The sequence below is a fragment of the Tenacibaculum discolor genome (genome assembly GCF_003664185.1).
Lineage (GTDB): Bacteria > Bacteroidota > Bacteroidia > Flavobacteriales > Flavobacteriaceae > Polaribacter > Polaribacter discolor.
Genome location: NZ_RCCS01000007.1, coordinates 230,687 through 346,029 on the forward strand (window position 1 = coordinate 230,687; position 115,343 = coordinate 346,029).

The following is a 115,343-nucleotide window of genomic DNA, read 5'->3' on the forward strand; positions in this document are numbered from 1 at the left end:
AGTTTTGTAAACTCTTAACGCTTCCTTTTGCTTCAAATTGTTATTTTTGATTGATTTTTTTATTTTTAAGAAAAAGATGACATATTTAAATGAAGCTGGACCTGTGAATTTTATAAAAACCATATTAATTATTCTGTTAGTTTATTATGCTATTAAGTTTTTAGCAAAACTTTTTGGACCATACTTAATAAAAAAAGCAGTAGACAAAGTACAAAAGAAAGCTGAGCAACAGTATAGAAACCAACAACAAACATCTGATGTTGAAGTAGGAAAGACTGTTATTGATAAAAAGCCAAATAATTCAAAAGAAAGTAATAATTCTGTTGGCGAGTACGTTGACTATGAAGAAATAGACTAACCATGAACTTAAAGAAATTTTTACCGTTTGCAATAGCAATTATTGTTTTTGCAATAGCATCTGTATTGTATTTTAATCCGGTTTTAAGCGGAAAACAAATTAAACAAAGTGACATTACCCAGTTTATAGGAATGTCAAAAGATGTAAAAGAGTATAGAGCAGAAAAAGGAGAAGAGCCGTATTGGTTAAATAATGCTTTTAGCGGAATGCCAGCATATCAAGTAAGTGCTTATTATCCTAATGATTTTGTGCGTTATATTGATAAAGCAATTCGTTTTTTACCTAGACCAACAGATTACCTTTTCTTATATTTTTTAAGTTTTTTCTTGTTGTTAACAGCTTTAAAGGTAGATTGGAAGCTAGCTGTTTTAGGAAGTTTGTCCTTTGGTTTTTCTACGTATTTAATAATTATTTTTGGAGCTGGTCACAATGCGAAAGCACATGCTATAGGCTATATGCCAATGGTGATTGCAGGAGTAATTTATATTTTTAGAAAGCGATATTTACTCGGGTTTATTCTAACGGCCTTGGCAATGGCTTTAGAGATTTATTCAAATCATCCGCAAATGACTTATTATTTAGGATTTTGTTTGTTGATTTTGGCAGTTGTTGAAGGTATTGAAGCTTTCAAATCGAGAACATTGCCTGTGTTTTTTAAACAATCAGCTATTTTAGTAGCAGCAATGTTAATTGGTATTGGAGCTAATTCTACTAGGTTGTTAGCTATGAAAGAATATGCTGATTATAGTACACGAGGTAAATCGGAGTTAACAATTACTCCTGAAGGGATGCCTAAAGAAAAATCTTCTGGATTAGATAAGGAGTACATAACAGAGTATAGTTATGGAATTGCTGAGACATTTAATTTATTAATTCCTCGTTTTATGGGTGGAGGAACAGTTGAAGAGTTAGGTGAGAACTCTAATTTTTATCAAGTTTTAGAACAAAATGCAGGTAGAAGTGTAGCAAAAGACTATTCTAGTCAAGTTTTAACTTATTGGGGAAAGCAACCTATTGTTGAAGCACCAGCTTATATTGGGGCAATTGTTTTTTTCTTGTTCTTTTTAGGAATTTTCTTAGTAAAAGGACGATTAAAATATTGGTTGGTTGCAGCCACTATTTTTTCCATCGTATTAAGTTGGGGTAAAAACTTCTCCATAGTAACGAACTTTTTTATTGACTATATTCCGTTATATAATAAGTTTAGAGCAGTTTCATCTATTCAAGTAATTGCAGAATTATGTGTTCCGTTGTTAGGTGTTCTAGCATTAAAAGAATTTTTCTCTTCTGAGAATTCTTCCGAAGAAAAAGAAGATGCAGTAAAGAAAGCTTTTTATATTGTAGGAGGTATTTCTTTACTATTCTTACTGTTTGGATCTAGTTTGTTTGCTTTTGAAGGATTACGAGATGCGCAATATCAGCAACTTCCAGAGTTAATTGATGCTTTAATTGCAGATAGAAAATCAATGTTATTTAACGATAGTTTACGTTCTCTTTTGCTTGTTTTAGCTGTTGCAGGAATGTTATGGTTTTATTTAAAAGGAAAACTGAAGCAAGTACCTGTATTGATTGTATTGGGAGGATTAATAATTTTTGATTTAGTGTCAATAGATGCTAATTATGTTAATAAAGAAGATTTTACATTAGCAAGAAGAGTGCAAAAACCATTTACAGCAACAAAAGCTGATACAGAAATTTTAAAAGATAAAGGATATTACAGAGTTGTTAATTTTAGTGTAAGTCCTATGCAAGATGGTAGAACTTCATATTTCCATAATTCGATAGGAGGGTACCATGCTGCAAAAATGAAACGTTATCAAGAGTTGTTTGATTATCAAATAGCTAAAAATAATATGGAAGTACTAAATATGTTAAATACCAAGTACTTTATTATTAGTGATGAACAATTTCAAGAAAACCCTAAAGCGAACGGAAATGTATGGTTTGTAAACTTTTTAAAAGAGGTTAATTCAGCTAATGAAGAAATTGTAGCATTAGATAGTTTGAATACTAAATCAGAAGCGGTTATTAACTCAAAGGAGTTTAAAGTAGGAGTTGATACATTTCAAAAAGACTCAACAGCTACTATCTCTTTAGTAAAGAAGGACCTTACTGAATTGATGTATGAGTCAAATACAAATTCAAATCAATTTGCTGTATTTTCAGAAATTTATTATAAAGATGGATGGAATGCTTATATTGATGGAAATAGTGTACCATACTATAGAGTAAACTATGTTTTAAGAGGAATGGAAGTTCCTAAAGGAAAACATACTATAACTTTTAAATATGAACCTAGTGTAATAAAAACAGGAAGTTTATTGTCTTTATTCTGTTATGCTTTATTACTGATAATACCTATTGGTTGGTATGTAATAAAAAGAAAGAAGAACTAATTCTCAATACTTTTTAAAAAAGCAGAAGGAGTTATACCAATGTGTTTTTTAAATGCTCTTGTAAAAGCAGATGCATTGGTATAGCCTATTTCTTCAGCTATGGTTTGTATAGAATATTTTCTAAAATTTTTGTCTGTCTTTAATTTTTCTACCACATAGTTAATCTTAAGCTTAGTACAGTATTGCTTAAAAGATTCATCATGATGTTTATTAAAAACAAATGAAATATATGTAGTGTTAGTATCTAGTTTTTCTGCAATGTAATTAATTGAAAATTCAGGTTTTAAAAAGTCTAAACTTTCAGTTACGTTTTTAAATTCATCAAGAATTTTGGTTTCTAAAGCCTCATCAATATTATACTCTTTTCTTTCAGTTTCTATAGGTTTGTTTTTATTCATTATTAAAATAAGCTGTTTTTTCTTTTCTTTCTCTTTATTTAAAAGATAAAAGGTGATAATAATAAAAGTTAATAGTAATACTATAAAAGAAATGATAAGGTTTCGTTGCTTTTTGGCTTCTCTTTTTTCTATAGTTTTGTTGAGTTTTTTAGCCTGCTCAAAGTTGTTGTTGTAAAATAAATTAAAAGTTTTATCCTTAGTGTTTTTTGCCAAATTATACTGATCTAAAGTAAGTTTAGAATATTTATAGGCACTATCTAGTTTGTTTAAATTATTGTATTCTTTAGAGAGTATATCATAAATAGTAATAAGTTTACTTGTTTCGCATTTTTTGTGATTCTTTAAGAGTTTGTTTGAATAATAAATAGCAGAATCAGGTTTTTTCAAGTTGTGAAAGCAGATAGCTTTTTGAAAATACTCTCTGTGAAAATAAGGATACCCGTTACTTATGTTTTTGTAATTATTTATTAAATCAATAGCTTTAGAAAATTCTTTTCTGGCTATTAACACTTCAGTTTTTCTTAAGTTATAAAAGATTTCAGAGTCCTTATGCTCGGGTATAAACTGTTGAGTTATTTTATAAGCTTTGTTAAAATAGTAATCAGCTGAATCTAGATAAGTTTTATTTGGCTTTTTACTGTTAATAGACATATAAGTGTTTCCAAGGCAATTAAAAGAATTAGCCTTCCATTGAAGAAAAAAACTATTCTTTTGAACACTTTTTAGAATAGGGTTTTTAGATTCAGAGATAGTGTTTAATAATATAGCTTTCGATTTTTCTTGCATGTTAAGCTTATTTTTTATTACAGCTTTACTGAGAGCAAGACCTAACTTATTTCTAATCCATTTTTGATCTTGAATAGGATGATTTAATATTTCATGTTCATATTTTATGAGAATAGAGTATGCTTCTTCATATTTTTCTTGGTTTTTTTTAAGCCAAAAAAGTCTATTTAAGGCAGCAATTTTCCTGTCAATAAGGCAAGTTAAATTTTCCACCTTTAACAAAGAGTCTACTTGTTTTATTACATTGATAGATATTCTTTCAGCCTTATCATATTTTTTTAATCTATAAAAGCCATAAGCTCTACCAGTAGAGGCCTCTATTTTTTTACAGATATTGTTAGAGTTTTCTAATTGATCACAATAAAAAAATAAGCTATCACTATTTATATTTTTATAAAAGTCAATTTTACTATGATTTATAGAGTCTAAATACTTCGTTTGGGGAATTATTTTTAAAGAAGAGAATAAGGTTATAAGTATTATAATTATAAATCTGGTCATCTTAATATAAATCAGTCAAATAAAGAAAGCTCTTTTTCTAAAAAAACATATGCAACAACTTCAAATATACATTATTTTAATGATGCTTTTTATAAAATACGGTATATAATGTTTTTTTTATAAGTGAAACAATAATATGTTTGTAGCATGTAAAACGTACTAATTAAAATAAGTACGAATTGCTATGGAAAACTAAATAGTTAAAAGCGAAGGAGTAATCTTTCGCTTTTGTTTTTTATACGATGTTACTTAATTCTATTTTAAGCATTGTTGTTTGAAATGATAAAATAGTAATACATTTGTTATTAAAATAATGTTCATGTATTCTAAACTACCTCAAAAAAGATATAAGCACACACTTGAATTTTTACAGAAGCATCTTCCTGCACCGGCTATTATACTAGATTTAGGAGTTCGTAACCCTTTTTCAGAAATAATGGAAGAGAACGGTTACACAGTTTATAATACTAATGGGGAAGATTTAGATTTGTTACCAGAAATAGTAAAAGAATATAAAGTAGATGCTGTAACAGCTTTTGAAATTTTTGAGCATTTGTTAGCCCCTTTCAATGTGTTAAGAGAAATTGAGGCAACAAAAATAATAACAACTATTCCATTAAAATTATGGTTTACGAGTGCTTATAGGAGTAAAACAGATATGTGGGATAGACATTATCATGAGTTTGAAGATTGGCAGTACAATTGGTTATTAGAAAAGTCAGGTTGGAATATTGTTGATACCAAAAAATGGACTAGTCCAATAAATAAGCTTGGAATTAGACCTGTTTTGAGAAAATATACTCCTAGGTATTATGCTGTATATGCAGAAAAAGATAATGTGAAATGAGAATAGGAATGATTTTAGATAAAACATTTCCTCCTGATCCAAGAGTGCATAATGAAGCTATAGAACTTATAAAAGCAGGTCACGAGGTTTTTTTGTTTTGTTTAACGTATACTAATGAGCCTTCAGAAGAGTTTATAAATGAGATAAAGGTAAAGAGATATAAGTCAAATAAGTTAGAGTATAAATTATCAGCTTTAGCTTATACAATACCGTTATATTCCATTCTAATGAAAAAAAAGATAGCTCATTTTCTTAATAAATACGCTATAGAAGTCGTTCATGTACATGATATAGTTGTTGCAGAAGCTGTTCTATTAGCTAATAAAAAACAACAATTACCACTTATATTAGATTTACATGAGAACAGGCCTGAGATAATGAAGTTTTATCCTCACTTAAAAAAGTTTCCGCAAAGTATTTTAATATCAACTAATAAATGGAAGCAGAAAGAAGAGGAGTTTATTAAAAAAGCTAGCAGGGTAATAGTTGTTACTGAAGAAGCGAAAAAAGAGATATTAGGAAGAGTTAAAGTAGCAGCAAAAAAAATTTTTATAGTTCCTAATACTGTTAGAAATTCTTTTTTTAAATCATTAAATAAGCTTAAAAAACATACTGCAAAAAATAGCTTTAACTTATTATATATCGGAGATACAGGTGAAAGGAGAGGATTAAAAACAGTAATAAAAAGCCTACCTGTTTTAAAAAAGGATATAAAAAACATCAAAATAGTTATTGTAGGAAATGCGAATGACGATTTAAAAGCATTAGTAAAGGAGTTAGATGTAGAGAAATACGTTAGTTTTGAAGGTTGGCAGAATGAAGTGACATTCCCAAGTTATATAAGTAATAGTGATATTTGTTTATCCCCACTACATAGAAATATTCACCATGATACTACACATGCAAATAAGTTATTTCAATATATGAGCTTAGGAAAACCTTTATTAGTTAGTGATGCCACAGCTCAAAAAAATATAATTGAAAAAGTAGGAGGAGGATTAGTACACGAAGAAAAAAATGTGGCTGATTTTACAAAGAAAGTTTTAACTCTGTATAAAGAAGAACAATTAAGAGAAAGACTGGGGAAGAATGGTGAAACTTTTGTTAGAAATGAGTTTACTTGGGACAAGACATCAAAAGGATTGATAAACTTGTACAATAGTTTATAATTTGAAAGTATTAATAATTACATATTATTGGGTGCCTGCTGGAGGTTCTGGTATACAACGATGGTTGAAGTTTGTAAAATATTTAAGAGATTTTAATATTGAACCAGTAGTTTTTACTGTTGACGGGGCAACATACCCGATTATAGATGAATCACTAAAAAAAGATGTTCCTAAGAATTTAGAAGTATTTAAAACTCCGATATGGGAACCTAATGATTTATTATCTGTTTTTAAGAAAAAAGAAACAAAAACAAGTGCAGGATTTCTAGACCCTAATCCAAGTTTTATAGGGAAGGTAATGCAGTATATTCGTGCTAACTATTTTATTCCTGACGCACGTAAGTTTTGGGTAAAACCTTCAGTTAAAAAACTTAAAAACTATTTAAAAGAAGGTGATATTGATGTTGTTATAACCACAGGCCCTCCACATAGCTTACATTTAATAGGACTAGAATTAAAAAAAGAATTAGGAGTAAAATGGATTACAGATTTTAGAGACCCTTGGACAGATATTGATTATTTTCATCAATTACCTTTAACTGAAAAATCTAAAATAAAACATTATAAGCTAGAAGAGAAAGTTCTAAGATATGCTGATGCAAGTTTGGTAGTAGGGGAAACAATGAAAATGAATTATCAAAAATTTTCCAAAAATATTCACGTTATAACCAATGGGTTTGATTCTGAATTGAATGATAAAGAAAATGTTGTTCTTGATAAAAAATTTTCAATAACGCATATAGGCTTGATGAATGCTGATAGAAACCCTAAGGTTTTATGGAAAGCTTTATCAGAGTTATGTGTAGAAAATAATGAATTTGCAGAAGACTTAGAAATTAAACTTATAGGAAAAGTAGCTAAAGAAGTTGAAAAAGTTTTAGAAGGATATCAGTTTAAAAATATTACAAAAATTGCTTATGTTCCTCACCAAGAAGTACAGCAACACCAAAGAAAATCACAAATTTTATTGTTAGCTGTAAATAAAGTACCAAGTGCTAAAGGGATTATAACAGGTAAAATTTTTGAATATTTACAAGCAAAACGTCCTATCTTAGCAGTAGGTCCAGAAGATGGTGATTTAGCAAAAATATTGGCTAAAACTAACTCAGGAACTATTGTTGATTTTGATGATGTAGTAAAAATGAAAAAAGAAATTAAACTTCTCTATTATCAATATAAGAAAGGAGTTTTAGAAGTTAATTCTGAAAACATAGAGCAATATCATCGAAAAAAGCTAACTGAAAAATTATCTATCATATTAAAACAAGTCGTTAATTCTTGAAAAAAATAGTAACTATATTAGGTGCACGTCCGCAATTTATAAAGGGAGCCGTGTTAAGTAGAGTAATCAAAAAGTACAATGAAATTGAAGAAGTAATAGTGCATACTGGACAACATTTTGACGCAAACATGAGCGCTGTTTTTTTTGATGAAATGCAAATTCCTAAGCCTAAGTATAACTTGAATATTAATGGACTAAATCATGGGGCAATGACGGGGCAAATGCTAGAAAAAATTGAAGAAATTTTACTAGCGGAAAAGCCTAATGTAGTTGTTGTATACGGAGATACTAATTCAACTTTAGCTGGAGCTTTAGCGGCAAAAAAACTTCATATAAAAGTAGTGCATATTGAAGCAGGATTACGTTCATTTAACATGCTAATGCCTGAAGAAATAAACCGTATCCTAACTGATAGGATAGGGAGCTTACTAAGTTGTCCAACAGATATTGCTGTATCAAACTTAAAAAATGAAAGTTTTGATAGTTTTGATATTTTGATAGAGAAGCACGGTGATATAATGAAAGATGCTGTAGAGTTTTATAGTCAAGTTTCCGAAGAGAAGTCAACTATTCTTAAAGACTTAGGTTTAGAGAAAAAAGAGTTTGTATTAGCAACAATTCACCGTCAAGAAAATACAGATAATGAAGGTAAATTGACTAATATTTTCTCTGCTTTAGAAGAGATTCATAAAACAAAAGAAGTGGTACTTCCTTTACATCCGAGAACAAAAAAGGTGTTAGAGAAATACCGATTACAACCAAACGTTACTTTTATAGAACCTGTAGGTTATTTTTCAATGTTAGAGTTGTTAAAAAACTGTAGCTTGGTTATTACTGATAGTGGAGGATTACAAAAAGAGGCTTTCTTTAATAAGAAGTTTTGCATAATAGCAAGAGAAGAAACAGAATGGAAAGAATTAGTAGATAACGGTTATGCAGCTATAGCTGGAGCTAGTACAGAAAAAATAGAAAATTATTTCCAACAGTTTTTAGCGACAACAAAAGATTTTAAAGAGCCGTTGTACGGAGAGAATGTAGGAGAAAAAATATATCAATCAATACTAAAATTAATAAAAGAATAAGTTGGGAATTGTATTTAAACAATCATTCAGAAACACCTTAATAATTTATTTAGGATTTTTAATAGGCGGTATTAATACCTTGGTATTATATACACGATTTTTAGGTGATGAGTATTATGGGTTAGCAACCTATGTGTTTTCTGCTTCAAATTTAATAATGCCCATAACAGCTTTCGGAGTTCATTTTACTATAATCAAGTTTTTTTCAGGGTATACTTCAAAGGTAGAAAAAGATAAGTTTTTAAGCTCTATAATTTTTTTACCATTATTCATAGCAATTCCAATAGGGTATTTTTGGAATTTCTTTCATGATTGGATTATGAGTTATGTAGTAGAAAGTGGAGCTAATGAGAATTTAATAATTGAAGACTACACAATTTATATTTATATAATAGCTGTTGCCTGTGCTTATTTTGAAGTGTTTTACTCTTGGGCAAGGGTACAAATGCAGTCAGTTTTTGGAAATCTTTTAAAAGAATTATATAATAGAGTGGCAGTAATGGTTTTGCTTTTAGCTGTGTACTTTAATGTAATAACTAAAGAAGAATTTTTAATTTATATGTCGGTAGCATATATATTTAGAGTTTTGCTAATGATGACATACGCTTTTCGTTTGTATACACCAAAATTTACATTTAGTTTACCAAGTAACTTTAAAGAAGTATTGAGATATACTTTTTATATTATTTTAGCAGGTAGTGCTGGGGCTATTATTTTAGATATAGATAAAGTAATGATACCAGGTAAAGAAGGTCTTGCTACAGCAGCATATTATACGGTAGCTGTGTTTATAGGGTCGTTTATAGAAGCCCCAAGCAGAGCTATGGGACAAATTTTACAGCCATTAACCTCTAAGGCACTTAATGAAAATAATCCTAAAGAAACAGAGAACTTATACAAAAAAAGTTCTATTAACTTATTGTTGATTGGTGGACTATTTTTTGTCTTAGTGAATTGTAATGTGGAGGAATTATTCAGGCTGATGCCGAATAAAAACTATGGAAAAGAAGGAGTACTAGTAGTATTATTAATCTCGTCTGCAAAGTTGTTTTTAATGTCATTAGGTAGTAACGGTGCCATTATAAGCAATTCTAAATTTTACCGTATTACTTTACCTGTAGGTTTAGGAATGGCCTTTTCTGTATATTTTTTAAATATTTATTTTTTTAATGATTTAGAAATGGGAACGAAAGGGTTGGCACTAGCAACGCTTATTACAGTTTTAGTATTTAATACCTTTAAACTATGGTTTGTAAAAGAAAAGTTTAATATGACACCTTTTACTAATAAAACATTTTTAATGATTCTTATTGTCTTAATTATGTTTTTAGGGTTTAATTTTTGGAACTTCTCAATACCTGAGTTTTACCTTTTGGATTTTCCAATTCATCCTATAATAAATATCATTTTAAAAAGTATACTAATTATTGCAGTTTATGTTTTTGTTGTAGTAAAGTTATCTATTTCAGAACAGATAAATAACTTGGCAAAAAGATATATAAAATAAAAAGACCTGCACACAAAGGGAACAAGTCTTTTCTTAATAATAAGGGGGAAATGAAACATTAAAAAGGGGGAAATGTTTCGCTGACAAATATATATAAAATAAGTAAATTGCCTCTTAATTTATGTTAAAAAATTATTGATTATTTAGTTTTTTCTTGATTCTACTAAGTTGTACAGGAGAAATGTTTAGATATGAAGCAATGTATCGTTGTGTAATTAGTTTATCAATATTTGGGATTCTTTTTTTTAGTGCTATATATCTTTCTGTTGAAGTAAGTGTAGAAATATTTAAAAGTAATTCTTCAGCTATTAAATAAGCATTTTCAAGTGCTTTTATGTAGAATATACTAAATTCTTTATACTTTAATGTTAGTTCTATAAGTTTATCAAAATCTCCTTTATAACCTGTTACGTTTGTTAAGGCTTGATAGTTAACTTCCGAGGGAATTTTTTGCATCATTGCAGAGTTTGCTCCAGAAATATCGCCAGAAATAAAAAAAGCCCTAGTGGTTTCAGTTCCTTTTTCATTCAATAAAAAAGACCGCATAATTCCTGTTTTGATTATAAAAAAATCATTTGAGTATTCTCCTTCTTTAGTGAGAATTTCTTTAGGTTTTAACTCTGTAAATGTAACTATACCTTCAAATAGAGAAACTAAATAATCTGGCAAGTCAACGTAGAGATGAACAAAGTTTTTTATATCATCATTCATAATTAACAAGTTATATGATAATAGTGAGGGTAAATTACTAAGTTAATAAAAAACTTTCAGTTATTGAAGCAAAAATACAGACCTAACTTTAAGGGGAAATTAGGTCTGAAATGTGTTAAGGGGTATGTAACTTGTTAATTACAATAGCAAATTTAGGATAGTTTTATAGTATAACCATTAACATATGTTAATAAATGAAATTAGCTCTAATTCTACTAAGTTGAACAGGAGTAATATTAAGATAAGAAGCTATATGATATTGATTAATAAGATTATCAATATTTGGATAGTTTTCTTGTAGTTTTTTATACCTCTGAGTAGCATCCAACATCTGTAATTCTAAAATTTTGGACTCCTCCCTAATGTATATGTTTTGCAGTATTTTGTAGTGAAAAATAGAAATTTCATGATATTGTAAAGAAAGATTATAAAAATCTTGATAATTACATTCTAAAACTTCACAGTCGGTTAAGCATTCATAAATTAATTCAGAAGGCTCATTTTTTATCAAAGCCCCCAAATTACCTGACGTAATTACGGGAGTGTAAAGGGTTTTTGTGTGTTCTTTTCCTTTAGAGTCTACATTATACGACCTTATAATCCCTTCTTTTAAGATGTATACATTTATGGGCCTCTGACCTAAAGAAACCAACTCATAATTTTTAGGAAACTTCTTTATTGATAAAATAGCAAATATTTTATTTAAAGCAGCTTCAGATAAAGGATGAAAATTTTGCGAAAACTCTCTAAAAAACTCCATAAGTAAAATAATGAAAGGATGAAATAACTAGAGGGGGTTATTCCAAATTTACATTAATTTTCTCTAAAAAGCTAATAGTATTAGCACCTTCCATGAAAAGGAGATCTAAAATAGATAAATTTGGTATGAATCCATATTTTTCATCAAACATTTGAACATAGGAATCCATTTCTATTTCAACTCCTTTTTTAGCAATTGCTAAAGACCTGAAATCAGTTTTTTCAGGGCTTAATTCATAACTAGTTGTTTTACTAAATTGTTGATCAATTTGTAAGGCATCTGCTATAAATAGATGAGTATCAATATTTAGGTCTTGTAAAAAGGTGTATTTTTTGCTGAAAATAGTATGTAAATCATCTTCAAAAAATTCGAAAAAAGGAGAAGAGCGATAGGCTGATTGTAACGATTTAAAATGTTGTTGCTGCCAAGGAAAATCATTTTCCACTAACGTGTCTTTTGTCTTTTTTCTACCGTCTTTTGTTTTGTGTTTAACAGGAATATTTAAGGCAAGTTTACCGTTAGCTCCATAAATATAACAGCGATTACGGTAGGTTTGCTTTTGATAATTATCTTCTACTTCAAAAGTTATTACGTCTGATTTATAGATTGCAGCATACTGTGAAATAGGAGCAAAGTAAGTAGGGATAAAAAGTGACATTACGCTTTCTTCTTTTTACTTTTTCTAAAACTATATACAGTATAACCTCCAATTAATAATAAAACTAACCAAAGATAAGAAACTGGTTTACCACTGCCGCCAACAGTTGTAAACATTCTATCCCAACGAATAGAGTTTAATTTAGCGATAAAATTAGGTGCGTTAGCATCCCAACTTAACCAAATCATTACAGGTTTACCAACCACGTGGTCAAAAGGTACGTATCCCCAATTTCTAGCGTCTAATGAGCGTTGACGATTGTCTCCCATCATCCAGTAGTAATCTTGCTTAAAAGTATATTCTTTTACCTTTTTACCATTAATGTAAATGTCGTCTCCAAAAATTGTTAAGTCGTTATTCTCATACCTACGAATGATTTGCTCATAAAAAGGTATGGTTTTAGAGTTTAGCTCTACTGTAGCTCCTTTTTTAGGAATATATATAGGTCCAAAATTATCGGTTGACCAAGCATATCTTGGGTCGTGAGGAAAAACAGATTTATCATAAGTCCCTTTTGGAGTTATATGCTTTTCAATAGTTTTTACAATAGGGTTTTTTGCTATCAAAGCTGCCTCTTCATCTGTTAGATTTAAAGCATATCTACCATCTGGCATCATTTGTCCTTCTCTAATATTATATCTAGAAATAGCTCCTTGACTAAATTTTTCTCCATCAGTATCAATGAAAAAGTACCATTGTGGCTTTGCTCTATCAGGTAATGCCGTTTTTTTTCCATTAATAAACACATAACCATCACGAACTTCTAAGCTATCACCAGGAGTACCTACAGCGCGCTTTACATAGTTAGTACGTTTATCAATAGGTTTATAAGTGAATTTTCCAGAATTATCACCCCACATTGTAGCTAAGGAATCTGAAGGCCAACTAAAAACAACTATATCGTTACGTTTAATTTTTTGAAAACCAGGAACACGCATGTAAGGTAATGACAGTTTGTTTAGTAATCCATCTTTATTTTTATCATCAGATAAAAATGATTTTACACCTAATACAGGAATTGTATCATGTGCCATAGGTGCTGCGATTGTAGTCATAGGAACACGTGCACCATAATGAAATTTACTTACAAACAAGTAATCACCCACCAATAAGGTTTTTTCTAATGATGATGTAGGAATGGTGTAAGGTTGCATAAAATAAGTATGCACTAAAGTAGCAGCAATAATAGCAAAAGCAATAGAACTTACCCATTCACCTAAAGGAGATCTAGGTTTTAAACTTCTGTTTTCTATATGCTCTGCATTTGTAAAGTAGTTGATATAATAGATGTATAACCCTAAAGTTAGAATAGCTAAGATGGTGTCAGGTCTTTTATTAAAGCCAAAACTTCTACATGTTTCAACCCAAATAATAGGAAACATTAATAGGTTAACGATAGGAATAAACAATAAAACTACCCACCATTTTGGGCGATTTATTATTTGCATTAGTACTATGGCATTATATACAGGCACAGCTGCTTCCCAAGCTTTTTTACCAGCTCTAGTATATAGTTTCCAAGTACCTAAAAAATGAATAACTTGTATAAGTAAGAAGAATAAAAACCATTCAGTAAATGTCATAATCTATATATTTTGTATTTCCTTGCAAGGAATAAATTCAATATTATTTGTGTGCTTTTAGAGTTTTTTGTTACGCTATTAACCTAAGTTTAACACATCTCTCATAGTAAAAACACCTGTTTTACCATTTAACCATTCAGCAGCAATTACTGCACCTAAAGCAAAACCTTGACGATTATGAGCGGTGTGTTTAATATCAATTGTATCTACTTCAGAGTTATAAGTTACAGTATGAGTACCTGGAACATCTGGAGTTCGGATAGCTTTGATAGAAATATTTTCGTCTGATGTTTTTTTATCTAGCTCCCAAGCTTTTTTGTTTGTGTTTTCAATAACACCTTCAGCTAATGTAATTGCAGTACCACTAGGAGCGTCTAGTTTCTTAATATGATGGATTTCTTCAATAGAAACATTGTATTGCTCTAAAGTACTCATTATTTTAGCAAGTTGTTTGTTTAGCTCAAAGAAAACATTAACACCTAAACTAAAGTTAGAGGCATAAATAAAAGTACCGTTTTTTTCATTACATAAATCAACAATATCGTTGTATTTATCTAACCAGCCAGTAGTTCCGGAAATAACAGGTACATTATTGTTAATACAATTGCTTATGTTGTCATATGCAGAAGAAGGAATACTAAAATCAATGGCAACATCAGCTTTTGTAATGTCGTAACTATTTTCTCCTGTAGATTTAATAACGATTTCATGTCCTCTTTGTAAAGCAATTTTTTCAATTTCTTTACCCATTCTACCATAACCAAGTAAGGCTATTTTCATTTTAAAAAGAATATTTTAGTGTTAAACCAACCTTTGGTGCTTCAATAAATAAAGGATCTGGAGTTATTACTGGTTTTACAGATAAGCTATCATCTGTGTCAAATTGTAATAAGTGTGCGTTAACACTAGCTTCAACAATTTGTAAAACGTATAAAAGTACACCAGTTAATAATGATAAATCTCTATTTTTCCGTAAAGTTTTTTGAGCACTTTCTAAACCAGCAGTAGAAATAAGAACAGTTCCATCCTCTCTAGTAAACTCGTCTTTTAAACCCTGTTTACGAAGTTTAAAAGCTGTTCGATAGCGGTCATACTGGTTACTATTATCAATATAAAAATAAGCGCTAGCGCTCATTGCTGCCCATACTATAGGGGCTTTCCAATATTTTCCATTATAAATTTGCCCCCCTCCAGGAAAAATTGCAGAATAAAAAGCTGCTTTTGAAGGGGATAAAGGGTTGTATTTGTCGCTAGTTAATTGAAGCTGTTTTGCCCTAACAGCAATAGAATCTTTTTGAGCAAAGGTGTTTTGAAACAAAAAAAGACTAAAAAAAGCGAATATGATTGTACGTACGTTCAATTACTTTAATAAGTTTTTAATACGATTAAAGTCTTCTTCTGAATGAAAAGGTATAGAAATTTTACCTTTTCCACGATTGTTCACCGTAACGTCAATTTTATGTCCAAAATAGTCACTAATATCCTTAACACTTTCAGAAATATAATTTGGTAAAGCTTTCTTTTTTGCTGTTTTAGCAACCTTACCTGCTTTTAAGTTTTTTACTAGCTCTTCTGTTTGACGTACCGATAGTTTATCACGAACAATTTTTTCATAAATGTTTAATTGATCAGAATTACTATCAACATTAATTAAAGCACGACCGTGTCCCATTGAAATAAACCCATCACGCATTCCAGTTTGAATAATTGGGTCTAACTTAAGTAAACGCAAATAGTTAGTAACTGTAGAACGTTTTTTACCTACACGAGTACTTAGTTCTTCTTGTGTAAGTTGAATTTCATCAATTAAGCGCTGATAAGAAAGAGCAACTTCAATTGGGTCTAAATTTTTACGCTGGATATTTTCAACCAACGCCATTTCTAACATTTCCTGATCGTTAGCTAAACGAATGTAAGCAGGAACTGTTTTGTTACCAATAAGTTTAGAAGCTCTAAAACGACGCTCTCCAGAAACTAATTGGAATTTATCACTTGATAATTTACGAACAGTAATAGGTTGGATAACCCCTAATTCTTTAATAGAACTAGCTAATTCGCGCAACGCTTCTTCATCAAAATAAGTTCTAGGTTGGTATGGATTTACATCTATTGAATTTATATCAATTTCGATAATATTTCCTACTAACTTATCTGCATTCTTATCTTCTGCTGAATTTACTTCTGCAGTTTCTTTTAATAATGCTGATAAACCTCTACCTAAAGCTTGTTTTTTTGTTGCTTTTGCCATTTACAGTGATTATGCGTTTTTAGTTAAAATTTCGTTCGCCAAATTTAAGTAATTTACGGCACCTTTACTCGTTGCATCGTATGAAATTATACTTTCTCCATAACTTGGTGCCTCACTTAAACGAATGTTTCTATGTACTATTGTTTCAAAAACCATAGAACTGAAGTGTTTACGTACTTCATCTACCACTTGGTTTGACAAGCGTAAACGAGAATCAAACATGGTTAATAATAAACCTTCTATTTCTAGTTCTTGGTTATGTATTTTTTGAACACTCTTAATAGTATTTAATAGTTTTCCTAAACCTTCTAAAGCAAAATATTCACATTGAATAGGGATAACAACAGAGTCAGCCGCTACAAGAGAATTTAAGGTTATTAAACCTAAAGATGGGGCACAATCAATTAAAATAAAATCGTAATCATCTTTAATATCTTCTAACGCTTTTTTTAACATGTACTCACGTTGTTGTTTGTCTACCAATTCAATTTCAATGGCTACTAAATCAATATGAGCAGGGATTAAGTCAACGTTAGGTGAGTCCGTTTTTAAAACAGTATCCTTAGCAGGGATTGTATGTTCTAAAACCTGATATGTTCCAATTTCTATACTTTCAACGTCTAAACCTAAACCAGAAGTAGCATTTGCTTGAGGATCAGCATCAATTAACAATACTTTTTTTTCTAAAACACCTAAAGCCGCAGCTAAGTTTACAGATGTAGTAGTTTTACCTACACCACCTTTTTGATTTGCAATTGCAATAATTCTACCCATTATAATTTATAAAGTTTGAAAGAGGTAAATTTACAATTATTTATCATTTTTGAAAGAGAAAGACGTTAATAAAAATGATTAAGTTCATAATTGCCACTTATCAAAAGAATTAATTTATATTTATTTTTAATAAGCTAAAATTAAATCCTCTTTTTTTTTGGGTTTTTTTCCCTCTTAAAGTATAGTTTTTAACATTCTTTACATTAAAGGTTCAATCATACTTTTGAAGTGTTCTTTTTAACTAGTTATAAGAATGGTTATGTAGATTATAGAATCTGCTAAAATTAATCGCGGCAACCGAAAAGCGAACGAGTAGGTAAAACTAAATAAACTTTAATTATTACATGAAAAAAATTATTACAGTAATCATGTTAAGTATCATGATTATATCTTGCAAAGAAGAGGAGGTAAAAGAAAAAACTCAAATAAAAGAAATTGAGCTATCTAGAGAAAGTGGTTCTAATATGTTGCGTTTTGCAACTGCTGAAGAATTAAAAGCGTTTATTTCACAGCATCATGAATCTGAAACAGATTTATTAGATGAAGCAAGAAGAATGTCAGAAGAAGGGAAGTATAATCCATTATTATTAGTTTATAACTTAGAGGTAGATGAAGCAGAAAAGTTAGGGATTAATGAAAAAGAGGTTCCCTTAGTAAGTTCTAATGATGACATGTTGTTGCTGTTGCTAAACGAAGACGGTGAAATAGGAATTCAGGATAAGATCTTTAGAATTGATGGAGAATTTGTTTACACATACACTGAAGGAAGTTCAAGTCAAATAAACGAATTTTTATCAGCTTACAAAGAAGGTAAAATAGAAATAGAAAAAGGAAAAACCATTGAGTATACCAAAGACTTAAGTGTATATATGCACAATAACAAGTTGGAAAGAGATGATGTAAGTGCAAAAGGAGCTACTTCATATGTTTATTTCAATAGTAACTATAGGATGAAAGCCAGACAGTATAATGGATATTGGGTTTTTTATAGTTCTATAGGAGCTAAGACGAAGGTTCAAAAGCGTAAGAAATTTTTATGGTGGTCAAATTGGAAAACAGTAAAAACAGATAACAGATTAGAGTATGAGTTAAGTTATAAAGTTTATTCAACTTTTGGGTTTCCAACTGTAACGCTTGATGCTTCTGGTCATAAATATTGTTATTGTAATTCAGCTAACAAAGTGTATGACTGGTCGGTAGGTTTTCCTATTGCACCTAATATTTATGTTCCTCAGGAAGGTCAAACGAAGCACTGGGCACATTGGTATAGTACAACTCCAAATACTGTTTCAACTACATTAATTTATTAGAAACAGAAGTTTAAAACTCAAGTTATTAAATAAAAAAACCACATTTAATTAATTAAATGTGGTTTTCTTAGTTTATATATGTGTTTTTTACCCGTTTAACATCACTGGCATTACAAGCATAGTTACTAGTTCTCCTTCTTCAGTTCCGTCAATTGGAGTTAAAATTCCAGCTCTATTTGGTAAGCTCATTTCAATTAAAACATCGTTAGAATTTAGGTTGTTCAACATTTCACTTAAAAAACGAGAGTTGAATCCAATCTGCATATCGTCTCCTTGATAATCACAGTTTAATCGTTCGTCGGCTTTATTAGAATAGTCTAAATCTTCGGCAGAAATATTTAACTCGGTACCAGCCATTTTTAAACGAATTTGATGTGTAGTCTTACTAGAGAAAATTGATACACGACGAACAGAGTTTAAGAAAGAAGCTCTATCTACTGTTAATTTATTTGGGTTTTCTTTTGGTATAACTGCTTCGTAATTAGGGTATTTTCCATCAATTAATCGACAGATTAATACTACGTTGTCAAAAGTAAACTTAGCATTGGTGTCGTTATACTCAATAGTTACGTTGTTTTCTGAACCTCCTAAAATACCCTTTAATAGGTTTAAAGGTTTTTTAGGCATGATAAACTCAGCCGACTTATCAGCAGTAATATCAGTACGGGTATATTTTACTAATTTGTGAGCGTCAGTAGCTACAAAAGTTAATTCTTTTGAATTGAACTGAAAAAATACACCGCTCATAACTGGACGTAAATCATCGTTACCAGCTGCGAAAATAGTTTTTGAAATAGCCGTAGCTAAAATATTTGATGGAATTTCTGTGCTACTTGGAGAAGGTAATTCTACAGCTTTAGGGAATTCATCACCGCTAAAATATGCCATATCATACTTTCCTTGCTCAGAAATAATTTCAATAGTATTATCTCCTTCAACCTTAAAAGTAAGTGGTTGCTCAGGAAATGTTTTTAAAGTATCTAATAATAAACGAGCATTTATAGCAATCGCTCCAGTATCAGTACTTTCTACCTCAATAACTGAAGACATAGTAGTCTCAAGGTCAGAAGCAGATATTTTTAATTCGTTTTCAGATAGTTCAAATAAAAAGTTATCTAAAATTGGTAACGTGTTATTGCTATTTATAACCCCACCTAAAACTTGTAGTTGTTTTAATAATTGTGAGCTAGATACGATAAATTTCATTTAGTAATTTTTCTATTTATTAGACTTACAAATATATCTTAATTTGATGATTTTAAAAATTATTTTTTTATAGGTGTACAATAAGCTTAATTAAATTGATAATTTAACTGTATTGTACCGTAAAAATTCCCTTTAGGAACACGCGAACTTTTAAGTTTTTTAGTATGGTAATTTATAGCATAACCAAAATTAAAACGATTACTTGTAAAACGAATTCCAAACTCCGTTGTAAACTTAAAAGGTTCTACATCAAATGTAACAGGACTATTGTCATTTAAAAAGCTACCTTCTATAGTAGCGTCATAGGCTACATAATGTATCATTGGTTTTAAGTATAAAAAGACTTCAGCTTTATTCTCGAAGTTTGTATTCTGATTGTTTAAGTTTCCATGAAAGGCAATAGAGTTAATAATACTTTCTAAAGGTTTGAAACCAATACGAGTGTATAGACCGGTTGATAAATCAGTATAAACAGTACCTAACCTGGCAGAGTTAGTCCAATTAAGATCAAAAACATTGTCTTTAGTTATTTTTTTAATATAATCAGCTTTTAAATTAAGAGCAAAAGCGTCTTTTATTTGGTACTCCCATCCATTAGCTTCTCTAAAACCATACATTTTATGAATAACGCCTTGCAGTTCTTCACTTAAAGAAGATGAACCGATAACACCTATTTGTATGGATGTTTTTAAAATAGATTCATTTTTGAAAAATCTGTTTATACCAAAGTTACCAAATAAATAACCAGCAAAGGGACGATCGTGTTCTTCAACGGTTTCTACGATAGCTTTATAAGGAGTGTACATATGATGTCCTAATTGAATTTCATATATTTTTTTATCAATGTTTTTTACTTGTTTTTTGCTTAAGAAACGGTATGTTAAAAAGGCTCCGTTAGTATAATATCTGTCTTGGTAAGTAGAGGTGTATAAATCATTGTCATTTATAAAACTAAACTCTCTAGCATATTTTCGTTGTGAGAAAGAAGGCAGAGAAAGTAAGGTAAATAAAAGTAGTATATTTTTTTTCATAGCTGTAAATATCGTATTATTTTAGCACAACCTTGGTTAAATTATAAACAAGAATAATAAATAAACTTATGAAAGAAAAACCTGAATTAACAATTGAAGATTTTGAAAGTGTTTCAACAAATGAAGAATTGTTGGCTATTATTAAGAAAAAGGGAATTTCTATCACTAAAGTTCAGATAAAGCTAGATTATGAAGAAGAGTTGAGAAAGCTACAAATAGAGCTGGTTAAGCTTCAACAATGGATTGCAAAAAATAAAAAGCGAGTTGCAGTAATTTTTGAAGGTAGAGATGCAGCAGGGAAAGGGGGAAGTATTCGACGTTTTATGGAACATATGAACCCGCGTTCTACTCGTTTGGTAGCTTTAAATAAGCCTACAGAAGTAGAAAAAGGACAATGGTATTTTCAGCGTTATATTAAAGAATTACCAAATCCTGGAGAAATAGTTTTTTTTGATCGTAGCTGGTATAATAGAGCAGTAGTAGAGCCTGTGATGGGGTTTTGTAATGACGATCAGTATCAGAATTTTTTGGTGCAAGTACCAGAGTTTGAACATATGTTATATGAAGATGGGGTGGTGGTTATAAAGTTTTGGCTTTCAATTTCAAAAGATGAGCAGTTACGTCGTTTCAATTCTCGAAATAACAACCCGTTAAAACGTTGGAAGTTTAGTCCTGTAGATAAAAGAGGACAAGAATTATGGGATATGTATAGTTATTATAAAAATGAAATGTTTAGTAAAACACATACAGCTTACAGTCCGTGGATAGTAGTAAAAACAAATAATAAAAAAGAAGCAAGAGTTGAGTGTATGCGTCATGTGCTATCTCAGTTTGATTATGACGGAAAAGAAGAAGCTCAAACGATTTTAACACCAGATCCAAATATCGTAATGCGCTATTATCGTTCAGTAAAACATTTAGATTAAGAATGGGAAAGTTAACTCAAAGAGACGTAAATAAACTAAATACAACTAGAGGCTTAAAAGCTTTATTATCGAAATTTTTTAATTTAGAAAGAGCAATTCGATATGTTGATTATGAAAGAAAACTAAAAAAATTACAAGTTGAAATAATTCGTTTACAGGCTTGGGCAATAAAAGAAAATGAACGAATAATTGTAATTTTTGAAGGAAGAGATGCTGCGGGAAAAGGTGGAGCGATACGTAGAATAACGGAGCGTATTAACCCTCGTCATATGCGAATTGTAGCGCTTCCAAAACCTAATGAAGATCAAAAAACACAATGGTATTTTCAACGATACGTAGAACAGTTTCCAAAAGCAGGAGAAATTGTTTTCTTTGATAGAAGTTGGTATAACCGAGCAGTGGTTGAACCTGTTAATGGTTTTTGTACGCAAGAAGAATATGAGATTTTTATGAATCAGGTAAACGATTTTGAACGTATGATTCTAGAGTCGGGTATTCGTTTGGTGAAAATTTACATGTCTATCAACAAAAAGGAACAAGCGAAACGATTTAATGATATAAAGAATAATCCATTAAAACAATGGAAAATGACACCTGTGGATGAGAAAGCGCAAGAGCTTTGGGATGATTATACAGAGTACAAAAAGGCCATGTTTTCAAAAACAAACACAAAAATATCTCCTTGGAAAGTTATTCGAGCAAATAGAAAAACAATAGCAAGGATAAACGTGATTAATTATATTTTAGAAAGAATACCTTACGATAAAAGTATAGAGGTATAATAACTAAGATAATTTTTGTTGAATATTTTCAAAAATATAAAATAACTCACCAGCAATTTGTTTACTTGTTTCTAGATACGTTTCTTCAGTTAAATCAGTATTGTCTGATGCTTTAGGGTCGTTATAAGGTAGGTGAAAACGCTCAATTGCATCAGGAATATACGGGCAGTTTTGATCAGCGTTATCACAAGTAGTAATAGCGATAAAAGGATAACTGTTTTGAGGGTGATCATATAATTTTGAAAAACCTAAGATAGATTTTTTAGTTCCGTTAAAGGAAACCAAATATCTTGGGTTTTGATGAGAAAAATCAACTACACTAAAAGTAAAACCAGTTTTTTGTAAACATTTTACTGTATTTCTATGGAAAGAGGTAGTTTCTGTTCCGCCAGAATAAGTAAACATATTCTTTAAGTTGAAATATTCAATAGCAAAGAAGCTCCATACTTGTGCTAATTGACTTCTACGAGAATTATGAGTACAAATAAAGTTTAAATTTATTTTCTCTCTATCAAGATACTCTTCAAGAATAGTATCAGCTATTTCAAGTAATAAATCTTTTCGCTCTTCAGTAAGGATTAACTCTTTTCTTGCTTCCTCAAAGAAAATTTTTGTATTAATATTCTTAGTGTTTATCATTTATTTGCAGTTCTTTTGCAGAGTATAATTATTTGCAAAAATACAAGCTAATACCCTTTTAGCTAATTAAATAAAGGTTAAGGATGTGTTTAGAAATCGGTAATAAAGTAGCAGTAATTGATGCTGATATTAGAGGATTTGTAACAAAAATTAAAAATGAAGAGGTTTTTGTTAAAGATGAGGACGGAATGGAGTATTGTTTTCTTAGGAAAGAATTGGTAAAAGTTGATGTGGATCAAAATGAGTTAAGCAAGTATTCTGACATCAATAATCCAATGCTAAAAGCAAAAATTCAATCCAAAGAAAAGAAGAAAAAAACATCTTTTGTAAAAGATAAAAAAGAAATAGTAATGGAAGTAGATTTACATGCTGAAAAGTTGGTTAAGTCTACAAGAGGAATGGATAATTTTGATATTTTATCAATACAAATCAATACAGCAAAACATAAATTAGAATACTGTATATCTAAAAGAATATCAAAACTAGTTTTAATACATGGAGTAGGAGATGGAGTTTTAAAAACTGAGTTACGATATTTATTGAATAATTACCCCGTTAAATATTACGATGCTTCTTATCAAAAATATGGACAAGGTGCTACCGAGGTATATATTTTTCAAAATCAATAATTTTTTTAAAACTTAACCATCAGTAAGAAAACCTTATTTTTGCCCTATGAAATCTGTTTACTTAGACAATGCTGCAACAACACCTATGTTGCCCGAAGTTATTGAAGCTGTTCAACAGTCAATGCTAACAAATTTTGGTAACCCATCATCTATACATCAATATGGTAGAAAAGCTAAAGCTGTGGTAGAAACAGCTAGAAAAAATATAGCGAAACACTTTAATATTTCTTCAAGTGAAATCATTTTTACAGCTGGAGGAACCGAGGCAGACAATCTAATTTTATTTAATGCCGTTTTAAATTTAGGAGTTGAAAGAATTATTACTTCTAAGATAGAGCACCATGCAGTTTTAAATACAGTAAAGTTTTTAGAAGCAAAACATAAAATAGCTGTAGATTATGTTAGGGTAAATGAGAGCGGGACTGTTTCAATGGAGAGTCTGGGGGACTTACTAAATAAATCAAAGAAAAAAACTTTGGTAAGTTTAATGTATGTAAATAATGAGATAGGTAATATGCTGCCTGTTGAAGATGTTGTAGCATTATGTAAAGAATATGAAGCGTATTTTCATTCAGATACAGTACAGGCTATAGGGCATTATCATTTAGATTTACAAAAAACACCAATAGATTTTATAGCAGCAAGTGCTCATAAATTTCATGGACCTAAAGGAGTAGGATTTGCTTATTTTAAAAAAGGTATAGGAATACTACCGATGTTACATGGAGGAGAGCAAGAAAAAGGAGCTAGGTCAAGTACTGAAAATGTACATTCCATAGTTGGTATGGAAAAAGCACTAGCTATAGCTTGTGAAGATTTAGGAAAAGATAAAGAGTATATTATAGGATTAAAAAAATATTTTGTAAAAAAAGTAAAAGAATTAATCCCTAATATTGAGATTAATGGAGAATCTGTAGAAAAAACAAGTTATACAATACTTAATCTACGGTTTCCTATAGAAGATAAAATGCTATTGTTTAATTTAGATTTGTCTGGAGTAGCTGTTTCTGGAGGTAGTGCTTGTCAAAGTGGAAGTAGTAAAGGATCTCATGTGTTACAGGAGTTTTTAGATGAGAAAGAAGAAAAGAAAACATCTGTACGGTTTTCTTTTAGTAAATTAAACACATTCGATGAAGTTGATTATGTTCTTAATCAGTTAAAAAAAGTGGTGAAAAAATAATAAAGTCTTTTTTGTTTGTTTTTAAGAGGTTTTTTTATTTCTTTGTTGTAAACTATTCTGATTAGAGATTAAATCTTTTAAAAGTGATTTAATAGAATTGTTTTTAATAGGTTTTTTTTATAGATAATTACTTAAATGTTTTTTTTTACTATAATGTGACCTAAATTGTTAATTTTACGTCTAATATTTTAGTGAAAGTAAAAATAGTTTACTTTTGCACACTAAAAATATTTAGAGGCCCCCCACAAGAAATAAGTTGTAAAAGAGCAACTTAACGTTTTTTTTGTGTGGGGTTTTTTATATCCCACCATATTGTTTATTAAAAAATAAATAGCCTCGAAGAATTTTGGGGTACAACATTGTATATAAAATAAAATGTATTAATATGGGGGAAAACTACATGTTAAAGACTGAGAGAATAAAGTTTTTTTTTAGTTTAGTAATTATATTTTTAATATCATTTAGTTTACAAGGCCAGTGTATTCAAGAGACAGGTACTTGGAATGGAAATACAACTATTAATGGTGGAGACATAACAGAAACTGTTAATTTCTCAACAGAAGGTGTCATTTCAGATGTTACAATAACAGTTGATATTGATCATACATATGATAGCGATTTAACCATTTCAATAACGAGTCCAGAAGGAACAACAGTAGTTCTTACATCCAACAATGGAGGTGACAAAGACGATTATAAAATAACAACCTTTGATGATAATGCTTCTGCATCAATTACTGATGGCCCGCCGGTAAAACCCCCATACAATGGTAGCTTTATTCCTGAGAATCCTTTAAGTGTTTTTGATGGTGAAAGTATAGCTGGAACATGGACTTTGACGGTAAATGATAATTATCCGTTTTTAGATGATGGTGTATTAAATAGTTTTTCTGTAAATATTTGTAAACTACATGAGGTTTCATGCAACGATGTATACGCAAGTTCATCATCTGGTACTTTAGGTAATTTAAATTCATTATATACGTTAACAGGTTCAACTATGACACCTGTGTATACAGCTCCTCAAAGAATAGGAGGTTTGGCAATTAGTGCTGATGGTAATGCGTATTACGATGATGCTTCAGCATCATTTCCTTTATATAGTTCAGATGGATCAACTCAGGTGTCTGAGGGAGCTACGTTACCAAATCAATTAGTTGGTCAAGGAGCGAATACTGATGGAGATGTATACTATATTGATACTTCATATCATTTACGAGTAATAGAGAAAGGATCGGGTACTGCTACCGATTTAGGTGCTCTAAACTTTGGTACAGATACTATTGGAACCACATTAGTAGCAGGAGATTTAGCTTTTGATGGTAATGGTCGTTTACATTGGTATGCTTCAGTAGGAGGTAGTGGAGCTTCTTATTTATTTATAATAAACACGAATACATTAGTAGCACAAAACCTAGGTAATGTGGGACCTAATGCAGCAACGGGAGTTGCATTTGATAGTAGTGGAAATATGATTACGAGTACATCTAATGGAGATGGAACTAGTGATATTTACTCAATAGACTTTTCGTCACCAACATTATCAGGAACTCTTATCGGTACAGCATCACCAGGGGTATATGATATGGGGTCTTGTTCAACTCCAACCTATAACCCTAATTTAACAGCAACAAAGTCAGTTAAAAATATAACAAAATCAGCAGATCCAGCTGTTATAGCGTTAAGTGGAGATGTATTAGAGTATACTATAGTAGTAAATAATATAGGTAATTTATCAGCTTCTAATGCCACATTTATAGATGCAATACCGGCCTCTACAACTTATGTAGCAAACTCGACTCAGTTAAACGGAGTTTCGGTAGCTGATGTAGGTGGTAATATGCCATACATTACCGCTACAGAAATACATTCTGATACACAACCAGATGGGGTAGTTACTATTGGTAGTCCTGTTACTATTACATTTAGAGTAACAGTAGATAACGGAACATTACCAGCTAATATTGATAATACTGGAACAGTAGAATATCCTATTGTTACAGGAGGTGTTACTACTAATCAATCTGTTGATTCAAACACAGTCAGTACTCCAACAGGAGATATTTGTACCTTAGGAACTAATGACTCAGACGGAGATGGTATTGATGATATTTGTGATTTAGATGATGATAATGACGGTATTTTAGATTCTGTTGAAGGAAGTTGCTCTACTAGTGATTTTATTATTTTTGGTGGAGATGGAGGGAGTACAGCAAGTTTTTCTCAATCTGCAGTTTCTTCAGCTATATTTAATTTTTATTATGTTGATAATTCTGTATCTGTTTCTATAAATGGAGGAGGTTTAAATGTAAATAATATTCTTCAATTAGAAACAGCGGCGGTAGCAGGAGAAGTGTTTTTAGAATTTACAGATGGTGCAGTAATGATTGCACCATGGGTAGCTAATAATAATGGCTTACCAAGATTAAAGGTAGAAATTGATTTTTCAGGTAATGTTACAGTATATGGTTCTCGCTCAACCAATTCTACATCTTTAGAATTAATGCAAATTAGAGGAGGAGGTACTTTTAATACAATTTCTTTTTTAGCAGGAAGCAATAGTTTTGTTATTGAAAATCAAAATGGTACCGGTTTAGATGCTGTTGGGGGAGTAGCTACAGTATTTTTTTCTTGTACAGATACCGACAACGATAATATCCCAAATTACTTAGATACAGATTCAGATGGAGACGGCTGTTTTGATGCTATAGAAGGAAATGAAGATGTAGATATATCAGACTTATCAGGTGGTAGAATAACAGGAGGAGTAGATAGTGATGGTGTTCCTAACGTAGTTAATTCTGGTGGTTCTGCTGATGGAGGTAATAATACACAAGGTCAAGGAGTAGGAATAAGTGCTACAGCAAACGCAGATGCTGTACCAACTTTAATAATAACGAATCCAGCATCAGTATGTAACCCGTCTACAGTAGATTTAACAGCGAATAATATAACTAATGGTACTAATGGAAGTAGTACATCAGGTACATTAACATATTGGACAGATGCTGCAGCAACTAACTCTTTAGCAAATGCTAATGCAGTTTCTTCGAGCGGAACATATTATGTTAAACTAACTTCAGTTAGTGGTTGTTATGAAATAGAGTCTGTAGTAGTAACTATAAATGATTTACCAAATGAGGCTACAGTAAGTTCAAATAGCCCTGTATGTTCGGGGGAAGATGCAGTGTTTACTATTAGTGGTGATGCAGGAGATAATATAACTTATAATATAAACGGTTTAAGTTCAACAACAGCATTGATTGGTGCAGGTGGAACAGTTGATGTGACGGTAAATGGAGTTACAGCTAATACAACTATCAACTTAACAAATGTGAGTGATGGTACATGTGATAGAGTTTTGACAGGTAGTACAATTGTTACAGTAACAACTGCACCAAATGCAGGATCGAACGGAACATTAACGGTATGTGAAGGAACAACCCCTACAGATGCAGAGTTATTTTCAGCATTAGGAGGAACACCAGATACAGGAGGAACATGGTCAAATGTTGGATTAACCTATACCTATACAGTAACAGCTACAGCGCCTTGTGCTACAGATGCGACAGCTGATGTATTGGTAACGGAGCAAGCCCAACCAAATGCAGGATCGAACGGAACATTAACGGTATGTGAAGGAACAACCCCTACAGATGCAGAGTTATTTTCAGCATTAGGAGGAACACCAGATACAGGAGGAACATGGTCAAATGTTGGATTAACCTATACCTATACAGTAACAGCTACAGCGCCTTGTGCTACAGATGCGACAGCTGATGTATTGGTAACGGAGCAAGCCCAACCAAATGCAGGATCGAACGGAACATTAACGGTATGTGAAGGAACAACAGTAACAGAAACGCAGTTATTTGCAGAGTTAGGTGGGACGCCAGATACAGGTGGTACTTGGTCACCAGCCTTAGCGGGAGCAGGAACCTATACCTATACAGTATCAGCAACGAGTTCATGTACAAGTGAAGCTACATCTGAAGTAGTGGTAACAGAAGAGGCTGTTCCTTCTATACCTTCTATATCAGTTGAAAGAGCTACATGTTCAACACCAGGTAGGGCTATAATTACTAATTACGATTCAAGTTTAACTTATGTTTTCAATGATTCAACATTAGCGGTTGATGAAAACGGTATAATTAACGGTTATAATTTTGGAGTTACTTATACAGTAAGTGTGAGTAGTAGTTGTGGTAGAGGATCTTCTGAAGATTTTGTAGTAAATGGTAGATTATCAGGAGAAGATTGTATTGATACAGATAACGATGGTATACCAGATGCTATGGATGTGGATGATGATAATGATGGTATACCAGATGTAGAAGAAGGTGATGGTTTGGTAGATACAGATAATGATGGGGTTCCAGATTCATTAGATTTAGATTCAGATAACGATGGTATTAATGACGTAATAGAAGGTGGAGATGGAGATTTAGACACTAACGGAGATGGTGTTATCGATTCTAATGATTCAGGGTATACAGATGCTAATGGAGATGGACAGGCTGACGATTCAGTAGATAATAATGAGGAACCAGATACAGATGGAGATGGTATTCCTGATTACCAAGATTTAGATAGTGATGATGATGGTATTAATGACGTTGTAGAAGGAGGAAATTCTGATGAAGATGGAGATGGTCAAGTAGACAATCCTTATGAAGATACGGATGGAGACGGTATAGCTGATAGTGTAGATGGATTTGACGGTCATGGAGATGCTAATTCTTCAGATAATAATACAGATCCAATAGATCCTAATAGTGGAGGAAATGGTGTAGTAGATGATAGTGGAGTAGATTCTGATGGAGATGGTATAGCTGATAGTGTAGACGGATTAGAAGGCTTTGGTGATGCTATTAATGAAGACACTTGTGTGAAAGTTAATAATCTTATGAGTCCAAATGGTGATTCAGCTAACAGTTATTTACATATTGATTGTATTGAGAATTTCCCTAAGAATACTATTGAAATCTTTAATAGATGGGGTAACACGGTATATAGAGCAAAAGGGTATAATAATAGTAGCGTTGTGTTTAGAGGAATTTCTGAAGGAAGAGCAAATATAAATGTAGGTGATAAATTGCCAGTTGGAACATACTTCTATATTTTAGACCTTGGAAACGGAAGTAAAGTTAAAAAAGGCTGGATTTACATTAATAGATAATCTAGGTTTATAAAAAAGACTGATGAATAAAAGTTTTAATCAAATGAAATTATATTTAAGTTTAATCTTAATATGTGCAATGAGTATCTGTATAACCACAGATATTCATGCACAACAAGATCCTCAGTACACACAATACATGTACAATACCATGAATGTGAATCCAGCATATGCAGGATCTAGAGGACATACTGTAATTACTGCTTTAGGAAGAATGCAGTGGGTCGGTTTTGAAGGAGCACCTAATACTCAAAATTTATCTTATGATACCCCGTTAGGATATTCAGGGGTAGGATTAGGAGTTAACCTAATGAATGACCAAGTGGGGCCCTCTAGTGAAATATATTTAGATGCAAATATTTCTTATAATATTCAAACTGGAGAAGAAGGAAATTTAGCTTTTGGTCTACGTTTAGGAGGAAGATTATTAAACATAGATTGGTCAAAAGGAACCTATAAAGATGATGAAGTGGTATTTCAAGATAATATCAATAAGTTCTTACCAACAGTTGGGGCAGGTATTTATTATCACCAACCACAGTGGTATATTGGATTATCTGTACCAAATATTTTAAGAATGGAGCATTATGATGCAGATACTCCAGGAGAGGTAGCTGTAGAAAGAATGCACTTTTTCTTAATCGCAGGGTATGTTTTTGATATAAATGAAGACTTAAAGTTTAAGCCAGCTGCTTTACTAAAAGGAGTTTCAGGAGCTCCACTATCATTAGATATCTCAGCAAATTTATTGTTTAATGAAAAATTTAGAGTTGGAGCTTCATGGAGATGGGATGATTCTGTAAGTGCTCTTTTAGGTTTTCAAGCAACCGACTCTTTACTTATTGGATATTCATATGATTTAACAACATCAAACTATAATGTAACAAATTCAGGAACACACGAAATTATGTTACAATATGAAATATTTAAAGATATTAGATATAGATCCCCAAGATTCTTCTAAAAAAGGAAAAAATGAATTTTAAAAAATTACTAGCACTAACAACAGTATTGTTAGTGTTGGCTGTAAATGGTTTTGGTCAAAGTAGGAAAGTAGCAGACCGTTATTTTGAGGAGTATTCTTATGTTCAATCAGCTAAATTATATAAAGATTTAGTATTAATTAAAGGGGATAGTTCTCAACATGTATTAAGTAGGTTAGCAGAATCTTATTATAACAACTCAGATACTGAAGAAGCAGAGATTTGGTACCAAAAACTTATTTCAAATTTTAACGAAAAGGTTGGAGAAAAACATTTATTTAAGTACGCTCAAGCACTGAGAAGTAATGGTAAATATAAAAAATCAGATTCTATATTTTTAAAATTAACACAATCTCAAAAAAGTGGCTTAGATGAAGAACTTAAAAAAGATAGTTATTTATCAGACTATACCAGTCAAGAAAAAAGAATAGGAGTAAGAAATTTAGCAATAAATACACCGTATTCAGATTTTGGAGGTTTTATATTGAATGGAAAATCGTATTTCACATCTTCTGTTCCTAATGATTCAAAAAGACAAAAAATATATAAATGGAATAACCAACCGTTCTTAAATATTTACAAGGCAGAAGAGGATATACAAACATTAGAAGGAAGTAAGCAAGATACTATATTAGTTTTAGCCAATGTTCAAAAACTAGGAGAACCAATAGCTTCTGAATTACACGAATCCACACCTGTTTTTACAAAAGATGGAAGAACCATTTATTTTACAAGAAATAATTCAGAAGGAAAGAGGGCTAGAAGAAGTAAGAAAAATACATCTAACTTAAAAATTTATAAAGCTAGTTATGTGAATGGTTATTGGATTAATGTTAAAGAGTTACCATTTAATAATGATGAGTATTCCACAGGTCACCCAGCCTTAAGTCCTGATGAAAAAACATTATATTTTGTTTCTAATATGCCTGGAGGTTACGGACAATCTGATATTTATAAAGTAGCTATTAAAGGTAAAGATGAGTATGGAGAACCAGTAAATTTAGGGAGCTCTGTAAATACATCAGAAAAAGAAGTTTTTCCCTATATAGGAAATGATAATGTATTGTATTTTTCTTCCAATGGGCATTTAGGTTTAGGACTTCTTGATATTTTTCAAGCAAAAATTAAAGAGGACGGTACAGTATCATCACCAGAAAATTTAGGGTATCCATTTAATAGTAAAAAAGATGACTTTTCATTTTTTATAAGTAAGAATGGTAAAAGGGGCTTCTTCTCATCAAATAGAGAAAAAGGGAAAGGAGATGATGATATTTATAGCTTCTTTATATATACAGATCCGCCAGTTTGTACACAAGTTGTTAAAGGAGTAATCAAAAATAATAAAACAAATGCACCGATAGATGCCGCTATAATAAAACTGATTAATAAGGAAAAAGAGATTATAGCAGAAACAATTTCTAATGACTTAGGTCATTATACTTTTAAAGATGTACCATGTAATAATACTTATACAGTAACAGCAACTAAATTAGATCATAGATCTGGAAGAAGTGTTGTTTCAACTACAGGTAAAGGAAGTAATGAAGTTACAGCAAACCTAAAGTTAACACCATTAATTATAGGAAACCAAATAGTAATAAAACCTATTTACTTTGACTATGACAAGTCTGTTATTAGAGAAGATGCAGAATATGAGTTAGAAAATATTGTAACTGTAATGACAAACCACCCTGAGTTAGTAATTAAAATAGAATCACATACAGATAGTCGTGGTCATAGAGATTACAATAGGATGTTGTCAGATAAAAGAGCAAAATCTACTAGAGATTATATTTTATCAAGAGGTATTGCTAGTAACAGAATTGAAAGCGCGATAGGTTATGGAGAAGACAAACCATTAAACGATTGTGTAGACGGAAAAAGGTGTTCAGAAGAAGAGTATCAGTTAAACAGACGTTCATATTTTTATATAGTAAAAGGAAGTGAATCTATAGAAATAAGACAAGAACAGGAAAAGAAAAGAGTAAGGAAAAGAATAGCTACAAAAAAAAGTAATTTTTTAGAGTTTTTGAGTAAGAATTTAAAGAAATCAGGTAGAAGCTTAAGGCCTGAAAACAATAAGTGTTTTAAAGGAGAAGAAGAAGATTGTGATAGAATAAATAAAGAAATAAAAGTGAATTATAGAAATTAAGATTTACCTATAAATAACTGCAATGTTATCAAATAAGAAAGCTCCTTTTTAAAAGGAGTTTTTTTATTATACACAAGTATAATATTATAGAAAAAATTAAGTTATAAGGTTACATTAACTTATTATCATTATTATTAATTATGAAAAAACTATTTATTCCTTTAGCGTTATTGGCTTTAACAATGACGTCTTGTGTATCAAAAAAGAAGTATGTTGAGTTAGAACAGAAGTACAATGATACAAGAGGAAATTTACAAAAAACAACTCTAGAAAAGGAGCAACTTGAAGCTAAGTTTGCTAAAATTGAAAAGAGAGTTGATGACTACAATGACAAGATTAATTCATTAAAAAGTGTAAATGAATCACTCCATGAAGAAAATAACGTTAAGTTAGACATGGTTGGTAAGTCAGCTGTAATTTCTAATTCTGTAAAAGAAAAAATGAGAGAAACGCTTAAAAACGTTGATCCAGCTGAGTTAGCAAACGCTAAAACGTTAAAAGATTCTATGAATGTGGCGATTGCTCATAACCTTAAAAAATCAATAAATACATCAGAGTTAGAAAACGATGAAGATGTGAATATTGATATTGACCAAACTGTTGTGATGATTTCTGTTTCAGATAAAATGTTATTCAATACAGCAAGTTACAGGGTTAAAAGAAATGCACATAAACTAATAAAAAAATTAGCTGATGTAATTAACTCTGAGCCAAGTATGGATGTTATGATTGAAGGTCATACAGATTCAAGACCAATTCATAATGAAGTTGTTGAAGATAACTGGGATTTAAGTGTAAAAAGAGCAACATCTATTGTTAGACTTTTAGAGAAAAAATACAAGGTAGACCCTAGTAGGTTGATTGCATCTGGAAGAGGTAGTTCAGTACCACTTGTAGAAAATAGTTCAGCTGCTAATAGAGCTAGAAACAGAAGAACTAGAATTGTAATCTTACCAAATTTAGATAAATTTTTTGGTTTATTGGCTGAAGAAGAAAATATCAAGCCTTAATCATTTTAAAACAACAAGAGCCAGCATTATGCTGGCTTTTTGCTTAACTAACTATAGTTCACAGTGACTTTGTAGTAGTTTAAGTGTCTTAAATATATATTAACCTATTAATTAAATTATGAAAAAACTATTGATTTTAACATTCGGAATTCTTTTTATGATTTCTTGTACAGATAAAAAGAAAGAACAAGAAGAAAAACAGAAAATTGAAGCAGCTATAAAAAAAATAGACTCTATTGAAAATGAAGTAAAAGCTGGTATCGATAAATTAAATGAAGCAACTAAGAAGCTTGAGGAGCAGTTGCAAGAAATAGATAGTATATAAATATAAAACTGAATCATTATGAAAAATATAAAACTTATAGCATCAATTGTAATGCTTTTTGCCTTTATAGGAACTCAACAAACATTTGCACAAGGAAAGGGTAAAGGAAAAGAAAAAAGTGTAGAGGTAAAGCAAAAAGGAAAGGATAAAGCCAAAGAAGTAAAAGAAGAACTTGAGCAAGAAGTAGAAAAAGTAAAAGAAAAAGGGAAAGACAAAGCTCAAGAAATGAAGAAGAAAAAAGAGCTGAAAGAAAAAAAGGATAAAAAACAAAGAAAAGATTCAAAGGCAGATAAGGAGAATAAAGGGAAAGGTAATGCCTATGGTCGAGATAAGAATGGTATGAGCGGGAGAGAATTTGGTAAAATGAGATCAAATGAAGCTAAGCAGAGAATTGAAGAGCAAGAAAAAAACATTCGTGACAGTGAAGGTGTTTTAAATAGAGGAAGAGAAAAGGTTAAAAAAGCTCAAGAGAGAATAAAAGAAGCTAAAGAGAATAAAGAAATCTCTGATGAAGAAGCTAAAGAAAAGGAAGAAGTAGTTCGCAAAGCTAATGAAAGACTTAGTGAGTTAGATAAAAAGATTCAAGAGCAAAAAGAAAAAGTTAAAAAAGAGAAAGAAGCTCTAAAGAAAATATTATTTCCAGAAGATAAGAAATAGTAATAAAATTAAATTGTAGTAATAAAAAGAGGTAGTCATTAACTATCTCTTTTTTTGTTTTAAATGAGTCGATTTTAATTTTTTATTTAAATATTGTGGTTCATACCATCTTGTATTCAACTATTGCTTAAAAGTAAGTATGCTTGTAATTTATTTGTGTTAAAGCTATATCATATGCAGTTACATTGATATAAAATATAAGTTGAAGTAGGCTAAATAGTATTGTAAAACTATTAGTATAAAAAAGAAAAAGCTTCTAAATTAATTTAGAAGCTTTTCTTATATAAACACTTTTAAGAGTTGTTATTCATGTAATTTGAAGTTAACAGGAATGTAGTATTCAACATTAGCTGTCTTACCATTATGTTCTCCAGGAACAAATTTAGGTAATTTAGAAACCATTCTTTTAGCCTCTTGCTCTAATAACTGACCATTCTCAGGACCTTTCATTTTAATGTTAGTCACTTCTCCTTTTTTGTCAATTATAAAACGTACCCAAACTCTACCTTCAATGTTTTGTTGAGCTGCTGCCGCTGGATAGTTAAAGTTTCTTTGAATATGGCTAACCATTCTTTCGTTGAAACATGTTAATTTTTGCATATCAGGAACTTTTGTACAAGCTTTAAATTGAGGAATACTTTGTACTTCCACAAACTTTACAAAATCAGTAATAACTTTCTCCTTTTTAACAACGTTAGAACTTTTTTTAGCAACAACCTTTTTTGTAGATCTTGATGAATTATTATTAGTTGCACCAGGAGCTTTAAAAGTAATAGGAACTCCATATTTTACTTTTACAGTTCTACCATTATGTTTCCCAGGAATAAACTTAGGAAGATCATTAATGATTCTTTCAGCTTCCTTCTCTAAAGATTCACCACCTTTAGGTCCACGCATTAGAATGTCTTCAACATTTCCTTGCTCGTTTATAGTAAATTGAACTAAAACTCTTCCTTGTATTCCAGCATCAATAGCTTCTTTCGGATAGTTAAAGTTATTAATAATGTGTTTAGTCATATTAGTTTCAAAACACTTTGCCTGCTTAATTAATGGAACATTGTTACATTTACTAAACAAAGGAATTTCTTCTACTAAATTAAAAGGAATTTTTTCGATAGTAGAAGAGTTATCTTCTAATTCAAGTTTACCAATTAATAAAGTTTTCTTTTTAATATCAGCTACCTTTTGTGAAGAATTAATACCTCCAATAGCAGAAACCGCTTCTTTGTTCTTACGAACAACACGTCTTCTGGTAGAGACTTCAATAGATAGTTGCTTTTTTGCACCATTATCGGTGTCTTCGATTGCACATTTTGTGATACTGTTTGGATCGGCTATTTGTTCATCTGGAGTAGTACATACTTCCTGTCCTACAGCCGCTAAAGAAAGTAGCATTGCAGCTACTACTAAGGGGAGTTTTTTAATCATTGTGCTCTAATTTTAAGTGTTTGGTGAAGTTAATTAAACGTTAACTAACGCTGTAAATATAAATAAAAAATAGAATATAACAAATTTATTCTGTTATTCAGTTAACTAAAGTATTATTTACAGAAATAATAATGAATAAAATTAGTTTTATGGAACTTTAAAAATTATGGGGAGAGCATACTTTACATTCACAAAACTACCCTTATGACTACCAGGGATAAAGTGAGGAAGAGAAGCAATTAGTCTATGTGCCTCCTTTTTTAAAAGATCACTGTTTTTAGGTCCTTTTTTCTTAATATCAACAACATTTCCTTCCTTGTCAATAGTAAATTGTACCAGAATTTTTCCTTCAATTTTTTTTCTTAAAGCTTCCTTTGGGTAATCAAAATTTCTAACAATGTGTTTTATCATTTCTTTTTCAAAACACTTTGATTGTTGTAAAATAGGAGTTTTTTTACACTCGTCAAATAGAGGTATTTGTTCAACTAAGTGAAAAGGAATCTTATCTAGAGAAGTTAGAATATCTTCTTTTATATTTAACTTTTGAACAAGAGTGTTTTTACTTTTAATTTCTTCAACTTTATTTGATTTAGTTGAAATAGCATTTGCTTTTCTAAGTTTACGATGTCTTTTTCTTGTCGAAATCTCTTTAGTTTTTTCTGTTTCTAGAGCTTCTTTTACATCTTCTATAGAACATTTGGTAATGCTAATAGTATTCAGGTCTTGGTAATTTTCATTAGGAGTTTCACATTTTTCTTGAGAATAAGAAAATGATATTGAAAATAAAAAAAAGGTAAAGATATGTTTCATTTGTGTGTGTTAAAGAGGAATTTTAAGGAGCACGAAAATAAAATTATCTGAAAACCTAGATAAATATCTTATATTAATTTAAGATTAAATTTATAGGGAAAGAGTAAGTAACATCCACAGGAATTCCTTTTTCTTTACCAGATTCTAACTGAGGTAGTTTGTTGATGATTCGATTAATCTCATTAGTAATAACTTTACTTGGTTTAGAACTAACTACTTGAATGTTTTTTGGATTACCATAAATGTCTATAGTAAATTGAATTAAAATTCTACCATGTATACCTTCTTCTGAGAAGACTTCAGGAAAATAATTCTTTGAAAAATGCTTTTGCATACTGTCTTTAAAACATTTTTTTGCTTTTTCGTTAGAGCTATTTTTACATTTAGGAAATAACGGAACTTCTTCAACTACAGAGAATAAAACTTCTTTAGTTTGAGATTTTAAAGAGTTTTTTATTGATAAATCATTAGTTGTCGTAGTAATAGAAATTTTAGAAGAAGCATTTAAGCTTGATTGACTTTTTTGTGGTAATTTTCTTGTTTTTTTTATCCTATTTCTAACAATTAGTGTTTTTGTAGTTCTTTCTCTTGGATTTTGCTTTTCATTAACAATATTGCATTTGTTTACACTTATAATATTTAAATCAATAGTATTGTCTTCTTTTGTTGTACATACTTCTTGCGCTATTACTGTAATAGACGATGTAATAAGAAATGTTAAAAAAAGTAAAATTGTTTTCATAGGACTAAAGAGCTTGTTTGTTGACGTAAAAATCATTCTTTTTTACTCTTTTGCTCTTAAGTAATTATGATAAATCTATTAAGTAATATGTTCTTTAATGTTATGAATATTAAATAAATATTAAGTGAAATTAGAGCATAAAAAAGCCTCCATAAATTATGAAGGCTTTACTAATTATATAATATATTGTATGTTACTACTTTACATTCATTAACTCTACATCAAAAATTAAGGTTGCATTAGGAGGAATTACACCACCAGCACCTTGTGCACCATATGCTAAGTCTGAAGGAATTACTAAACGAGCTTTGTCACCAACTTTTAACAATTGAATACCTTCATCCCAACCAGGGATTACTTGACCGACACCGATAGCAAAATCGATAGGTTGTTTACGTTTGTATGATGAATCAAATACAGTTCCGTCTAATAACTGACCTTTGTAGTGTACAGAAACCATAGCTCCTTTAGTAGCTTGTTTTCCGTCTCCGTTTTGTAAGATTTTATAACGTAATCCGCTTGGAGTTTCATCGTACCCAGCAGCTACTTGATCTAATAATTCTTTTTGTTTAGCTTTTGCTTCAGCTTCACGTTTTTCACGAGCTCCTTCAAAAGTTCTAAAAGCTTCTACTGCATTAAAAGCTTCAGCAGCATCACCAACACGTATAATTTCTACATCCATAGTATCGTCTTGAGCAATCGCATCAACAACATCTTGTCCTTCTACAACACTACCAAAAACAGTATGCTTACCGTCTAACCAAGGAGTAGCAACATGTGTAATAAAAAATTGAGAACCGTTTGTTCCAGGTCCTGCATTAGCCATTGATAATTTTCCTGGAGCATCGTGCTTTAATTCAGGGTGAATCTCATCATCAAATTTATAACCAGGGTTTCCTGTACCTGTTCCTTGAGGGCAACCACCTTGAATCATAAAGTCAGCAATTACACGGTGAAACTTTAAACCGTTGTAATAAGGAGTTCCTTGTGGTTTTGCTGAGTTTTCTAAGTTACCTTCTGCTAAAGCAACAAAGTTACCTACAGTTCCAGGAGTTTTTTCATATTCTAAGTTTACTAAAATATCACCTTTTGGAGTGATGAACTTTGCATAAATTCCGTTATCCATTTTTCTCTTGTTTATTTATATATGTACGATTCCTATATCCAAAATTTAGGAAAAAAAGAATCTTAAATTATTAAAATAGCTAAATCATTGTTTTTCTTAGCAATGACAAAGTTAGTTTTTTACTGATAAAGTTGAAAGGTTAAAGCTTAAACCTATGTTAATGTTGTTTGAATTGACATTACCGAAAGGAGAATTATATCTACCCCCAGAAGCAATTATAGAAACATGGTTAACTATATCGTAACTCAACCCAATTGTAGGACGAATTATAATTCCTTCGTCAGTATCTACACCAGCACCTCCACCAGCACCAGCCATAATTTCTATAAAACCACGCGCTTTATTATTAAAAAAATAAGGACTGTATATACCACCGCCAACTAATCCGTGAGCATAACCACCAGAACGACCATCGTAAGCAAAACCAGCTTCTCCTGCAACATACAATGAATGATTCAAGTCATAATTAACTTTAAAACCAATTAATTGCAAGTCAATTTCAGTAGCGTTTAAAAGGTCATCTGTTTTAGCAACATCAAAATAACTTTGATTTTGTACTTCAAAACGTAACCCTTTTGTATTGTAAGTGTTATTTTCTTCAGAAGATACTCCGCCGTTTAATCCGAAGTATTTTAATCCAAAACCGAAGGTATATGCTTCTAAATCACCAGCTATAGCACGATAGTAACCTCCATGGCCACTAATAGCAATATTTTTAAATATCTTTAAATCGATACCTGCAGAAGGGTAAATCATCAATCCGCCTTCAGGAGCCACACGACCACCAGCAGCACCAACTCCTAATTTCCCGAAGATATTAATGTATTTTGATTGATACGGATGATATCCCGCACCAACAAATAAATCCATAAAACCAGCGCGTAAACCTTTATAAATAGCATCAGTATGAGCAAATAAGAAGGTGTTTTCGTTCAAATATTTTTGATACTCAAAACCGATAACATATAATGTTTCTGTAAGAGGTTCTTGATTATTGGCGTCATCTTTCCTAGAATTACCAATAGGTTTAAAGAAATCAAAACGGACTTGTTGTACATTTTTTACTGCAGGTTTGCTCCAAAAACTATCTGGAGAAAGGTTGTCCGCTACAAATTTTTGATGCGCTTTATCGTAGTCAGTAAAACGTAAAATACTTGGTATTTCTACAAAGAATGAAACTGAATTACTCTTTATTTCTCCTGATAAAAAGTTAACGTGACTATATTGTATTCCAAAGGAATAATCATTCTTTTTATATTGCAATCCTACATTAGGATTGATAAATCCGCCATCGTTTACCAAGTAACGATATCCGCCACCTCCACCGAAGTGGAAGTTGGCATCAATATATAAATTTTTGTATAGTTGTTTATTTATTCCCAATTCAGCTCCTAAGGTAAATAATCCACCTTGATCTCCAGTTACTGCAAAATGGAATCCAGCTCCACCGTATAGCCAATCGTTAATAGGAATTTGGTAGTGTAAACCAGTTAGTCCCATCGTTGGTTTTAAGCTAGGAAATTCATCCGTAGGCATTTCAACAGGAATAAAATTCAACCGAACTTTATTGTGTAATTCTTTTCCCTGTAAACTCGATAAACTCTCTTGACCGTGTATTGAGGAAAAAGAGAAAAAAGAGAAAAGAAAAAATACTATGTAGTGTTTTTTAGAATTCACTAGTGAAATGTAATTTTACCGTAGGGTATTTACTTTGTGTCATTTGAATTGTAAAAGGAGAGTCGGCTAAAAATACTAACTGACCTTGTTTGTCTTTAGCTAAATAACGTTGTTTTACACGTTTAAACTCTTTGAATTCTTCATTTTTAGGGTCTTCTGGTTCAACCCAACAGGCTTTGTGTACAGCAATATTTTCATAAGAACATTTAGCTCCATATTCATGCTCTAAACGATACTGAATTACCTCATACTGTAAAGCTCCTACAGTACCAATAATTCTTCTTCCATTCATTTCCATTGTAAATAACTGCGCAACTCCTTCGTCCATTAGTTGATCTAAACCTTTGTATAATTGTTTAGCTTTCATTGGGTCAGCATTGTTTACATAACGGAAATGTTCTGGAGAGAAACTAGGAATTCCTTTGAAGTTTAATTGCTCTCCTTCAGTTAAGGTATCTCCAATTTTAAAGTTTCCTGTATCGTGTAAACCAACAATATCTCCAGGGAAAGATTCTTCAACGATTTCTTTCTTTTCAGCAAAAAATGCATTAGGGCTAGAAAATTTTACTTTCTTACCATTACGAACATGTAAGTAAGGGGTATTTCTTTTAAAAGTTCCAGAAACAATCTTCACGAAAGCTAAACGATCACGGTGTTTAGGATCCATATTTGCATGAATCTTAAATACGAATCCAGTTAGTTTTTCTTCTTTTGAATCAACTAAACGTTCTTCTGCTTGTTTTGGTTGTGGGTTTGGAGCAATATCAATAAAGCAATCTAATAATTCCTTCACTCCAAAGTTGTTTAAAGCGGAACCAAAGAAAACAGGCTGTAAATCTCCATTTACATAAGCTTCTTGATCAAACTCTGGGTATACTTCATTTACTAATTCTAATTCCTCACGAAGTGTATTTGCAGAATTTTCTCCAACAATTTTATCTAGCTCAGGATTATCTATATCATCAAATTCAACACCTTCAGAAATGGTTTGTTTATTGTCTCCAGAAAATATATTTAGTTTCTTTTCCCAAATATTATAAATTCCTTTAAAGTCGTATCCCATTCCGATAGGGAAACTTAAAGGAGTTACTTTTAAACCTAATTTTTGCTCAACTTCATCTAATAAGTCAAAAGCATCTTTACCTTCACGATCTAATTTGTTGATAAAAACAATCATCGGAATTTTACGCATACGACAAACCTCTACTAATTTTTCGGTTTGTTCCTCAACCCCTTTTGCAACATCAATAACTACAATAACACTATCAACCGCAGTTAAAGTTCTAAAGGTATCTTCAGCAAAATCCTTGTGACCAGGTGTATCAAGAATGTTTATTTTCTTGTCTTTATAAATGAAAGCTAATACAGAAGTGGCTACCGAGATACCACGTTGGCGTTCAATTTCCATAAAATCGGAAGTAGCTCCCTTTTTAATTTTGTTATTTTTTACCGCACCAGCTTCTTGAATTGCTCCACCAAAAAGTAATAACTTTTCAGTTAGGGTAGTTTTACCAGCATCGGGATGTGATATAATTCCGAATGTACGTCTCTTCTGTATTTCTTCTAAAAAACTCATCTATAAATTTTAAGGTTGCAAAGATACATTTTAAAGCGAACTGTTCAAAAGGTTTTAATTGTTGAACTGGTCTCAATTTCGTAAGTTTGCTTTTCGTAAATTTTCTAGATGAAAGAGCAAGTAATTTTAGTTGATCAGCAAGACAATCCGATAGGATTAATGGAAAAGATTGAGGCACATGAAAAAGCTTTACTACACAGGGCATTTTCGGTATTTGTTTTTAATGATAAAAATGAATTGATGTTGCAACAACGTGCTGCTGAAAAATATCATTCACCTTTATTATGGACAAATACTTGTTGTTCACACCAAAGAGATGGAGAGTCGAATATAGAGGCTGGAAAACGTAGGCTACAAGAGGAAATGGGATTTTCTTGTGAGTTAGAAGAGGTGTTTTCTTTTATCTATAAAGCACCATTTGATAATGGTTTGACAGAACATGAATATGATCATGTAATGATTGGTAGATTTAACGACGAACCTATTGTAAACCCAGAAGAAGTAGCTTCATATAAATGGATGCCTTTAGAAGAGGTGAAAAATGATATAGAAAATCATCCAGAAGAATATACAGCTTGGTTTAAAATAATTTTTAAAGAATCTTACGATAAAATATCTAAGTATATTTAATATGCCTAAAGTAACTGTTCATAGAAAAGCACATTTTAATGCTGCACACAGGTTATTTAATCCTAAATGGTCTGACGAGAAAAATCATGAGGTTTTTGGTAAATGTAGCAATCCTAATTATCATGGTCATAATTATGAGTTAATTGTTTCATTAACTGGTGAGATAGATCAAGAAACAGGTTATGTGTATGATTTAGGTAAACTGAAAGATTTAATTAAGTTGAAGGTTGAAGATGTTTTAGATCATAAAAACTTAAATATTGAAGTTGAAGAGTTTAAAAGCATTAATCCTACAGTAGAAAATATATCTGTAGTAATTTATAATAAATTACGTGTAAGTATTCCTGAAAAATTAGACTTAGAAGTTACATTATACGAAACTCCAAGAAACTACGTAACTTATAGAGGTGCATAATCTATGATAAACCAATTACTACGATTTACTCCAATTTTAAAACGAAAAATTTGGGGAGGAAAAAAACTAAACCAACTATTTCATAAAAACTCAGACGGATCCAATATTGGTGAGAGTTGGGAGATTTCTGATGTAGATGGAGATGAATCAATCGTTAGTAATGGTAACCTAAAAGGGAGGACATTAAGAAGTCTTTTAAAAGAATATAAGTACGATTTAGTAGGTAATTATGTTTATAAAACTTTTGGAAAACAGTTTCCGCTGTTAATAAAGTTTATAGATGCTAAAGAAGTACTAAGTATTCAAGTACATCCTGATGATGATTTAGCAGGACTTCAAGAGTCTTATGGAAAGACCGAAATGTGGTATGTAATGCAAGCAGATGAAGAGGCTAGTATTATAATAGGGTTCAAAGAAAATTCAAGTAAAGAAGAATACATACAGCATCTTGATAATAAAACACTTTTAAGCATATTAAATGTTGATAAAGTAACTAAAGGAGATGTATATTTTGTACCTCCAGGTAGAGTGCATGCTATTGGAGCAGGTTTATTGATTGCGGAAATACAGCAAACTTCAGATATTACTTATCGTATTTATGATTGGGATAGAAAAGATATTGATGGTAATTACCGAGAATTACATACAGAAAAAGCATTAAAAACAATAGATTTTTCAGCTAAGAATACTTATAAAACAACTTACTCGAAACAAGAGAATGTAGCAAGCCAGGTAGTTACATGCCCTTATTTTACAACGAATATCCTTCCTGTAAAAGGAAAGAAAGAAGTTGATTTATCAAGAAAAGATAGTTTTATAATATACATGTGTGTGGAAGGAGAAGTAACATTTTTTTATAATAATCAACAAGAAATTATAAGAAAAGGAGAAACAATCTTGGTACCAGCATGTATTGACAAAGTAGAAATTTTATCAGAAGGTTCTTCAGAATTATTAGAAACGTATATAAAATAAGCTTAAGAGAAAATCTCCTAAGCTTATAAACAAACCAAACTAACTTAACGATTGCTCAATTGATTGTAAAATCAATTTTTAGGAATAATTAAGATGCTTTTTTAATAGTATAGCCAAAAGTAGCTGTACAAATAATATTTTGTTTCTTTTCTTCTTTTTTAGATACTGTTATATTGAAAATAATTTCAGTATCACTCAATTTTTTAATATTATTTTTGATAACAAGCTTATCATTAAGGTAGGCATTGCCTAACAGATCAAATTCGATGCTGTTAAAACTAAAATTAGAAGAATCTGGATAAAAGTCTAAAGAAGTGTTCGCGCTAGATTCAATTTTATCATATAAAACTGAAGCTTTTAGCACTTTGTTTTTACTAACTTGTTTTTTGTTAACTATAAATTGGTTAGACTTATTGTTTGAAGTGATGTTTAATGTTTTCATGATAATTTTAAGGATTAAGTATTAGTAATTCCGGATCTCTGTAAAATGGATTTTGTACTGAGTACATTACTGTTGAGGCTACGTGTTTTCTAATTGAATTTCGATACTTAAAAGTGTTCATAATGTTTAAAATTTAAAATATTGGTAAATAAAAAAAGGTGCTTTTTTTAAAAAGCACCTTGGTTAAGTTTTATAAAAATTGATTATTTAAAATCGATGTTTAAATCTATTTCTTTGGGTGCTTTTAGTTAAATATACATATTGTTTATGCATGTGGGCATTACACATAATCGAATTGATTGTGTTAAAAATAAACGTGTATGTGCCTAAAAGCGCCTTCATAATGATCCAAAAATAGTAAAAGTTTTTAATAATTGAATAAAATCAAAAAGTATTTAATGTTAAAGTTTTATCAATGTGAGCTTTATCAGTTTTTATAGTAGTAGTATAAATATGTATCTTTGATACGTAAACACTTATGATTATTTATGAAGATAATAGCAATGATTCCTGCACGTTATAGTGCATCACGTTTTCCAGGAAAATTAATGAAAGATTTAGGCGGAAAACCTGTAATTGTAAGAACTTATGAGGCTGCGGTAAAAGCTGATTTGTTTGATGAAGTGTATGTAGTAACAGACTCTGAAGTAATTTATAACTCTATAGAAAAGGTAGGAGGTAAGGTGTTAATGAGTAAAAAGGAACACGAATGTGGTTCTGATAGAATTGCTGAAGCGGTTGAAAACTTAGACGTAGATATCGTGGTAAACGTACAAGGAGATGAGCCTTTTATTGATACAGTTTCATTATCAAAATTAATTAGTGTTTTTAAATCTGATATTCAAAAGGAAATTGATTTAGCATCGCTAAAAGTAAAAATGACGGATGAGGAAGATATTCAAAACTCTAATAACGTAAAGGTAATTACTGATATGAATGATTTTGCTATTTACTTTTCAAGAAGTGTAATTCCGTATCATCGAGATAAAGAAGTAGCTGTTAATTACTACAAGCATAAGGGAGTTTATGCATTCAGAAAAGAAGCATTAATTGATTTTTACCACACACCTATGACTCCAATTGAGGCTGCTGAAAAAATTGAATGTATTCGCTATTTAGAAGTAGGAAAAAAAATTAAAATGATTGAAACTTCAGTAGAAAGTATTGGAATTGATACTCCTGAAGACTTAGAAAAAGCTATAAAATTATTAGAAAATGAATAACATTAAAATTATATCCTTTGATGCCGACGATACTCTTTGGGTAAACGAGACTTACTTTCGTGATGCAGAAGATGATTTTGCTCAATTATTGTCTGATTATGAAACAGAAAATAAAATTCATCAAGAATTATTTAAAAAGGAAATAGAAAACCTTAAAATATATGGCTATGGAGTAAAAGGTTTTATGTTGTCTATGGTTGAATGTGCTTTAGAGATTTCTAACTATAAAATCAGTCCAAAGAAAATGGAAGCAATTTTAGAGATAGGAAAAGAGATGTTAGAAAAGCCAATAGAGTTGTTAGATGGGGTAGAAGAGGTTCTACAAGAGTTACACGGAAAGTACAAGTTAATTGTAGCAACAAAAGGAGATTTGTTAGATCAAGAGCGTAAGTTAGCAAAATCAGGAATCTTAAAATATTTTCACCACACAGAAGTAATGAGTGAGAAGAAAAAAGCCGATTATAAAAAACTAGTAAAACGGTTAGATATTAATCCTTCGGAGTTTTTAATGATAGGAAACTCATTAAAATCTGATGTGTTGCCGTTAATTGAAATAGGAGCTACTGCAATTCATGTTCCATTTCATACAACATGGGCGCACGAAGAAGTAAATGAAGAACAAAAATCGGATGCTTATAAAACAGTGTCTAATATTACAGATGTATTAAAGTTTTTATAGATGAGATATCTAGATATTGAAAACTGGAATAGAAAAGAACTTTTTAAACATTTTAGGGCTTTAGCAGATCCAACTTTTGGTTTAGTAGCAGATGTAGATGTGTCTAAAACTTATCAATCGGCAAAAGATAAAAACCAATCCTTTTTTGTTCGGTATTTTCATGCTTGTATGAGAGCTATAAATGCCGTTGAAAACTTTAAATACAGAATAGAAGGAGATAAAGTTACAATTTATGATGTAATTAATGCATCAACAACCGTAGCAAGAACAGATACAACATTTGGTTTTTCTTATTTTGATTATTCTGAAGATTTTGAAACGTTTAACCAAAGTTATCTAGAAGAAAAAGAACGAATACAAAATACTACTAATTTATTACCTATTAGATATTCGTTAGGATGTATACACTCTTCAGCAATTCCTTGGGTAAGTTTTACAGGTCATAAAGAACCATTTTCAGGAAATAAAAATGATAGCGTTCCTCAATTGGCTTTTGGTAAAATAAAGCATGAAAATGATAAAATGTTAATGCCAGTAGCAGTAAATGTAAACCACGCTTTGGTGGATGGATATCATGTTGGGCAGTTTTTTGAAAAATTTCAACAAGAATTAGATAAAATCGATTAATTTTGCACTAAATATTTATAATTATGGCAAGCATAAAAAATTTAAAAAAAGATATTAACTATACATTAGGAGACATTATTAGTATTTGTCAAATAGCTACAGAATTAGATCCTGAAGCTGATAAAGCTAAAGCAAATGCTATCGTAGATGAAGTTATTGTAACTTTTGATGATTTAATTGCAAAAGTAAACGCAAAAAATGTTGAAGATAAAAAGGCTCACTACAAATCAGTAAATGCTGAGTTAGAGTCAAGAGCAAACGCTTTAATAGAAAAAGTAAATAGTTTATAAATACTATAAATTATATGTTTAAAAAGCGAGACTTATTTAAGTCTCGCTTTTTTTTTGATAAATTTTAACACTAAGAATGGAATAAAATTTCGTAAATTACGTTCAGTATTTAATAACAGATAACCCCAATAAATATGGCAAGAGCTATGTACGAGTACACGAAAACTGTACTTCAAAAGGTTAGTTTTAACGCTGATTTATTTTGTAAAGAGCTTGAAAAAGCTTTAGGTAGATTACTACCTTATGAAATAGATGAACTAACTATTTGGCTAAAACAATTTACGGCTAATAAACCAGATTTATATGTTTGCTTAGCCTTAGTCGATAAGTAAAAAAAAGGAAGCTTTATAAGCTTCCTTTTTTTATTTTCGATGTTTCCTTTTTTCACCTTTTAGCTTTTTTATAAGCTTTCGGTGAAATTCGTGTTCAGCCACCTCTAAAGTGAGGATTTTTTTATCTGATAAAAAGGTAGAAAGGTTATCATAAAAATTAGTTTTAGTTTCATATTGTTCTTTTGAAACAGACTTAATTTTATTGACAATTTCTTTTGATTCTTTATCGGTTAAGCTATCAATTCCTCCACAACTAAGTATTTTCTTTTTTATACTGTAACGTTCTGCTTTATGAAGCTCAACCATTTTTTTATCGTACACATTGTATAATGGCCAGAACTTATCAGCTTCCTCTTCCGTTAGGTTTAACTTTTCAGAAAGAAAAGCTACTTTAAAAGCTTTAATTTTTTCATAGTTTCCCTTTTTAGTCTGTGATTGAACAGAAAAAAAAGAAGTAAAAGCTACTAATAATATAAGTAAGTGTTTCTTCATCATTGTTCTATTTCGTTTATAAGTGTAGGTATGTCAACAGAATCTAGGTAATCTTCTAGTGTTTCATCGCTAATAGAAGCAAATATATCTTCTTCTAGTTCTGAAGTGTTTATTGTTACTGCAAGTTCGCTGTTGTCAATGTCACCATATCCATTTTCATACCAAGATTCTATATCAGTAATAGTAATATCTTCAAAAGTAATTTTTTGAGTATTAAAATAATTAATACCAATAAAAAGCAAAACTGAAGCCGCTGCTGCTACAGGAATATATTGTAGAATTCTTTTACGTAAAGAAATTACTTTAGTTTCTGTAGTTTGTTCTGTTTCTAATTTTGATTGTATTTTAGCTTCAATCGTATCAAGATAACCGTCAGGGGCACTAAATGCTTTCTTTTTGGGTAAACTATCTATAAATACGGAAGTGTTAATTGTTTCTTCAACTTCTTCAAAATAGTTTTGAGGAGTAGAAAAACCACAATCTTTGCCAACCTGTTGGTTTATAAAATTTATAGTATGTTTTAATTTTTCATTCATTACCCTAGTAAGACTATTGTTTTTGTAAAAGGTTTAATTATAGTTCTTTATAAAATGTTCTATTTTTTTTGCAGCTATATGATACGAGGCTTTTAAAGCTCCAACTGAGGTGTCGAGTATCTCAGAAATTTCTTCATATTTCATTGTATCAAAGTACTTCATGTTAAATACTAATTGTTGTTTTTGAGGTAATGTAGCAATTGCTTTTTGCAAAATAAGCTGAATTTCATCACCAGAAAACCAATAATCGCTATCTAGCGTAGAGGTTATTTGTAGTTGATAATCAGAAATATGTATGTTTTTTTCTTTAGCTTTTTTATTGATGAAGGTTATAGCTTCGTTAGTAGCTATTCTATACATCCAAGAAAACAGTTTACTGTCCCTTTTAAAATGATCAATATTTTTAAAAACTTTTATAAAAGTATTTTGTAAAACATCATCAGCATCTTCATGAGAAATTACAATTTTTCGTATATGCCAATACAATCGCTCTTTATATTGAGATACAAGGCTTTTAAAAGCAATCTCTTTGGTTGTAGACTGCTGTAATTGATCTATAAGTGTAATTTCGTCAATCAACTAAAACTGTTTAGCTGTTAGACTTTAAAGATAATAAAAGGTTTAAAAAGAGGTGTAAAAAGATTACTTAATTCTTTTTGTACACCCAAATAAACGTTTTTCCTTGATAGTTTCAGAAACTCCTTTAGGAAGCATTTCTTCCCATCCTTCTTCTCCATTTTTTATTTTCTTTAAAACTTTTCTAGAAAAAATATGTAAGATGTTAGGGTTGAAATCTTTAATATCAATTAAACGACCATTATTTTTAAAGAACTTATAAAGTTCTTTCATTCTTGGATGTACTTTAAGGTTTTCGCTAGTTATATATTCACCTGTTTCCTCATTTTTATAAGGATACATATATACCTTTAAATCTCTATAGAAAAGTTTACCAAAAGCTTCTAAAATACCACCACTTAAATCACGGTAGTATTTTTCATCAAAAATTTGAATCAGGTTGTAAACTCCCATAGCAAGTCCCATACGTTCTTTAGTATATTCACTAAAGTATTCTACTAGCTTGAAGTACTCTTGATAGTTGGTAATCATAACATTTTGACCAAGAGAACATAAAAGTTCAGCTCTATCTAAAAAGTCACGTTCATTAATTTCTCCTTCGGCACGAAGGTTACTCAAGGTAATCTCAAAAATAATTTTTGTCTTTTTTGGGTCTACTTTATTCTCGTCAAAGAATAATTGTTTAGCACGTTCAAACATATCCATATTTACCTTGGTAACAGGTCTGTAGCTACCACGAAGTGCTAAGATATTCTTTTTATAAAGTACTTGTGCTGGTAATAAGTTGTTTCCATCAGGACCAAACATTACAGCATTAGTCATCCCATTTTTAACAAGTTGTAAACTCATTAAACGATTATCAACATACATAAATCGAGGACCAGAGAAGTTAATCATATCAATCTCTAAACGGTCTTTATCAATGTTGTCGTAAAAAGACTTTAATAAGTCTTTTGGATTGTCATTTAAGTAGTAAGCTCCATAAATTAAGTTTACACCTAAAACACCTAACGTTTCTTGTTGCTGACGAGCATCAGTTTCTTTAAAACGAAGGTGTAAAACAATTTCGTTGTAATCTTCTAATGGATCTAACTGAAAACGAATACCAACCCAACCATGACCTTTAAATTTCTTAGTAAAGTTAATGGTTGCTACCGTGTTAGCATAACTAAAAAATAATTTATCAGGATGCTTTTGACGATCAAGACGCTCCTCAATTAAATCCATTTCATGCTTTAGCATCTTTTTTAATCGAGGTTCAGTAACATAACGATTGTCTTTTTCAACTCCATAAATGGCATCAGAAAAGTCTTTGTCATAAGCACTCATAGCTTTTGCTATTGTACCAGAAGCTCCACCAGCTCTAAAAAAATTACGAACAGTTTCTTGACCAGCTCCAATTTCTGCAAAAGTTCCATATATATGAGCGTTTAAATTAATTTTTAACGACTTCATTTTAGTAGTTGGTACAGTACTTATCTTTTGATCTCCTTTTAACGTAATTGCCATTTTGTTATTTTTAGTTACGTAGTACAAATGTACTGAAATTACAAACGAACAGACAATTTTTGTTGTATTTTTGTAGTGAAAATGAAGAAAAAAAATCAAGTAAAAATAACTTTTTTAGGAACAGGAACTTCTACTGGAGTTCCAATGATTACAAGTAAACATCCTGTAGCTTTATCTAAAAACCCGAAAGACAAAAGATTACGATCTTCGGTGTTGGTTTCATGGAATGATATTAATTATGTGATTGATTGCGGACCTGATTTTCGTCAGCAAATGATGCGTGAAGAAGTGGCGTCAATCAACGGAATTTTATTTACACATGAACATGCAGATCATATAGCAGGTTTAGATGAAATAAGGCCGTATTGTTTTCAAATAGGTCCAGTACCTATTTATTTAACAGAAAGAGTACTGGGAGTTTTACAAAAGCGATACGATTATATATTCGCAACTGAAAACCGATATCCAAGTGCACCAAGTGTAGCTCCAACCATTATATCACATAAAAAAAGTTTTGAGTTAGATGGAGTAGAGGTAACTCCAATTGAAGTAATGCATGGTAATTTGCCAATTCTCGGATACCGTTTTAATAATGTAGCTTATATAACTGATATTAAAACTATTTCTAAAGAAGAGAAAGAAAAACTAAATGATTTAGATGTTTTAATTGTTACAGGTTTGCGAAAAGAGCCACATAAAACACATTTTAATTTAGAAGAATCATTAAGTTTTATAGAAGAGATTAAACCTAAGAAAGCATATCTAACCCATATTAGTGAGCTTTTGGGGTTACATGATGAGGTTGAAAAAGAGTTACCTGAGAATGTGTTTTTAGCTTATGACGGATTACAAGTTTAGTATTAAAAATATCAATAATAAAATCAATATAAATTACCTGAAGTAATTGATGATTTTAAAATAGCTTCTTATTTTTACTTTAAATTTTATAGCATGAAAATTATTATATCGCCAGCAAAATCGTTAGACTTTGAAAACAAAGCAACTACCGATGTATATACACAACCTAGGTTTTTAGAGCAATCTGAAAAAATAAATAAGAAGTTAAAAACACTATCAAGAAAAAAATTGAGTGAGTTAATGAAGATTTCTGATGATTTAGCAAGTTTAAATTATGACAGAAATCAAGATTGGCAACCTCCTTTTTCTTTAGATAATGCTAAACAAGCAGTGTTTGCATTTACAGGAGAAGTATATAGAGGGATTGATGCTAATTCAATTTCAGAAGATAAGATTCCTGTTTTACAAGACAAGTTGAGAATTTTATCAGGGCTGTATGGTTTACTAAAACCTTTAGATTTAATTCAGCCATATCGTTTGGAAATGGGAACTAAGTTAAAAGTAGGAAGAAGAGAAAACTTATATAAGTTCTGGGATACTACATTAGCTGAGTCACTAAATGAAGAGTTAGAAGAGGGGGAGTTGTTAATCAACTTAGCAAGCACAGAGTATTTTAAAGCACTTCCTAAAAAAGCATTAAAAGTACCTATGATAACTCCAGTTTTTAAAGATTTTAAAAACGGACAGTATAAAACTATTATGACATTTGCTAAAAAAGCTCGTGGATTAATGGTGCGTTACATTATAGATAATAATGTAGAAACTATAGAAGAGCTGAAAGGTTTTGATGTGGAAGGATATGGTTTTTCTGAAGAAATGTCTACTGAAACAGAATTAGTTTTCACAAGATAAATGAAACGAAAAAAAGTTGCTATTCTTTTTCTTTTAAGTTGTTTATTAATTGTTATTACTATTTACACATCAAATAAAGTAATAATTAAAAATTCGGAAGAAAAACTATTTAATACTACTGAAACAATTCCTAAAAACAAAGTAGGATTGTTATTAGGTACGGTAAAGTATTTATCTGATGGTAGAGTGAATTTGTACTATCAATTTCGATTGAATGCTGCTGTGGAGTTATATAAAGCAAAGAAGATTGATTTTATTTTAGTAAGTGGTGATAATGGGTCTGAAGGATATGATGAACCAACCGATTTTAAAAATGATTTGATTAAAGCAGGAATTCCTGAGGATAAAATCTATTTAGATTATGCTGGTTTTAGAACTTTAGATTCGGTAGTAAGAATTAAAGAAATTTTCGGGCAAACTTCAGTAACTATCATATCTCAACAGTTTCATAATGAAAGAGCTTTATATTTAGCAAACCATTTTGAGATTGACGCAATAGGATATAATGCTAAAGGAGTTTCAGGCAAAAAAGCAATAAAAGTCCAGCTAAGAGAGTACTTAGCTAGAGTAAAAGTTTTTATTGATATCCTTTTTAATATAGAACCTAAATTTTTAGGAGAACCAATACAGATAAAATAGTAGAGATTAACAGTCCGCTAATCGTACAGTTACGGCCAAACCTCCTTCTGAAGTTTCTTTATAATTCCTATTCATATCTTTAGCTGTTTCCCACATGGTATCAACTACTTTGTCTAAAGGTACCTTAGAGTCTTTTGGGTTTGTTTCTAAAGCTAATTCAGCAGCGTTAATAGCTTTAATGGCTCCCATAGCGTTACGCTCAATACAAGGTACTTGTACTAATCCGCCAATAGGATCACATGTAAGACCTAAATGATGTTCCATAGCAATTTCAGCAGCAACTAAGCATTGTGATGGGGTTCCGCCTAATAATTCTGTTAATGCAGCAGCGGCCATGGCAGAAGATACACCAATTTCAGCTTGACAACCACCCATAGCTGCAGAAATTGTAGCATTCTTCTTAAAGATACTTCCTATTTCTCCAGCAACAAGTAAGAATTTTTTAACATGCTCAAAAGTAGCATCGTGGTTTTCTATTACTAAGTAATACATTATTACAGCAGGAATAACTCCAGCACTTCCATTAGTAGGAGCGGTAACAACTCTACCTAAAGCAGCGTTTACCTCGTTAACAGATAAGGCTAAACAACTTACCCATTTTAAAATTTCACGAAACTTAACTTCGGTGCCTCTAATAGCAGTAATCCATTCTTGTTGATTAGCGTATTGAGCATCTTTAATAAGTTTTTGGTGTGTTTCAAATGCACGTCGCTTTACATTTAATCCGCCAGGTAAAATTCCTTGAGTATGACAACCTATGTACATACACTCTAACATTGTATTCCAAATACGGTATAATTCTTTGTCAATTTCCTCCACAGAATTAATTACAAGTTCGTTTTGGTAAACAATATCAGAAATATTTAACCCTTCCTTTTCACAATAGGTTTCAAGCTCAGTAGCTCTGTTGATTGGAAATGGAAAATTTTGTTTATTAATTTCAATATCTTCAGCAAGATTATCATCTTCTTGTACAATAAAACCTCCACCAATAGAATAGTATGTTTCCGTAGAAATCTCTACACCGTTAGCAAATCCTCTAAAAGTCATTCCATTGGCATGAAAAGGTAAAAACTCCTTATTGAATGTTACTGAGCCATTGGTAAAAGCAATATTTCTTTCATTATTAAAAAATAAAAGCTCTTTGGTTTGAATATCGCTAATAATAACATCGATTGTTTCAATAGGGATATATTCCGGATCAGCACCACTTAAACCTAATAAAACAGCTAAATCTGTCGCATGCCCTTTACCAGTTAAAGAAAGAGAACCATACAAGTCTACCTTTATTTCTTCGATTAAAAGAAATTCATTCGTTTCTTTTAATTTTTGTATCCACTGTTGGGCGGCTCTCCAAGGACCTAAGGTATGGGAGCTAGAAGGTCCCACCCCAATTTTAAGCATATCAAAAACGCTAATAAATTGCGACATAAATATAAGTTGTTTGTTGGTGGCTAAAATAAAAAAAGTCCTGTATTTAAAACTTAAATACAGGACTTATATTTCTTAAAAGAATATTATTACATTCCGTAAACAGACTCTTTATCAAATTTCTTAACTAACATGTAGTATACAACTGCACGATATTTATTTCTTTCAGACTTTCCAATTCTCTCCATCACTTCTCCAATAGCCTTATCTAATTCAGGTCCATCAGCTAAACCTAATTTTTTCATTAAAAAGTTTTTCTTAACTGTTTCTAGTTCTTTAGGATCACTACCTGATACTGTTTCAGCATCATTTTTATAAATAGAAGGTCCTAATCCTTTAGTTACAGCAGTTAATAAATCAGTGTTAGAACGAATATCTCTATCGTCCATAAATTTTTTATAAAGTGCTACTTTTTCGTCAAATTTACTCATGATTTTTTGTTTAAAATTAGATATTAATTTTTTGTTCTTTCAAATATAGAAAAATAATTAACTCTTTCAAATAACTTAGTGTTAATAAGAAAGAGAGCTTATTATTGTTAATTAAATTGTTGAAAAGAAATAAGCAAATAGGTAATTAGGTACTGTTCTTGTAGTAAATTTATATAAATTCAAATCTGTAGCCTATGTCATTATCAAAATTTGAATCCATGTTGAAAACCAATGAGGTATATTTTTTTGATGCTGTAGAATTTGAAACAATTATAGAGCATTATTTAAATATAGGTAAACAGTCGTTGGCAAAAAAAGCTGTACAGCTAGGTTTAGAACAGCATCCATCTTCAATTCAATTAAAATTAATGAAAGTAGAAATTTTAATTTTTGAAGACGAATTGCATGAAGCAATTAAGATGCTATCTAATATTGAGGCTGTAGAACCTCATAATGATGAGGTATTTATTCAAAAAGCAATTATCTTATCTAAAAAGAAACAGCACACTGAAGCAATTGCTATTTTAAAAGAATCTTTGCAATATATAGAAGACCCGTCTGATATTTGGTCTATGATAGGTATGGAGTATCTATACCTGGATGATTTTGAAAATGCACGTTTAAACTTTGCTAAATGTATTGAGGTAGATTATGAAGACTATTCATCGTTATACAATATTGTATATTGTTTTGATATGCAAGATAGTCATGAGGATGCGATAAAATTTTTAAACTCATATTTAGATAAAAATCCTTACTGCGAAGTTGCGTGGCATCAATTAGGAAGGCAATATTTTGAGTTAGGTTTGTTTAAGGAAGCTTTAACAGCCTTTGATTATGCAGTGTTGATTGATGATAGTTTTATAGGGGGGTATTTAGAGAAAGCAAAATCTTTAGAAGAGTTAAAGAGATATGAAGAAGCTATAGAAAATTATTTAGTTACACTAGAACTAGATGATCCAACAGCTTATGCCTACATAAGAATAGGAGAGTGTTACGAGAAACTTGAGAATACACAAACAGCAATACACTTTTATAAAAAAGCAGTACATGAAGATCCACTTTTAGATAGAGGATGGATTTTGTTAACAAATGCTTGTTATAATCAAGAGAACTATCAAAAAGCACTGTATTACATTAATAAAGCTATACATATAGATGAGGCAAACGTTTTATACTGGAGACGTTACGGAGATATCAATTTAAAACTCAATTTTTACGAAGAATCTGTTAAAGCTTTTAGAACTTGCTTATCACTTGGAGATAGAGAAATTGAAATATATGTTGCATTGGCTGACCTTCTACTGTTTTTAGGGGAATTTAATGAAGCTCTTAAAATATTAATTCAAGCAAAGAAAACGTATAAAGAATTTGCAGAAATAGAGTATAGACTTTGTGGGTTATTTATGATTCTTGGTAAAGAGGAATATAGTGTAACACATTTAAATAACGCTTTAACTATCGATTTTGAGTATCATACAATTGTAAAAGAGTTGTATCCTTCTGTTTTTGAAAACAAAAGAATACAAAAAATTATATCTAATTATGATAAAGCTGTTCAATAAAGGTTTTCGTATCTAACATTTGTAAGGATTAATTGTGTTAAGAAACAAACTTCCATATTTTCCTTAAAATTAAAATACAAATTAAGGTGATTATTGAAAGTGTTGTAGCAAGAACTATTTTACCATAAATCCAATTTCCAGTGGCGAATAAGAAGCTGTAGACACCTATAGTTCCAGTTATAAATCCTACAATTTTATATCCAACATTTTTAAACTTATTATCGCCCTCAAAAATAATATTATCAAATTTTTCTAGAGTTTTAGCATCGGTAGGTTGTGTTAAAAGGGTTACAATAACCCAACCTACTGTAGTAACCAAAACACCAATAATTAATTGCCAATAACCCACAATTTGAATAAATGGAGATTCCATTTTTCCATTGATAAAAAAGAAAACAGCAATTATAAAAGATATAGCCATTGCAGCAATTTCACTATACGGGTTGATTCTACTCCAAAACCAACGTAAAATGAATAACAGTCCAGTTCCTGCACCAATTTGTAGTAGTAAATCAAAAACTCCTTTGGCTGATTGTAAGTAGAAAGAAAAAAGAGCAGCACATAACATTAAAACTACAGTTGATATTCTACCAACTACTACCTTTTGCTTTTCAGAAGCCTCTTTATTAATAAACCTACTATAAAAATCATTTACAACATATGAGCTACCCCAGTTTAATTGAGTAGAAATTGTACTCATAAAAGCAGCGATTAATGAAGTCAATACAATTCCTAATAAACCTGCTGGTAAATAGGTCATCATTGCAGCATAAGCCACATCGTGTCCTTGCATTTCAGTAGTTAAACCAGGAAATGCTTGATTCATACTTTCTAAACTTGGAAAAATAATTAATGAAGCCAAGCCTACAATAATCCATGGCCAAGGACGTAATGCATAATGCGCAAAATTGAAAAATAAAGTAGCCCATGTAGCATTTTTTTCATCTTTGGCGGCCAACATACGTTGTGCGATATAACCACCTCCACCAGGTTCAGCTCCAGGGTACCAAGTACTCCACCATTGTACAGCAAAAGGAATAATAAATAAAGTAATTAAAGCTTCTTTGTCTGAAAAATCAGGAAACATTGCTAGTTTATCACTTACGTTTGGGTGCGTTAATAAATTTGAAAGCCCGTCAATTTCTGGTAAACTAACAATATATATAGTGGCCCAAACAGAACCAATCATAGCAATTAAAAACTGAACAAAATCAGTAAGTAACACACCTTTTAATCCACCTAAAGAAGAATAAATAACAACAATTATTGAAGAATACAATAGTGTCTCTTCTTGTGATATTCCTAATAAAATATTAGCAATTTTAGCTCCAGCCAAACAAACACCTGCCATTGTAATTACGTTAAAAATAACACCTAAATAAATAGCTCTAAAACCTCTTAAAAAGCTAGCCATTTTGCCAGAGTAGCGTAACTCATAAAACTCTAAATCGGTAGTTATACCTGATTTTCTCCATAGCTTAGCATAAAAAAACACGGTAAGCATTCCTGTAAGAAGCATTGCCCACCAAACCCAGTTACCTGAAACACCATTTTTTCTAACTAATTCGGTAACCAATCCAGGAGTATCTGCAGCAAATGTAGTTGCTACCATAGAAACTCCTAATAACCACCATGGCATGTTTCTTCCTGATAAAAAGAATTCAGAACTATTCTTACCTGCTGATTTTGAAGCCCAAAGACCAATAAGTAATGAAAGAATAAAAAATCCGAAAATAATAATGTAATCAAGAGAGGTTAATAGCATAGTTTGTTTTATTTGTTGGCTAAAAGTAACCAAATAAAATGAAACGTTAAATTTCAATTAAAATGCAAAAATGAATTTGTTGTTTTTTACTTAAAAATGACTAAAATTGAGTAAATTTGATATTCGTTTTATGAGAAAAATAAAAAAAATAGCAGTGATGACTTCTGGAGGGGATGCTCCAGGAATGAATGCCGCGATACGATCTGTTGTAAGGACTTGTGCCTATTATCGTACAGACTGTATGGGGATTTATAGAGGGTACCAAGGATTGATAGAAGGAGATTTAATTCCTTTAACCGCTAGGAGTGTAAATAATATTATTCATAAAGGAGGAACGATATTAAAATCGGCTCGATCAAAAGATTTTAGAACTAAAGAAGGAAGACAGAAGGCTTATGAAAGCTTAAAAAAGAATAATGTAGATGCTTTAGTAGTAATAGGAGGAGATGGTTCTTTTACAGGAGGAGTGATTTTTAACAAAGAGTTCAATTTCCCCATTATAGGAATTCCAGGAACAATAGATAATGACATTTCAGGAACAAGTCATACGCTTGGTTACGATACAGCCTTGAATACAGCTGTAGAAGCTATTGATAAGATTAGAGATACAGCTTCTTCTCATAATAGACTTTTTTTTGTTGAGGTTATGGGGCGTGATGCTGGGTTTATAGCATTAAATGCAGGTGTTGGTGCAGGAGCTGAAGAGATTTTAATTCCTGAAGAAGATTTAGGGTTAGAAAGAATGTTAGAATCGTTAAAGAAAAGTAGAAGATCAGGAAAATCATCAAGTATAGTAGTAGTTTCTGAAGGAGATAAAACTGGAAAAAATGTATTTGAACTGGCTGATTATGTAGAGGAAAATTTACCTGAATATGAGGTAAGGGTTTCTGTGTTAGGACATATGCAAAGAGGAGGTTCTCCATCTTGTTTCGATAGAGTTTTAGCAAGTAGATTAGGTGTAAGTGCTGTTGAATTATTACTTGACGGAAAAACAAATTTGATGGTAGGGTTGAAAGATAATAAAGTAATTTCTACCGATTTAGAAAAAGCAATCAAAGGTCAACATAATATTGATACCGAATTATTACGCGTATCTGATATTATGACCACTTAAATATGAATATAAAATTTTAAATAATGATAAAAATAGGAATTAACGGATTTGGAAGAATTGGTCGATTAGCATTCCGTTCTGCAATGAAAAGAGACAACATTCAAGTTGTGGCTATTAACGATTTGTTAGATGTAGATTATTTAGCCTATTTATTGAAGTATGATTCTGTTCATGGACGTTTTGAAGGAGATGTTGAAGTAAAAGATGGAAACTTAGTTGTAAATGGACAAACAATAAGAATAACTGCGGAAAGAAATCCTGAAAATTTAAAATGGAATGAAGCCGGAGCAGAGTATGTAATTGAATCTACAGGTTTCTTTACAGATAAAGATAAGGCAGCAATGCATATTACAGGAGGAGCGAAGAAAGTAATTATTTCAGCGCCTTCTAAAGATGCTAATATGTATGTTATGGGGGTAAACCATAAAGAATTAACAGCTGATGAAAATATCTTTTCAAATGCTTCGTGTACAACAAATTGTTTAGGGCCATTAACAAAAGTAATTCACGATAACTTTGGGTTAAAAGAAGGTTTGATGACTACGGTTCATGCAGCAACATCAACACAAAATACAGTTGACGGACCTAACAAAAAATGGAGAAGAGGACGTTCAGTAGTTAACAATATTATACCTACATCAACAGGAGCAGCAAAAGCTGTAACAAAGGTTATTCCAGAATTAGAAGGTAAATTAACAGGTATGGCTGTTAGAGTTCCTGTAGCGGATGTTTCTTTGGTTGATTTAACGTTTAGAACAGATAAAGCGACTTCGTTAAAAGAAATTTTAGCAACATTAAAAGAAGCTTCAGAAGGTGAATTTAAAGGAATTATAGGGTATACTGAAGATGAGGTAGTGTCACAAGATTTTGTTTCAGAAACAAGAACATCAGTAATTGATGCCGATGCTTGTTTAGAGTTAAACGAAAACTTTTTCAAGGTAATTTCTTGGTACGATAATGAGTTTGGATATGCTACTAAAATTGTAGATTTACTAGAGTATTCAGCTTCTTTATAAAAGCATAAAATATTTTGTAATATTGTATTCCCGCTTTTTGCGGGAATACTTTTTTAAACACTATTTATGGAAATAGCAATTATAGCACATGATGGAATGAAAGCTGAAATGGTTCAGTTTTTAAATGAGCACAAAGAAGTTTTACGTCAAAAAAGTGTTCAGTTAATTTCAACGGGAACAACAGGAGAGAAAGCAGAAAAAGCAGGTTTTGAGGTAACAAAATATTTATCAGGGCCTATTGGTGGTGATGCACAAATTGCTGGTAGAGTAGCAGAAGGGAAATGTCAAATGGTATTATTTTTTAGAGATCCTTTAGCAAAGCATCCACATGAACCAGATATTTCTATGTTAATGCGTTTGTGTGATGTTCACGATGTACCGTTAGCTACAAATCCATCAACAGCAGAATTATTAATAAAAGCGATATAATAAAAAAATCCACTTTCAAAAAGTGGATTTTTTATTTATTCATGTTTTTAAGATTGGCTTACTTAACAGCAATCATACTAATTTCTACATTTACAAACTTAGGTAAGTTAGCAACTTCCACAGTTTCACGAGCAGGAGCTGTAGCATCATCAAAATACTCACCATAAACAGCATTAATTTTTGAAAAGTTATGCATATCTGAAATAAAAATAGAAGTCTTAATAACGTTTTCAAAAGTCATTTCAGCAGCAGCTAATACTTCTTTCATGTTTTGCATTACCTGTTTTGTTTCTGCTTCAATAGAATCCAAAACTAACTCACCAGTTTTAGGGTTAATTGCTATTTGTCCAGAAGTATATAAAGTATTTCCGCTAAGTACAGCTTGATTATATGGTCCAATTGGAGCTGGAGCCTTATCAGTTGTGATTATTTTTTTCATTTTAGTTTGAGTTTATAAAGTTGTTTGCTTTGTTAAAAAGGAAAAGTTAGATTTTTCTAACTTTAGAATAAAACTCTATCTGGTGGTTTGTTTTTATCCCATTTTAAGTCACTTAATACTGAAGATTTCACCCCAATAAAGAAATTATAAGATGAGTTAACACCAAAAGGAGTCCAGTTAAAATTGAATCGCCAACTATCTAAATCTCTAGAGAAGTTCAATCTTGTGTAGGTAAAAGCGTTGTCTTTGATATCGTAACCAGAAGAAAAACCAACTTTCCATTTAGGAGAAAGCTCAACATCACCACTAAACATTAATGTGTTATTACCAATTTTACTTTCTAAGCCGTTATCTGTATAGCTCATACTATAAGCTAAATTAAGAGTCCAGGGTATTTTAGCTCTGTATAGCTCGGTTTCTTTGGTTTCGCTTTCACCTTTTTTATTACCTCTATTGTTAGGAAAGCCATTGGTGGGGCCTATACCTTCTCCAAAAACATCAGGAGTGTCTTGTGCACCATTACCATTTTTATTATCTGAGTCATCTTTACCATCTTTATTCTTTTCAAAATCTTTACTAGAAATAGAGTAGTTTGCTGTTACACCCAAATTAGTCATTCTAAGAAGACTCCCGTTAAATTTATTTATTCTTTGTCCTTTGCTGTTTACTTGGTATGGATCAAAAGTAGCATTCATGTTTAAAGCAAGCTTGTCTTTAAAAAGACGTGTACCAGCATTTGCTCTTACTGGAGACCAACGTAAACTATCGGCAGCTATGTTGTAGCTTGTGCTAAAATTTAAGTTGTTAAGAATCGTGATTTTTTTATCTTCTTCATCACTGTCAGGGTCTTTAGGGGCTACTTTAGCTTCTAAAACATTATTTACCGAAATACCAATAGAGTTTGAAACTCCACTTCCTGGTGTTCCATAAATACCACCTTCAAAAGGAGAATAGGTTAATAAGTCATTAGGATCAGAGCTTTGACGAACTGTTAAATCGTAATCATCAGCAAAATTTGGACGATATCCGTATGAAATAGAGGGTCTAACTGTATGACGAATTGCTTTTAAACGTCCTTTTTTAAAGTTAAATGTACCGTATATGTTTGTAGATAGAGAAACACCAAAGTTATATTCATTATAACGAGTAAAACCACTGATAGTATCATTAACAGCAGCGCCAAAATTACCATCTTTGTTTACCGCAGTTGGATCGTATCGTTTTTTAATTTGATCAAAGTACCAAACATCCTTATAGTTTACGCTAGGAGATAGTGTAAAATATTTGAAAGCTTTTAAACTTGTGTTTGTACTTAAATTATGTTGAACTCCTTTTTTTGCTGTTTTAAACATTTTAGAAGTGAAAAACTCATCATCAGTAGTATTAATCTGGTATTGACCTTGCATACTATAGTTAAGTCCCATTCGCTGAATAGCGTTCTTTTTAATTCCTCCCTTTCCTGCAAATGGATAAATACGATCCATATTAAGTTGTAAAGAAGGAAGTGTCATGGTAATAGACTCGGTGTTGGTATTTTGTGAGTGAGTAGCTGTTACACTAACATTAAAAGGAGTGCCAACAAAGTTTTTATAGTAAGAAATAGAAGAACTCAATGTATTGTTTAAAAACTGAGAACTATTAAATTCGTTCAAAGACTGACGATAATATTTACTACTTCCTAGATTAACAGAGGCAGAAAAACGAGAGTTAGGGCTTGATTTAGCATCCTGACTATGACTCCATCTAAGGTTAAAATTAGTAGATTTTTGATAATCGCTTAAACCACGTATACCTTGAATAATATTTTCAAAACGAACACTAAAATTTCCACTAAATTTATAACGAACATAATAGTTGGAGGAAGCATTTAATCCCCAACTACCATTAGTGTATAAATCCCCTAATACAGTTAAATCAAAATAGTCGCTTAAAGCAAAATAGTATCCTCCATTTTGCATAAAAAAACCTTGGTTATTACTTTCTCCCCAAGAAGGAATAATAAAACCAGAGGTTCTCTTATCTGTTAAAGGAAAATAAGCAAAAGGTAAATAAACAGGAGTTGGTACATCTGCTAGTACTAAATTACTACCACCAACAATAATTTTTTTACCAGGAACTAGTTTTGCTTTATTTGTTTGAATATAATAATCTGGAATTTTCTTTTTTGAAGTAGTAAAACGTAACCTTCGCATATATATGGTAGAATCGTTTACTCGTTTTGTTTTCTCTCCGTAAGTAATAATCCCTGCTTGATCAGTTTTAACACCATAAACTAAAGCCTTTTTTGTTTTAAAGTTAAACAAAATAGAATCTTGTTCAGATTCTTGTCCACCTTGTTTAAATTGAGGTCTTTGATGATACCCTGTACTATCTTTTATACCTTTAGCGTATACCATATTGTTTTTATAATCTAGAATAATAATTCCAGCTTTTAAATCAATATCAGTATAAGTTACATGGGCTTTATTATATAAGGTAATAGTTTTGTCTTTGGCACTTTGTATAGTATAATCTTCAGCATCGTGAGTAATTATACCATCAATTACTTCTTTTGGTTTAATAGAGTCGTTAGCAATAGTGTCTCTTTTTTTGTTAACAAGAGCATTATTTTTTAAACCAATTAAGGTGTCTTTAGGACTAGAAAAAATAGAGTCTTTATTAGGTTTTTGAGGAGTAATGCCTTTCTTGCCAAATTCTTGCGCATTACTTAATTGAAAACAAAAAAGATAGAAAGCTAAAAGTATGTAAGTTGGATTTGCTCGCAATATTATTAATACTATTTTTGTGTTATATTTAAAAACTTTGGCGTGCTATTTGAATGCCTATATTTTAAAAACCAAAAATAGTTAAATTTTATTGATGCAATTCTTAAATTTCCGTAAATATAATATCTCAAAATTAAGCTTAATCATTCTAACCTCTTTAACTATTTTATATGGAGGAATATTATCGGTTTCAGCACAAAAAAAATATACTGTTGTCTTAGATGCAGGGCATGGAGGAAAAGACCCTGGAAACCTAGGAAATGGTTTTAGAGAAAAAAACATAGCTTTAAGAGTAGCACTAGATGTAGGTAAGGAGTTGTTAACTTCAAAGGATATTGAAGTAGTTTATACTCGTAAAAAAGATGTTTTTGTTGAGTTACACAACCGTGCTAAAATAGCAAATGATAAGAAAGCAGATTTATTTGTATCCATCCACTGTGATGCTTTTAGAAGACCTGATCCGCACGGAGCAAGTACTTTTGTGTTAGGATTGAGTGGAAATAAAGAGAACTTAGAGATTGCTAAGAAAGAGAACTCGGTAATTTTATTAGAGGATAATTATAAGCAGAATTATGATTATGACCCAAATTCACCAGAATCAGTAATAGGATTGTCTGTACTACAAGAAGAAAACCTTGAAAATAGCTTAGGAATTGCAGGTTTAGTTCAAAATAACTTTGTAGCTATAAAAAGAAATAATAGAAAGGTAAAACAAGCAAATTTTTTAGTGTTAAGAGAAACTGTTATGCCAAGTGTTCTAATAGAGTTAGGTTTTTTAACAAATAAAAATGAAGGTAAATTTCTAAATTCTAGAAAAGGGCAAATAAGAATGGCCAAATCAATAGCTCAAGCAATAAGAAAGTATTTTGAGCGATTAAAGCTGAATACAATTAGTGAAACTTTAACAGTTAATGCGCCGTTAGTAGAAAATGAAATTTCTAAACCAGTTGTAAAAAAAGAAGTACCTAAGCAAGTGGTTAAAAAAGAAACTAGACCAAAGGCAAAAACTACAGAACCAAAAACCGTATCAAAAGGAGTTGTGTTTAGAGTACAAATAGCAGCGTCTAGAAAAAAACTTTCAACAAAGAGTTTTAAAGGGTTAGAAAACGTTGAGTCTTTATTTATAGATGATTACTACAAATATTACTACGGAAATTCACCAAGTTTATCTGGAATAAAGAAGGTTTTACCAGAGGTAAGAAGTAAAGGATATAAAGATGCTTGGGTAGTCGCTTTTAAAAATGGAAAGCGAGTTTCAATAAAAGAAGCACTGAAAAACCGTTAATTTAGAGGTGTTCTATATTTATACTCCCAAAATTATTATTATTTTCGCTCGTATAAATATATTCTATGTCTAAAGAACTAAAAACAGGAATTGTTGCTGTCGTTGTTATTGCGCTATTTATTTGGGGTTATAACTTCTTAAAAGGACAAGATTTGTTCAGTGCTAATGCAAGGCACTTTTTTGTAGAGTACAATAATATTAATGGTCTTAACGAAGCTAGCTCTGTTACCATTAATGGCTTGAAAGTAGGAAAAGTAGATGAAATTAGATTCAATGATAATCCAGATAAAAAAGGAAACTTAATTGTTAAAATTTCATTAGATACCGACTTTAATTTCTCAAAAAATAGTATTGCTAAGATTTACTCAGCAAGCTTAATGGGAGGTCAAAATTTAGCAATTGTTCCTAAATATGATGGAGAAATAGCTAAGTCAGGAGATTATTTAAAAGGAGAGGTTGAGTCAGATATATTTTCATCAGTAGGTGAAAAATTAAACCCTATTCAAGCAAAGCTAGAAAATGTTTTAGTAGGAGCAGATTCTTTGTTAATAGGATTTAATCAAGTATTAGACGAAAAATCTCGTCAGAGTTTAAACAGAAGTATTTTAGGTTTAGAAGGGACTATTTCTGATGTTCGTAAAACATTATCTTCTGTAAATTCATTATTAGCAGATAATAAAGGTAACTTAAATGCTACCTTGGCTAATACCAAAAAGATAACTGACAATTTTTCTAAAGTATCAGATGATTTAGCAAATGCTAACTTAGGAGAATCAGTAAAAAAACTAGAAGCTACTTTAGCAAATGTTAATGGTTTATTAGCTAATATGAAATCAGGAAAAGGAACTCTAGGGAAGTTAATGACTGATGAAAAAATGTATACTAATCTTACCAATGCTTCAAAAGAGTTAGAAGAGTTGTTAAGAGAAATGAAACTAAACCCAAAACGTTTTGTACACTTCTCATTATTTGGGAAAAAAGCAAAGCCGTATAACGAAGAGAATAATACCAAAAATGTAAGTAATAAATAAGCTTACGTTTTTATAAATCTAACAAAACTTAATAATTAAAGAACGATGGAGAAATACGTACCAAACATTTTTTTTGCACTTATTTTAATTGCAGGTATCGGGTATTTTGTAATGAATGTTCGTAAGTTAATACGAAACATCAAATTAGGAAAAGACATTGATAGAACGGATAGAAAGCCTGAGCGATGGAAAAACATGGCAAAAATAGCTTTAGGGCAATATAAAATGGTACGACGTCCAGTTTCAGGTATCTTACATATAGTTGTATATGTTGGGTTTATTTTAATCAATATCGAAATGTTAGAAATCGTTATTGATGGATTATTTGGTACACATCGTGTTTTTCAACCAATTATTGGAGATGCTTTATACGGGTTCTTGATAGGAAACTTTGAAGTGTTAGCATTACTAGTTTTTGTAGCTGTAACAATTTTTTGGTTCCGTAGAAATATAGAGAAAGTAAAACGTTTTTGGAACAAAGAAATGGAAGGTTGGCCAAAGAATGATGGTAATATTATTCTATATTTTGAAATGGTATTAATGACTTTGTTCTTGGTAATGAATGCGACAGATGTACATTTTCAAGAAGCAGGAGTAGGAAATGTAGTTTCTCAGTTTATAGCACCTTGGTTTGATGGTTTTTCTAATGAATCGTTGCATACTATTGAAAAAACAGCTTGGTGGTTACATATCGTAGGAATTTTAATTTTCTTAAACTATTTATACTACTCTAAGCACTTACATATTTTATTAGCTTTCCCTAACACGTTTTTTGCAAACTTAAATCCTAAAGGACAGTTTAATAACTTAGAAGCGGTAACGAAGGAAGTAAAAATGATGATGGATCCAGACGCTGACCCATATGCTATGCCTGAAGAAGGAGAAGAAGAAGGGGAGCCAGAAAAATTTGGAGCCTCTGATGTAACTGATTTAAACTGGGTGCAGTTAATGAACGCATACACTTGTACCGAGTGTGGGCGTTGTACATCATCTTGTCCTGCAAACTTAACAGGAAAAGAATTATCACCACGTGCTATTATGATGAAAACACGTGACCGTTTAGAAGAAGTAGGAAAGAATATTGATGAAAATGGAGGTGAGTTTAAAGATGACGGAAAGCAATTATTAAACGATTATATTACTCCAGAAGAATTATGGGCATGTACAAGTTGTAATGCTTGTGTGCAAGAATGTCCTATTGGTATCGATCCATTATCTATTATTATGGATATGCGTCGTTATTTAGTAATGGAAGAATCAGCAGCTCCACAGGAGTTAAATATGATGATGACCAATATTGAAAATAATGGAGCGCCTTGGCAGTATAGTCAAATGGATAGATTAAACTGGAAAGACGAAGAGTAGTTTTTAACTATTTCATTCCGTAAAAATTAAAAAATAACCTCGTTAGTTTGAGGTTGTAAACAAAAAAACAGTTCAACAATTAAACGATAAAGAATTATGAACGTACCAACAATGGCAGATATGATGGCTCAAGGAAAACAACCAGAAGTGTTGTTTTGGGTAGGAGCTGCAGGAAGTTATGATGATAGAGCAAAAAAAATAACAAGAGCTTTCGTAAAAATATTACAACAAGCAGGAGTTGATTTTGCAGTATTAGGTACCGAAGAAAGTTCAACAGGAGACGCAGCAAAGCGTGCCGGAAACGAGTTTTTATTTCAAATGCAAGCAGTTACTAATATTGAAGTATTAAATGCTTACGAAGTAAAAACGATTGTAACTTGCGATCCACATTCATTTAATACTTTAAAAAATGAATATCCTGGATTAGGAGGAAAGTATAAAGTATATCATCACACTCAATATATTAGCAAGTTAATTAAAGAAGGACGTTTAACCATCGAAGATGAAAACTTAAATGGAAAACGTTTAACATATCACGATCCATGTTATTTAGGTCGCGCAAATGATGTATATGAAAGTCCACGTGAATTAATTCGTCGTTTAGGAGTAAAAATGACAGAAATGAAGCGTCATAAGTCAACAGCATTATGTTGTGGAGCAGGAGGAGCACAAATGTTTAAAGAACCAGAAAAAGGAGATAAAGATATTAATGTGTTGCGAACAGAAGATGCATTAGAAACGAATCCGCAAATTATTGCTACTGGATGCCCTTACTGTAATACCATGATGACAGACGGTGTAAAATTCAAAGAAAAGGAATCACAAATACAAGTAAAAGATATTGCAGAGTTAATTGCTGAAGCAAATAACCTTTAGTAAAGAAATATAAAGTTTTCTTAAAAGTGTGTTACGAGAGTAGCACACTTTTTTCTTTATAGTAAGTTTGTTGAAAAATAATTATAAAAAATAAAAAAGAATGAGATACCTTTTTACTTTCCTGTGCTTAGTTTTATTAACATCATGTGATGATACGGATTTATCTATTGATGGAAATGGAACCTTGGCAACAATAACGTTTAACATTACAAGTACGAGTAATGATAATAATGGAAGAATTAAAACTGTTTTTCTAGAATCAGGTTTTTTTAAGTATGATAACACTACAACAACTAATGTTTTTCCTTATAAGAAATCATACACAGGTGAAATTAACTTTGCAGCTAATTTAGCCTTTGAATACGAAGATAAAGCCACAGATAACTTTAGTATTTATACAATAACAATGGAAATATTTAGAGATAACGTTTTAGTTGACAAAAGAGAATATTTTATAGATAAACCAGGAATAAATGTAGGTTTTGATGCGGTGGTGAATAAATAAACCACTCATATACTTTAAGATAAAAGGAAAGCTAAGCTTTCCTTTTTTTATGTCTAAAAAACTTATCTTTGAAAATCATACTATCTCAATGAAAAACTACATAAAAGCAGCACGTTTACGTACCCTACCACTATCTGTTTCAGGAATTATTGTTGGAGCCGCTATAGGTAATTATGATTATATAAATAATTCCGAAGGTTTTTTTTGTTGCTTTGGTTGTCCATTATTTTTCCAAACAGTAATTTTCTGGTTAGCAATTATAACTACAATCGGTTTTCAAGTATTATCTAACTTTGCCAATGATTATGGAGATGGTGTAAAAGGCACGGATAATGAAAGAGAAGGAGAAGCACGTATGGTAGCTTCAGGAGCAATTACACCAAAACAAATGAAAAATGCAATGATTGTTACAGGAGTCGTTACGACTATTATTGCATTTTTACTGATTTATGTTTCCTTTGGAAAAGATAACTTTTTATATTCAGTAATTTTCTTTGGATTAGGAATAGCATCGATAGTAGCAGCCATAAAATATACTGTTGGGAAGTCTGCTTATGGTTATAGTGGATTTGGAGATGTTTTTGTTTTTATTTTCTTTGGGTTATTAGCTGTAGTCGGAACATACTTTTTATACACGAAACAACTAAATTTTACAATCTTTCTACCAGCAATCACTGTTGGACTGTTAAGTACAGCGGTATTGAACTTAAACAATATGCGAGATAGAAAGAATGATGCGGTGTCAGGAAAAAATACGCTTGTGGTAAAAATGGGAGCAGAATCTGCAAAAATGTATCATTACTTTCTAATTATAGTGTCTTTTATAGTTGCTTTATTATATACGGTAATCAAGTTTAAATCACCATATCAATTTTTATTTGTTATAGCTTATATTCCTCTACTAAAACACCTATTTTTTGTCTATAAAAATAAAGAAGAAGCTCTATTAGATGGGGAGTTAAAAAAAGTAGCTCTTAGTACCTTTTTATTTTCAATTTTATTCGGATTAGGTCAAATTTTGTAACTTCCCAAGAAAATTTAACACTATGAGAACTATTTTAGTCTTTTTCGGAGCGTTTCTATTATTTGTTAGCTGCAATAGTAAAGGAGAGAATCCAAATTCTTATGGAGAGCTTAAAACTTCAGGGAATTTTGATATTACTGAAGAGATTGTAGAATCATCAGAAGTTGCACCAGAGAATAAAGAAGTAACAATTGAAAGAAAACTTATTAAAACAGGTGATATTTTATTTGAGACAGATGCTTTATTAGAGACAAGAAATCACATAGAGCAAGCAGTTAAAAAATATAACGGATACATTTCTGCTGATAACGAGTACAAATCTTCTCAAAATATTACTTCAAATTTAACGGTTAGGATTCCTTCAGAAAGTTTTGATGCTTTTTTAAATGAGATTTCATCAAAAGTTGAGAGGTTTGATAATAAGAATATTTCTGTAAACGATGTAACAGAACAATTTCTTGATATACAAGCACGTTTGAAAGTAAAAAAAGAATTAGAACAACGATATAGTGAAATACTAAAAAAAGCTAGTTCGGTAAAAGAAATTTTAGAAGTTGAAAGAGAACTAACAAATGTAAGGTCAGAAATAGAGTCGATGGAAGGACGTTTAAAATACTTACAAAATCAAGTGTCGTTTTCAACCTTAACAATTAGGTTTTATAAAAAAGAAGTAAGTAAAACTTATTCAAAAAGCTTTGGTAGACGTATAGCTGATGCTTTTGGTAATGGAGTAGATAATATAAAATGGTTTTTTATCGGTTTGGTAAACATTTGGCCATTTATACTTTTAATAGTTTTACTAATTATATTCATTAAAAAACGAATTAAACGAAAAGAATAAATACATGAAAATCACTTTTTACGGTCACGCATGTTTTGGTATTGAAATTAACGGAACACACGTATTAGTTGACCCTTTTATTACAGGAAACCCATTAGCTACTAATATAAACGTAGATCAAGTAAAAGCAGATTATATATTACTTACACACGCACATCAAGATCATGTGTTAGATGTAGAACGTATTGCAGAAAGAACTGGAGCTATAATTGTTTCAAATTATGAGATTGTAACTTATTATGAAGCAAAAAAACTTAAAGGACATCCAGTAAATCATGGAGGTACTTATACTAACGATACCTTTTCAGCTAAATACGTAAATGCAATTCACACCTCTTCGTTTGCTGATGGAAGCTATGGAGGTCAACCCGGAGGATTCGTAATTTCCGCAGGAGAAAAATCATTATACATATCAGGAGATACAGCGGTAACAATGGATATGCAATTAATACCGATGTCAACCAATTTAACAGCCTCTATATTTCCAATAGGAGATAATTTTACAATGGGAGTTGATGACGCTATCATAGCTAGTGACCTAGTAATTTGTGATAAGGTAATAGGGTGTCATTTTAATACTTTCCCTCCGATACAAATAGATATAGACGAAGCCAAAGAAAAGTTTACACAAGCTAAAAAGGAATTGGTCATTTTAGAAATTGGACAAACAATAACTATTTAAGTAAACTTTTTATTGAGGTATTATATACATGAAAACAATCAAAATAATTTTAGGAGCTATAACAGTTTTAATTCTTGCATTTTTTTTAACAGGAATAGTAGTACAAGAAGTTGTTTACACTAATGAAGTAACAATAAACAAACCAATTGATAAAGTTTTTTCTGATTTTCAGAATGAAGAATTAATGAAAGAATGGATGCCAGAGGTAAAATCAATTGAAATTTTAGAAGAAAAACCAGATAAGATAGGGAGTAAGTATAAAGTAGTTGTTGAAAACCAAGGGAAATTAGTAACGACGACTGAAGAAGTATTAGCATATAAGCAAAATGAAAAATTAACTCTTCATTTTGATGCAGAAAACATGCTAAAAACGGATGATTATACGTTTACTTCAGAAGGAAATAAAACCAAGATACTACAAACTACTACTTGTACTAGTGATTCTTATGTAATGAGTTGCTTATTTCCATACTTTAAAGGATCTTTAAAAAGAATGAGTCAACAATATTTAGATAATTTTAAAAAAGCTTCTGAAGCTCATAATTAAAAAACTTACAATTGATAAAAGCTTCCTACCATAAATATTTGCTGAATTTTAAGCAAGCTAGCGGAACTTCTCGTGGAGTTTTAAGAACTAAAGAAACCTGGTTTTTAATTTTAGAAAATGAAGAAAAGAAAGGTTTTGGAGAATGTGGATTGTTCAGAGGCTTAAGTGCTGATGATAAACCTGATTATGAAGAAAAATTACAATGGGTAAGTAACAATATTAATTTAGGTTTAGAGAAATTGTTACCCGAACTTATTGAGTTCCCGTCGATACAATTCGGATTAGAGCAGGCCTTTTTATCGTTAGAAAGTAAAACACCATTTGAATTATTTCCATCAGATTTCACCAAAGGAAAACAGCAAATTTATATAAACGGATTAATCTGGATGGGAGATAAAGCTTTTATGCAGCAGCAAATAAAAGATAAGTTGCAACAAGGTTTTACTACTATAAAGATGAAAATTGGAGCGATAGATTTTAATACAGAAATTGAATTATTACAATCTATCCGAAAAGAATTTTCAGCCAAAGAAATAGAGTTACGAGTAGATGCCAATGGAGCATTTTTACCTGAAAACGCTTTAGAGAAATTACAAAGGCTAGCTGAATTAGAGCTACATTCTATTGAACAGCCTATAAAACAAGGTCAGTGGCAAGAAATGGCAAGTTTATGTGAAAAAACTCCATTACCAATAGCCTTAGATGAAGAGTTGATAGGAGTATTCTCTTTCGAAGAAAAAGAAAAATGTATTGCTACAATCCAACCTCAATATATCATTTTAAAACCTAGTTTGGTTGGAGGGTTTAAAGGAAGTAACGAATGGGTTCAAATAGCATCTAACCATAACGCAGGTAATTGGATAACTAGTGCTTTAGAAAGTAACTTAGGGTTAAATGCAATCGCACAATGGACGTACACGTTAAACAATCCATTACCACAAGGGTTAGGAACAGGAAGTTTGTTTACCAATAATTTTGAAAGTCCGTTAGAAGTTTCAAACGGCAGTTTAGGATATAATGTAGATAGAAATTGGAACTTTAATATTTAACAATGAATTTTATACAACAAGCATATAAAGGGCAAAATCAGTGGTACTTATACCTACTAGTTATTTTTATAGTTTTATTTGGATGGCAATTTATAGGTGTAATTCCTTTAGCTGTTACAGCGGTTTTACATTCTGAAAGTACAAATGAGTTTTTAAGAGCTGCGGATGATAGCTTTATGAGTTTAGGAATAAATAAGAACTTGTTTTTATTTATGATGGTTGCCATGTTTGCTTTTGGATTAGCTTCATTGTTTTTAGGAGTAAAATACATTCATAAAAGGGCAATTAAAACAGTTATAACAAGCAGAGCAAAAATAGACTGGAGTCGTTTTTGGTTTGGTTTTTTTGTATGGGGAATACTATCTATAATAGTAGTGTCTTCTGATATTCTTTTATCTCCAGAAAATTATACTTGGAATTTTAAACCTCTTCCTTTTTTCACTTTAGTAGCAGTATCATTTTTGTTTTTACCGATTCAAACAAGTTTTGAAGAATTACTTTTCAGAGGATATTTTATGCAAGGATTAGGAACTTGGTTTAAAAACAGATGGGTTCCATTAATAGTAACCTCAGTAGCTTTTGGATTACTACATGGAGCAAATCCAGAAGTAGAGAAGCTAGGGTATATTTCAATGGTTTTTTATATAGGAACAGGCTTCTTCTTCGGAATTACGACTTTAATGGATGAAGGAACTGAGTTAGCATTAGGTTTACATGCTATTAACAATATTGTAGCAGCATTCTTAGTAACAACTGATTGGACTGTTTTTCAAACAGACGCTTTATTTGTAGATACTTCAGACCCTTCAGTTGGTATAGAAATGTTTTTGCCTGTATTTGTTCTGTATCCTTTAATGTTACTATTATTTTCAAAAAAATATGGTTGGAAAAACTGGAAAAAAAAACTGTTTGGAAATATAGAAAAACCAGAAATAATTAACCAATAACTTTAAAAACAGTGTTCTGAACGTAGTGAAGAATCTAAATTTTCATAAAAGCTTTCAGTTAAATGGAATATCTTTTTCTTCGGAAGATGAATTGTTAACTTTTTCGAAGTCTATAAACGATTCCATATATCAATTTTTATCAGATTGGTTTAATACTAATGATTTTGTAATTGTGCAAACTTCAGGCTCCACAGGAAAACCTAAACCAATTTCGTTAAAAAAAGAGTTTATGATAAACTCAGCAAAAGCTACAGGAGCTTTTTTTAACTTAGAAGAAAATACTACAGCTTTATTGTGTTTATCAACTGATTATATTGCAGGAAAAATGATGCTAGTGCGTGCACTTACTTTAGGATGGTGTATTGATGTAGTTGCTCCAACATCTAAAGTTGAAATTGTAAAAGAGTATGATTTTTCTGCGATGGTTCCTTTACAGTTAAGAAGTTCTTTGGCGAACATTCATAAAATAAAGAAGCTTATTGTAGGTGGAGGAGTTGTAGCAAATGATTTAATTGAAGCCATTCAAGACAAATCGACCGAAATTTTTGCTACGTATGGAATGACAGAAACAATTACGCATATTGCTGTTAAAAAGCTAAACAATGTCATTTCGAACGATAGCGAGAAATCCCACTATAAGGTACTTCCTAAAGTACGACTCTCTCAAGACAATCGAAATTGTTTAGTTATTGATGAGCCAAAAGTAGCCGAAGAAAAAATTATAACAAATGATGTAGTTCGCTTGATTTCAAAAACAGAATTTGAATGGTTAGGGCGTTATGACAACGTAATTAATTCTGGAGGAGTCAAACTACATCCAGAAAAAATTGAGGAAAAACTCTCTAAAATTATCTCGAATCGATTCTTTGTTATTGGTGTTTCAGATAAGATACTAGGAGAGAAGCTAGTGCTTGTCATAGAGGGTGAAAAATGTAATATTATTCTGAACGAAGCAAAGAATCTAACCAAATATGAAACTCCTAAAGAAATTTATTTTGTAAATGAATTTGTTGAAACGGAGACAAAAAAAATCCAACGTAAAAAAACGTTGGATTTAGTGGAATTATAGTTTTTTACCTATCAACATCTAAAAACTTTTTGTCATCAAAAGCTTTTTTATAATCAGTTAAACTCATTCCGAATCGTTCGGCGTTATAGTTTTTCTCTTTGTCTATCTTGTAAAGTTTACTTTTTTTGCTTATTTCCATAGAGTTTGCAACAAAGAAAATAGAGTCGGTAGTAACGTTTGTTACTTTTACGGTAGAGTAGGCTTTGTCGGATGACTTGTATTCAACAATATCATTAACTTCGGGAGAATTAATATAGGTAACAACATCCTTATCGTGTTGTTGTGCAGAGTAAATTCCGAAGAGAATTATAGCTCCCATTAATAAAGAACCTATCCAATGTGTGAACGGTGTTTTTGCATTTCGTTTTACGTTGTCGTGAGCCAGTTTTAATTGTTCGCTCATGTTTTTACGTTCGTAAGTAGCTTTGCAATGGTTACACTCAGACACCCCTTTTTTACCTATAGGAAAAATAGGTATCCAATAAATGTAAAAGTATTTACCAAAAATACTAATAGTGTGAGCGTTTTGTTGTTCACAGTGATTACATTTTACACCACTAACTTTTTCGCTGTGTAAATGCGCTCCTTTTGTTCCGTAGAAAATCATAATAGTGAGAAGTTTGGTTTGGATAAATATAAAAAAAATCCAACGATTATTTTCGTTGGATTTTTAAGTTAGTTTTATAAAGAAATAGAAATCTACTCTTCCATTGAATGATAAACGTTATTTACGTCATCATCTTCTTCCAATCTTTCTAAAAGTTTGTTTACTTCTTCTTTTTGTTCGTCAGAAATGGCAGTAGTGGTCGTAGGTATACGTTCAAATTCAGAAGAAAGAATTTCAATATTATTTTCTTCTAAATATTTTTGAATAGCACCAAATTGTTCAAACGGAGCATATAGCATTACTGAACTATCTTCTTCGTCAGCAAAAACTTCTTCCACTTCAAAGTCAATCATTTCCATTTCAAACTCTTCTAAATCCATACCTAACGAATCCTCCTTCACCTTAAAGTTAACTACATGGTCAAACATAAAAGCAACAGATCCAGAAGTTCCTAAATTTCCGTTACACTTGTTAAAAGCAGCACGTACATTAGCTACTGTACGGTTATTATTATCAGTAGCAGTTTCTACCAAAACAGCAATACCGTGAGGAGCATATCCTTCAAATAAAACTTCTTTATAGTTTTCAGTACTTTTATCAGATGCTTTTTTAATAGCGCGCTCAACATTGTCTTTAGGCATGTTGGCAGCTTTTGCATTTTGAATTACAACACGTAAACGAGAGTTTGTTTCGGGGTTTGGACCACCTTCTTTAACTGCCATAACGATATCTTTACCAATACGAGTAAAGGTTTTAGCCATAGCTGACCAACGTTTCATCTTTCTTGCTTTCCTAAATTCGAATGCTCTTCCCATGTGTATTCTGTTTTAATTTTGCTTGGCAAATGTAACTAATGCTATAAAATATTGCAATTAAAAATGTTTTTTGAAAATAACGTCACCTTTTTGCTCATCATAAGCTTTCCAAGTTCCACTTTGCTTATCATTTTTATAATGTCCTTTGACTTTTATATTTCCGTTTTCATAGTAAGATTTATAAGAGCCATCTTTTAAACCATCATCTAAGTCTACCTCAAACTTTAGTTTTCCGTTTTTATAATACTCCTTGTATGACTTAGCACTTAAATCTGAAGGATGTATTGGAGGTAGTTTAAAAAACGATGTAGAATTTTGAGTATTTGTAGAGTCTTTATAAGGAGCCAACTCTAGCAGTAACTTTTCTTTTAACTCTTTATCTTTTTTAATACTTATTTCAATGTTCTTTGGATCTTCAAAAACGAGAGAAATATTGCTTTCAAAAAGTTCATCAGAAGCAATTAGCTGTATTCCAATTTGAGAAAAACAAGTTATGTATGGTTTATTCTTTTGGAGTTCACGTCGAGTTTTGCTGTCAACTAAACTTAAAAGATCTTTATATGAGTTAGGTGTGTTTACATAAGCAAATACACTAGATTTCTTTTCAAAATAATAATTAAAATCGTCAAACTTTTCAGAGCTTTCAAGTGTGTATCCTATTAAGTGATTATTAATAATTTCTTTAATAGTATTTGGACTAGTGCTAAAAACAATAAAATCATCAATAATTGTAAAATAAGGCTTCTCCATTTTAGAAAACATATTTCCAGCTAACATTTTAAAGAATCCTTTTAAATCAAAAAAGTTAATAGGATAACCTCTATAATTTATTTGTTTGTATTTTAAAGGGGTGTTTTCTTTAATTTTAGAAAGAATAAGCTGAAGATTTTCTTTAGCATCATTAATGTCATCAGTTTTGATAATAGCGGCAATATCTTTTTTGTTTTTTGAAAGCTCAGTATTAAAATGAATCAAAGCTATTTCACTACCAATCCAACTATAAATATTTTCAGACACATTTATATCTAATTTATCCTCAATCATAGCGAGCTGGTCAGTATACATCTTAAATTCAGCTGGATTTTCTTGTTGAAGCTTTTCTAAATTGCTATTAAATGTTTTAAAATCATCAAAAGCGAAACTAAGGTATAAAGATGTATTTTTAGGAGCTATTTTAGCAATACTACGCTTACCAACTCCAGATTTTTGTAATACTTTTAGGTAGGTTTGCGAGTTGCTATCAACATTTGTAAAACCTGTAGCTTGGACTATAACTCCTTCTATAATTGATATATCTAAACCAGAGTAGAAGAATGCTTCTTTGTTTAAGAAATCTAAATTACTTGAACTGGTAAAACAGTTGAGATAGTCTTTTAGGTGTTTATGTTGTAGGTACATATTAAAAAAGCCATCAGTATCTGTTTTTCTTTTTATTTCTAAAAAGTTGAGATCACGACCAATAATAGGATTTAAGTATTGGTCAATTGATTGTTCAACCAAAAGGTGAGTGTAGGAAGCTACGACCTGATTTTTAATAAAGGAAAGATGTAAGGTTTCTCTTGTCTTCTTATTATAGAGTTCTATAATTTCATGCTCTTTGTATACACGTTTGGTTACTTTATAGTCCTCACCAGCTAAATTACTAATAGCCCTTTTTAAAAAGATGAGTTTAGAGAACTTTTGTAAATCAGCAATATATAATAACCCGTATTTTTTTGGGCTAAATACATGTACAGAAATAACTAGGTTACGTTCTCCAATAAAGTCGAAAATTTCCTTTTTTGCTTTAAAAGTTTCATCTAAACTATTTATACCTTCAGATAGTTTATTGATTTGTTGATTCTTTTGAAGATGTGTCCAAATTTGACTTGAACTTATTTCATCCCAAGTATCAATAGGTCTTTCAGTATCAACTATAAAAACAGCATCATCAGGAACTAAGTAAATAGATTTTATATTGTCATTTTCAGATAAGGTGAAAATATAAACCTGATAGATTACAAAACCAATTACAAGGGCAATAATAGCCCAAAATACCTTCCTCTTCATGCTGCTTTCTATGTTTTAAACTTGTAACACTCCCAAGTTAAAAGGCTTTTCAATAGGAGCGTGGTCAGCAGCTTCTATTCCCATAGAAATCCAAGTTCTAGTATCTAGAGGATTAATCACAGCATCTGTCCAAATTCTTGCTGCAGCATAATAAGGAGATATTTGATTATCATATCTCGATTTTATTTTGTCAAATAATTCAGCTTCTTTTTCAGGAGTAATTTCTTCTCCTTTTTTCTTTAAAGCAGCTGTTTCAATTTGTAATAATACTTTTGCAGCAGAGGCTCCACTCATTACAGCTAATTCAGCACTAGGCCATGCAAAAATAAGGCGTGGATCATAGGCTTTACCACACATAGCATAATTTCCTGCTCCGTAAGAGTTACCAATAACTACCGTAAACTTAGGAACTACAGAGTTACTTACAGCATTCACCATTTTAGCTCCGTCTTTAATAATTCCGCTATGTTCAGATTTACTTCCTACCATAAACCCAGTAACATCTTGTAAGAAAACTAATGGAATTTTCTTTTGGTTACAGTTAGCAATAAATCGAGTAGCTTTGTCGGCTGAATCGTTATAAATTACACCACCAAATTGCATTTCGCTAGGTTTCGTTTTAGCACCTTTTGATTTAACAATTTTACGTTGGTTGGCAACAATACCAACAGCCCATCCATCAATACGAGCGTATCCTGTAATAATTGTTTGACCGTAACCGGCCTTGTATTCTTCAAATTCAGAATTATCTACCAAACGTTTAATGATTTCCATCATATCGTATTGCTCATTACGAGCTTTTGGTAAAATTCCGAAAATATCATCTTCATTTTCTTTTGGAGGGAAAGCTTCTTTACGGTTAAAACCAGCTTTGTCATAATCTCCAATTTTATCCATTAAGTTTTTAATGGTGTCTAAAGCATCTTTATCATCTTTTGCTTTGTAATCGGTAACCCCAGATACTTCACAATGTGTGGTTGCTCCACCCAACGTTTCATTATCAATGGTTTCACCTATAGCAGCTTTTACTAAATAACTACCTGCTAAGAAAATACTTCCTGTTTTATCTACAATTAAAGCTTCATCACTCATAATAGGTAAGTAAGCCCCACCAGCAACACAGCTTCCCATAACGGCAGCAATTTGGGTAATTCCCATGCTACTCATTACAGCATTATTTCTAAAAATTCTTCCGAAGTGTTCTTTATCAGGAAAAATTTCATCTTGCATTGGTAAGTACACCCCAGCAGAATCTACCAAATAGATAATAGGTAGTTTATTTTCAATAGCTATTTCTTGTGCTCTTAAATTCTTTTTTCCTGTAATAGGGAACCAAGCACCTGCTTTTACTGTAGCATCATTAGCAACAACAATACATTGCTTACCGCTAACATATCCCATTTTTACAACTACACCTCCAGAAGGACATCCACCGTGTTCTTGATACATGTCTTCACCTGCAAATGCAGCAATTTCAATAGACTTAGATTTATCGTCTAATAAGTAATCAATACGTTCACGAGCAGTTAATTTTCCTTTCTCATGATGTTTATCAATACGTTTTTGTCCGCCACCTAATTTTACTTTGGCAAAGCGTCTGCGTAAATCTGATACTAAAAGTTTATTGTGGTCTTCGTTTTTATTGAAGTTAAGATCCATGGTAAGTTATTTGTTTGCGTGTGCTAAAATAAGAAAAACAACGTATAAAACAAGGTGTTTAAGTATACGATTGAATGATGTTTTCAACAGTGTTTTCTATTTCTTTATTTCTAGATTGCTTCATTAAAATATACGGTTCAGCTACGCGTTCGTTACAATTTTGTACAGCACAAGTTTCACAAGTTACCCCCACTGTTTTTTTAATAAAAGTATCTTCATCAAAAAAATGAAGTTTTCTTTTTAAGTGTGGAGAAAGTAACATGCCTATGCTTACGCTACGATTAATTTTTTCTTTAAAAGGATCTGCGGTAGCTGCAGAAAGTACTAAGTATTCTTTTTGAGAATTTTCGTACGATGATATCTGAATCCCGTAAGCAGATTTTTTTTCTTCTGATACTTCTAAATCCTGAATTGTTTTGATAGCAATCCATCTTCTACAATAATGTTCGTTATTACGATTTGCATGAGGAGATTGTTGCTGAGTAATATGTAACTCTTTAGAAAGTCTATGTACAGGAGAGCCTTCTTTATGTGTAAAACGTAAAAAGAATAAATTTTTAATATTAAAATGTCTTGGTAGGATGTTAGTTAAACGTTGATAGAATGTCTCATCAGAACAGTTATAGCTTCTAATAATTTTGTGCAATTGTATAGGTTGCCAGGTTTCTAAAGAAAAAAGTTGTGTTAATTTTTGAATTAAATCATCTTTCGGAATAATTAAAGCACCAGCAAAGTAGGAAGCAACAAAATTGTTTAATACTTCATCAAAACTGTCAAATTTAATCCATGGAAATGTGTATAATCTGTTTTTTATCTGTAAATAATTATAAGCTATCTCTTTAGCAAAAATGAATGTTTTCTGCGCTTCGTTTATATCATTATATATAAGTAACGTTTTATTTTTTGGAATATAGATGTTTCTTAATTCAGATAGTTTTTGATGTTTAGATAGTTCTTCACTATCAATTGTATAACCATATTCTTCAATTAAAATTTCTTCTAAGTCTTTTGAAGTAATAGGTTTGTTTGGGTTTATTTGATATGCTTTAATAAAGTCAGTAACCTTCGTTTCAATATCCTCAAAATAGTTATTGTGTGCCTCTTGGTACGAACGTAATGCAGCAAGAAAAAAGCTCTCTCTTGTTAAATTGTAGTTTTGAGAAATTTTAATAATTGTACTTATAAATGCATTAACCTTGGCAGGAGCATTGGCAATGATGTCAATTAAATTATTTTCTTTAATACCAAATAGGTCAAGAGGAATCTCTTTTAAAATTTTGGATTGTAAAATTTCACCAATTGGTGCTAAGTTTTTATCTAACTTTAGGGAAACTAAATGGTCATAAGGCACTTCTAGCTTCTCAGAAAGAATAACAATTTTATCAGTTTTTGGGTACTTTTTTCCTTTCTCAATTTCGTTTAAATACGATTTTGATAATCCTGTTAGTTTAGCTAATCCAAAGAGTGATAGGTTTTTATCTGTGCGTATTTGCTTAAGCTTTAATCCGAAAACTAATCTGATATATTCTTCTTCCAAGGTGTTTTTATTAAAAGATTCGTAATTCAAAGGTATAAAAATTAGCGAATTAATAAAAATTAGTAAATTATTTGTTTTTAGCGAACGTTCGCTTTTTTGTTTGAGTTCTTTTTTTTAATATTGAACTGTCAATCAATAAGAAAAAAATAAATAGATATGAATCAAGATGTTTTAGCAAAAGAAATTCAATGTGTAGGTTTTGATCAAACAGAGTATAAAAGTATTCTAACTGACGAAGCCAAAGCGTTTTTAATTCAACTTCAAGAAAAGTTTAATACTCAAAGACTTCAGTTATTAGCTGAAAGAGAAATAGAACAAGCTTATTTTGATGCAGGAAATAATCCAACATTTCCTTTAGAAACGAAAGAAATTAGAGAAAGCGATTGGGTATGTGCTCCATTACCTGAAGATTTGTTAGATAGGAGAGTAGAAATTACAGGACCAGTAGAGCGTAAGATGATTATCAATGCTTTAAATTCTGGAGCAAAAACATTTATGGCAGATTTTGAAGATAGTAATTCACCTACAATTCAAAATATTTTAGATGGTCAGGTGAACTTACGAGATGCGGTAAATAAAACAATTTCATTTTACAACGCTGGAAAAGATAAAAGCTATGAGTTGAAAGACAAAGTAGCTACTTTATTAGTAAGACCAAGAGGATTGCACTTAAACGAAAAACATTTGTTGATTGATGGAGTAGAAATGTCAGGTTCTTTGGTTGATTTTGGTTTGTACTTTTTCCATAATATCAAAACTTTACAAGAGCGAGGAAGTGCAACTTATTTTTATTTACCTAAACTAGAACATTACAAAGAAGCACGTTGGTGGAATGGTGTTTTTGTCTTTGCGCAAGAATATTTAGGAGTGCCACAAAAAACAATTAAAGCAACAGTGTTAATTGAAACAATTACAGCAAGTTTTCAGTTAGATGAAATTATTTATGAGTTAAAAGATCATATGGCTGGATTAAACTGTGGTCGTTGGGATTATATTTTCTCATACATTAAAAAGTTTAGAAATCACACTGGTTTTATAGTGCCAAATCGATCACAAGTAACCATGAGTAGTCCATTTATGAAAGCATATTCGTTACGAGTTATTCAATCATGTCATAAACGAGGTGTACATGGAATGGGGGGAATGGCTGCACAAATTCCAGTTAAGAATAACGATGAGTTAAATAAAGAAGCTTTTGCAAAGGTGAAGAATGATAAGGAACAAGAAGTTAAGAATGGTCATGATGGAACTTGGGTTGCTCATCCTGGTTTAGTAGAAGTTGCAATGGATGTTTTTAATAAAACAATGCCTAATGCCAATCAAATAGATAAAAAGCTAAAAGATTTAACTATTACTGAAGAAGATTTAGTGGCCTTACCTGAAGGTACAATTACTGAAAATGGTATACGAGAAAACATTAACGTTGGAATTCTGTATATAGAATCTTGGTTAATGGGGCAAGGAGCAGCTGCTTTGTATAACTTAATGGAAGATGCAGCAACAGCTGAAATATCTCGAACACAAGTATGGCAATGGTTGCATAAAAGCGTAATGCTTGAAGATGGTAGAACATTTACAGAAGGAATGTATAAGCAATTTAAAAAAGAAGAATTAAAAAAAATAAAAAGTTATGTAGGTGAAGACAGATACAACAACGGGAAATTTGAATTAGCTATTCAATTATTTGACGAGTTAATTTTAAACAAAGAATTTGTTGAATTCTTAACCTTACCAGCGTATAAATACTTGTAGTATAAATTATTTAGAGAACAAGTTCTTATGTAAACAAATATCTTAATATACAGACTAAACTTGAAATATTTAATCTCGATTATCGAGTAAAAAAAGCCCTCAAAAATGCGGCAACATTTAAGAGGGCGAGCTATCAATAAAAATTAATAACCTTATCAATCACAAAATTATGAAAAATTTAGCACACGCTAATTATAGTTCTGCTTTACAAACTGTAAAAGAATTAAAGAAAAAGTTCGGATCAACTTGGTATTCAGTATCACCAGAAAATGCAGCTAGAATGGTAGCACAAAACCGCTTTAAAACTGGCTTAGATATTGCTAGATATACCGCTGCTATTATGCGTAAAGATATGGCTGCTTACGATGCAGATCCATCTAACTATACACAATCTTTAGGATGCTGGCATGGGTTTGTAGCACAGCAAAAAATGATTGCGGTTAAAAAACATCATAAAACTACTAGTAAACGTTATTTATATCTTTCTGGATGGATGGTAGCTGCGTTACGCTCAGAATTCGGACCGTTACCAGACCAGTCAATGCATGAAAAAACAGCAGTTCCTGCGTTAATTGAAGAAATTTATGATTTTTTGCGTCAAGCAGACGCTATTGAATTAAACGATTTATTTAGAAGATTAGAAAACGGAGAAGACGTGCAAAATGAAATCGATAATTTCGAAACGCACATTGTACCAATTATTGCAGATATTGACGCTGGTTTTGGAAATGAAGAAGCAACGTATTTATTAGCAAAAAAAATGATTCAAGCTGGTGCTTGTGCTATTCAAATAGAAAACCAAGTTTCAGACGCTAAACAATGCGGACATCAAGATGGAAAAGTAACTGTACCACATGAAGATTTTATAGCAAAGATTAATGCAATTAGGTATGCCTTTTTAGAATTAGGTATAGAAGATGGGGTTATTGTTGCTAGAACGGATTCAGAAGGAGCAGGGTTAACACAAAAATTACCAGTAAGTCAAGAGCCAGGAGATTTAGCATCACAATACCTAGCTTTTGTAGAGGCTGAAGAAATTACGATTGAAGAAGCAAGGGAAGATGATGTGTTGTTAAAACGTGGAGGAAAGCTGGTACGTCCTGTACGTTTGGCAAATGGTTTGTATAAATTTAGAGAAGGAACTAATATTGATAGGGTAGTGCTAGATTGTATTACAAGCTTGCAAAATGGTGCAGATTTACTTTGGATTGAAACACCTACACCTCATGTAGGGCAAATAGCAAATATGGTAAATAGAGTAAGAGCTGTAGTACCAAATGCAAAATTAGTATACAACAACTCACCATCATTTAACTGGACTTTAAATTTCCGTAATCAAGCATATGATGAAATGGTAATGCAAGGATATGATGTTTCAATATATGATAGAAATAATTTAATGGATGTAGCTTATGACGGGTCACAACTTTGCCAATTAGCAGATGAGAAAATTCGAACGTTCCAAATAGATGGGGCAAGAGAAGCAGGAATCTTTCATCATTTAATCACTTTACCAACGTACCATACAACAGCACTACATATGAATGATTTAACAGAAGGTTATTTTGGGGAAGATGGAATGTTAGCTTACGTAAAAGGTGTGCAACGACAAGAAATTAGAAAAGGAGTGTCGTGTGTAAAACATCAGCGTATGGCTGGTTCAGATTTAGGAGATGATCATAAAACATTTTTTGCAGGAGACAAGGCATTAAAAGCGGGTGGAGAAAAAAATACGTCTAATCAATTTGAAGCAGGAGCAAAAGACAAAAGATTAGAAGAAGAAAGTGCAGCGGTTATATAAAAAATCTTAGTTGTTTGTAAACTTCCCGTTATGTTTGGTTTGTTTCAATTGTTTGTTTACATAGCGGGAATTTTACTTATTAATTTAATGGTATAAATTTATAATTAGCAGTTGTAAATTTTATTTTGAAGTAGTAGCTCTCTTTTTAAAAGAGAGCTTTTTCTTTTTGATAATAATATTCTTCAATAAAAGCTTTAATACTTTTGTTTCTCAATAGATTTTGTAATAGGGGTTATTATTTCACCAGTATGTTTGGTAGATTTTGTTTCAATGAGCATGATTAAACACTCTTCAGAAGAACTAACTCTGTGATTGATACCTTTAGGAACTACATATAAATCTCCTGTTTTCATCGTAAAACTAGGTTGATTTTCAATTTCCATTAGAAGGCTTCCATCAATAATATAAAAAAGCTCATCCTCATTTTCGTGATTATGCCACGGAATATCTTCTCCTTTAATTTTAGCGATTTTAACGTATTCATTATTAACTTCAGAAATTATTTTAGGAGAAAAGTAATCTATTAGCTTTTCAGCCTCCTTTTGAATATTAATTGTTTGAGTTGTATCCATATCACAACATTATTAAGAGTTTGTTTTTAGTTCCATTTTAATATTACAACGTTCATAAGGGCAACCTTCTTCCAAAGGAATTTCTAAAAAGCCAAATTTTCTATAAATGTAAATAACGTTTTCAAGCTTTGTGTTAGAGTAAAGAATGAGCTTATCAAAATTATTTTCTTTAGCAAAATCAATACAATGCTGCATAAGCTGTTGTCCTATTTTGTAACCTCTGTGTTTTGGTGAAACAGCCATTTTAGTTAATTCATAAACGTTAGAATCGTCCATTGGCATTAAAGCAACAGTACCTACAATTTCATTATTTAATGTAACAAAGAAAATATGTCCTCCTTTGTTAATAATATATGTATGAGGGTTGCTTAAAACTTCCTTATCATAAGGTTCTACGTAGAAAAATGTTTCTAACCATTCAATATTCAAATCGTAAAAAGAGGAGCTGTACTCTTCTTTAAATGTGGTAATTGATACAGTGTTTTTTGTTGTATTCATTTTTATATGTTCAATAATAGCTTTACTGAAGGGCTTTTCTTTAAATTTAGTTTCTAGCTCATTTATGAGTTCAGTTAGAGATTCAGATTTTATATTTGTATACTCTTTAATAATATACTCAATACTGTTCCAAATTGGGGTAACACTTTTAATAAGTCGTTTTCCTTTATCGGATACAAAAACAACTTTTTTTCGCTTATCTAATTTATCTTCTTTTAGAGTGATAAGTCCTCTTTTTTGAAGCTTATTAATTGCTTGCGTTGTAGCGGGCTGTGATGTTTTTAAACTGTTGGTAATCTCAGTATTTGTTACACCATCTTTGTTTTTTATAATTTTAAAAGTAGGGAATAGGTAAGGGTCAAAGTCAATATTAAACTCATCATATACCAATTGTGTTTCACGCATCATATATTCACTAGTTCTCTTTAATCTAGAGCCTAAACCAATTTCTCCTAATCCTTTTAATGCATCCATTTATAAAATATAAGTACTTATATAACTGCAAATATAAATGTTTTTTTAATTTTAAACAGTTGCTTATTAATTTTAATAAATACCTAGAAAATATATACCATGGAAAATAATTAAATATTTTCATATATTTGTAAAAGAACTTTAAACAACAATTAAAATGAAAAGAGATAAAATTATTTTTTATGTAGCTACAGGCTTGTTAACATTATTGATGTTTTTTTCAGCAGGAATGTATTTTTTTAACCATGCAGAAGTAGCTAAAATGTTTACAGCATTTGGATATCCAACATACATTATTTATCCCTATGCAATAGCAAAAATATTAGGTTTAGTAGCATTATGGTTTTTTAGAGGGAAGTTTATAAATGAATGGGCGTATGCAGGCTTTTTCTTTGCGTTTATTCTTGCCTTTTTTGCTCATTTTATGATCGGAGATGGAGAGCAAACAGGTGCTGCAATTGCAATGGTACTAGTAATAGTTTCGTATATTTATAGTAAAAAAATATAATGAGCAATAATCCAACAGCAACAGTTACTTTAACTGAACGAAATTACTTAGCAGAAGGTAAAATGAGAAATCATTTTGCCGTTATTGATGAACCTTTGGATAAAGGAGGAGACGATAACGGACCAACCCCAGTAGAATATTTATTAACTGCAATTGGTGGTTGTGTATCAATAACATTACGAATGTACGCAGAAAGAAAAGGGTGGGACTTAGGAAGAGTTACAGTAAATGTCAGTCAAAAAGAACAATTAACTCCAGAAGGAATAAAAAAAACATTAGTAGAAGAAATTTCTTTTGAAAAGGAAGTTACGGATGAGCAGCGTGTTAAATTATTAGAAATAGCAGGTAAGTGCCCAGTAGCTAAAATGGTGAAAGGAGAAAATGAAATTGATTCAAAAATAACAACATAATGAAGAATATAATTGCTTTTGCGGGGAGTAATAGTAAAAAATCAATAAACAAACAATTAGTAATATACGCTTCAGGTTTCTTAGAGGAAGCTAAGGTTTCTGTATTAGATTTAAATGATTATCCATTGCCTATTTATGGAGTTGATAAGGAAGCTGAAAACGGTATTCCAGAAAATGCAGTAAAATTTCTGGATAAAATTAAAAAAGCTGATGGAATTGCGGTATCGTTAGCTGAACATAACGGAAATTTTACGGTAGCTTTTAAAAATATAATAGACTGGATGTCGCGTATTGAGCAGAAAGTATGGCATAATAAACCTATGTTGCTATTATCAACTTCCCCAGGAGGTAGAGGTGGAGCATCATCTATGTCCATAGCAAAAAACGGTTTTCCACATATGGGGGCAAATGTCATAGCGGATTTTTCTTTACCAAAATTTTATGATAACTTTAAAGACGGAAGGGTTGTAAATGAGGAGTTTAATCAAAAAATTAAAGAAGCAGTTACAACTTTCCAAAAAGCAGTATAAACATAAAATTTAATATTATGTCAGAAGCAAAGGAAATTGTAAAAAAATATAGTAATGATGATATTACTGTAGTTTGGAAACCAAATACATGTATCCACTCAAAAAAATGTTGGAAAGGATTGATACAGGTTTTTAATCCACAAAATAGACCTTGGATTAACATGGACGGAGCAACTACAGAAAGAATAAAAAAACAAGTAGAAGAATGTCCATCAGGAGCTTTATCATACATTTCAAAAAGAGAGGGTAATCAAGCAGCAGCTCATACAGAAACTAAAGTAGAAGCTCTAGAAAATGGCCCTTTATTAATCTACGGAACCTTGCATGTAACCAATCCAGATGGTAGTACAGAAAAGAAAAATAAAACAACTGCATTTTGTAGATGTGGAGCTTCTCATAATAAGCCATATTGTGATGGTACGCATGTAAAAGTAGAGTTTAAAGGATAATCATGAAGGTACAGCAAGAAGACAAAGGAAGTAAGGGAGAGTTTTATATAGAAGTTGAAGGAAATAGAGCTGGGTTAATGACTTATACTTGGGCAGGGAAAGATAAATTAATTATTGACCATACTGAGGTTGGAGATAGTTTAAGAGGAAAAGGAGCAGGATATAAGTTAGTAGCAGCTTCAGTTGAGTTTGCGAGGAATAAAAATATTAAAATCCTTCCTTTATGTCCGTTTGCTAAATCAGTTTTTGATAAAAAGCTAGAATATTCAGACGTTTTAGCATAAACAAAATTCCTTCTCAGTATTTGTAAAGAGTTTATATTCCTTGGTATATGAATGTGTATTTTGTATTTTTGCACTCAAAATAAGGAGGTTAAAATGAAGATAGTTTTATACGGTAGAAAAGGACATGCACATACAGTTGCATATAAAAACTTTCTAAAATCTGCAGAAGTACCATTTGAATACAAAGATGTTTCTGTTGATAATGAAGCAAAGGAACATACTAAAGAATTGTATGATGGTCAAGTAAAATATCCAACACTATTTGTTGATGAAGAAGTGTACTTAACACCATCATCGGATACTTTTAACAAATTAATGCAAGACTTAAAGTTAAAAGGGTAATCTTTTTTATTAAATAATATAAACCGGCTAATGGCTAATAGTCGATAACCAAAACAATGGGAGATATTTCAAAAGACATCAATTCAAAATTTCCAAATAATAAAATCAAAGCTTTTATAAATATTAAATATACTGCTAACTGGATAAACAGTAAAGAAAATGAGTTTTTTAAGCAGTACAGTATTTCTCCACAACAATTTAATATTCTTCGTATTTTAAGAGGAGCAAAAAAAGCAATAAAAGTTCAAACAATTAAAGATAGAATGATTGAACGAGCTCCGAACGCCACAAGATTAATGGATAAATTATGTGAGAAAAACTTAATTGACCGTGAAAGATGTGAAGATGATAGAAGAGTGGTTTATATAAGTATTACCCAACAAGGAAAAAAGCTTTTAAAAACAATAGATGATAAATTGCATTTAGATTTTATTGATAATTTAACAGAAGAAGAAGCCACACAACTTAGTGGTTTACTGGATAAAATAAGACAGTAAATTTTGTGCTTATTCATTAAATAAATAGGAAATCTAGTTTAAATATTGTATCTTTTAAGAAAGTGAAACAATAGAAGTTATGTATACATATGATACACTTTCAGAAGCATTAAAAGATTTACAGAAAAGAGGTTTTACTCTTGATTTTAACTTGAAGGAAAACGAAATAGAGAGTAAAAATACTAAAGAAATTTTCTCTCCAGATACCTTTGAAGTTGTAGAGGTATATCGATTTGAAGGCATGAGTAGCGCAGGAGACAATTCTGTTGTATATGCAATTCAGACGAAAACAGGTGTTAAAGGAGTTTTAGTTGATGCTTATGGAGTGTATGCTAACTCTCTTTCTCCAGAAATGATTCAAAAATTAAAAATAGTACGATAATTTAAAAACCAGAGGATATCGTAGATAAAAAAGAGTTATTTCCCTTAAAAAATTAAGATGTTTTCCTTATGTAATAAATAACCTTTTGCCTATAAGTTTCTAAATAGAGGTAAGATATATTTGGGCTAATTAATTAACCCAAACTAATATTTTATGAAGACTTTAAAAACCCTAATGTTGGTAAGTATCTTTTTCATGGTATTTGCATCATGTCAAAACGAAGAAACAGTACTACCAAACGAAACTCAGATAGAAGCAGCCGATGCAAAAGCTGCAAAATCCACAGATGATTTAAGATTAGATTACCATGAAGACTACGGAGTAGTTAGAGCGGATGAATACCCAATGAATCCAGAAGGTGTTGCAAAACCAACCTTAGATTATTTTTAGAAAAAGGAAACCTTAAAAAAGAAGATTTAAAAAGTTACCGTATTGTAAAAGATGAATTTTCAGGTGTTGGTTTAGCAGAACATAGAATGGAGGATGGTAATGTAATACAAGTACCACACGAGTATGAAAGGCAACCAGTTTACAGGTTTGAAGCTGAACTAAACGATGGAACCAAAGTTAGAATTATTATAATTATAATATGTTCAAATGGTTTAATTATAATCATTTGGTGGTAATAAATAAACCAAGATGCCTAAAAGACCTTATACTAAGTATGAGGTCTTTTTTATATGAAAAATATATTATAAAAATATGTATCTTGCAATTTGTTATGCGTGCATAATATTTTATAAAAATAAAACAATGAAATACAAACATATTTTCGAGCCATTAGATTTAGGTTTTACTACTTTAAAAAATCGAGTATTAATGGGCTCTATGCATACTGGTTTAGAAGAAGAAAAAAATGGTATTGAGCGCATTGCTGCTTATTATGCAGAGCGTGCACGTGGTGGAGTAGGTTTGATTGTTACAGGAGGAATTTCTCCAAATATCCAGGGGTGGACAGCTCCTTTCTCTGCTCGTATGAGCACAAAAAAACATGCAAGAGAGCATAAAGTAATTACAGAAGCAGTTCATAAAGAAGGAGGTAAAATATGTATGCAAATTTTACATTCTGGCCGTTATGGATATCATCCATTTAACGTAGCACCTTCAAAAATAAAATCACCAATAACTCCTTTTAAACCGTTTGCATTAAAGCAATCAGGAATACGAAGAACAGTAAAAGATTTTGTTAACTGTGCTAAGTTATCACAAGAAGCAGGATATGATGGAGTAGAAATCATGGGGTCTGAAGGATATTTAATCAATCAGTTTATAGTAACAAGAACAAATAAACGAACCGATGATTATGGAGGGAAATATGAAAATAGAATTCGTTTAGCGGTAGAGTTAGTTCGAAAAATTAGAGAAGTAGTTGGTGAGCATTTTATCATTATCTATCGTTTATCAATGCTAGATTTGGTAGAGCAAGTAAGCTCTTGGGAAGAAGTAGTGCAATTAGGGAAAGAAATAGAAAAAGCAGGAGCTACTATTATCAATACAGGTATTGGTTGGCACGAAGCACGAATACCTACTATAGCAACTTCAGTACCTAGGGCTGCGTTTACTTGGGTAACTAAAAAAATGAAAGAAGAATTATCTATTCCGTTAGTTACTTCTAACAGAATTAATATGCCTGATACTGCTGAGAAAGTATTAGCAGAAGGACATGCAGATATGATTTCAATGGCACGACCGTTTTTAGCTGATCCTGAATGGGTAAATAAAACGAAAGAAGAAAGAGTAGACGAAATAAATACTTGTATAGCTTGTAATCAAGCTTGTTTAGACCATGCTTTTCAGAAAAAAGTGGCAAGCTGTTTAGTAAATCCAAGAGCATGTCATGAAACAGAGCTAAACTATAATCCAACATCAAAAAAGAAAAAAATAGCAGTTGTAGGTGCAGGACCAGCAGGATTAGCAGCTTCAACAGTAGCAGCACAAAGAGGACATGATGTAACCTTATTTGATGCAGATAAAGAAACAGGAGGGCAATTCAATATTGCAAAACAGATTCCAGGAAAAGAAGAGTTCTATGAAACCATTCGTTACTTTAATAAACAACTAGAATTACACAACGTAAATGTAAAGTTAAACACAAGAGTTTCTGCAGAAGATTTATACAACGGTAATTTTGATGAGGTTATTTTAGCAACAGGAATTACGCCAAGAACTCCAAGGATAGAAGGTATAGAGCACGAAAAAGTATTGAGTTATATTGATGTTGTAAAATTAAAGAAATCTGTAGGTAAACGTGTTGCGGTTATTGGAGCAGGAGGAATTGGTTTTGACGTTTCAGAATACTTAGCTCACGAAGGAGAGAACACTTCTTTAAATGTAGATGCTTGGTTAGAAGAATGGGGAATAGATAAAACATTAAAAGCACGTGCAGGAATTGAAGGAGTTACTCCAAAAATGCACCCATCACCTAGAGAGATATTTATGTTCAAGCGTAGTTCAGGAAAGTTTGGAGGAAATTTAGGTAAAACTACAGGATGGATTCATCGTTCAGTATTAAAAAGAAAAAAAGTACAGTTTATTAATGAGGTACAGTACACAAAAATAGATGATGAAGGTTTACACTATGTTCAAAATGAAGAACAAAAAGTGTTACCAGTAGATAATGTAATCATTTGTGCAGGTCAAGTTCCATTTAAAGAATTATTAGAGCCGTTAGAAGCTAAAGGAATGAAAGTACATGTAATTGGAGGAGCAGATGTTGCAGCAGAATTAGATGCAAAGAGAGCCATAAATCAAGGAAGTAGGTTAGCTGCTGAACTCTAGTTTGTATATAAATTTAAAATCACTAAAAAAGTCTTGCTGCATTAGCAAGACTTTTTTTATGCACACAACTACAGTGAATAAGTCTAAATAATTACCGATATTTGTAGCTCACATTTTTTTGAAAAAAGTAAATTATGGCAATGAACAAAAACACTGTCCTAGGTTGGGCAACGCTTATAATGGTATTAATGGGAATTTTACTTATATGTTTAGCAGTATTTAAGTATGATGAAATAGCTGGTTATGGCTTTGGTGCTGTTGGTTTAGGTTTTTTTGCAAATGCATGGGTATTTAATGCCTTAAAAGGAAGAGTTTAATTAAAGAAAATATAAAGAAATGAGCGACGATAAAAAAGTCATTTTTTCAATGAATAAGGTCTCTAAGACCTACCAAAGTACAGGAAAACAAGTTTTAAAAGATATTTATTTAAGTTTCTTTTATGGAGCTAAAATTGGTATTTTAGGTTTAAACGGTTCGGGTAAATCTACCTTATTAAAAATTATAGCAGGAGTAGAAAAAAATTACCAAGGAGATGTTACATTTTCACCAGGTTATAAGGTTGGCTATTTAGAACAAGAGCCACAGTTAGATGAAAACAAAACTGTTTTAGAAGTTGTTAAAGAAGGAGCAGCAGAAACTGTAGCTATTTTAGATGAATACAACAAGATAAACGACATGTTTGGTTTAGAGGAAGTGTATTCTGATGCAGATAAGATGCAAAAATTAATGGATCGTCAAGCTGAACTACAAGATAAAATTGATGCATCTAATGCTTGGGAGCTAGATACTAAGTTAGAAATTGCCATGGATGCGTTACGTACGCCAGACGGTGATAAGAAAATAGGAGTATTATCAGGAGGAGAGCGTCGTCGTGTAGCCTTATGTCGTTTATTATTACAAGAACCAGAAATTTTATTATTAGATGAGCCTACCAACCATTTAGATGCAGAATCTGTACATTGGTTAGAGCATCATTTAGCACAATATAAAGGAACCGTAATTGCAGTAACACACGACCGTTATTTCTTAGATAATGTTGCAGGATGGATTTTAGAGTTAGATAGAGGTGAAGGTATTCCTTGGAAAGGAAACTATTCATCTTGGTTAGATCAAAAATCACAACGTTTAGCGCAAGAAAGTAAAACCGCTTCTAAGCGTCAAAAAACATTAGAACGAGAGTTAGAATGGGTACGTCAAGGAGCAAAAGGTCGTCAAACAAAGCAAAAAGCACGTTTGAAGAACTATGAAAAGTTAATGAGTCAAGACCAAAAGCAAACGGAAGAAAAATTAGAAATCTATATTCCAAATGGTCCACGTTTAGGAACGAATGTAATTGAAGCTACTGGTGTTTCTAAAGCTTATGGAGATAAGTTATTATATGAAAACTTAGAATTTAATTTACCACAAGCAGGAATTGTTGGAATTATAGGTCCAAATGGGGCAGGTAAAACCACAATTTTCAGAATGATCATGGGAGAAGAAACTCCTGATGCTGGAAGTTTTAAGGTAGGGGAGACAGCTAAAATTGCTTACGTTGACCAATCACATTCAAATATTGACCCTGAAAAATCTATTTGGGAAAACTTCTCAGAAGGTCAAGATTTAGTAATGATGGGAGGTAAACAAGTAAATTCAAGGGCTTATTTAAGTCGATTTAACTTTTCAGGAAGTGAGCAAAACAAAAAAGTAGCTACCCTATCTGGAGGAGAACGTAACCGTTTACATTTAGCAATGACTCTAAAAGAAGAAGGTAATGTATTGTTATTAGATGAGCCAACTAACGATTTAGATGTAAATACGCTACGTGCTTTGGAAGAAGGTTTGGAGAATTTTGCAGGTTGTGCTGTAGTAATTTCGCATGATAGATGGTTCTTAGATCGTATTTGTACACACATTTTAGCATTTGAAGGAGATAGTCAAGTATATTTCTTTGAAGGTTCTTTCTCTGATTATGAAGAGAATAAGAAGAAGCGTTTAGGAGGTGATTTAATGCCTAAGAGAATTAAATACAAGAAGTTAATCAGGTAAATTTATTATCTAATATTTTATAAAATAAAACTCGAAGTTAGCAGCTTCGAGTTTTTTCTTTTTCTATAACAATTGTCCCCTCAATGTAAAACTGTTTTGTAGATAGTTTTTCATAGTATAGCGAATTGTGTTAAAGTTTTCTTAACAACAATTATTGTGCCGTAAATTCAATAAAAATGTAATTTTATTGAATTTATGTTATTTTTTATTGTTTTATAGTGAAATATCTGTTTTTTGGTATTGTATAAAAAACCTCACCATTTAATGGTGAGGTTTATAAGTGTTTATATTTCATGAGTTTAGTAGCATTTTTCAAAGTAGCCATCAACACAGCAATATGAAACATCAGTAATACAGTGTACAGGAGAAGGGTATTGGCTGTTACAGGGCAAACCTTCTCTAGGACATACACTGGTAATTCCACCAGTAATAGATTTTTGTTCAGATGATTTTAAGACAAGCCCGATGTTTGAAATATTTTTTAACATAATCATAAATTTTAAAGTTGTTATAAATTTATGTATTAAGTCAAAAGTAAACTTTAGAAAAACCGTAATAAATGTAAGGTAATTACGTATTTTAAAAACAAACCTCACCAATCAGGTGAGGTTTACGAACTTTTATATGTTCTCTAATTATCCTTTTTAGAAACTTTAGATAAATTAATAGCTCTTTGTGTTATAAGGTCACTATTAACTACATATTTCATAAAAACCATTAACGCAACAAAAGTTGACCGCTGGAAGGCAGTCAGAAGGAAATTGAGATCCACTAGGACAACGATCTCCTAAAGAACATTCTTTCATGTCATTTCCTCCTTTTACTGATTTTTGCTCTTCTTTCTTTAAAATAGTTCCTACTTTTAAAATATTTCTTAACATAAGTGTAAATTTTTATTGTGAAACAAATTTATATTATATAAGTCATGGAACTTGATTAAAAACCGTAATAAGAATAAGGGAATTACGTACTTTTTTAATTATGAAAAGCAGCATTATGTGCTAAATCTCCGTTACAACTGTTACACTTTCCAGTAGTATCTGCCCCGCCAGCACAACCGTTGGTACAGGTATAGTGATATTGTCCAGCAGCATTAGGTCCAGAAGTAGTCTGTGTTGCAGGAGTTGATATTGGAGAGTTGGAAGTTTTATTTTGTGTATTGTGAAATCCTTGGTTATGAGCAAGAGGAGTTTTACAAACAGGGCAAGAGGTACCTTGAACATTTGAAGTTCCTCCTTCACACTTTTTAGGGCATATATAATGCGCTCCTCCAATAATATTAACAGAATTATTGTTATTATTAGGAAGTTGTGGAGTTGGGCGTTCACTAAAAGGAATTGTTAACGGGTTTACAGGTGCTTTTTTTTCTTCTGTTTTACAAGAGTAAAAACAACATAATAAAACGAATAGTGTGAATATTTTTTTCATATTTCAAATATAAAAAAACCTCGCCAAAAAAGACGAGGTTGTAATTTATATAAAGTTTGTAAGTCTTATAAGTGAATTACTTCATCATAAGCATCAGCAACAGCTTCCATAACCGCTTCACTCATTGTAGGGTGAGGGTGAATTGCTTTTAATACTTCATGACCAGTAGTTTCTAATTTACGTCCTAAAACAGCTTCAGCAATCATATCGGTAACTCCAGCACCAATCATATGGCATCCTAACCATTCACCGTACTTAGCATCAAAAATTACTTTTACAAATCCGTCAGGAGTTCCAGCAGCTTTAGCTTTACCTGAAGCAGAGAATGGGAATTTTCCAACTTTTAATTCATAACCTTTTTCCTTTGCTTGTTCTTCAGTTAAACCAACAGAAGCAATCTCAGGAGTAGCATAGGTACAACCAGGGATGTTTCCATAGTCGATAGCTTCAGTATGTAAACCAGCAATCTTTTCAACACAAGTAATTCCTTCAGCAGAAGCAACGTGTGCAAGTGCAGGACCAGGAGTAACATCACCAATAGCATAATAACCAGGAATGTTAGTTTGATACCAATCGTTTACTAAGATTTTATCTCTATCAGTAATAATACCCACATCTTCTAAACCGATGTTTTCAATGTTAGTTTTAATACCAACTGCTGATAATACGATGTCTGCTTCTAAAACTTCTTCTCCTTTTTTAGTTTTAACGGTAGCTTTTACTCCGTCGCCAGAAGTATCAACAGCTTCTACAGAAGAACTTGTCATTACTTTAATTCCAGCTTTTTTGAAAGAACGTTCCATTTGTTTAGAAACATCTTTATCTTCTACAGGAACAATTGTTGGCATAAACTCAACAACAGTAACGTCAGTTCCCATTGAATTATAAAAGTGCGCAAACTCAACTCCAATAGCACCAGAACCTACCACAATCATAGATTTTGGTTGTTTTGGTAAGCTCATTGCTTCACGGTATCCGATAACTTTTTTACCGTCTTGTGGTAAGCTTGGTAATTCACGAGAGCGAGCCCCTGTTGCAATAATAATGTGGTCAGCAGAATACTCAGTTACCTTACCATCTTTATCAGTAACATCTACTTTTTTACCTGCTTTTACTTTACCAAAACCATCTATGATATCAATTTTGTTTTTCTTCATTAAGAACTGAACACCTTTGCTCATTCCTTCAGCAACACCACGACTACGCTTAATAACCGCTTCAAAATCTTTATCGATTGCTTCTGCTTTTAAACCATACTCATCAACATGTTTTAAATAATCATATACTTGAGCAGATTTTAATAATGCTTTCGTAGGAATACATCCCCAGTTTAAGCAAATTCCACCTAAGCTTTCTTTTTCAACTACAGCGGTTTTAAATCCTAATTGAGATGCTCTAATTGCAGTTACATAACCTCCAGGACCGCTTCCGATTATTAGTACGTCGTATTTCATGTTGTTTATTTTTACTTATTGTTTGTTTAATCTATACAATTATTATTATACTTTATTATATTAATAATATTGGAATCAAAGTTAGACTTTAAACTTTTTTTATCTTGAATTTTTTCTAAAAGACTTTTACATTTAGAAGTATATTTAGCAATAAATTTTCTAAAGCGTTTTTTTTCAAGATTTGAAGGGATAATTTCTACAAAATCACTACCCTTTTCTCCAAGGTAATGGTCTATGTACATTCCTGAGCGAGACCCATCCGAAAAGCCTGAAAAATATGAAGCTAAAGAGTAAAGTTCTAAAGGTCCTTCAACCTCTTTCTTTAATAATAATGTTGTTTTTTTTCTTTTTTTATAATGATGTTCTATTGAGTCACTAAACACAATCTTATTTACTTTTGTATGGTCAAATTTTTTCTTAGAATTATTTTCGTTAAAAATAATTTCATGGTGTTTTGTAATTTTAATTTGGCCATTAAGGGTAGCTCCATTTTTAAAATGTATGACCCCACTTTTATATTGACTGAATAAGACAATAGAAATAAAATAAAAAAGAAAAAAAAGTCTTTTTTTCATAAATAACATAATTAATTACATTCTTTCAGGAACCTGAATTCCTAATAAATTGAATGCTGATTTTATGGTATCAGCTACTTTTTTAGATAACTGAACTCTAAATGTTTTTTTATCTTGATTTTCTTCTCCTAAAATTGATACGTTTTGATAGAATGAGTTGAACTCTTTAACCAAATCGTATGTGTAATTTGCAATTATAGCAGGTGAATAATTATTTGCAGCTTGCTGAATTATTTCAGGGTACAATTCTAATTGCTTGATTAATTCTTTTTCTTTCTCGTGTAATTCTACCGATACTTTAGCTGAATAATCAAAGTCGGCTTTACGTAAGATCGATTGAATTCTCGCATAAGTATATTGTACAAACGGACCTGTGTTTCCTTGGAAATCTACCGATGCTTGTGGGTCAAACAAAATTCTCTTTTTAGGGTCTACCTTTAAAATGAAGTATTTTAAAGCTCCTAATCCGATAATTTTATATAACTCCTCTTTTTCTTCAGTTGAATAGCCTTCTAACTTACCTAACTCTTGTGATATTTCACGAGCTGTATTGGTCATTTCGTCCATTAAATCATCAGCATCTACTACAGTCCCTTCACGAGATTTCATTTTTCCAGAAGGTAAATCTACCATTCCATAACTTAAATGGAATAATTGTTTAGCCCAAGAATAGCCTAGCTTTTGTAAGATTAAGAACAATACTTTAAAGTGGTAATCTTGTTCGTTACCTACTGTATATACCATTCCGTTTACATCAGGAAAATCTTTAGAACGTTGGATAGCAGTACCAATATCTTGCGTCATGTACACCGCAGTTCCGTCAGAACGTAATACTAGTTTTTCGTCTAGTCCTTCGTCAGTTAAATCACACCAAACAGAACCATCTTCTTTTTTGAAGAAAACACCATTTTCAAGTCCTTCTTCAATAACATCTTTTCCTAATAAATAGGTATTACTTTCGTAATATAATTTGTCAAAGTTAACTCCGATGTTTTCATAAGTAACGTCGAAACCTTTGTATACCCATCCGTTCATCATTTCCCAAAGGGTAACAACTTCTTTATCACCAGCTTCCCATTTACGAAGCATTTCTTGTGCTTCTAAAAATAATGGGGCTTGTTTTTTAGCATCTTCTTCAGAAGTGCCAGAAGCGACTAATTCGCCAATTTCTTTTTTATATTCTTGATCGAATTTTACGTAGTAATTACCAACTAATTTATCTCCTTTTAATCCTGTAGATTCAGGAGTTTCGCCTTCTCCAAATTTTTTCCAAGCCAACATCGACTTACAAATATGGATACCACGATCGTTTATAATTTGTGTTTTATAAACTTTATGTCCCGCTGCTTTTAAAATTTCAGCAACAGAATACCCTAATAATACATTACGAACATGTCCTAAGTGTAAAGGTTTGTTTGTGTTTGGAGAAGAATACTCAACCATTCGAGCATCTGTTTCATCTTCTTTTACAAAACCATACCTTGCATCTGCTGCAATTTCATTAAAAAAGTTTACGTAGAAAGAATCGTCAACTACCAAGTTTAAAAAACCTTTTACAACATTGTAGTTGGTAATTTCGTTGATGTTTTCAACCAAATACTTTCCTAAATCTTCACCAATTTGAACTGGATTTCCTTTTTTGTACCGTAATAACGGGAAAACGACAACGGTAATGTCACCTTCAAAATCTTTACGGGTTGCTTGAAATTCTACACTGGGAATTTCTAGATCATATAAGGCTAAAAATCCTTCTTTTACTTTCGTTTCTATTAACGATTGAATATTCATTGGTTCTTTTTGATTATCGCACAAAATTAGTGTTTTTAATTTTTTCTTCCCACGATTTGCCTTATGATTTTTTGATTCATGATTATAGCATACTTAGTTGATGCTTTTGTACCTTTGCACCATGGATAAAGACCTTGAAAACTTACCAAAATTAGCCAAAGACGCTTTACAAGAAAATAAGAAGTATTTTCAACGATTAAAGAAAAGAACACCCAAACGTTTAGATTTACTAATGCAAGAGTTGCATGAGGAAGAATTTGAACGAACAGATTGTTTAGAATGTGCAAACTGTTGTAAAACGACTTCGCCAATTTTTACTGAAAAAGATATAGAGCGCATAGCAAAACACTTAAAAATGAAGGTGATTGATTTTACAAATCAGTATTTACAGAGAGATGAAGATAATTTTATGGTCTTACAATCAGCTCCGTGTACTTTTTTAGACGAGTCTGATAATACTTGTTTTATTTACGATGTACGCCCGAAAGCTTGTTCTGAATATCCACATACTAATCGAAAAAAGTTTATCCAAATAGCAGATTTAACGATTAAAAACACTGAGGTTTGTCCAGCTACTTATAGAATAGTAGAGGAGTTGAAAAAACGTTTACCACAATCAGGAACTTCTAAAAAGAATAAAACTTAATATAGTCGATACGTTTTCGCTTTACCTCACTTAAGATTTTAGTAATTTTTCTTATTTTGGGAAAAATATCATCCTTTGGAAACATAAATTCATTATTTTGATTAAAACCATCTCTGATTCAGATTGTCAATTAGTATATGATTATATACAGTTTGCCGGCCCAATAAGTGATGATTTCTTTTTGGAGTTAATAAAGTATTTTAAAAAAAGAAAATACGCTAAAGGTGAAATCATTTTAAAAGAAGGAGACGTAGAATTTAGATCCAATATTGTAGCCAAAGGTGTAGTTCATCAGTTTGTTTATGATGAAGATATTCCTATTACATCTAACATTTCACCACAGGGTTTATCATTTAACAGTCTTAAAAGTTATATAGAAGGAACTCCTTCCGTAGAAATTCAGGAAGCTATTACAGATGTCGAAATACTATCTATAGAGAAGAAAGATATTGAAATACTTTCAAAAAAGTGGACTGAAATGGCTTATGTTATGTATAAAGTTCATGAATCTATTTTGCTGGATAGAGAGAATAGGATGAGCTTGCTGCAATACAGAAGTCCATCAAAAAGATTTCAACTTTTTCATGAAATGGTAGTACGATCAAATTTGATGTTAAAGAGCACTCCTGATAAATACATTGCTAGTTATTTAAATATGACTCCTCAGCAATATAGTAAAGAAAAGCACCTTCAAAAAAGATCGGGAAAATAAGCTCTTGTAAAAAACACATAGAACTTATCTGGAGATAATTTTAGAGTTGTCAAGATTTTATTATTTAGCCTAATATTTGATTATAATTAATTTTTATAATATGCTAAAACACATAAAATTTATTTTAGTACCTGTTATCTTGTCCGGATTCTTTTTTAACTCTTGTAGTAAAAAAGACGATGATCCTATTCTTAGTAATGAGAATATGATTCTGAGTTTTATATTTAAATCACAAAATAATACTGCTTTAACTTCAGATATTACAGCCCAAATTAATGAAGATGATAAAACTATTAAAGCGACAGTGCCATTTGGAACAACCATAACAGCTTTGATACCTACCCTTCAAGTATCTGAACATGCAATTTTTTCTCCCGAAGGAACAATAGATTTTACAAATCCAGTTACGTATACCGTTACTTCTCAAAATCAAACTACTGCAAATTATAGTGTTATTGTTGAAACAGCTCCTCTAACACAAAGAGAAGCATTAATGGCTATTTTCAATGCTAATCCAAGCAATTATTTAGATTGGAATTTTGATAATGAAGATATAAGTACATGGAGTCGTTTAGTTGTTGATGATGAAGGCTATGTAGTTGAATTAGATTTTCGCAATGTTAATTTAAAAACAATTCCAGCAGAGATTCAATATTTAACTCATATAGAAACATTAAGTTTTAATGATAACCATATTCAAACGCTTCCTGCTGAAATAAGAAGTTTAGTAAATTTAACAAGTTTAAGTTTATATAATAATAATATCAATACTCTTCCTGTTGAAGTAGGAGAGTTAATTAATTTAACGAATTTAAACATTTCTAGAAATGAAATACAAATTCTACCAGAAAGTATTGGTAATCTTACTAAATTAAAAATTTTACAAGCTTCTTTAAATAAAATAGAAAGTTTACCTGAAGAAATAGGGAATTTGAAAGCTTTGGAAAGATTACATGTATTTAATAATTTATTAATAGAAATACCAGAAAGTATAGGTAATCTATCTAACTTAATAGATCTAAACCTTGGACGTAATCAAATAATACAAATACCAAACTCAATTAAAGATTTAACTAAATTAACAAAACTAAGTTTGTCTTCAAATCAAATAGAAAGTGTCCCTGATGAGGTGTTTATGTTATCAGAATTAACCTTTTTACATTTATTTTCTAATAAGCTTACTGTTATTTCATCAGAAATTGAAAACCTTACTAAATTAGAATTTTTATACTTAGGAAATAATCAACTATCTGAGGTTCCAGAGCAGATAGGAAACTTAAGTAACTTAAAAGGATTATACTTTCAAGATAATCAGTTAGAAAGTGTACCTATTCAAATAGGAAATTTGAAAGAATTAGAACAGTTGTTTTTACAAGATAACTTATTAATTACTATACCACAACAAATATGCGACCTAGAAAATAGAGGTACTGTTATTACTAAAGATTCGACAGTAATTTGTGAGTAAACTTTCAAAAAAACATTATAAGTACTTAAAGGGGTACTCTATTAGTAAATGATTAAAGTTTCGAAATGTAATTCCATTAAATGCTCTTTGGGCTTGCTTTAGAGAAATTTACTTTTCTGATTGTATTTTCAAAGATGAACAAATCTGTAATGATAACTATAATCAAAAATTCTTACTTTTAGAAAAAATATTACACATTGGAAACCCTTATACATTATTTTGAAAACATTCCTTCCAGTCATAGAAGTATTATTTTAGTTGGAGGAATAGCTTTTTTCTGGTTGTTAGAAGGCGCTGTGCCTTTATTTAGCTTTAAATACAATAAATGGAAACATGCATGGCCTAATTTGTTTTTTACAGCTACCACGGTAATTATCAACTTTACTTTGGCTTTTGTATTACTTAAGACAGCCGATTGGGTGCAAGCAAATGATTTTGGATTGATTAACTGGCTTCCTGAAATGCCATTATGGTTGTATGTATTGTTAGGTGTGTTATTTTTAGATTTTTTCGGAGCTTATTTAGCGCATTTAGTAGAACATAAAGTAAAGCCTTTATGGATGGTACATTTAGTACACCATTCTGATCATAAAGTAGATACTACTACAGCAAATAGGCATCACCCTATAGAAAGTGTTATTCGTTTTACATTTACATTACTAGGTGTTTTTTTAGTAGGAACACCAATAGGTATAATAATGTTATATCAGTCTATGTCTTTAGTATTTACACAACTAACTCATGCCAATATAAAAATGCCTAAAAAATTGGATAAAGTATTAAGTTATGTTATTGTTTCACCTGATATGCATAAAGTGCATCATCATAATTTATTACCTTATACTGATTCCAACTACGGAAATATCTTCTCTATTTGGGATCGATTATTAGGTACTTATATGGAATTAGATAGAGAAAAAATAGTCTACGGAGTAGATACATTTCCTGATGAGGTAAAAAATTCAAGCCTAAAAGAGTTACTCAAGCAACCTTTTCAAGGATATAGAAAACCTACGAACTTAAAGGGTATTAAATAAATAAAAGCAAGCAGTTAGGCTTGCTTTTATAGTTCTTATCTAGTTATAAAGGATAACAAATGTAACCACGATAGCTTAAATCTGTGTAAGAATAAAAAAAGGTAGGTGTATTACCATTACTAGTTTGATTATGACACCTCCACTTCCAACTTGGTGTTACTGGATCAGAAGGAAATCTGTCAGGATCTGTTGTTGTATCTACTCCATCTAAATAACCACCAAAAGAGCCTCCTCCTGAAATTTCTTTTTGAGTTAAACTGTTTAGTTTTTGAACACCACTTAACTTTAAAATTTTTTTCAACATAATTTTTTATTTTGATTTATAATGTTGGCAAAACTATAACGGAAAGAGAAGAAGGTCTTTAGGTTAACAGCTACATTTTTAAAAGGAATAAACACTTGATTTATACAGGAAATAAATTGAAATACTCCACAAGCCTTAGCAAAATGTTCGGTGTATAAGACTTACTTAAAGGGTGTTTTTCCTGTAGTATAAACAACAATTCCCCTGATAGTTAAGCTGTGGTGTTCGTATATATTTGAGTTCATAATTAACCCCGAAAACTATTATTTTATGAAACGACTACAAAACTTTGTAATTGTAGGCATCGTTCTTATGATGCTACAAGCATGTCAAAAAGAAGACACTGCAAACGAACTGTTAAACAACACAAATTTAGAGGTAAAAAAAGCTCGAGCCTATTACGCACCATGGGTATATGTTATGGATTGGCGTTTTAGTAGAGGAACTTGTACTACAGGACCAGGAGTGTGTTTTAAAAACGATTATGGAGATATACTTGTGTATAGCAATGCAAGTTCAGATTCATCAGAAGAAGTAAAAGAAACATTCTCAAAACTTATGGAAGGAAACAATGATGAAGATAATGGAGTGATAGCATTCAGAAATGAAGGTGAGTCATTACGATTAGTGTTCTCAAGAAGTTTAGAGGAAGAAGATTTTATCATTTCAGAAAACGTTTCTCTTAGAGAAGACATAGTAGCAGAATTAGGCAAAGCTGATATTACTTTACAAGCAGGTAAATACGTTGTAGATTATTCGCGTTTTAAGAACGGAGAGGTTTTAATACCTGTAAAAAATTAAAAAACTAACTAATCAAACTAATAAACTCTTAGCAAAGTCTGAGAGTTTCAAAAAATAAGAAAAAATGAAAAAACAAAATTTTTTATGGATGGCTGTAATGTGTTTTACATTGCTTTTTAGCTGTCAAAGCGAAGATATAGTTGAAAATGAATCAAACAAAGAAGAAGTACAATTAGCAAAAGAAAGTACAGTAACTATAAATCATACATACGATTATTATGGTAAGCAGTTTAAAGTGGCTTATGTATATGATGAAGAAAGTGGAGAAGTACTGAAAGCTGATGGAGATGTTGAGCTTGCTCAAGAAATCTTTGGAGATGAAGAAAGAGCTCCAAAATCATTATTCTTTGATAATCAAAAAGAAGGAAGTACTGATATTCAAGTTAAGGTTTTTGATAATGGAGAAGACTTACAAGAGTATGCTTCAAAAGTAGCAGAAGAATTTCCAGGTGATCAAGAAGCAACAGAAGGAAGATCATCTAAGTGTAATAGCTATGATTTATATGGAACAGGAAGGTTTTATTTCTACAAACACGCTTACTATAATACATACATGAGTGGAATGAGTAGAATGGATCGTAGGTATTATAGAGACCATTGGGTAGGAAGCGGTTATAACGATCAGTTATCCTCTTTAATAGTGAAAAAACCATGGAATAGAAGAGCTTTGGTGTACTTATATCAACATTCTTGTTATGGAGGAAAAGTTATAGGTTTTTATCAATCAGTAGGTCCTTCAGGTTTTGGAGTAGCTAACCTTAAGTGGTATACTATGTCAGGCTGGTGGTTCTGGAGAAAGTCTTGGAACGACCAAGTTTCTTCTACCAAAGGCTGGGCTTGGTAATACAATAACTACAACTATTTAGTTGTTTGTAAAATAATAAAAGAACCTCAGAAGATTTTTCTTCTGAGGTTTTATAATTGTTTTTGGTTTTTATGCTTCTCTATCAACTCCAATATTTTCTTACCTCTAGCTTTACAACCTTTACTTTCATGAATTACTTTAGTACGAATTAGATGTTCTAACTCAGGATGAACCCAATCTTTTTGTAAACCAAATAAAAACAAAGTACTCATGGTGTAGGCTTTCACTGCTATTTTTTTGTCGGTAATTAACCAATCAAACCCAGTTTCTATAATTAAATCAATATCAGTTTCTGTTAACTGTTCTTTTATACCATTGGTTGTTTTTGAGGAAAAAGCAGTTGCTAAATGCTCACAAATTTTAGCACATGGTCTTACAGCACTGTCAAAATGTACTCTAGATATATTTTTTGTAAAAACATTTAAATAAGGAATAATATGTTCAATTCCACTATGTGTACAAATCCATTCCAGTACCCAAGCAGCTTTAATAGATAGTTTATTATCAACATCAAAAGTAATATCAACCAAATATTTCACTAATTCAGGTTGAGCTAACACAATATTTGCAGTATTATTTCTGTTTACTCTAGCAGGATTATCAACATTTTCTAACACAGAAATTAAAAAATCAACACTCATATTGGTATGGTTTATGTAAATTTGAAATGTAAAAGAAATTATAGCATGATAAATATAAAAAGGATATTTTCAACAGCACTTTTATTAGCAGCCTTTTTTACAACAGCTGCACAAGCACAAAAAATTAATCAGTTTGATGCAAATGGTAAGAGACATGGAGTATGGAAAAAGTATTACGATGATAATAAAAATAAAATAAGATACTCAGGTGAATTTAAAAATGGAAAAGAAGTAGGAACATTTAATTTTTACGAGCCTAACTCTTACGGAGTACCTTCTATGTCTAAAGAGTTTTTAGCAAAATCAGATAGTGCATTTGTACAGTTTTTTACACCAAAAGGAAAAGTAAAAACAAAAGGATGGATGATAGGAAGAAAGAGAGTAGGTAAGTGGACGTATTATTTTTCAGATGGAAAGCTTTTTTCTGAAGAAGAGTATGTTGACGGTAAATTAGATGGAGTTCTAAAAAACTACTATAGAAATGGTAAATTAACGGAAGAAAGTATTTATAAAAATGGTGAGAAAAATGGACTTTCTAAGATTTTTACTGAAGAAGGAGTGATGATTGAAGAAGTATATTATGTTGATGGAAAACTAGAAGGAGAAGGAAGATATTACGACTTAAAAGGAGATTTAAAAGAAAAAGGAATGTATAAAAACGGTAAAAGAGACGGTAAATGGCAATTTTACATGGATGGAGAAGTTGTTACCGATAAGAGAAAAAGAGCTGTACATTCAATACCTAAAAATTAATCTATAAGAGATAGAAAGGATAAAGTAACGCAGTGGAGAATAAGAGTTTTATTTTCTGACTGGTTAATTTCAAAAGATTCTAAGAGAAGGTAAGAAACTAAGACATATCACTGTCCATCAATTTTTACAATGAAGTCATCAATTATTTCCATAATAGAAAACGTTTATTATTTCGTAAATTTGCAGCTTCAAAAGTAAAAAATGAAAAGAGTAGTAGTAGGACTTTCAGGAGGTGTAGATAGTAGTGTAACTGCGTATTTACTAAAAGAACAGGGATACGAAGTTATTGGGTTGTTTATGAAGAACTGGCACGACGATTCAGTAACCATTTCTAATGAATGTCCGTGGTTAGAAGACAGCAACGACGCCATGATTGTTGCAGAAAAATTAGGAATTCCTTTTCAAACAGTTGATTTAAGCGAACAATACAAAGAACGTATCGTTGACTATATGTTTAACGAATATGAAAAAGGTCGTACACCTAATCCTGATGTATTATGTAATCGTGAAATTAAGTTTGATGTGTTTATGGACATCGCATTAAGTTTAGGAGCCGATTATGTAGTAACAGGACATTACTGTAGAAAAGCAGAAGAAATTATTGATGGAAAACCTGTATACAAGTTATTAGCAGGAAAAGACACTAATAAAGATCAATCATATTTTTTATGTCAATTATCACAAGAGCAACTGTCAAAGGCATTGTTTCCAATAGGAGAATTGACAAAACCAGAAGTTCGTGAAATAGCAAAAGAGGCAGATTTAATTACAGCTGATAAAAAAGACAGCCAAGGATTGTGTTTTATAGGAAAAGTAAGACTTCCAGACTTTTTACAACAAAAACTACAACCAAAAGAAGGAGATATTGTCCGAATTCCAGACGAGTTTGAACAGTACAATCGTTCAATTCCAGAATTTGAGAATAAAGAGGCAGAATTGGAATATTTTTCAACGAAGTTCTCTTATAATAAAGAAGATGGAAAAGTAGTAGGAAAGCATCAAGGAGCACATTATTTTACAAAAGGTCAGCGTAAAGGATTAGCTGTCGGCGGAACCAAAGAACCATTGTTTGTAATTGAAACCGATGTAGATACCAACATTATTTATACTGGAGAAGGAAAAAATCACCAAGGGTTGTATAGAAGTGTATTATTTGTATCAAATGAAGAATTGCACTGGGTACGTGAAGATTTAGCTTTACAAACTGGTGAATCTATGGAGGTAGAAGCACGTATTCGTTACCGACAACCATTAGAAAAAGCTACGTTATATAAAGTTAACAAAGGAATTTATGTAGAGTTTGAAAATCCACAATCAGCTATTCAAGAAGGGCAGTTTGTTGCTTGGTATAAAAACGAAGAACTGTTAGGTTCTGGTGTGATTTCGTAAAAAAGAAAAATAAAGCTATGAAAAAATTATTGTTATTATTTATTGTATTCATTAGTATTAATGGGTACTCACAAAAAGATTCTATTTCTAATTATTTAGATAGAAAGTTTAGAATAACTTCAAACAAAAACGATGCTAAATATATTGAAACTAGTGTAAAAAAGGGAGTTCTTTGGGAAAAGGTACTTTATTATAGAGATGGAAAAATTTTCAAGAAGGGGTTTTCAAAAAATAATAGAGGAAGCAGTTATGTAGGAAAATACCTTGAGTTCCACCGAAACGGAAAAATATCTAAAAGGGCTTTTTATGATGCTGAGGGAGAATTAGAAGGAAAAGTACTTACATTATTTGACAATGGTAATAGAAATTATACGGGTTTCCATAAAAAAGGAGTCCCATCAGGGTTATGGAAGTATTATCATTACAACGGTAATCTAGCAGCAAAATTTTATTACGATATAAATGGAGATATAGAAAGGTATATACTATTCAATGAAAAAGGAGAAGAACTTAAAGACGATACTTATACAAAGTTTATAAAACCTACTTTTAAAAAGGGAAAAGAAGAGTTTAGTTCAAAGATGAGCTATTTAATAGATAATGTAAGTTATGCTATTAACACCATTATCTATGTAAATTTTACTATTGATGTAGATGGAAGTATCAAAGACGTATGGGTGGTTAATAATATTCCAAATAAATTAAGGAACGAGATAATTGATTTTTTTGAATCTATAAAAGGGTGGAAGCCAGCGGTGGAAATGAATAGAAAAATACCATCTAAATATAGCATTGCGTTAAATTTTACGACAAGAGTAATAGATTAAAACTTATTAGATATAAGGGGAACTTTTTCAAACATAAAAACATAAACATACAACCTCGATTTTTTCGAGGTTTTTTTGTGCTTCCTAGCTAATGATTGTACATTTACGTTATGCAAAACAGAATAACCAAACTATTTAATATACAATATCCAATCGTTCAAGGTGGAATGATTTGGGTAAGTGGCTGGAAGTTAGCTTCTGCAGTGTCAAATGCAGGTGGATTAGGATTAATTGGAGCAGGATCTATGTATCCAGAAGTACTTCGTGAACACATTCAAAAATGTAAAAAAGCAACAGATAAACCTTTCGGGGTAAATGTGCCAATGTTGTACCCTGATATAGAAAAAATCATGGATATTATCGTTGAAGAAGGAGTAAAAATCGTGTTTACTTCCGCAGGTAATCCAAAAACATGGACCTCTTTTTTAAAGGAAAAAGGAATTACAGTAGTTCATGTGGTAAGTTCAGTAAGATTTGCCTTAAAAGCAGAAGCAGCTGGAGTAGATGCTGTAGTATGTGAAGGATTTGAAGCTGGAGGTCATAACGGACGTGAAGAAACTACTACGTTTACGTTAATTCCTATGGTAAAAGAACAAGTTAAAATTCCAGTAATTGCAGCAGGAGGAATAGGTTCAGGTAGAGGAATGTTAGCAGCAATGGTGTTGGGAGCAGACGGAGTACAAATTGGAAGCCGTTTTGCAGCTACTGTAGAATCTTCAGCACATGACAACTTCAAAAAAACAATTGTTGAAGTAAAAGATGGAGGTACACAACTAACGTTAAAGGAACTCGCACCTGTACGTTTAGTGAAAAACAAATTCTTTCAAGAAGTTCAAGAACTATATCAACAAAACCCAACGATAGAACAATTAAAAGAATTGTTAGGACGTGCACGTGCAAAGAGAGGTATGTTTGAAGGAAACTTGGACGATGGAGAACTAGAAATAGGTCAAGTAGCAGGGCTTATCCATGAAATTAAACCAGCAAAAGAAGTTTTAGAAGCAATTGTAGAAGAATACCAGCAAGTGAAAAAAGAGCAGTTGTTTTAATCGCAGGGCGATTGCCAAAAAAATAGAAACGTCATTCCGACGAGGTAGGAGGAGGAATCTTATAAAGATGAGTTATAAACATGCTTTTATTGTACAAACGAGTAAAAATTAAGGTAAAACAAAATAGTAATGCTTAAACAATTAATCAGTATTCTGTTTTTAATTATAGGTATTTACCAGCTATTTAAATTAGTTAACTTAATTGAAAGCAATAAGGAGTCCTTTAAGGTATTAATAGGTGATAATAAAAATAAGTTATCCTATCCAAAAGGTTTAGAGATGTTCTTCAAGTTATTTTTTAGATACTTTTTACTTTTTTTAATTAGCATGTTTATATTTAGTCAACTTGTTTAGCTTTCCTAAAGGAGACGAGAATTAGTAATTAGATTTTTTTAATGAGTACTTTACAAGGATAAATCTAATACTATTTTCAACACTTTTGAGAATTAACAAATTTCTCTTTAATAATTTGAGCAACAGGTTTATTCTCAATCTTACTTTCAAGCCACGAAAGGATGTCTAAATATAAAAAAGCTCTTTTTTCATAAGGATGATTCTCATAAACCTTAAGGCGACTGTGTACTTTTTTTAACTCCTTTTTTATTTGATGTGGAAACACATCTCCCAACGCTTTTATAGAAGAAATAAACTCTTTTTGAACCTCTTGTAAATTTTCCATTTTAAGTAAAAAACGATAGGTATCTTTAAACTGTCGCTCTAAATCATAATCTAAGCCACACTCGTAATGAGCAATTAAAGAAAGTACTCTGGCAAAGCACTGTAGATCGTTAGCCACTTGAATATTTTTAGGTTTAATTATTTTATTTAAATACAAAATACACTCTTTGTTTTTACCCATACCAAAGTACAAACAAGCAATTTTATAGTAAAAAACTACAATATGATGCGTATCTAAACGGTCTTTGTACTCATCTATTTTATCATTAATAATATCTACTAGGTATTCACCTTCAGAAAAGTTGCCTTCTAAGAAATGTAAGTGTAATTTATTAGCATAATAGTATAGAAAAGTTAAGATTTCAGTATTGCTATTTTGCGGAATACTTTTCTCTTCAATTTCCTCTTCAAAAACAGAAAGCTCTTCTTTAAACTTATCATAGTGCTTTATAAAAAATAAGCTCTCTAATAAGTAGTTCTTTCCTTTTAAATAAAAAACAGGATGCAAAGAAATATTCTTAGTATCATGTTTAAATAAATCTACCCATTTATTAGCATACTTATAACTCTGTAAAAAATCTTGAGTTAAAAAGCTATGCCACAAATGTGCTTTGTATAACCATAACTTTTCTCTAAAACCCAATTCTTCATATGTATATTCAGGAAGTTTAGAATAAAAGTAAGTATTTACTCGTTGCAGCTCTTCATCGTTTTTTACGTAGCCATTTTTAAGCAATGTTCCATACAGTTGTAGCGACAAGTTTGACAATTTACTGGCGATAACATTTTGCATGCTAAGCTCTTTTGCCTGAATAGTTAATTCGTCAGAACGCGTATCAATACTTCGGGTTATATACTGACTTTCAATAACTTTTTCAAGCTCAACAATTTCATAAGCAACATTCTTTTCTTCATTTTCAACCGCCATATTTTTTGCTTTGTCAAGCAGTTTTAAACTTTGCTTGTACAACCCTTTTTGATATAAAACTGTAGCAAAATCTAGCTGCTCACGTATTTGAATTCTAATGTTTTTATGAACAGGATTCATACGAAGACTAGTTAGTATTTGCTTGTATAAATGAGCTTTTAGGTTAGATAATTGTTGTTTACTCACCACACCGCTATCAATAATAGCCTTTTCGTTATAACTCTTTTGTTTTTCAAGTAATTTAAAAAGCGCAAAAAATTTAGCATCTACATTACCTCCTAAACGACCAACATATAAATTAAACTGACGTTTTTCTGACTTCGATAAAGACTTAATCAAAACAAACAAAGCGTCATTTTGTTGGTTGGAGAATGTAATTGGTTTACGCATAACTTTTTGTTTTTCAGTGTTTTATTTTTGTTTTTTGCCATTTTGATATCGTAACTAACCCATTAAAAAAGAGCTTGCTAGAAAAGCCAATATATACATTTGGTTTTTATTTTGATAATCATATTTAGATTTATGCAAAGCGATAAAATTCAAATTTTCGATACCACATTACGAGACGGAGAGCAAGTCCCAGGATGTAAATTAGATACCCAACAAAAGCTAGTTATTGCCGAAAGACTCGATTTTTTAGGAGTTGATGTAATTGAAGCAGGCTTCCCAGTATCAAGCCCAGGAGACTTTATTTCGGTACAAGAAATAGCTAAATTAGTTAAAAATGCTACGGTATGCGGATTAACAAGAGCCGTTAAAAAAGATATTGAAGTAGCAGCAGATGCTTTAAGATTAGCTAGCAAACCTAGAATTCATACGGGTATTGGTACTAGTGATTCACATATTCAGTATAAATTCAATGCTTCGAAAGAAGAAGTAATTAGGCGAGCAAAAGAAGCTGTCTCGTACGCAAAAAACTTTGTAGACGATGTAGAGTTTTATGCAGAAGATGCAGGTAGAACCGACAACGCTTTTTTAGCTAAAGTTTGTGAAGAAGTTATAAAATCAGGAGCAACAGTGTTGAATATTCCTGATACTACAGGATATTGTTTGCCTGAAGAATATGGAGCGAAAATCAAGTATTTAAAAGACAATGTAAAAGGCATTGAAAAAGTAATTATTTCATGTCATTGCCATAACGATTTAGGCTTAGCCACAGCAAATTCTATTGCAGGAGCTATTAATGGTGCGCGTCAAATAGAATGTACGGTCAACGGAATAGGAGAGCGTGCAGGAAATACGGCTTTAGAAGAAGTAGTAATGATTTTAAAACAGCATCCATATTTAAATCTTCAAACAGATATTAACACCAAATTACTATACGATACAAGTATGATGGTTCGTGAACGCATGGGAATGCCTGTACAACCTAACAAAGCCATTGTAGGAGCAAATGCCTTTGCCCATAGCTCAGGAATTCATCAAGATGGAGTTATCAAGAATCGTGAAACGTATGAAATTATAGATCCAGCAGATGTAGGAGTCACAGAAAGTGCTATCGTATTAACCGCAAGAAGCGGAAGAGCAGCCTTAGCATATCGCGCAAAAAAGATAGGATATGAGCTAACCAAAATTCAGTTAGATACAGCTTATAAAACGTTCTTACAGTTTGCTGATAGACAAAAAGAAGTAATCGACGAAGACATTCATCAGATTATGAAACAAGTAAATAAAATTTCAAAAATAGCCATAGCTTAATGGGAAAGACATTATTTGATAAAGTATGGGATGCGCATGTAGTGGATACTGTAAAAGACGGACCACAAATATTATACATAGACAAACACTTAATTCATGAAGTAACCAGTCCGCAAGCTTTTAACGAGTTAAAAGAGCGTAATATTCCAATTGCACGACCAGACAAAACAGTAGCAACAGCCGATCATAATACACCAACCGTAAATCAACATTTACCAATAAAAGATGAATTATCAAGGCAACAACTAGAGCAGTTAACACAAAATTGTAAAGAAAACGATATTACTCTATATGGTTTAGGACATCGATATAATGGAATTGTACACGTTATGGCTCCCGAATTAGGGATAACACAACCAGGAATGACTATGGTTTGTGGAGATAGTCATACATCAACGCACGGTGCTTTTGGTACTATTGCTTTTGGTATAGGAACAAGTCAAGTAGCACAAGTATTTGCAAGTCAATGCTTATTGTTAGAAAAACCTAAGAGCATGCGTGTAACTGTAAAAGGTAAACTTAAAAATGGAGTATTACCCAAAGATGTAATCTTATATATTATAGCGCAATTAGGAACAAATTCAGGTACAGGATATTTTTGTGAATATGCAGGAAATGTATTTGAAGAAATGTCTATGGAAGGTCGTATGA

Annotated in this window: 115 protein-coding genes (1 of these 115 cut by a window edge); 72 read left to right on the top strand and 43 right to left on the bottom strand. The window is 31.2% G+C overall.

What is annotated here, in order from left to right; translation table 11 throughout:
* Window positions 1-76 precede the first annotated feature (76 nt).
* Entirely contained in the window at window positions 77-358 is a 282-nt protein-coding gene (locus tag C8N27_RS09570; RefSeq protein WP_121147176.1) for a DUF4834 family protein, read from the top strand.
* 2 nt (window positions 359-360) lie between these two features.
* Entirely contained in the window at window positions 361-2,754 is a 2,394-nt protein-coding gene (locus C8N27_RS09575; RefSeq protein WP_121147177.1) for a YfhO family protein, read from the top strand.
* On the opposite strand, the gene C8N27_RS09580 is transcribed toward C8N27_RS09575, so the two are convergent.
* On the bottom strand, window positions 2,751-4,439 hold the full coding sequence (locus C8N27_RS09580; protein ID WP_121147178.1) for a helix-turn-helix domain-containing protein: 1,689 nt from the start codon (window positions 4,437-4,439) through the stop codon (window positions 2,751-2,753). The two genes, C8N27_RS09575 and C8N27_RS09580, sit on opposite strands and share 4 nt — an antisense overlap.
* A 319-nt stretch (window positions 4,440-4,758) precedes the next feature.
* Between C8N27_RS09580 and C8N27_RS09585 the strand changes: the two genes are divergently transcribed.
* From C8N27_RS09585 to C8N27_RS09605, 5 genes are read left to right on the top strand one after another with little or no spacing between them, the layout of a single operon-like run.
* Entirely contained in the window at window positions 4,759-5,286 is a 528-nt protein-coding gene (locus tag C8N27_RS09585; protein ID WP_121147179.1) for a methyltransferase, read from the top strand.
* Entirely contained in the window at window positions 5,283-6,455 is a 1,173-nt protein-coding gene (locus C8N27_RS09590; RefSeq protein ID WP_121147180.1) for a glycosyltransferase family 4 protein, read from the top strand. Before C8N27_RS09585 ends, C8N27_RS09590 begins: the two co-directional genes overlap by 4 nt.
* Window position 6,456: 1 nt before the next feature.
* Complete coding sequence (locus C8N27_RS09595; protein ID WP_167444741.1) at window positions 6,457-7,737, top strand: glycosyltransferase family 4 protein; 1,281 nt, start codon at window positions 6,457-6,459, stop codon at window positions 7,735-7,737.
* A complete protein-coding gene (gene wecB, locus C8N27_RS09600; RefSeq protein ID WP_121147182.1) occupies window positions 7,734-8,819 on the top strand; it encodes a non-hydrolyzing UDP-N-acetylglucosamine 2-epimerase in 1,086 nt (361 codons plus the stop codon). Before C8N27_RS09595 ends, wecB begins: the two co-directional genes overlap by 4 nt.
* Window position 8,820: 1 nt before the next feature.
* A complete protein-coding gene (locus tag C8N27_RS09605) occupies window positions 8,821-10,326 on the top strand; it encodes a lipopolysaccharide biosynthesis protein (protein ID WP_121147183.1) in 1,506 nt (501 codons plus the stop codon).
* 132 nt (window positions 10,327-10,458) lie between these two features.
* Here C8N27_RS09605 and C8N27_RS09610 read toward each other — a convergent pair whose 3' ends face one another.
* The 8 genes from C8N27_RS09610 to C8N27_RS09645 all read right to left on the bottom strand — a co-directional run bounded on the left by C8N27_RS09610 (window position 10,459) and on the right by C8N27_RS09645 (window position 17,060).
* Entirely contained in the window at window positions 10,459-11,037 is a 579-nt protein-coding gene (locus C8N27_RS09610; protein WP_099216455.1) for a Crp/Fnr family transcriptional regulator, read from the bottom strand.
* Between the two features lie 187 nt (window positions 11,038-11,224).
* Window positions 11,225-11,797: a Crp/Fnr family transcriptional regulator gene (locus tag C8N27_RS09615; RefSeq protein ID WP_099216456.1), complete on the bottom strand. Its 573-nt coding sequence runs from the start codon at window positions 11,795-11,797 to the stop codon at window positions 11,225-11,227.
* A gap of 37 nt (window positions 11,798-11,834) precedes the next feature.
* Window positions 11,835-12,455: a WbqC family protein gene (locus C8N27_RS09620; protein WP_121147184.1), complete on the bottom strand. Its 621-nt coding sequence runs from the start codon at window positions 12,453-12,455 to the stop codon at window positions 11,835-11,837.
* Entirely contained in the window at window positions 12,455-14,038 is a 1,584-nt protein-coding gene (gene lepB / locus C8N27_RS09625) for a signal peptidase I (RefSeq protein WP_121147185.1), read from the bottom strand. The genes C8N27_RS09620 and lepB overlap by 1 nt, the downstream gene beginning before the upstream one ends.
* Window positions 14,039-14,116: 78 nt before the next feature.
* The gene (gene dapB / locus C8N27_RS09630) at window positions 14,117-14,818 is read right to left on the bottom strand and encodes a 4-hydroxy-tetrahydrodipicolinate reductase (RefSeq protein WP_121147186.1); all 702 of its coding nucleotides are present in this window, start codon (window positions 14,816-14,818) and stop codon (window positions 14,117-14,119) included.
* A 1-nt stretch (window position 14,819) separates the two neighbouring features.
* On the bottom strand, window positions 14,820-15,398 hold the full coding sequence (locus C8N27_RS09635) for a DUF5683 domain-containing protein (RefSeq protein WP_121147187.1): 579 nt from the start codon (window positions 15,396-15,398) through the stop codon (window positions 14,820-14,822).
* Window positions 15,399-16,286, bottom strand: a complete 888-nt coding sequence (locus C8N27_RS09640) for a ParB/RepB/Spo0J family partition protein (protein WP_047789667.1) — start codon at window positions 16,284-16,286, stop codon at window positions 15,399-15,401.
* A gap of 9 nt (window positions 16,287-16,295) precedes the next feature.
* A complete protein-coding gene (locus C8N27_RS09645) occupies window positions 16,296-17,060 on the bottom strand; it encodes a ParA family protein (RefSeq protein ID WP_099216461.1) in 765 nt (254 codons plus the stop codon).
* Between the two features lie 344 nt (window positions 17,061-17,404).
* On the opposite strand from C8N27_RS09645, the gene C8N27_RS09650 reads away from it, so the two are divergent.
* Window positions 17,405-18,370 (top strand): hypothetical protein, encoded by a 966-nt coding sequence (locus C8N27_RS09650; protein WP_121147188.1) that lies wholly within the window; start codon window positions 17,405-17,407, stop codon window positions 18,368-18,370.
* Between the two features lie 87 nt (window positions 18,371-18,457).
* Here C8N27_RS09650 and dnaN read toward each other — a convergent pair whose 3' ends face one another.
* Together dnaN and C8N27_RS09660 are read right to left on the bottom strand one after the other, a co-directional pair.
* The gene (gene dnaN, locus C8N27_RS09655; RefSeq protein WP_115900742.1) at window positions 18,458-19,576 is read right to left on the bottom strand and encodes a DNA polymerase III subunit beta; all 1,119 of its coding nucleotides are present in this window, start codon (window positions 19,574-19,576) and stop codon (window positions 18,458-18,460) included.
* An 86-nt stretch (window positions 19,577-19,662) separates the two neighbouring features.
* Window positions 19,663-20,607, bottom strand: coding sequence for a lipid A deacylase LpxR family protein (locus C8N27_RS09660; protein WP_121147189.1), 945 nt, complete (start codon window positions 20,605-20,607; stop codon window positions 19,663-19,665).
* A gap of 68 nt (window positions 20,608-20,675) precedes the next feature.
* Between C8N27_RS09660 and ppk2 (C8N27_RS09665) the strand changes: the two genes are divergently transcribed.
* Window positions 20,676-21,533 (top strand): polyphosphate kinase 2, encoded by an 858-nt coding sequence (gene ppk2 / locus C8N27_RS09665; protein ID WP_099216465.1) that lies wholly within the window; start codon window positions 20,676-20,678, stop codon window positions 21,531-21,533.
* Window positions 21,534-21,535: 2 nt separating this feature from the next.
* The gene (ppk2, locus tag C8N27_RS09670) at window positions 21,536-22,315 is read left to right on the top strand and encodes a polyphosphate kinase 2 (protein ID WP_121147190.1); all 780 of its coding nucleotides are present in this window, start codon (window positions 21,536-21,538) and stop codon (window positions 22,313-22,315) included.
* A 3-nt stretch (window positions 22,316-22,318) separates the two neighbouring features.
* Here the strand turns inward: ppk2 (C8N27_RS09670) and C8N27_RS09675 are convergent, their stop codons facing one another.
* On the bottom strand, window positions 22,319-22,954 hold the full coding sequence (locus C8N27_RS09675) for a low molecular weight phosphatase family protein (RefSeq protein ID WP_121147191.1): 636 nt from the start codon (window positions 22,952-22,954) through the stop codon (window positions 22,319-22,321).
* An 83-nt stretch (window positions 22,955-23,037) separates the two neighbouring features.
* Between C8N27_RS09675 and C8N27_RS09680 the strand changes: the two genes are divergently transcribed.
* The 8 genes from C8N27_RS09680 to C8N27_RS09710 all read left to right on the top strand — a co-directional run bounded on the left by C8N27_RS09680 (window position 23,038) and on the right by C8N27_RS09710 (window position 35,069).
* The gene (locus C8N27_RS09680; RefSeq protein ID WP_121147192.1) at window positions 23,038-23,583 is read left to right on the top strand and encodes a DUF8465 domain-containing protein; all 546 of its coding nucleotides are present in this window, start codon (window positions 23,038-23,040) and stop codon (window positions 23,581-23,583) included.
* 46 nt (window positions 23,584-23,629) lie between these two features.
* Window positions 23,630-24,763: a cysteine desulfurase family protein gene (locus C8N27_RS09685; protein WP_121147193.1), complete on the top strand. Its 1,134-nt coding sequence runs from the start codon at window positions 23,630-23,632 to the stop codon at window positions 24,761-24,763.
* Between the two features lie 385 nt (window positions 24,764-25,148).
* The gene (locus C8N27_RS09690) at window positions 25,149-29,942 is read left to right on the top strand and encodes a T9SS type B sorting domain-containing protein (RefSeq protein ID WP_121147194.1); all 4,794 of its coding nucleotides are present in this window, start codon (window positions 25,149-25,151) and stop codon (window positions 29,940-29,942) included.
* 43 nt (window positions 29,943-29,985) lie between these two features.
* Window positions 29,986-30,906: a PorP/SprF family type IX secretion system membrane protein gene (locus C8N27_RS09695; RefSeq protein WP_121147328.1), complete on the top strand. Its 921-nt coding sequence runs from the start codon at window positions 29,986-29,988 to the stop codon at window positions 30,904-30,906.
* A gap of 11 nt (window positions 30,907-30,917) precedes the next feature.
* The gene (locus tag C8N27_RS09700; RefSeq protein WP_121147195.1) at window positions 30,918-33,077 is read left to right on the top strand and encodes an OmpA family protein; all 2,160 of its coding nucleotides are present in this window, start codon (window positions 30,918-30,920) and stop codon (window positions 33,075-33,077) included.
* 140 nt (window positions 33,078-33,217) lie between these two features.
* Complete coding sequence (locus C8N27_RS09705; protein WP_099216279.1) at window positions 33,218-34,087, top strand: OmpA family protein; 870 nt, start codon at window positions 33,218-33,220, stop codon at window positions 34,085-34,087.
* 118 nt (window positions 34,088-34,205) lie between these two features.
* Window positions 34,206-34,412, top strand: coding sequence for a hypothetical protein (locus C8N27_RS15795; protein WP_124591056.1), 207 nt, complete (start codon window positions 34,206-34,208; stop codon window positions 34,410-34,412).
* A gap of 18 nt (window positions 34,413-34,430) precedes the next feature.
* Window positions 34,431-35,069: a hypothetical protein gene (locus C8N27_RS09710; RefSeq protein ID WP_121147196.1), complete on the top strand. Its 639-nt coding sequence runs from the start codon at window positions 34,431-34,433 to the stop codon at window positions 35,067-35,069.
* Window positions 35,070-35,372: 303 nt separating this feature from the next.
* Here the strand turns inward: C8N27_RS09710 and C8N27_RS09715 are convergent, their stop codons facing one another.
* From C8N27_RS09715 to C8N27_RS09740, 6 genes are all read right to left on the bottom strand, one after another.
* Window positions 35,373-36,497 (bottom strand): energy transducer TonB, encoded by a 1,125-nt coding sequence (locus C8N27_RS09715; RefSeq protein WP_121147197.1) that lies wholly within the window; start codon window positions 36,495-36,497, stop codon window positions 35,373-35,375.
* Between the two features lie 147 nt (window positions 36,498-36,644).
* Window positions 36,645-37,307 (bottom strand): energy transducer TonB, encoded by a 663-nt coding sequence (locus C8N27_RS09720; RefSeq protein WP_121147198.1) that lies wholly within the window; start codon window positions 37,305-37,307, stop codon window positions 36,645-36,647.
* Window positions 37,308-37,380: 73 nt separating this feature from the next.
* Window positions 37,381-38,049, bottom strand: a complete 669-nt coding sequence (locus C8N27_RS09725; RefSeq protein ID WP_167444742.1) for an energy transducer TonB — start codon at window positions 38,047-38,049, stop codon at window positions 37,381-37,383.
* A gap of 196 nt (window positions 38,050-38,245) precedes the next feature.
* Window positions 38,246-39,175, bottom strand: a complete 930-nt coding sequence (locus C8N27_RS09730; RefSeq protein WP_121147200.1) for a peptidylprolyl isomerase — start codon at window positions 39,173-39,175, stop codon at window positions 38,246-38,248.
* A 111-nt stretch (window positions 39,176-39,286) separates the two neighbouring features.
* Window positions 39,287-40,732 carry a hypothetical protein gene (locus C8N27_RS09735; protein ID WP_244174741.1) on the bottom strand — a complete coding sequence of 482 codons (1,446 nt, stop codon included), beginning with the start codon at window positions 40,730-40,732 and terminating at the stop codon, window positions 39,287-39,289.
* Window positions 40,733-40,841: 109 nt separating this feature from the next.
* A complete protein-coding gene (locus tag C8N27_RS09740; protein WP_121147201.1) occupies window positions 40,842-42,428 on the bottom strand; it encodes a peptide chain release factor 3 in 1,587 nt (528 codons plus the stop codon).
* A gap of 108 nt (window positions 42,429-42,536) precedes the next feature.
* On the opposite strand from C8N27_RS09740, the gene idi reads away from it, so the two are divergent.
* The 3 genes from idi to C8N27_RS09755 are packed head-to-tail and all read left to right on the top strand — an operon-like array spanning window position 42,537 to window position 44,448.
* On the top strand, window positions 42,537-43,058 hold the full coding sequence (gene idi, locus C8N27_RS09745; protein ID WP_121147202.1) for an isopentenyl-diphosphate Delta-isomerase: 522 nt from the start codon (window positions 42,537-42,539) through the stop codon (window positions 43,056-43,058).
* Between the two features lies 1 nt (window position 43,059).
* Entirely contained in the window at window positions 43,060-43,473 is a 414-nt protein-coding gene (locus tag C8N27_RS09750; protein WP_121147203.1) for a 6-pyruvoyl trahydropterin synthase family protein, read from the top strand.
* A gap of 3 nt (window positions 43,474-43,476) precedes the next feature.
* Window positions 43,477-44,448 carry a type I phosphomannose isomerase catalytic subunit gene (locus C8N27_RS09755; protein WP_121147204.1) on the top strand — a complete coding sequence of 324 codons (972 nt, stop codon included), beginning with the start codon at window positions 43,477-43,479 and terminating at the stop codon, window positions 44,446-44,448.
* 88 nt (window positions 44,449-44,536) lie between these two features.
* Here the strand turns inward: C8N27_RS09755 and C8N27_RS09760 are convergent, their stop codons facing one another.
* Complete coding sequence (locus C8N27_RS09760) at window positions 44,537-44,890, bottom strand: hypothetical protein (RefSeq protein ID WP_121147205.1); 354 nt, start codon at window positions 44,888-44,890, stop codon at window positions 44,537-44,539.
* Between the two features lie 488 nt (window positions 44,891-45,378).
* Here C8N27_RS09760 and kdsB point away from each other — a divergent pair, with 488 nt between their 5' ends.
* The 5 genes from kdsB (at window position 45,379) to C8N27_RS09785 (ending at window position 48,041) form a co-directional block, all read left to right on the top strand.
* Window positions 45,379-46,113: a 3-deoxy-manno-octulosonate cytidylyltransferase gene (gene kdsB, locus C8N27_RS09765; RefSeq protein ID WP_121147206.1), complete on the top strand. Its 735-nt coding sequence runs from the start codon at window positions 45,379-45,381 to the stop codon at window positions 46,111-46,113.
* A complete protein-coding gene (locus C8N27_RS09770; protein WP_099216266.1) occupies window positions 46,106-46,792 on the top strand; it encodes an HAD family hydrolase in 687 nt (228 codons plus the stop codon). The genes kdsB and C8N27_RS09770 overlap by 8 nt, the downstream gene beginning before the upstream one ends.
* On the top strand, window positions 46,793-47,419 hold the full coding sequence (locus tag C8N27_RS09775) for a chloramphenicol acetyltransferase (protein ID WP_099216265.1): 627 nt from the start codon (window positions 46,793-46,795) through the stop codon (window positions 47,417-47,419). It begins immediately after the preceding gene.
* Window positions 47,420-47,442: 23 nt separating this feature from the next.
* Complete coding sequence (locus tag C8N27_RS09780; protein ID WP_099216264.1) at window positions 47,443-47,709, top strand: hypothetical protein; 267 nt, start codon at window positions 47,443-47,445, stop codon at window positions 47,707-47,709.
* Between the two features lie 134 nt (window positions 47,710-47,843).
* Window positions 47,844-48,041, top strand: coding sequence for a hypothetical protein (locus C8N27_RS09785; RefSeq protein WP_047789135.1), 198 nt, complete (start codon window positions 47,844-47,846; stop codon window positions 48,039-48,041).
* A gap of 30 nt (window positions 48,042-48,071) precedes the next feature.
* Here the strand turns inward: C8N27_RS09785 and C8N27_RS09790 are convergent, their stop codons facing one another.
* The 4 genes from C8N27_RS09790 to C8N27_RS09805 all read right to left on the bottom strand — a co-directional run bounded on the left by C8N27_RS09790 (window position 48,072) and on the right by C8N27_RS09805 (window position 51,154).
* Complete coding sequence (locus C8N27_RS09790) at window positions 48,072-48,536, bottom strand: sensor of ECF-type sigma factor (RefSeq protein ID WP_147431716.1); 465 nt, start codon at window positions 48,534-48,536, stop codon at window positions 48,072-48,074.
* Window positions 48,533-49,069 (bottom strand): hypothetical protein, encoded by a 537-nt coding sequence (locus C8N27_RS09795; RefSeq protein ID WP_099216262.1) that lies wholly within the window; start codon window positions 49,067-49,069, stop codon window positions 48,533-48,535. The genes C8N27_RS09790 and C8N27_RS09795 overlap by 4 nt, the downstream gene beginning before the upstream one ends.
* A gap of 33 nt (window positions 49,070-49,102) precedes the next feature.
* On the bottom strand, window positions 49,103-49,648 hold the full coding sequence (locus C8N27_RS09800; protein ID WP_121147208.1) for an RNA polymerase sigma factor: 546 nt from the start codon (window positions 49,646-49,648) through the stop codon (window positions 49,103-49,105).
* 63 nt (window positions 49,649-49,711) lie between these two features.
* Complete coding sequence (locus C8N27_RS09805; RefSeq protein WP_099216260.1) at window positions 49,712-51,154, bottom strand: nicotinate-nucleotide adenylyltransferase; 1,443 nt, start codon at window positions 51,152-51,154, stop codon at window positions 49,712-49,714.
* A gap of 81 nt (window positions 51,155-51,235) precedes the next feature.
* Between C8N27_RS09805 and C8N27_RS09810 the strand changes: the two genes are divergently transcribed.
* The 3 genes from C8N27_RS09810 (at window position 51,236) to C8N27_RS09820 (ending at window position 53,503) form a co-directional block, all read left to right on the top strand.
* Entirely contained in the window at window positions 51,236-52,012 is a 777-nt protein-coding gene (locus tag C8N27_RS09810; RefSeq protein WP_208639314.1) for an MBL fold metallo-hydrolase, read from the top strand.
* A gap of 93 nt (window positions 52,013-52,105) precedes the next feature.
* Window positions 52,106-52,864: a peroxide stress protein YaaA gene (gene yaaA, locus C8N27_RS09815; RefSeq protein WP_121147210.1), complete on the top strand. Its 759-nt coding sequence runs from the start codon at window positions 52,106-52,108 to the stop codon at window positions 52,862-52,864.
* Window positions 52,865-53,503 carry a SanA/YdcF family protein gene (locus C8N27_RS09820; protein WP_121147211.1) on the top strand — a complete coding sequence of 213 codons (639 nt, stop codon included), beginning with the start codon at window positions 52,865-52,867 and terminating at the stop codon, window positions 53,501-53,503.
* A 6-nt stretch (window positions 53,504-53,509) separates the two neighbouring features.
* On the opposite strand, the gene C8N27_RS09825 is transcribed toward C8N27_RS09820, so the two are convergent.
* Both C8N27_RS09825 and C8N27_RS09830 read right to left on the bottom strand, forming a co-directional pair.
* Complete coding sequence (locus tag C8N27_RS09825) at window positions 53,510-54,934, bottom strand: L-serine ammonia-lyase (RefSeq protein ID WP_121147212.1); 1,425 nt, start codon at window positions 54,932-54,934, stop codon at window positions 53,510-53,512.
* A gap of 89 nt (window positions 54,935-55,023) precedes the next feature.
* Window positions 55,024-55,365: a DUF2853 family protein gene (locus C8N27_RS09830; protein ID WP_099216255.1), complete on the bottom strand. Its 342-nt coding sequence runs from the start codon at window positions 55,363-55,365 to the stop codon at window positions 55,024-55,026.
* A 194-nt stretch (window positions 55,366-55,559) separates the two neighbouring features.
* On the opposite strand from C8N27_RS09830, the gene C8N27_RS09835 reads away from it, so the two are divergent.
* Complete coding sequence (locus tag C8N27_RS09835; protein ID WP_099216254.1) at window positions 55,560-56,930, top strand: tetratricopeptide repeat protein; 1,371 nt, start codon at window positions 55,560-55,562, stop codon at window positions 56,928-56,930.
* A gap of 37 nt (window positions 56,931-56,967) precedes the next feature.
* Here the strand turns inward: C8N27_RS09835 and C8N27_RS09840 are convergent, their stop codons facing one another.
* Window positions 56,968-58,695, bottom strand: a complete 1,728-nt coding sequence (locus tag C8N27_RS09840; RefSeq protein WP_121147330.1) for a sodium:solute symporter family protein — start codon at window positions 58,693-58,695, stop codon at window positions 56,968-56,970.
* Window positions 58,696-58,825: 130 nt separating this feature from the next.
* Here C8N27_RS09840 and pfkA point away from each other — a divergent pair, with 130 nt between their 5' ends.
* The 3 genes from pfkA (at window position 58,826) to C8N27_RS09855 (ending at window position 61,254) form a co-directional block, all read left to right on the top strand.
* A complete protein-coding gene (gene pfkA / locus C8N27_RS09845) occupies window positions 58,826-59,809 on the top strand; it encodes a 6-phosphofructokinase (RefSeq protein ID WP_028891044.1) in 984 nt (327 codons plus the stop codon).
* A gap of 23 nt (window positions 59,810-59,832) precedes the next feature.
* Window positions 59,833-60,825, top strand: a complete 993-nt coding sequence (gene gap / locus C8N27_RS09850) for a type I glyceraldehyde-3-phosphate dehydrogenase (protein ID WP_121147213.1) — start codon at window positions 59,833-59,835, stop codon at window positions 60,823-60,825.
* A gap of 66 nt (window positions 60,826-60,891) precedes the next feature.
* Window positions 60,892-61,254, top strand: coding sequence for a methylglyoxal synthase (locus C8N27_RS09855; RefSeq protein ID WP_099216252.1), 363 nt, complete (start codon window positions 60,892-60,894; stop codon window positions 61,252-61,254).
* Between the two features lie 58 nt (window positions 61,255-61,312).
* On the opposite strand, the gene C8N27_RS09860 is transcribed toward C8N27_RS09855, so the two are convergent.
* A complete protein-coding gene (locus tag C8N27_RS09860) occupies window positions 61,313-61,693 on the bottom strand; it encodes a Rid family detoxifying hydrolase (protein WP_121147214.1) in 381 nt (126 codons plus the stop codon).
* Window positions 61,694-61,755: 62 nt separating this feature from the next.
* The gene (locus C8N27_RS09865) at window positions 61,756-64,458 is read right to left on the bottom strand and encodes a putative LPS assembly protein LptD (protein WP_208639315.1); all 2,703 of its coding nucleotides are present in this window, start codon (window positions 64,456-64,458) and stop codon (window positions 61,756-61,758) included.
* 94 nt (window positions 64,459-64,552) lie between these two features.
* Between C8N27_RS09865 and C8N27_RS09870 the strand changes: the two genes are divergently transcribed.
* The 12 genes from C8N27_RS09870 (at window position 64,553) to C8N27_RS09925 (ending at window position 75,679) form a co-directional block, all read left to right on the top strand.
* On the top strand, window positions 64,553-65,743 hold the full coding sequence (locus tag C8N27_RS09870; RefSeq protein ID WP_121147215.1) for an N-acetylmuramoyl-L-alanine amidase family protein: 1,191 nt from the start codon (window positions 64,553-64,555) through the stop codon (window positions 65,741-65,743).
* Between the two features lie 65 nt (window positions 65,744-65,808).
* Complete coding sequence (locus C8N27_RS09875; protein ID WP_099216249.1) at window positions 65,809-66,774, top strand: MlaD family protein; 966 nt, start codon at window positions 65,809-65,811, stop codon at window positions 66,772-66,774.
* 45 nt (window positions 66,775-66,819) lie between these two features.
* Entirely contained in the window at window positions 66,820-68,139 is a 1,320-nt protein-coding gene (locus C8N27_RS09880) for a 4Fe-4S dicluster domain-containing protein (RefSeq protein WP_244174742.1), read from the top strand.
* A 96-nt stretch (window positions 68,140-68,235) separates the two neighbouring features.
* Complete coding sequence (locus C8N27_RS09885; RefSeq protein ID WP_099216248.1) at window positions 68,236-69,015, top strand: (Fe-S)-binding protein; 780 nt, start codon at window positions 68,236-68,238, stop codon at window positions 69,013-69,015.
* A gap of 100 nt (window positions 69,016-69,115) precedes the next feature.
* Window positions 69,116-69,520, top strand: coding sequence for a hypothetical protein (locus C8N27_RS09890; RefSeq protein WP_121147216.1), 405 nt, complete (start codon window positions 69,116-69,118; stop codon window positions 69,518-69,520).
* 82 nt (window positions 69,521-69,602) lie between these two features.
* Window positions 69,603-70,544 carry a 1,4-dihydroxy-2-naphthoate octaprenyltransferase gene (menA, locus tag C8N27_RS09895; RefSeq protein ID WP_121147333.1) on the top strand — a complete coding sequence of 314 codons (942 nt, stop codon included), beginning with the start codon at window positions 69,603-69,605 and terminating at the stop codon, window positions 70,542-70,544.
* Between the two features lie 22 nt (window positions 70,545-70,566).
* A complete protein-coding gene (locus C8N27_RS09900; protein ID WP_121147217.1) occupies window positions 70,567-71,385 on the top strand; it encodes a DUF4349 domain-containing protein in 819 nt (272 codons plus the stop codon).
* 4 nt (window positions 71,386-71,389) lie between these two features.
* Complete coding sequence (locus tag C8N27_RS09905; RefSeq protein WP_121147218.1) at window positions 71,390-72,067, top strand: metal-dependent hydrolase; 678 nt, start codon at window positions 71,390-71,392, stop codon at window positions 72,065-72,067.
* Window positions 72,068-72,095: 28 nt separating this feature from the next.
* Window positions 72,096-72,614 carry an SRPBCC family protein gene (locus C8N27_RS09910; RefSeq protein WP_121147219.1) on the top strand — a complete coding sequence of 173 codons (519 nt, stop codon included), beginning with the start codon at window positions 72,096-72,098 and terminating at the stop codon, window positions 72,612-72,614.
* 11 nt (window positions 72,615-72,625) lie between these two features.
* On the top strand, window positions 72,626-73,663 hold the full coding sequence (locus C8N27_RS09915) for an o-succinylbenzoate synthase (protein ID WP_121147220.1): 1,038 nt from the start codon (window positions 72,626-72,628) through the stop codon (window positions 73,661-73,663).
* A 2-nt stretch (window positions 73,664-73,665) separates the two neighbouring features.
* Window positions 73,666-74,610, top strand: a complete 945-nt coding sequence (locus C8N27_RS09920; protein ID WP_121147221.1) for a CPBP family intramembrane glutamic endopeptidase — start codon at window positions 73,666-73,668, stop codon at window positions 74,608-74,610.
* 25 nt (window positions 74,611-74,635) lie between these two features.
* Complete coding sequence (locus C8N27_RS09925) at window positions 74,636-75,679, top strand: AMP-binding protein (RefSeq protein ID WP_121147222.1); 1,044 nt, start codon at window positions 74,636-74,638, stop codon at window positions 75,677-75,679.
* Between the two features lie 4 nt (window positions 75,680-75,683).
* Here C8N27_RS09925 and C8N27_RS09930 read toward each other — a convergent pair whose 3' ends face one another.
* From C8N27_RS09930 to C8N27_RS09950, 5 genes are all read right to left on the bottom strand, one after another.
* Entirely contained in the window at window positions 75,684-76,286 is a 603-nt protein-coding gene (locus C8N27_RS09930; protein WP_121147223.1) for a zinc-ribbon domain-containing protein, read from the bottom strand.
* A 92-nt stretch (window positions 76,287-76,378) separates the two neighbouring features.
* Window positions 76,379-77,101, bottom strand: coding sequence for a YebC/PmpR family DNA-binding transcriptional regulator (locus tag C8N27_RS09935; protein WP_099216239.1), 723 nt, complete (start codon window positions 77,099-77,101; stop codon window positions 76,379-76,381).
* A gap of 57 nt (window positions 77,102-77,158) precedes the next feature.
* Window positions 77,159-79,150: a DUF3352 domain-containing protein gene (locus tag C8N27_RS09940; protein WP_121147224.1), complete on the bottom strand. Its 1,992-nt coding sequence runs from the start codon at window positions 79,148-79,150 to the stop codon at window positions 77,159-77,161.
* A 15-nt stretch (window positions 79,151-79,165) separates the two neighbouring features.
* Window positions 79,166-80,809 carry an acyl-CoA carboxylase subunit beta gene (locus tag C8N27_RS09945; RefSeq protein WP_028891068.1) on the bottom strand — a complete coding sequence of 548 codons (1,644 nt, stop codon included), beginning with the start codon at window positions 80,807-80,809 and terminating at the stop codon, window positions 79,166-79,168.
* A 58-nt stretch (window positions 80,810-80,867) separates the two neighbouring features.
* Window positions 80,868-82,346, bottom strand: coding sequence for a helix-turn-helix domain-containing protein (locus tag C8N27_RS09950; RefSeq protein ID WP_121147334.1), 1,479 nt, complete (start codon window positions 82,344-82,346; stop codon window positions 80,868-80,870).
* 156 nt (window positions 82,347-82,502) lie between these two features.
* On the opposite strand from C8N27_RS09950, the gene aceB reads away from it, so the two are divergent.
* Complete coding sequence (gene aceB / locus C8N27_RS09955) at window positions 82,503-84,098, top strand: malate synthase A (RefSeq protein WP_121147225.1); 1,596 nt, start codon at window positions 82,503-82,505, stop codon at window positions 84,096-84,098.
* A 169-nt stretch (window positions 84,099-84,267) separates the two neighbouring features.
* Entirely contained in the window at window positions 84,268-85,899 is a 1,632-nt protein-coding gene (locus C8N27_RS09960) for an isocitrate lyase (RefSeq protein WP_121147226.1), read from the top strand.
* Window positions 85,900-86,093: 194 nt separating this feature from the next.
* On the opposite strand, the gene C8N27_RS09965 is transcribed toward C8N27_RS09960, so the two are convergent.
* Entirely contained in the window at window positions 86,094-86,471 is a 378-nt protein-coding gene (locus C8N27_RS09965) for a cupin domain-containing protein (RefSeq protein ID WP_121147227.1), read from the bottom strand.
* A 12-nt stretch (window positions 86,472-86,483) separates the two neighbouring features.
* Complete coding sequence (locus tag C8N27_RS16175; protein ID WP_121147228.1) at window positions 86,484-87,443, bottom strand: bifunctional helix-turn-helix transcriptional regulator/GNAT family N-acetyltransferase; 960 nt, start codon at window positions 87,441-87,443, stop codon at window positions 86,484-86,486.
* A 157-nt stretch (window positions 87,444-87,600) separates the two neighbouring features.
* Here C8N27_RS16175 and C8N27_RS09975 point away from each other — a divergent pair, with 157 nt between their 5' ends.
* The 13 genes from C8N27_RS09975 (at window position 87,601) to ettA (ending at window position 95,651) form a co-directional block, all read left to right on the top strand.
* Window positions 87,601-87,951 (top strand): DoxX family protein, encoded by a 351-nt coding sequence (locus tag C8N27_RS09975; protein WP_121147229.1) that lies wholly within the window; start codon window positions 87,601-87,603, stop codon window positions 87,949-87,951.
* Window positions 87,951-88,361, top strand: a complete 411-nt coding sequence (locus tag C8N27_RS09980) for an OsmC family protein (RefSeq protein WP_121147230.1) — start codon at window positions 87,951-87,953, stop codon at window positions 88,359-88,361. Before C8N27_RS09975 ends, C8N27_RS09980 begins: the two co-directional genes overlap by 1 nt.
* Complete coding sequence (locus C8N27_RS09985; protein ID WP_121147231.1) at window positions 88,361-88,891, top strand: NADPH-dependent FMN reductase; 531 nt, start codon at window positions 88,361-88,363, stop codon at window positions 88,889-88,891. Before C8N27_RS09980 ends, C8N27_RS09985 begins: the two co-directional genes overlap by 1 nt.
* Before the next feature lie 17 nt (window positions 88,892-88,908).
* Window positions 88,909-89,340: a (4Fe-4S)-binding protein gene (locus C8N27_RS09990; RefSeq protein WP_099216228.1), complete on the top strand. Its 432-nt coding sequence runs from the start codon at window positions 88,909-88,911 to the stop codon at window positions 89,338-89,340.
* 2 nt (window positions 89,341-89,342) lie between these two features.
* Complete coding sequence (locus C8N27_RS09995; protein ID WP_121147232.1) at window positions 89,343-89,624, top strand: GNAT family N-acetyltransferase; 282 nt, start codon at window positions 89,343-89,345, stop codon at window positions 89,622-89,624.
* Window positions 89,625-89,717: 93 nt separating this feature from the next.
* Window positions 89,718-89,966, top strand: coding sequence for a glutaredoxin family protein (locus tag C8N27_RS10000; protein ID WP_099216226.1), 249 nt, complete (start codon window positions 89,718-89,720; stop codon window positions 89,964-89,966).
* Window positions 89,967-90,022: 56 nt separating this feature from the next.
* Window positions 90,023-90,463, top strand: a complete 441-nt coding sequence (locus C8N27_RS10005; protein WP_099216225.1) for a MarR family winged helix-turn-helix transcriptional regulator — start codon at window positions 90,023-90,025, stop codon at window positions 90,461-90,463.
* A gap of 79 nt (window positions 90,464-90,542) precedes the next feature.
* Window positions 90,543-90,845, top strand: a complete 303-nt coding sequence (locus C8N27_RS10010) for a phosphoribosylpyrophosphate synthetase (RefSeq protein WP_121147233.1) — start codon at window positions 90,543-90,545, stop codon at window positions 90,843-90,845.
* A gap of 153 nt (window positions 90,846-90,998) precedes the next feature.
* Window positions 90,999-91,235, top strand: coding sequence for a hypothetical protein (locus C8N27_RS10015; RefSeq protein ID WP_121147234.1), 237 nt, complete (start codon window positions 90,999-91,001; stop codon window positions 91,233-91,235).
* An 86-nt stretch (window positions 91,236-91,321) separates the two neighbouring features.
* Window positions 91,322-91,471, top strand: coding sequence for a hypothetical protein (locus C8N27_RS15930; protein ID WP_167444743.1), 150 nt, complete (start codon window positions 91,322-91,324; stop codon window positions 91,469-91,471).
* A 127-nt stretch (window positions 91,472-91,598) separates the two neighbouring features.
* Entirely contained in the window at window positions 91,599-93,623 is a 2,025-nt protein-coding gene (locus C8N27_RS10020; protein ID WP_121147235.1) for an NADPH-dependent 2,4-dienoyl-CoA reductase, read from the top strand.
* A 140-nt stretch (window positions 93,624-93,763) separates the two neighbouring features.
* Window positions 93,764-93,940 carry a CAL67264 family membrane protein gene (locus tag C8N27_RS10025; protein ID WP_099216284.1) on the top strand — a complete coding sequence of 59 codons (177 nt, stop codon included), beginning with the start codon at window positions 93,764-93,766 and terminating at the stop codon, window positions 93,938-93,940.
* Between the two features lie 19 nt (window positions 93,941-93,959).
* The gene (gene ettA, locus C8N27_RS10030; protein WP_099216221.1) at window positions 93,960-95,651 is read left to right on the top strand and encodes an energy-dependent translational throttle protein EttA; all 1,692 of its coding nucleotides are present in this window, start codon (window positions 93,960-93,962) and stop codon (window positions 95,649-95,651) included.
* Between the two features lie 692 nt (window positions 95,652-96,343).
* Here ettA and C8N27_RS10035 read toward each other — a convergent pair.
* The 5 genes from C8N27_RS10035 to argS form a co-directional block, all read right to left on the bottom strand.
* Window positions 96,344-96,532, bottom strand: a complete 189-nt coding sequence (locus C8N27_RS10035; RefSeq protein WP_121147236.1) for a hypothetical protein — start codon at window positions 96,530-96,532, stop codon at window positions 96,344-96,346.
* Between the two features lie 94 nt (window positions 96,533-96,626).
* Window positions 96,627-97,079, bottom strand: a complete 453-nt coding sequence (locus C8N27_RS10040) for a hypothetical protein (RefSeq protein WP_121147237.1) — start codon at window positions 97,077-97,079, stop codon at window positions 96,627-96,629.
* 65 nt (window positions 97,080-97,144) lie between these two features.
* On the bottom strand, window positions 97,145-98,533 hold the full coding sequence (gene lpdA / locus C8N27_RS10045; protein WP_121147238.1) for a dihydrolipoyl dehydrogenase: 1,389 nt from the start codon (window positions 98,531-98,533) through the stop codon (window positions 97,145-97,147).
* A gap of 26 nt (window positions 98,534-98,559) precedes the next feature.
* Window positions 98,560-99,108: a hypothetical protein gene (locus C8N27_RS10050; RefSeq protein ID WP_147431717.1), complete on the bottom strand. Its 549-nt coding sequence runs from the start codon at window positions 99,106-99,108 to the stop codon at window positions 98,560-98,562.
* A 15-nt stretch (window positions 99,109-99,123) separates the two neighbouring features.
* Complete coding sequence (argS, locus tag C8N27_RS10055) at window positions 99,124-100,896, bottom strand: arginine--tRNA ligase (RefSeq protein ID WP_121147240.1); 1,773 nt, start codon at window positions 100,894-100,896, stop codon at window positions 99,124-99,126.
* Window positions 100,897-101,017: 121 nt separating this feature from the next.
* On the opposite strand from argS, the gene C8N27_RS10060 reads away from it, so the two are divergent.
* From C8N27_RS10060 to C8N27_RS10075, 4 genes are all read left to right on the top strand, one after another.
* Entirely contained in the window at window positions 101,018-101,542 is a 525-nt protein-coding gene (locus C8N27_RS10060; RefSeq protein WP_121147241.1) for a YkgJ family cysteine cluster protein, read from the top strand.
* Window positions 101,543-101,639: 97 nt separating this feature from the next.
* The gene (locus C8N27_RS10065) at window positions 101,640-102,254 is read left to right on the top strand and encodes a Crp/Fnr family transcriptional regulator (RefSeq protein ID WP_121147242.1); all 615 of its coding nucleotides are present in this window, start codon (window positions 101,640-101,642) and stop codon (window positions 102,252-102,254) included.
* 100 nt (window positions 102,255-102,354) lie between these two features.
* The gene (locus C8N27_RS10070) at window positions 102,355-103,722 is read left to right on the top strand and encodes a leucine-rich repeat domain-containing protein (protein ID WP_121147243.1); all 1,368 of its coding nucleotides are present in this window, start codon (window positions 102,355-102,357) and stop codon (window positions 103,720-103,722) included.
* 197 nt (window positions 103,723-103,919) lie between these two features.
* Complete coding sequence (locus tag C8N27_RS10075) at window positions 103,920-104,759, top strand: sterol desaturase family protein (protein ID WP_121147244.1); 840 nt, start codon at window positions 103,920-103,922, stop codon at window positions 104,757-104,759.
* A 43-nt stretch (window positions 104,760-104,802) separates the two neighbouring features.
* Here C8N27_RS10075 and C8N27_RS10080 read toward each other — a convergent pair whose 3' ends face one another.
* Window positions 104,803-105,063 carry a hypothetical protein gene (locus tag C8N27_RS10080; protein ID WP_099216210.1) on the bottom strand — a complete coding sequence of 87 codons (261 nt, stop codon included), beginning with the start codon at window positions 105,061-105,063 and terminating at the stop codon, window positions 104,803-104,805.
* A 270-nt stretch (window positions 105,064-105,333) separates the two neighbouring features.
* Between C8N27_RS10080 and C8N27_RS10085 the strand changes: the two genes are divergently transcribed.
* Entirely contained in the window at window positions 105,334-105,864 is a 531-nt protein-coding gene (locus C8N27_RS10085) for a hypothetical protein (RefSeq protein WP_147431718.1), read from the top strand.
* A gap of 64 nt (window positions 105,865-105,928) precedes the next feature.
* A complete protein-coding gene (locus C8N27_RS10090) occupies window positions 105,929-106,708 on the top strand; it encodes a hypothetical protein (RefSeq protein ID WP_121147246.1) in 780 nt (259 codons plus the stop codon).
* A gap of 71 nt (window positions 106,709-106,779) precedes the next feature.
* Here C8N27_RS10090 and C8N27_RS10095 read toward each other — a convergent pair whose 3' ends face one another.
* Complete coding sequence (locus tag C8N27_RS10095; protein ID WP_121147247.1) at window positions 106,780-107,370, bottom strand: adenylosuccinate lyase; 591 nt, start codon at window positions 107,368-107,370, stop codon at window positions 106,780-106,782.
* 45 nt (window positions 107,371-107,415) lie between these two features.
* Between C8N27_RS10095 and C8N27_RS10100 the strand changes: the two genes are divergently transcribed.
* The 4 genes from C8N27_RS10100 to C8N27_RS10115 all read left to right on the top strand — a co-directional run bounded on the left by C8N27_RS10100 (window position 107,416) and on the right by C8N27_RS10115 (window position 111,388).
* Window positions 107,416-108,123: a toxin-antitoxin system YwqK family antitoxin gene (locus C8N27_RS10100; RefSeq protein WP_121147248.1), complete on the top strand. Its 708-nt coding sequence runs from the start codon at window positions 107,416-107,418 to the stop codon at window positions 108,121-108,123.
* A gap of 201 nt (window positions 108,124-108,324) precedes the next feature.
* Window positions 108,325-109,512, top strand: a complete 1,188-nt coding sequence (gene mnmA, locus C8N27_RS10105; RefSeq protein ID WP_121147249.1) for a tRNA 2-thiouridine(34) synthase MnmA — start codon at window positions 108,325-108,327, stop codon at window positions 109,510-109,512.
* Window positions 109,513-109,529: 17 nt separating this feature from the next.
* Entirely contained in the window at window positions 109,530-110,339 is an 810-nt protein-coding gene (locus tag C8N27_RS10110) for a toxin-antitoxin system YwqK family antitoxin (RefSeq protein ID WP_099216204.1), read from the top strand.
* A gap of 110 nt (window positions 110,340-110,449) precedes the next feature.
* The gene (locus C8N27_RS10115; protein ID WP_121147250.1) at window positions 110,450-111,388 is read left to right on the top strand and encodes an NAD(P)H-dependent flavin oxidoreductase; all 939 of its coding nucleotides are present in this window, start codon (window positions 110,450-110,452) and stop codon (window positions 111,386-111,388) included.
* Window positions 111,389-111,818: 430 nt separating this feature from the next.
* Here C8N27_RS10115 and C8N27_RS10120 read toward each other — a convergent pair whose 3' ends face one another.
* Window positions 111,819-113,384, bottom strand: a complete 1,566-nt coding sequence (locus C8N27_RS10120; RefSeq protein WP_121147251.1) for a hypothetical protein — start codon at window positions 113,382-113,384, stop codon at window positions 111,819-111,821.
* A 132-nt stretch (window positions 113,385-113,516) separates the two neighbouring features.
* Between C8N27_RS10120 and C8N27_RS10125 the strand changes: the two genes are divergently transcribed.
* Window positions 113,517-114,692: a 2-isopropylmalate synthase gene (locus C8N27_RS10125; protein ID WP_121147252.1), complete on the top strand. Its 1,176-nt coding sequence runs from the start codon at window positions 113,517-113,519 to the stop codon at window positions 114,690-114,692.
* A protein-coding gene (gene leuC, locus C8N27_RS10130; RefSeq protein WP_121147253.1) for a 3-isopropylmalate dehydratase large subunit crosses the window boundary here: on the top strand, window positions 114,692-115,343 show its 5' end (the start). It continues 731 nt past the right edge of the window; the window shows 652 of its 1,383 coding nt (coding positions 1-652); the start codon lies at window positions 114,692-114,694; the stop codon falls past the right edge of the window. Before C8N27_RS10125 ends, leuC begins: the two co-directional genes overlap by 1 nt.

Bases quoted from the DNA above. Each gene is read 5' to 3' on its own strand.
- C8N27_RS09570 (WP_121147176.1), top strand. From the start codon at position 77: ATGACATATTTAAATGAAGCTGGACCTGTGAATTTTATAAAAACCATA.
- C8N27_RS09575 (WP_121147177.1), top strand. From the start codon at position 361: ATGAACTTAAAGAAATTTTTACCGTTTGCAATAGCAATTATTGTTTTT.
- C8N27_RS09580 (WP_121147178.1), bottom strand. From the start codon at position 4,439: ATGACCAGATTTATAATTATAATACTTATAACCTTATTCTCTTCTTTA.
- C8N27_RS09585 (WP_121147179.1), top strand. From the start codon at position 4,759: ATGTATTCTAAACTACCTCAAAAAAGATATAAGCACACACTTGAATTT.
- C8N27_RS09590 (WP_121147180.1), top strand. From the start codon at position 5,283: ATGAGAATAGGAATGATTTTAGATAAAACATTTCCTCCTGATCCAAGA.
- C8N27_RS09610 (WP_099216455.1), bottom strand. From the start codon at position 11,037: ATGAATGATGATATAAAAAACTTTGTTCATCTCTACGTTGACTTGCCA.
- C8N27_RS09615 (WP_099216456.1), bottom strand. From the start codon at position 11,797: ATGGAGTTTTTTAGAGAGTTTTCGCAAAATTTTCATCCTTTATCTGAA.
- C8N27_RS09620 (WP_121147184.1), bottom strand. From the start codon at position 12,455: ATGTCACTTTTTATCCCTACTTACTTTGCTCCTATTTCACAGTATGCT.
- lepB (WP_121147185.1), bottom strand. From the start codon at position 14,038: ATGACATTTACTGAATGGTTTTTATTCTTCTTACTTATACAAGTTATT.
- dapB (WP_121147186.1), bottom strand. From the start codon at position 14,818: ATGAAAATAGCCTTACTTGGTTATGGTAGAATGGGTAAAGAAATTGAA.
- C8N27_RS09640 (WP_047789667.1), bottom strand. From the start codon at position 16,286: ATGGCAAAAGCAACAAAAAAACAAGCTTTAGGTAGAGGTTTATCAGCA.
- C8N27_RS09645 (WP_099216461.1), bottom strand. From the start codon at position 17,060: ATGGGTAGAATTATTGCAATTGCAAATCAAAAAGGTGGTGTAGGTAAA.
- C8N27_RS09650 (WP_121147188.1), top strand. From the start codon at position 17,405: ATGAAAAAAATTATTACAGTAATCATGTTAAGTATCATGATTATATCT.
- dnaN (WP_115900742.1), bottom strand. From the start codon at position 19,576: ATGAAATTTATCGTATCTAGCTCACAATTATTAAAACAACTACAAGTT.
- C8N27_RS09660 (WP_121147189.1), bottom strand. From the start codon at position 20,607: ATGAAAAAAAATATACTACTTTTATTTACCTTACTTTCTCTGCCTTCT.
- ppk2 (WP_099216465.1), top strand. From the start codon at position 20,676: ATGAAAGAAAAACCTGAATTAACAATTGAAGATTTTGAAAGTGTTTCA.
- ppk2 (WP_121147190.1), top strand. From the start codon at position 21,536: ATGGGAAAGTTAACTCAAAGAGACGTAAATAAACTAAATACAACTAGA.
- C8N27_RS09675 (WP_121147191.1), bottom strand. From the start codon at position 22,954: ATGATAAACACTAAGAATATTAATACAAAAATTTTCTTTGAGGAAGCA.
- C8N27_RS09680 (WP_121147192.1), top strand. From the start codon at position 23,038: ATGTGTTTAGAAATCGGTAATAAAGTAGCAGTAATTGATGCTGATATT.
- C8N27_RS09685 (WP_121147193.1), top strand. From the start codon at position 23,630: ATGAAATCTGTTTACTTAGACAATGCTGCAACAACACCTATGTTGCCC.
- C8N27_RS09690 (WP_121147194.1), top strand. From the start codon at position 25,149: ATGGGGGAAAACTACATGTTAAAGACTGAGAGAATAAAGTTTTTTTTT.
- C8N27_RS09695 (WP_121147328.1), top strand. From the start codon at position 29,986: ATGAAATTATATTTAAGTTTAATCTTAATATGTGCAATGAGTATCTGT.
- C8N27_RS09700 (WP_121147195.1), top strand. From the start codon at position 30,918: ATGAATTTTAAAAAATTACTAGCACTAACAACAGTATTGTTAGTGTTG.
- C8N27_RS09705 (WP_099216279.1), top strand. From the start codon at position 33,218: ATGAAAAAACTATTTATTCCTTTAGCGTTATTGGCTTTAACAATGACG.
- C8N27_RS15795 (WP_124591056.1), top strand. From the start codon at position 34,206: ATGAAAAAACTATTGATTTTAACATTCGGAATTCTTTTTATGATTTCT.
- C8N27_RS09710 (WP_121147196.1), top strand. From the start codon at position 34,431: ATGAAAAATATAAAACTTATAGCATCAATTGTAATGCTTTTTGCCTTT.
- C8N27_RS09715 (WP_121147197.1), bottom strand. From the start codon at position 36,497: ATGATTAAAAAACTCCCCTTAGTAGTAGCTGCAATGCTACTTTCTTTA.
- C8N27_RS09720 (WP_121147198.1), bottom strand. From the start codon at position 37,307: ATGAAACATATCTTTACCTTTTTTTTATTTTCAATATCATTTTCTTAT.
- C8N27_RS09725 (WP_167444742.1), bottom strand. From the start codon at position 38,049: ATGAAAACAATTTTACTTTTTTTAACATTTCTTATTACATCGTCTATT.
- C8N27_RS09730 (WP_121147200.1), bottom strand. From the start codon at position 39,175: ATGGATAACGGAATTTATGCAAAGTTCATCACTCCAAAAGGTGATATT.
- C8N27_RS09740 (WP_121147201.1), bottom strand. From the start codon at position 42,428: ATGAGTTTTTTAGAAGAAATACAGAAGAGACGTACATTCGGAATTATA.
- idi (WP_121147202.1), top strand. From the start codon at position 42,537: ATGAAAGAGCAAGTAATTTTAGTTGATCAGCAAGACAATCCGATAGGA.
- C8N27_RS09750 (WP_121147203.1), top strand. From the start codon at position 43,060: ATGCCTAAAGTAACTGTTCATAGAAAAGCACATTTTAATGCTGCACAC.
- C8N27_RS09755 (WP_121147204.1), top strand. From the start codon at position 43,477: ATGATAAACCAATTACTACGATTTACTCCAATTTTAAAACGAAAAATT.
- C8N27_RS09760 (WP_121147205.1), bottom strand. From the start codon at position 44,890: ATGAAAACATTAAACATCACTTCAAACAATAAGTCTAACCAATTTATA.
- kdsB (WP_121147206.1), top strand. From the start codon at position 45,379: ATGAAGATAATAGCAATGATTCCTGCACGTTATAGTGCATCACGTTTT.
- C8N27_RS09770 (WP_099216266.1), top strand. From the start codon at position 46,106: ATGAATAACATTAAAATTATATCCTTTGATGCCGACGATACTCTTTGG.
- C8N27_RS09775 (WP_099216265.1), top strand. From the start codon at position 46,793: ATGAGATATCTAGATATTGAAAACTGGAATAGAAAAGAACTTTTTAAA.
- C8N27_RS09780 (WP_099216264.1), top strand. From the start codon at position 47,443: ATGGCAAGCATAAAAAATTTAAAAAAAGATATTAACTATACATTAGGA.
- C8N27_RS09785 (WP_047789135.1), top strand. From the start codon at position 47,844: ATGGCAAGAGCTATGTACGAGTACACGAAAACTGTACTTCAAAAGGTT.
- C8N27_RS09790 (WP_147431716.1), bottom strand. From the start codon at position 48,536: ATGATGAAGAAACACTTACTTATATTATTAGTAGCTTTTACTTCTTTT.
- C8N27_RS09795 (WP_099216262.1), bottom strand. From the start codon at position 49,069: ATGAATGAAAAATTAAAACATACTATAAATTTTATAAACCAACAGGTT.
- C8N27_RS09805 (WP_099216260.1), bottom strand. From the start codon at position 51,154: ATGGCAATTACGTTAAAAGGAGATCAAAAGATAAGTACTGTACCAACT.
- C8N27_RS09810 (WP_208639314.1), top strand. From the start codon at position 51,236: ATGAAGAAAAAAAATCAAGTAAAAATAACTTTTTTAGGAACAGGAACT.
- yaaA (WP_121147210.1), top strand. From the start codon at position 52,106: ATGAAAATTATTATATCGCCAGCAAAATCGTTAGACTTTGAAAACAAA.
- C8N27_RS09820 (WP_121147211.1), top strand. From the start codon at position 52,865: ATGAAACGAAAAAAAGTTGCTATTCTTTTTCTTTTAAGTTGTTTATTA.
- C8N27_RS09825 (WP_121147212.1), bottom strand. From the start codon at position 54,934: ATGTCGCAATTTATTAGCGTTTTTGATATGCTTAAAATTGGGGTGGGA.
- C8N27_RS09830 (WP_099216255.1), bottom strand. From the start codon at position 55,365: ATGAGTAAATTTGACGAAAAAGTAGCACTTTATAAAAAATTTATGGAC.
- C8N27_RS09835 (WP_099216254.1), top strand. From the start codon at position 55,560: ATGTCATTATCAAAATTTGAATCCATGTTGAAAACCAATGAGGTATAT.
- C8N27_RS09840 (WP_121147330.1), bottom strand. From the start codon at position 58,695: ATGCTATTAACCTCTCTTGATTACATTATTATTTTCGGATTTTTTATT.
- pfkA (WP_028891044.1), top strand. From the start codon at position 58,826: ATGAGAAAAATAAAAAAAATAGCAGTGATGACTTCTGGAGGGGATGCT.
- gap (WP_121147213.1), top strand. From the start codon at position 59,833: ATGATAAAAATAGGAATTAACGGATTTGGAAGAATTGGTCGATTAGCA.
- C8N27_RS09855 (WP_099216252.1), top strand. From the start codon at position 60,892: ATGGAAATAGCAATTATAGCACATGATGGAATGAAAGCTGAAATGGTT.
- C8N27_RS09860 (WP_121147214.1), bottom strand. From the start codon at position 61,693: ATGAAAAAAATAATCACAACTGATAAGGCTCCAGCTCCAATTGGACCA.
- C8N27_RS09870 (WP_121147215.1), top strand. From the start codon at position 64,553: ATGCAATTCTTAAATTTCCGTAAATATAATATCTCAAAATTAAGCTTA.
- C8N27_RS09875 (WP_099216249.1), top strand. From the start codon at position 65,809: ATGTCTAAAGAACTAAAAACAGGAATTGTTGCTGTCGTTGTTATTGCG.
- C8N27_RS09880 (WP_244174742.1), top strand. From the start codon at position 66,820: ATGGAGAAATACGTACCAAACATTTTTTTTGCACTTATTTTAATTGCA.
- C8N27_RS09885 (WP_099216248.1), top strand. From the start codon at position 68,236: ATGAACGTACCAACAATGGCAGATATGATGGCTCAAGGAAAACAACCA.
- C8N27_RS09890 (WP_121147216.1), top strand. From the start codon at position 69,116: ATGAGATACCTTTTTACTTTCCTGTGCTTAGTTTTATTAACATCATGT.
- C8N27_RS09900 (WP_121147217.1), top strand. From the start codon at position 70,567: ATGAGAACTATTTTAGTCTTTTTCGGAGCGTTTCTATTATTTGTTAGC.
- C8N27_RS09905 (WP_121147218.1), top strand. From the start codon at position 71,390: ATGAAAATCACTTTTTACGGTCACGCATGTTTTGGTATTGAAATTAAC.
- C8N27_RS09910 (WP_121147219.1), top strand. From the start codon at position 72,096: ATGAAAACAATCAAAATAATTTTAGGAGCTATAACAGTTTTAATTCTT.
- C8N27_RS09920 (WP_121147221.1), top strand. From the start codon at position 73,666: ATGAATTTTATACAACAAGCATATAAAGGGCAAAATCAGTGGTACTTA.
- C8N27_RS09930 (WP_121147223.1), bottom strand. From the start codon at position 76,286: ATGATTTTCTACGGAACAAAAGGAGCGCATTTACACAGCGAAAAAGTT.
- C8N27_RS09935 (WP_099216239.1), bottom strand. From the start codon at position 77,101: ATGGGAAGAGCATTCGAATTTAGGAAAGCAAGAAAGATGAAACGTTGG.
- C8N27_RS09940 (WP_121147224.1), bottom strand. From the start codon at position 79,150: ATGAAGAGGAAGGTATTTTGGGCTATTATTGCCCTTGTAATTGGTTTT.
- C8N27_RS09945 (WP_028891068.1), bottom strand. From the start codon at position 80,809: ATGGATCTTAACTTCAATAAAAACGAAGACCACAATAAACTTTTAGTA.
- aceB (WP_121147225.1), top strand. From the start codon at position 82,503: ATGAATCAAGATGTTTTAGCAAAAGAAATTCAATGTGTAGGTTTTGAT.
- C8N27_RS09960 (WP_121147226.1), top strand. From the start codon at position 84,268: ATGAAAAATTTAGCACACGCTAATTATAGTTCTGCTTTACAAACTGTA.
- C8N27_RS09965 (WP_121147227.1), bottom strand. From the start codon at position 86,471: ATGGATACAACTCAAACAATTAATATTCAAAAGGAGGCTGAAAAGCTA.
- C8N27_RS16175 (WP_121147228.1), bottom strand. From the start codon at position 87,443: ATGGATGCATTAAAAGGATTAGGAGAAATTGGTTTAGGCTCTAGATTA.
- C8N27_RS09975 (WP_121147229.1), top strand. From the start codon at position 87,601: ATGAAAAGAGATAAAATTATTTTTTATGTAGCTACAGGCTTGTTAACA.
- C8N27_RS09980 (WP_121147230.1), top strand. From the start codon at position 87,951: ATGAGCAATAATCCAACAGCAACAGTTACTTTAACTGAACGAAATTAC.
- C8N27_RS09985 (WP_121147231.1), top strand. From the start codon at position 88,361: ATGAAGAATATAATTGCTTTTGCGGGGAGTAATAGTAAAAAATCAATA.
- C8N27_RS09990 (WP_099216228.1), top strand. From the start codon at position 88,909: ATGTCAGAAGCAAAGGAAATTGTAAAAAAATATAGTAATGATGATATT.
- C8N27_RS09995 (WP_121147232.1), top strand. From the start codon at position 89,343: ATGAAGGTACAGCAAGAAGACAAAGGAAGTAAGGGAGAGTTTTATATA.
- C8N27_RS10000 (WP_099216226.1), top strand. From the start codon at position 89,718: ATGAAGATAGTTTTATACGGTAGAAAAGGACATGCACATACAGTTGCA.
- C8N27_RS10005 (WP_099216225.1), top strand. From the start codon at position 90,023: ATGGGAGATATTTCAAAAGACATCAATTCAAAATTTCCAAATAATAAA.
- C8N27_RS10010 (WP_121147233.1), top strand. From the start codon at position 90,543: ATGTATACATATGATACACTTTCAGAAGCATTAAAAGATTTACAGAAA.
- C8N27_RS10015 (WP_121147234.1), top strand. From the start codon at position 90,999: ATGAAGACTTTAAAAACCCTAATGTTGGTAAGTATCTTTTTCATGGTA.
- C8N27_RS15930 (WP_167444743.1), top strand. From the start codon at position 91,322: ATGGAGGATGGTAATGTAATACAAGTACCACACGAGTATGAAAGGCAA.
- C8N27_RS10020 (WP_121147235.1), top strand. From the start codon at position 91,599: ATGAAATACAAACATATTTTCGAGCCATTAGATTTAGGTTTTACTACT.
- C8N27_RS10025 (WP_099216284.1), top strand. From the start codon at position 93,764: ATGAACAAAAACACTGTCCTAGGTTGGGCAACGCTTATAATGGTATTA.
- ettA (WP_099216221.1), top strand. From the start codon at position 93,960: ATGAGCGACGATAAAAAAGTCATTTTTTCAATGAATAAGGTCTCTAAG.
- C8N27_RS10035 (WP_121147236.1), bottom strand. From the start codon at position 96,532: ATGTTAAGAAATATTTTAAAAGTAGGAACTATTTTAAAGAAAGAAGAG.
- C8N27_RS10040 (WP_121147237.1), bottom strand. From the start codon at position 97,079: ATGAAAAAAATATTCACACTATTCGTTTTATTATGTTGTTTTTACTCT.
- lpdA (WP_121147238.1), bottom strand. From the start codon at position 98,533: ATGAAATACGACGTACTAATAATCGGAAGCGGTCCTGGAGGTTATGTA.
- C8N27_RS10050 (WP_147431717.1), bottom strand. From the start codon at position 99,108: ATGAAAAAAAGACTTTTTTTTCTTTTTTATTTTATTTCTATTGTCTTA.
- argS (WP_121147240.1), bottom strand. From the start codon at position 100,896: ATGAATATTCAATCGTTAATAGAAACGAAAGTAAAAGAAGGATTTTTA.
- C8N27_RS10060 (WP_121147241.1), top strand. From the start codon at position 101,018: ATGGATAAAGACCTTGAAAACTTACCAAAATTAGCCAAAGACGCTTTA.
- C8N27_RS10070 (WP_121147243.1), top strand. From the start codon at position 102,355: ATGCTAAAACACATAAAATTTATTTTAGTACCTGTTATCTTGTCCGGA.
- C8N27_RS10080 (WP_099216210.1), bottom strand. From the start codon at position 105,063: ATGTTGAAAAAAATTTTAAAGTTAAGTGGTGTTCAAAAACTAAACAGT.
- C8N27_RS10085 (WP_147431718.1), top strand. From the start codon at position 105,334: ATGAAACGACTACAAAACTTTGTAATTGTAGGCATCGTTCTTATGATG.
- C8N27_RS10090 (WP_121147246.1), top strand. From the start codon at position 105,929: ATGAAAAAACAAAATTTTTTATGGATGGCTGTAATGTGTTTTACATTG.
- C8N27_RS10095 (WP_121147247.1), bottom strand. From the start codon at position 107,370: ATGAGTGTTGATTTTTTAATTTCTGTGTTAGAAAATGTTGATAATCCT.
- C8N27_RS10100 (WP_121147248.1), top strand. From the start codon at position 107,416: ATGATAAATATAAAAAGGATATTTTCAACAGCACTTTTATTAGCAGCC.
- mnmA (WP_121147249.1), top strand. From the start codon at position 108,325: ATGAAAAGAGTAGTAGTAGGACTTTCAGGAGGTGTAGATAGTAGTGTA.
- C8N27_RS10110 (WP_099216204.1), top strand. From the start codon at position 109,530: ATGAAAAAATTATTGTTATTATTTATTGTATTCATTAGTATTAATGGG.
- C8N27_RS10115 (WP_121147250.1), top strand. From the start codon at position 110,450: ATGCAAAACAGAATAACCAAACTATTTAATATACAATATCCAATCGTT.
- C8N27_RS10120 (WP_121147251.1), bottom strand. From the start codon at position 113,384: ATGCGTAAACCAATTACATTCTCCAACCAACAAAATGACGCTTTGTTT.
- C8N27_RS10125 (WP_121147252.1), top strand. From the start codon at position 113,517: ATGCAAAGCGATAAAATTCAAATTTTCGATACCACATTACGAGACGGA.